Origin of the sequence: Nocardia noduli (assembly GCF_019038455.1) — a bacterium.
In the GTDB taxonomy this organism is placed as follows: Bacteria; Actinomycetota; Actinomycetes; order Mycobacteriales; family Mycobacteriaceae; genus Nocardia; species Nocardia noduli.
The window spans coordinates 1-115,343 of record NZ_JAFMPL010000016.1 but is presented as its reverse complement, the minus strand read 5'-3'; the positions used below and the strand labels follow the sequence as shown (position 1 = coordinate 115,343).

General features: G+C 68.2%; 97 protein-coding genes (1 of these 97 running past the window's edge). 63 read left to right on the top strand and 34 right to left on the bottom strand.

Going from position 1 to position 115,343, the window contains the following annotated elements:
- The 8 genes from JZ792_RS12720 to JZ792_RS12685 form a co-directional block, all read left to right on the top strand.
- Positions 1–788, top strand: the 3' portion of a protein-coding gene (locus JZ792_RS12720; RefSeq protein ID WP_216910244.1) for a helix-turn-helix transcriptional regulator. The gene continues 208 nt to the left of window position 1, outside the view; 788 of the gene's 996 nt are visible here — the last part of the coding sequence; its start codon lies off the left edge, out of view; its stop codon occupies positions 786–788.
- Positions 785–1,765, top strand: coding sequence for a helix-turn-helix transcriptional regulator (locus tag JZ792_RS12715; protein WP_308165280.1), 981 nt, complete (start codon positions 785–787; stop codon positions 1,763–1,765). The genes JZ792_RS12720 and JZ792_RS12715 overlap by 4 nt, the downstream gene beginning before the upstream one ends.
- Positions 1,762–2,805 (top strand): 2-dehydropantoate 2-reductase, encoded by a 1,044-nt coding sequence (locus JZ792_RS12710; protein WP_216910242.1) that lies wholly within the window; start codon positions 1,762–1,764, stop codon positions 2,803–2,805. The genes JZ792_RS12715 and JZ792_RS12710 overlap by 4 nt, the downstream gene beginning before the upstream one ends.
- 63 nt (positions 2,806–2,868) lie before the next feature.
- Positions 2,869–3,123: a Sec-independent protein translocase subunit TatA gene (gene tatA / locus JZ792_RS12705; RefSeq protein WP_109527308.1), complete on the top strand. Its 255-nt coding sequence runs from the start codon at positions 2,869–2,871 to the stop codon at positions 3,121–3,123.
- A gap of 117 nt (positions 3,124–3,240) precedes the next feature.
- Positions 3,241–4,185, top strand: a complete 945-nt coding sequence (gene tatC / locus JZ792_RS12700) for a twin-arginine translocase subunit TatC (RefSeq protein WP_216910240.1) — start codon at positions 3,241–3,243, stop codon at positions 4,183–4,185.
- Positions 4,186–4,362: 177 nt separating this feature from the next.
- Positions 4,363–4,530, top strand: a complete 168-nt coding sequence (locus tag JZ792_RS12695; protein WP_216910238.1) for a DUF4236 domain-containing protein — start codon at positions 4,363–4,365, stop codon at positions 4,528–4,530.
- A 115-nt stretch (positions 4,531–4,645) separates the two neighbouring features.
- The gene (locus JZ792_RS12690; RefSeq protein ID WP_216910236.1) at positions 4,646–7,348 is read left to right on the top strand and encodes a DEAD/DEAH box helicase; all 2,703 of its coding nucleotides are present in this window, start codon (positions 4,646–4,648) and stop codon (positions 7,346–7,348) included.
- A 118-nt stretch (positions 7,349–7,466) separates the two neighbouring features.
- Positions 7,467–8,174 (top strand): DUF4333 domain-containing protein, encoded by a 708-nt coding sequence (locus JZ792_RS12685; protein ID WP_216910234.1) that lies wholly within the window; start codon positions 7,467–7,469, stop codon positions 8,172–8,174.
- Between the two features lie 99 nt (positions 8,175–8,273).
- Here the strand turns inward: JZ792_RS12685 and JZ792_RS12680 are convergent, their stop codons facing one another.
- Positions 8,274–9,245, bottom strand: coding sequence for a 5'-3' exonuclease (locus JZ792_RS12680; RefSeq protein ID WP_216910232.1), 972 nt, complete (start codon positions 9,243–9,245; stop codon positions 8,274–8,276).
- Between the two features lie 133 nt (positions 9,246–9,378).
- Here JZ792_RS12680 and JZ792_RS12675 point away from each other — a divergent pair, with 133 nt between their 5' ends.
- The gene (locus tag JZ792_RS12675; protein ID WP_216910230.1) at positions 9,379–10,506 is read left to right on the top strand and encodes a M24 family metallopeptidase; all 1,128 of its coding nucleotides are present in this window, start codon (positions 9,379–9,381) and stop codon (positions 10,504–10,506) included.
- 144 nt (positions 10,507–10,650) lie between these two features.
- Here the strand turns inward: JZ792_RS12675 and JZ792_RS12670 are convergent, their stop codons facing one another.
- Complete coding sequence (locus tag JZ792_RS12670; RefSeq protein ID WP_216910228.1) at positions 10,651–11,049, bottom strand: PPOX class F420-dependent oxidoreductase; 399 nt, start codon at positions 11,047–11,049, stop codon at positions 10,651–10,653.
- Between the two features lie 88 nt (positions 11,050–11,137).
- On the opposite strand from JZ792_RS12670, the gene dprE2 reads away from it, so the two are divergent.
- From dprE2 to JZ792_RS12650, 4 genes are all read left to right on the top strand, one after another.
- The gene (gene dprE2 / locus JZ792_RS12665) at positions 11,138–11,902 is read left to right on the top strand and encodes a decaprenylphospho-beta-D-erythro-pentofuranosid-2-ulose 2-reductase (protein ID WP_216910226.1); all 765 of its coding nucleotides are present in this window, start codon (positions 11,138–11,140) and stop codon (positions 11,900–11,902) included.
- Positions 11,881–13,140: a precorrin-6y C5,15-methyltransferase (decarboxylating) subunit CbiE gene (gene cbiE / locus JZ792_RS12660; RefSeq protein ID WP_216910285.1), complete on the top strand. Its 1,260-nt coding sequence runs from the start codon at positions 11,881–11,883 to the stop codon at positions 13,138–13,140. The genes dprE2 and cbiE overlap by 22 nt, the downstream gene beginning before the upstream one ends.
- A gap of 107 nt (positions 13,141–13,247) precedes the next feature.
- Positions 13,248–13,838, top strand: a complete 591-nt coding sequence (locus JZ792_RS12655) for a DUF8020 domain-containing protein (RefSeq protein ID WP_216910224.1) — start codon at positions 13,248–13,250, stop codon at positions 13,836–13,838.
- A complete protein-coding gene (locus JZ792_RS12650; protein ID WP_216910283.1) occupies positions 13,835–14,599 on the top strand; it encodes a cobalt-precorrin-6A reductase in 765 nt (254 codons plus the stop codon). The genes JZ792_RS12655 and JZ792_RS12650 overlap by 4 nt, the downstream gene beginning before the upstream one ends.
- Here the strand turns inward: JZ792_RS12650 and JZ792_RS12645 are convergent.
- From JZ792_RS12645 to JZ792_RS12630, 4 genes are read right to left on the bottom strand one after another with little or no spacing between them, the layout of a single operon-like run.
- Positions 14,581–15,150 (bottom strand): PadR family transcriptional regulator, encoded by a 570-nt coding sequence (locus JZ792_RS12645; protein WP_216910222.1) that lies wholly within the window; start codon positions 15,148–15,150, stop codon positions 14,581–14,583. The two genes, JZ792_RS12650 and JZ792_RS12645, sit on opposite strands and share 19 nt — an antisense overlap.
- A gap of 43 nt (positions 15,151–15,193) precedes the next feature.
- The gene (locus JZ792_RS12640) at positions 15,194–16,765 is read right to left on the bottom strand and encodes a precorrin-2 C(20)-methyltransferase (RefSeq protein ID WP_216910220.1); all 1,572 of its coding nucleotides are present in this window, start codon (positions 16,763–16,765) and stop codon (positions 15,194–15,196) included.
- Positions 16,762–17,397, bottom strand: a complete 636-nt coding sequence (locus JZ792_RS12635; protein WP_216910218.1) for a precorrin-8X methylmutase — start codon at positions 17,395–17,397, stop codon at positions 16,762–16,764. The genes JZ792_RS12640 and JZ792_RS12635 overlap by 4 nt, the downstream gene beginning before the upstream one ends.
- A 51-nt stretch (positions 17,398–17,448) precedes the next feature.
- Entirely contained in the window at positions 17,449–17,886 is a 438-nt protein-coding gene (locus tag JZ792_RS12630; RefSeq protein WP_216910216.1) for an Lrp/AsnC family transcriptional regulator, read from the bottom strand.
- 154 nt (positions 17,887–18,040) lie between these two features.
- On the opposite strand from JZ792_RS12630, the gene ddaH reads away from it, so the two are divergent.
- Positions 18,041–18,871 carry a dimethylargininase gene (ddaH, locus tag JZ792_RS12625; RefSeq protein ID WP_216910281.1) on the top strand — a complete coding sequence of 277 codons (831 nt, stop codon included), beginning with the start codon at positions 18,041–18,043 and terminating at the stop codon, positions 18,869–18,871.
- Between the two features lie 6 nt (positions 18,872–18,877).
- On the opposite strand, the gene cobG is transcribed toward ddaH, so the two are convergent.
- Entirely contained in the window at positions 18,878–20,059 is a 1,182-nt protein-coding gene (cobG, locus tag JZ792_RS12620) for a precorrin-3B synthase (RefSeq protein WP_216910214.1), read from the bottom strand.
- A 95-nt stretch (positions 20,060–20,154) separates the two neighbouring features.
- On the opposite strand from cobG, the gene JZ792_RS12615 reads away from it, so the two are divergent.
- Complete coding sequence (locus JZ792_RS12615; protein WP_216910212.1) at positions 20,155–20,595, top strand: nuclear transport factor 2 family protein; 441 nt, start codon at positions 20,155–20,157, stop codon at positions 20,593–20,595.
- An 8-nt stretch (positions 20,596–20,603) separates the two neighbouring features.
- On the opposite strand, the gene JZ792_RS12610 is transcribed toward JZ792_RS12615, so the two are convergent.
- Positions 20,604–21,578 carry a helix-turn-helix transcriptional regulator gene (locus JZ792_RS12610; RefSeq protein ID WP_216910279.1) on the bottom strand — a complete coding sequence of 325 codons (975 nt, stop codon included), beginning with the start codon at positions 21,576–21,578 and terminating at the stop codon, positions 20,604–20,606.
- A gap of 63 nt (positions 21,579–21,641) precedes the next feature.
- On the opposite strand from JZ792_RS12610, the gene JZ792_RS12605 reads away from it, so the two are divergent.
- Entirely contained in the window at positions 21,642–22,784 is a 1,143-nt protein-coding gene (locus JZ792_RS12605; protein ID WP_216910210.1) for an epoxide hydrolase family protein, read from the top strand.
- A gap of 36 nt (positions 22,785–22,820) precedes the next feature.
- Here the strand turns inward: JZ792_RS12605 and JZ792_RS12600 are convergent, their stop codons facing one another.
- A complete protein-coding gene (locus JZ792_RS12600; protein ID WP_216910208.1) occupies positions 22,821–24,428 on the bottom strand; it encodes an MFS transporter in 1,608 nt (535 codons plus the stop codon).
- Between the two features lie 109 nt (positions 24,429–24,537).
- Here JZ792_RS12600 and JZ792_RS12595 point away from each other — a divergent pair, with 109 nt between their 5' ends.
- The 3 genes from JZ792_RS12595 (at position 24,538) to JZ792_RS12585 (ending at position 29,839) form a co-directional block, all read left to right on the top strand.
- Positions 24,538–25,146, top strand: a complete 609-nt coding sequence (locus JZ792_RS12595) for a TetR/AcrR family transcriptional regulator (protein WP_216910207.1) — start codon at positions 24,538–24,540, stop codon at positions 25,144–25,146.
- Positions 25,147–25,324: 178 nt separating this feature from the next.
- Positions 25,325–28,960, top strand: coding sequence for a cobaltochelatase subunit CobN (gene cobN, locus JZ792_RS12590; protein WP_216910205.1), 3,636 nt, complete (start codon positions 25,325–25,327; stop codon positions 28,958–28,960).
- A 360-nt stretch (positions 28,961–29,320) separates the two neighbouring features.
- Positions 29,321–29,839: a DUF8020 domain-containing protein gene (locus tag JZ792_RS12585; protein ID WP_216910203.1), complete on the top strand. Its 519-nt coding sequence runs from the start codon at positions 29,321–29,323 to the stop codon at positions 29,837–29,839.
- Positions 29,840–29,991: 152 nt separating this feature from the next.
- On the opposite strand, the gene JZ792_RS41975 is transcribed toward JZ792_RS12585, so the two are convergent.
- Positions 29,992–30,732: a TetR/AcrR family transcriptional regulator gene (locus JZ792_RS41975; RefSeq protein ID WP_308165277.1), complete on the bottom strand. Its 741-nt coding sequence runs from the start codon at positions 30,730–30,732 to the stop codon at positions 29,992–29,994.
- A gap of 55 nt (positions 30,733–30,787) precedes the next feature.
- Between JZ792_RS41975 and JZ792_RS12575 the strand changes: the two genes are divergently transcribed.
- Positions 30,788–32,254, top strand: a complete 1,467-nt coding sequence (locus tag JZ792_RS12575; protein ID WP_216910289.1) for an MFS transporter — start codon at positions 30,788–30,790, stop codon at positions 32,252–32,254.
- Positions 32,255–32,267: 13 nt separating this feature from the next.
- Here JZ792_RS12575 and JZ792_RS12570 read toward each other — a convergent pair whose 3' ends face one another.
- Positions 32,268–33,257, bottom strand: a complete 990-nt coding sequence (locus tag JZ792_RS12570) for an MHYT domain-containing protein (protein WP_216910199.1) — start codon at positions 33,255–33,257, stop codon at positions 32,268–32,270.
- An 862-nt stretch (positions 33,258–34,119) separates the two neighbouring features.
- Positions 34,120–35,496 (bottom strand): FAD-binding oxidoreductase, encoded by a 1,377-nt coding sequence (locus JZ792_RS12565; protein ID WP_216910197.1) that lies wholly within the window; start codon positions 35,494–35,496, stop codon positions 34,120–34,122.
- Positions 35,497–35,633: 137 nt separating this feature from the next.
- On the opposite strand from JZ792_RS12565, the gene JZ792_RS12560 reads away from it, so the two are divergent.
- Positions 35,634–36,794: a helix-turn-helix domain-containing protein gene (locus JZ792_RS12560; RefSeq protein WP_216910195.1), complete on the top strand. Its 1,161-nt coding sequence runs from the start codon at positions 35,634–35,636 to the stop codon at positions 36,792–36,794.
- Between the two features lie 51 nt (positions 36,795–36,845).
- Here the strand turns inward: JZ792_RS12560 and JZ792_RS12555 are convergent, their stop codons facing one another.
- The gene (locus tag JZ792_RS12555; RefSeq protein ID WP_216910193.1) at positions 36,846–37,382 is read right to left on the bottom strand and encodes a TetR/AcrR family transcriptional regulator; all 537 of its coding nucleotides are present in this window, start codon (positions 37,380–37,382) and stop codon (positions 36,846–36,848) included.
- A gap of 151 nt (positions 37,383–37,533) precedes the next feature.
- On the opposite strand from JZ792_RS12555, the gene JZ792_RS12550 reads away from it, so the two are divergent.
- Positions 37,534–38,325, top strand: a complete 792-nt coding sequence (locus JZ792_RS12550) for an SDR family NAD(P)-dependent oxidoreductase (RefSeq protein WP_216910191.1) — start codon at positions 37,534–37,536, stop codon at positions 38,323–38,325.
- On the opposite strand, the gene ileS is transcribed toward JZ792_RS12550, so the two are convergent.
- Positions 38,312–41,479 carry an isoleucine--tRNA ligase gene (gene ileS / locus JZ792_RS12545; RefSeq protein WP_216910188.1) on the bottom strand — a complete coding sequence of 1,056 codons (3,168 nt, stop codon included), beginning with the start codon at positions 41,477–41,479 and terminating at the stop codon, positions 38,312–38,314. The genes JZ792_RS12550 and ileS overlap by 14 nt on opposite strands.
- A gap of 350 nt (positions 41,480–41,829) precedes the next feature.
- Complete coding sequence (locus JZ792_RS12540) at positions 41,830–42,093, bottom strand: helix-turn-helix transcriptional regulator (protein ID WP_216910186.1); 264 nt, start codon at positions 42,091–42,093, stop codon at positions 41,830–41,832.
- Positions 42,094–42,167: 74 nt separating this feature from the next.
- On the opposite strand from JZ792_RS12540, the gene map reads away from it, so the two are divergent.
- Positions 42,168–42,935 carry a type I methionyl aminopeptidase gene (map, locus tag JZ792_RS12535; protein WP_216910184.1) on the top strand — a complete coding sequence of 256 codons (768 nt, stop codon included), beginning with the start codon at positions 42,168–42,170 and terminating at the stop codon, positions 42,933–42,935.
- Here map and JZ792_RS12530 read toward each other — a convergent pair.
- The gene (locus tag JZ792_RS12530; RefSeq protein ID WP_216910182.1) at positions 42,932–43,651 is read right to left on the bottom strand and encodes a DUF8817 family protein; all 720 of its coding nucleotides are present in this window, start codon (positions 43,649–43,651) and stop codon (positions 42,932–42,934) included. The two genes, map and JZ792_RS12530, sit on opposite strands and share 4 nt — an antisense overlap.
- 121 nt (positions 43,652–43,772) lie before the next feature.
- Between JZ792_RS12530 and JZ792_RS12525 the strand changes: the two genes are divergently transcribed.
- The 3 genes from JZ792_RS12525 to JZ792_RS12515 all read left to right on the top strand — a co-directional run bounded on the left by JZ792_RS12525 (position 43,773) and on the right by JZ792_RS12515 (position 45,436).
- Entirely contained in the window at positions 43,773–44,345 is a 573-nt protein-coding gene (locus JZ792_RS12525; protein ID WP_216910180.1) for a PadR family transcriptional regulator, read from the top strand.
- 9 nt (positions 44,346–44,354) lie between these two features.
- Positions 44,355–44,750: a PPOX class F420-dependent oxidoreductase gene (locus JZ792_RS12520; protein ID WP_216910178.1), complete on the top strand. Its 396-nt coding sequence runs from the start codon at positions 44,355–44,357 to the stop codon at positions 44,748–44,750.
- Between the two features lie 152 nt (positions 44,751–44,902).
- Entirely contained in the window at positions 44,903–45,436 is a 534-nt protein-coding gene (locus JZ792_RS12515) for a DUF4333 domain-containing protein (protein WP_216910176.1), read from the top strand.
- A 19-nt stretch (positions 45,437–45,455) separates the two neighbouring features.
- On the opposite strand, the gene JZ792_RS12510 is transcribed toward JZ792_RS12515, so the two are convergent.
- Together JZ792_RS12510 and JZ792_RS12505 are read right to left on the bottom strand one after the other, a co-directional pair.
- Positions 45,456–46,772 (bottom strand): metallopeptidase TldD-related protein, encoded by a 1,317-nt coding sequence (locus tag JZ792_RS12510; protein WP_216910277.1) that lies wholly within the window; start codon positions 46,770–46,772, stop codon positions 45,456–45,458.
- 65 nt (positions 46,773–46,837) lie between these two features.
- Positions 46,838–48,385, bottom strand: coding sequence for a TldD/PmbA family protein (locus tag JZ792_RS12505; protein WP_308165276.1), 1,548 nt, complete (start codon positions 48,383–48,385; stop codon positions 46,838–46,840).
- A gap of 151 nt (positions 48,386–48,536) precedes the next feature.
- Here JZ792_RS12505 and JZ792_RS12500 point away from each other — a divergent pair, with 151 nt between their 5' ends.
- Positions 48,537–49,193, top strand: a complete 657-nt coding sequence (locus JZ792_RS12500) for a TetR/AcrR family transcriptional regulator (protein ID WP_308165275.1) — start codon at positions 48,537–48,539, stop codon at positions 49,191–49,193.
- A gap of 10 nt (positions 49,194–49,203) precedes the next feature.
- On the opposite strand, the gene JZ792_RS12495 is transcribed toward JZ792_RS12500, so the two are convergent.
- Positions 49,204–49,971, bottom strand: coding sequence for a sulfite exporter TauE/SafE family protein (locus tag JZ792_RS12495; protein ID WP_216910271.1), 768 nt, complete (start codon positions 49,969–49,971; stop codon positions 49,204–49,206).
- A 112-nt stretch (positions 49,972–50,083) separates the two neighbouring features.
- Here JZ792_RS12495 and JZ792_RS12490 point away from each other — a divergent pair, with 112 nt between their 5' ends.
- The gene (locus JZ792_RS12490) at positions 50,084–51,259 is read left to right on the top strand and encodes a sensor histidine kinase (protein WP_216910175.1); all 1,176 of its coding nucleotides are present in this window, start codon (positions 50,084–50,086) and stop codon (positions 51,257–51,259) included.
- A gap of 16 nt (positions 51,260–51,275) precedes the next feature.
- Here the strand turns inward: JZ792_RS12490 and JZ792_RS42920 are convergent, their stop codons facing one another.
- Positions 51,276–53,747, bottom strand: a complete 2,472-nt coding sequence (locus tag JZ792_RS42920) for a DUF4132 domain-containing protein (protein WP_216910173.1) — start codon at positions 53,745–53,747, stop codon at positions 51,276–51,278.
- A 251-nt stretch (positions 53,748–53,998) separates the two neighbouring features.
- Between JZ792_RS42920 and JZ792_RS12480 the strand changes: the two genes are divergently transcribed.
- The 7 genes from JZ792_RS12480 (at position 53,999) to JZ792_RS12450 (ending at position 74,654) form a co-directional block, all read left to right on the top strand.
- A complete protein-coding gene (locus JZ792_RS12480) occupies positions 53,999–54,658 on the top strand; it encodes a response regulator (RefSeq protein ID WP_216910171.1) in 660 nt (219 codons plus the stop codon).
- Positions 54,659–54,752: 94 nt separating this feature from the next.
- Positions 54,753–55,235, top strand: coding sequence for an FxsA family protein (locus JZ792_RS12475; RefSeq protein ID WP_216910169.1), 483 nt, complete (start codon positions 54,753–54,755; stop codon positions 55,233–55,235).
- Positions 55,236–55,299: 64 nt separating this feature from the next.
- Entirely contained in the window at positions 55,300–56,898 is a 1,599-nt protein-coding gene (locus JZ792_RS12470) for an amidohydrolase (RefSeq protein WP_216910167.1), read from the top strand.
- Entirely contained in the window at positions 56,888–58,516 is a 1,629-nt protein-coding gene (gene lnt, locus JZ792_RS12465; RefSeq protein WP_216910165.1) for an apolipoprotein N-acyltransferase, read from the top strand. Before JZ792_RS12470 ends, lnt begins: the two co-directional genes overlap by 11 nt.
- Positions 58,517–58,998: 482 nt before the next feature.
- A complete protein-coding gene (locus tag JZ792_RS12460) occupies positions 58,999–72,762 on the top strand; it encodes a non-ribosomal peptide synthetase (protein ID WP_216910163.1) in 13,764 nt (4,587 codons plus the stop codon).
- 9 nt (positions 72,763–72,771) lie between these two features.
- On the top strand, positions 72,772–73,767 hold the full coding sequence (locus tag JZ792_RS12455; RefSeq protein ID WP_109530568.1) for an ATP-binding cassette domain-containing protein: 996 nt from the start codon (positions 72,772–72,774) through the stop codon (positions 73,765–73,767).
- Between the two features lie 71 nt (positions 73,768–73,838).
- Entirely contained in the window at positions 73,839–74,654 is an 816-nt protein-coding gene (locus tag JZ792_RS12450; protein ID WP_216910269.1) for an ABC transporter permease, read from the top strand.
- Between the two features lie 100 nt (positions 74,655–74,754).
- Here the strand turns inward: JZ792_RS12450 and JZ792_RS12445 are convergent, their stop codons facing one another.
- A complete protein-coding gene (locus tag JZ792_RS12445; protein WP_109530567.1) occupies positions 74,755–75,090 on the bottom strand; it encodes an RNA polymerase-binding protein RbpA in 336 nt (111 codons plus the stop codon).
- 254 nt (positions 75,091–75,344) lie between these two features.
- On the opposite strand from JZ792_RS12445, the gene JZ792_RS12440 reads away from it, so the two are divergent.
- A complete protein-coding gene (locus JZ792_RS12440; protein ID WP_109530646.1) occupies positions 75,345–75,698 on the top strand; it encodes a hypothetical protein in 354 nt (117 codons plus the stop codon).
- Here the strand turns inward: JZ792_RS12440 and JZ792_RS12435 are convergent.
- Positions 75,670–76,641 carry a hypothetical protein gene (locus JZ792_RS12435; RefSeq protein ID WP_254189720.1) on the bottom strand — a complete coding sequence of 324 codons (972 nt, stop codon included), beginning with the start codon at positions 76,639–76,641 and terminating at the stop codon, positions 75,670–75,672. The genes JZ792_RS12440 and JZ792_RS12435 overlap by 29 nt on opposite strands.
- 332 nt (positions 76,642–76,973) lie before the next feature.
- The gene (locus tag JZ792_RS12430) at positions 76,974–77,717 is read right to left on the bottom strand and encodes a M23 family metallopeptidase (RefSeq protein WP_216910161.1); all 744 of its coding nucleotides are present in this window, start codon (positions 77,715–77,717) and stop codon (positions 76,974–76,976) included.
- A 183-nt stretch (positions 77,718–77,900) separates the two neighbouring features.
- Between JZ792_RS12430 and JZ792_RS12425 the strand changes: the two genes are divergently transcribed.
- A complete protein-coding gene (locus tag JZ792_RS12425; protein WP_216910159.1) occupies positions 77,901–78,236 on the top strand; it encodes an ArsR/SmtB family transcription factor in 336 nt (111 codons plus the stop codon).
- A gap of 20 nt (positions 78,237–78,256) precedes the next feature.
- Here the strand turns inward: JZ792_RS12425 and JZ792_RS12420 are convergent, their stop codons facing one another.
- Positions 78,257–79,237, bottom strand: coding sequence for a glycosyltransferase family 9 protein (locus JZ792_RS12420; protein WP_216910157.1), 981 nt, complete (start codon positions 79,235–79,237; stop codon positions 78,257–78,259).
- Between the two features lie 201 nt (positions 79,238–79,438).
- Between JZ792_RS12420 and JZ792_RS12415 the strand changes: the two genes are divergently transcribed.
- The 4 genes from JZ792_RS12415 to JZ792_RS12400 all read left to right on the top strand — a co-directional run bounded on the left by JZ792_RS12415 (position 79,439) and on the right by JZ792_RS12400 (position 83,022).
- Positions 79,439–79,852 carry a VOC family protein gene (locus JZ792_RS12415; protein ID WP_216910155.1) on the top strand — a complete coding sequence of 138 codons (414 nt, stop codon included), beginning with the start codon at positions 79,439–79,441 and terminating at the stop codon, positions 79,850–79,852.
- Between the two features lie 88 nt (positions 79,853–79,940).
- Positions 79,941–80,519, top strand: coding sequence for an HdeD family acid-resistance protein (locus JZ792_RS12410; protein ID WP_216910153.1), 579 nt, complete (start codon positions 79,941–79,943; stop codon positions 80,517–80,519).
- A 145-nt stretch (positions 80,520–80,664) separates the two neighbouring features.
- Entirely contained in the window at positions 80,665–82,068 is a 1,404-nt protein-coding gene (locus JZ792_RS12405; RefSeq protein WP_216910151.1) for an amidohydrolase family protein, read from the top strand.
- Positions 82,069–82,077: 9 nt separating this feature from the next.
- Positions 82,078–83,022: an antibiotic biosynthesis monooxygenase gene (locus tag JZ792_RS12400; protein WP_216910149.1), complete on the top strand. Its 945-nt coding sequence runs from the start codon at positions 82,078–82,080 to the stop codon at positions 83,020–83,022.
- Between the two features lie 24 nt (positions 83,023–83,046).
- Here JZ792_RS12400 and JZ792_RS12395 read toward each other — a convergent pair whose 3' ends face one another.
- On the bottom strand, positions 83,047–83,814 hold the full coding sequence (locus JZ792_RS12395) for a carboxymuconolactone decarboxylase family protein (RefSeq protein WP_308165274.1): 768 nt from the start codon (positions 83,812–83,814) through the stop codon (positions 83,047–83,049).
- Between the two features lie 362 nt (positions 83,815–84,176).
- Between JZ792_RS12395 and JZ792_RS12390 the strand changes: the two genes are divergently transcribed.
- Together JZ792_RS12390 and JZ792_RS12385 are read left to right on the top strand one after the other, a co-directional pair.
- On the top strand, positions 84,177–84,761 hold the full coding sequence (locus tag JZ792_RS12390) for a hypothetical protein (protein WP_216910145.1): 585 nt from the start codon (positions 84,177–84,179) through the stop codon (positions 84,759–84,761).
- 54 nt (positions 84,762–84,815) lie between these two features.
- Positions 84,816–84,959, top strand: coding sequence for a hypothetical protein (locus JZ792_RS12385; RefSeq protein WP_157978982.1), 144 nt, complete (start codon positions 84,816–84,818; stop codon positions 84,957–84,959).
- 52 nt (positions 84,960–85,011) lie between these two features.
- On the opposite strand, the gene JZ792_RS12380 is transcribed toward JZ792_RS12385, so the two are convergent.
- Both JZ792_RS12380 and JZ792_RS12375 read right to left on the bottom strand, forming a co-directional pair.
- The gene (locus JZ792_RS12380; RefSeq protein WP_308165273.1) at positions 85,012–86,163 is read right to left on the bottom strand and encodes a fatty acid desaturase family protein; all 1,152 of its coding nucleotides are present in this window, start codon (positions 86,161–86,163) and stop codon (positions 85,012–85,014) included.
- 248 nt (positions 86,164–86,411) lie between these two features.
- Positions 86,412–88,034 (bottom strand): alkaline phosphatase D family protein, encoded by a 1,623-nt coding sequence (locus JZ792_RS12375; protein WP_216910141.1) that lies wholly within the window; start codon positions 88,032–88,034, stop codon positions 86,412–86,414.
- 146 nt (positions 88,035–88,180) lie between these two features.
- On the opposite strand from JZ792_RS12375, the gene msrB reads away from it, so the two are divergent.
- The 4 genes from msrB to JZ792_RS12355 all read left to right on the top strand — a co-directional run bounded on the left by msrB (position 88,181) and on the right by JZ792_RS12355 (position 90,186).
- Positions 88,181–88,633 (top strand): peptide-methionine (R)-S-oxide reductase MsrB, encoded by a 453-nt coding sequence (gene msrB, locus JZ792_RS12370; protein WP_216910139.1) that lies wholly within the window; start codon positions 88,181–88,183, stop codon positions 88,631–88,633.
- Positions 88,630–89,145, top strand: coding sequence for a peptide-methionine (S)-S-oxide reductase MsrA (msrA, locus tag JZ792_RS12365; protein WP_216910137.1), 516 nt, complete (start codon positions 88,630–88,632; stop codon positions 89,143–89,145). The genes msrB and msrA overlap by 4 nt, the downstream gene beginning before the upstream one ends.
- A gap of 120 nt (positions 89,146–89,265) precedes the next feature.
- Positions 89,266–89,475 (top strand): TOBE domain-containing protein, encoded by a 210-nt coding sequence (locus JZ792_RS12360; protein ID WP_216910135.1) that lies wholly within the window; start codon positions 89,266–89,268, stop codon positions 89,473–89,475.
- 66 nt (positions 89,476–89,541) lie between these two features.
- On the top strand, positions 89,542–90,186 hold the full coding sequence (locus JZ792_RS12355; RefSeq protein ID WP_216910133.1) for a hypothetical protein: 645 nt from the start codon (positions 89,542–89,544) through the stop codon (positions 90,184–90,186).
- 11 nt (positions 90,187–90,197) lie between these two features.
- On the opposite strand, the gene JZ792_RS12350 is transcribed toward JZ792_RS12355, so the two are convergent.
- The gene (locus tag JZ792_RS12350) at positions 90,198–91,538 is read right to left on the bottom strand and encodes a glycosyltransferase 87 family protein (RefSeq protein WP_308165272.1); all 1,341 of its coding nucleotides are present in this window, start codon (positions 91,536–91,538) and stop codon (positions 90,198–90,200) included.
- A 439-nt stretch (positions 91,539–91,977) separates the two neighbouring features.
- Between JZ792_RS12350 and JZ792_RS12345 the strand changes: the two genes are divergently transcribed.
- From JZ792_RS12345 to JZ792_RS12300, 10 genes are all read left to right on the top strand, one after another.
- Positions 91,978–93,633 (top strand): ABC transporter substrate-binding protein, encoded by a 1,656-nt coding sequence (locus JZ792_RS12345; protein WP_216910131.1) that lies wholly within the window; start codon positions 91,978–91,980, stop codon positions 93,631–93,633.
- 5 nt (positions 93,634–93,638) lie between these two features.
- The gene (locus JZ792_RS12340) at positions 93,639–94,592 is read left to right on the top strand and encodes an ABC transporter permease (RefSeq protein ID WP_216910129.1); all 954 of its coding nucleotides are present in this window, start codon (positions 93,639–93,641) and stop codon (positions 94,590–94,592) included.
- Positions 94,589–95,452, top strand: coding sequence for an ABC transporter permease (locus tag JZ792_RS12335; protein ID WP_216910128.1), 864 nt, complete (start codon positions 94,589–94,591; stop codon positions 95,450–95,452). The genes JZ792_RS12340 and JZ792_RS12335 overlap by 4 nt, the downstream gene beginning before the upstream one ends.
- Entirely contained in the window at positions 95,452–97,089 is a 1,638-nt protein-coding gene (locus tag JZ792_RS12330) for a dipeptide ABC transporter ATP-binding protein (RefSeq protein ID WP_216910126.1), read from the top strand. Before JZ792_RS12335 ends, JZ792_RS12330 begins: the two co-directional genes overlap by 1 nt.
- Before the next feature lie 97 nt (positions 97,090–97,186).
- The gene (locus tag JZ792_RS12325) at positions 97,187–98,380 is read left to right on the top strand and encodes an acyl-CoA dehydrogenase family protein (protein ID WP_216910124.1); all 1,194 of its coding nucleotides are present in this window, start codon (positions 97,187–97,189) and stop codon (positions 98,378–98,380) included.
- Positions 98,377–99,717, top strand: a complete 1,341-nt coding sequence (locus JZ792_RS12320; RefSeq protein ID WP_216910122.1) for an LLM class flavin-dependent oxidoreductase — start codon at positions 98,377–98,379, stop codon at positions 99,715–99,717. Before JZ792_RS12325 ends, JZ792_RS12320 begins: the two co-directional genes overlap by 4 nt.
- On the top strand, positions 99,717–101,060 hold the full coding sequence (locus JZ792_RS12315; RefSeq protein ID WP_216910120.1) for an NtaA/DmoA family FMN-dependent monooxygenase: 1,344 nt from the start codon (positions 99,717–99,719) through the stop codon (positions 101,058–101,060). The genes JZ792_RS12320 and JZ792_RS12315 overlap by 1 nt, the downstream gene beginning before the upstream one ends.
- An 11-nt stretch (positions 101,061–101,071) precedes the next feature.
- Positions 101,072–102,115 carry an aldo/keto reductase gene (locus JZ792_RS12310; protein ID WP_216910118.1) on the top strand — a complete coding sequence of 348 codons (1,044 nt, stop codon included), beginning with the start codon at positions 101,072–101,074 and terminating at the stop codon, positions 102,113–102,115.
- A complete protein-coding gene (locus tag JZ792_RS12305; protein ID WP_216910116.1) occupies positions 102,112–103,158 on the top strand; it encodes an aldo/keto reductase in 1,047 nt (348 codons plus the stop codon). Before JZ792_RS12310 ends, JZ792_RS12305 begins: the two co-directional genes overlap by 4 nt.
- A 213-nt stretch (positions 103,159–103,371) precedes the next feature.
- The gene (locus tag JZ792_RS12300) at positions 103,372–104,469 is read left to right on the top strand and encodes a mechanosensitive ion channel family protein (protein WP_216910114.1); all 1,098 of its coding nucleotides are present in this window, start codon (positions 103,372–103,374) and stop codon (positions 104,467–104,469) included.
- Positions 104,470–104,478: 9 nt separating this feature from the next.
- Here JZ792_RS12300 and JZ792_RS12295 read toward each other — a convergent pair whose 3' ends face one another.
- Positions 104,479–105,396: a DAPG hydrolase family protein gene (locus JZ792_RS12295; protein WP_308165271.1), complete on the bottom strand. Its 918-nt coding sequence runs from the start codon at positions 105,394–105,396 to the stop codon at positions 104,479–104,481.
- A 155-nt stretch (positions 105,397–105,551) separates the two neighbouring features.
- On the bottom strand, positions 105,552–106,286 hold the full coding sequence (locus JZ792_RS12290; RefSeq protein ID WP_216910112.1) for a glucose 1-dehydrogenase: 735 nt from the start codon (positions 106,284–106,286) through the stop codon (positions 105,552–105,554).
- A gap of 111 nt (positions 106,287–106,397) precedes the next feature.
- On the opposite strand from JZ792_RS12290, the gene JZ792_RS12285 reads away from it, so the two are divergent.
- Positions 106,398–107,495, top strand: a complete 1,098-nt coding sequence (locus tag JZ792_RS12285; protein ID WP_216910110.1) for an NAD(P)H-dependent amine dehydrogenase family protein — start codon at positions 106,398–106,400, stop codon at positions 107,493–107,495.
- 70 nt (positions 107,496–107,565) lie between these two features.
- Here JZ792_RS12285 and JZ792_RS12280 read toward each other — a convergent pair whose 3' ends face one another.
- Positions 107,566–108,303, bottom strand: a complete 738-nt coding sequence (locus JZ792_RS12280; RefSeq protein ID WP_216910263.1) for a sulfite exporter TauE/SafE family protein — start codon at positions 108,301–108,303, stop codon at positions 107,566–107,568.
- Between the two features lie 439 nt (positions 108,304–108,742).
- Here JZ792_RS12280 and JZ792_RS12275 point away from each other — a divergent pair, with 439 nt between their 5' ends.
- Positions 108,743–109,078, top strand: a complete 336-nt coding sequence (locus JZ792_RS12275) for a hypothetical protein (protein WP_216910108.1) — start codon at positions 108,743–108,745, stop codon at positions 109,076–109,078.
- A 263-nt stretch (positions 109,079–109,341) separates the two neighbouring features.
- On the opposite strand, the gene JZ792_RS12270 is transcribed toward JZ792_RS12275, so the two are convergent.
- Positions 109,342–109,662 (bottom strand): hypothetical protein, encoded by a 321-nt coding sequence (locus tag JZ792_RS12270; RefSeq protein WP_216910106.1) that lies wholly within the window; start codon positions 109,660–109,662, stop codon positions 109,342–109,344.
- A gap of 185 nt (positions 109,663–109,847) precedes the next feature.
- Between JZ792_RS12270 and JZ792_RS12265 the strand changes: the two genes are divergently transcribed.
- A complete protein-coding gene (locus tag JZ792_RS12265) occupies positions 109,848–110,171 on the top strand; it encodes a hypothetical protein (RefSeq protein WP_216910104.1) in 324 nt (107 codons plus the stop codon).
- A 251-nt stretch (positions 110,172–110,422) separates the two neighbouring features.
- Here JZ792_RS12265 and JZ792_RS12260 read toward each other — a convergent pair whose 3' ends face one another.
- Both JZ792_RS12260 and JZ792_RS12255 read right to left on the bottom strand, forming a co-directional pair.
- Positions 110,423–110,971 carry a TetR/AcrR family transcriptional regulator gene (locus JZ792_RS12260; RefSeq protein ID WP_216910102.1) on the bottom strand — a complete coding sequence of 183 codons (549 nt, stop codon included), beginning with the start codon at positions 110,969–110,971 and terminating at the stop codon, positions 110,423–110,425.
- Positions 110,968–112,860 (bottom strand): MFS transporter, encoded by a 1,893-nt coding sequence (locus tag JZ792_RS12255; RefSeq protein ID WP_216910100.1) that lies wholly within the window; start codon positions 112,858–112,860, stop codon positions 110,968–110,970. Before JZ792_RS12255 ends, JZ792_RS12260 begins: the two co-directional genes overlap by 4 nt.
- A 350-nt stretch (positions 112,861–113,210) precedes the next feature.
- Between JZ792_RS12255 and JZ792_RS12250 the strand changes: the two genes are divergently transcribed.
- The 3 genes from JZ792_RS12250 to JZ792_RS12240 form a co-directional block, all read left to right on the top strand.
- Positions 113,211–113,405: a ferredoxin gene (locus JZ792_RS12250; protein ID WP_216910098.1), complete on the top strand. Its 195-nt coding sequence runs from the start codon at positions 113,211–113,213 to the stop codon at positions 113,403–113,405.
- Positions 113,406–113,451: 46 nt separating this feature from the next.
- On the top strand, positions 113,452–114,687 hold the full coding sequence (locus JZ792_RS12245) for a cytochrome P450 (protein WP_308165270.1): 1,236 nt from the start codon (positions 113,452–113,454) through the stop codon (positions 114,685–114,687).
- 83 nt (positions 114,688–114,770) lie between these two features.
- Positions 114,771–115,343, top strand: a 573-nt coding sequence (locus tag JZ792_RS12240) for a TetR/AcrR family transcriptional regulator (RefSeq protein WP_308165269.1), incomplete at its 3' end; no start/stop codon positions are given.

The window sequence follows — 115,343 nt, the reverse complement described above, 5'->3', positions numbered from 1 at the left end:
ACTCGACGGTGGAGGGCTACCGGATCAACCGGGACGCCTACGAGCTGCCGGATATCGGGCTGTCCGACGAGGAGGCTGCGGCGGTCGCCGTCGCGGTCCAGATGTGGGAATCCCCCGAACTGGCGGCCGCGGCCGAGGGCGCGCTGCTCAAGTTGCGTGCCGCGGGCGTGCACGTCGAAACCGACTCGGCGGTGGCCTCGGTGCCCGCCGTCCCGGCGCGGACCCGCGGTTCGGAACCGGTACTCGGCAAACTCCTGGCGGCCATCGATGAAGGCCGGGCGGTGCGCTTCGAACATCGCGGCGCCGTCAACGCGCCGTACCTGATGCGCGATGTGGAGCCGTGGGGTGTGGTGACCCATCACGGGCGCTGGTACCTGGTCGGGCACGATCGCGACCGTGACGCCGTGCGCAGTTTCCGGCTCTCGCGCATCGGCGACGACATCACCGCCTACGGTCCGGTCAACACGGTGCACAAGCCCGAAGGTCTCGATCTGCGGTCCATCGTCGACCGCGTCACCAGCGGCGCTCCGGTGAGCGGGGCGGCGACGGTCTGGGTGGCCGAGGGGCGCGGACGCGAGATCCGCAGACTCGGCCGGGTCCTCGGGGAACGCAGTGTCGCGGGCAGGGCGGGCGTCGAGGTCGAGATCCCGATCCGGTCCCGCGACTGGCTGGCGCGGCTGATCACCGGCCTCGGACCGGACGCTGTCGTCATCGCGCCCGAGGAATTGCGTGCCGATGTCGTGGCCAGGCTGCGGTCGGTGCTCGAACGCACGGAGGTGGTGTTGTGAGCAACACCCGCCTGTCCGTGCGACTGTCGCGGCTGCTCAACATGATCCCGTATTTCATCGCCAATCCGGGTATCAGCGCCGCCGAGGCCGCCGCCGATCTCGGCGTGACCACCAAACAGCTCATGAGCGATCTCAATCAGCTGTGGATGTGCGGGCTGCCCGGTTACGGTCCCGGCGATCTGATCGACCTGTCCTTCTCCGAGGAGAGCATCGAGGTCACCTTCTCCGCCGGGATCGACCGGCCGCTGCGGCTGACCTCCACCGAGGCGACGGCCCTGCTCGTCGCGCTGCGCTCGATCGTGGAGATGCCGGGCATGGTCGATCCCACCGCGGCCCACGCGGCCATCGCCAAGATCGAATCGGCGATCGTCGGCGGCGGCGCGCAGATCTCCGAGCCGCGCGATTCCCGGATGCCGCCCGCGGAGGCCCCCGCGGTGGCGACGGTGCGTTCCGCGCTGGCACGCCAGCGGGCGCTGCGCCTGGTCTACTACTCGGCGAGCCGCGACGTGGTCTCCGAGCGGATCGTCGATCCGATCCGGATCGTGCTGGTCGACAACAACAGCTATCTGCAGGCGTGGTGCAGGCAGGCCGAGGGGGTCCGGCTGTTCCGGTTCGACCGGATCGAGGCGGCGACCGAACTCGACGAACCCGCGCGACCGCCCAGTCACGCCACCGAGGCCGCCGCGGCGCTCGACCTGTTCCAGGACGATCCGGCGGTTCCGCTGGCACGTCTGCGGATCCACCCCGATTACGGATGGGTCCTCGATCAGTACCCGATGAATCGGCTGGCGGTCCATCCCGACGGCAGCCTCGACGTCACCATGCGTTTCGCCACCCTGGACTGGATGGCGCGACTGCTGCTCGGCTTCGGCGCGGGAGTGACCGTGCTCGGACCGCCCGAACTGGTCGCCGCGGTGCGGGAACGTTCCGATGCCGCGCTCGCGGTCTACGCGGAGGCAGGGTTCGAGATCCGATGAATGTCGTGGTGCTCGGGGCGGGCAGCATCGGGATCTACGTCGGCGGGAAATTGGCCGCGGCCGGGGCGAAGGTGACCTTCGTCGGCAGACCGAGAATGCTCGACGAGATCACCGCGTCCGGGCTGCGTCTCACCGACCTCGACGGCGGTGATGTGACCGTCGAGCCCTCGGAGTTCGGAACGTCGACCACCCCCGAGGACGCCGGATCGGCGGATCTGGTGCTGGTCACGGTCAAATCGGCGGCGACGGCGAGCGCGGTGCGCGATCTCACCGGCGTCCTGCGGCCGGGCACCCCGGTGCTCAGTCTGCAGAACGGTATCGGCAACGACACCGTGATCAGGGAGATCCTGCCCACCTGCGTCGTGCTGGCGGGCATGGTGATGTTCAATGTCGTGCACCACCCCGGGGGCCGGTTCCACCGGGGCACCGAAGGCGGGATCGCGACGCAGGACGACCCGGCGCTGGCGGCGGCCGCCGCGGTCTTCGACCGCGCGGGACTGGGGTTGCGCCGCTATCGGGATCTGCTCCCGGTGCAGTGGGCCAAACTGCTGCTGAACCTCAACAACCCGATCAACGCGCTGTCCGGGCGACCGTTGCGCGAGGAACTCGCCGACCGCAACTACCGCCGCTGCCTGTCGCTGACCCAGTCCGAGGCGCTGGCCGCGATGAACAGGGCGCGAATTCATCCGGCGCGTCTGACGCCGCTGCCACCGCGGGTGATGACGCGCCTGCTGACCGTGCCCGACGCGGTCTTCGGCCGGGTCGCGGGCCGCGTACTCGCCATCGATCCGATGGCGCGCTCGTCGATGGCCGACGACCTCGCATTCGGGCGCAAGACCGAAATCTCTTGGCTCTGTGGCGAAATCGTCGGACTCGGCGAGATGGTCGGTCTGCCGACACCGGTCAATCAACGGCTCATCGAACTGATCGTCGCGGCCGAAAAGGGCGATCGCCGCACCTGGACGGGGGCCGAACTGCTGGAGCAACTGCGGGCCGCCGCCGGCAGTGTGCGGGGCGAACCTCGGGCGAACAGGGACTGACCCGCCCGTCGCGTCATCCATGGTCCGGTAGCATCGGCATTACCACTTTTTTGGGAGGTACAGATGTCAGGCACGTTCAGCTGGACGCACCTGCTGATCATCGCGTTGCTGTTCGTGGTGCTCTTCGGCGCCAAGCGGCTGCCGGATGCGGCTCGCGGCCTCGGCCGGTCTCTGCGCATCTTCAAGAGCGAAGTCAGCCAGATGCAGAAGGAGGAGACTCCTTCGACCGCGCCGACTCCGCCGCCCGCGCAGCCGTTGCCGCCGGGACAGTCCGCGGCCGAGCCGGTGCCACCGCAGCCGCAGCAGAAGTCGGCCTGAGCGGTCCGTTCCCATCGGGGTGAGTCCGGCTCACCCCGATCAGTGCTGTTCGGCGGACCGTGACATGGTTCGCGGCACCCGACTCAGCGGCTCTCGACTCAGGGACACATCAGACCTATGCGAATCCCATTCGATCCTCGGCGCAGCAAGCGCAGGACGAATCCCGACGGCACCATGTCGTTGGTCGAGCACCTGCAGGAATTGCGCGGCAGGCTGCTGAAATCGCTGGCCGCGATTCTGCTGACCACCGTGATCGGCTTCTTCTGGTACACGCATTCGTTCTTCGGTCTGGAAAGCCTCGGCGATCTGCTGACCGGTCCCTACTGTTCGCTGCCACCCGAGGCGCGTGCCACGTTGACCGCGGACGGGGCGTGCCGACTGCTCGCGACCGCGCCGTTCGAACAGTTCATGCTGCGACTGAAGGTCGGTTTCACCGCGGGTGTGGTGCTGGCCGCACCGGTCTGGCTGTATCAGCTCTGGGCCTTCATCACCCCGGGCCTGTACGCGAAGGAACGGCGCTACGCCGTCGGCTTCGTCGTCTCGGGTTCGGTGCTGTTCGGCGCGGGCGCGGTGCTCGCCTACTTCATCGTCGCGCACGCCCTGCAATTCCTGCTGACCATCGGCGACAACGTCCAGATCACCGCGCTGAGCGGGTCGCAATACTTCTCGATGATCATCCAGTTGCTGATCATCTTCGGCGTCAGTTTCGAAACGCCGCTGATCATCATCGGCCTGAATCTCACCGGTGTGCTGACCTACGTGCGGCTCAAGGCCTGGCGGCGCGGAATCATCTTCGGACTCTTCGTCTTCGCGGCGATCGTCACCCCGCAGGACCCGTTCTCGATGCTGGCCCTGGCCTGCGCGCTGACCGTGCTGTTCGAGGTCGCCGTGCAATTCGCCCGGATCAACGACAAGCGGCGCGCGCGCAAGGACGCCGAAGCGGCCCTGCGCGACGAGGAAGCCTCGGTGCTCGCGGGGCCCGAACCGATCAGGCCCGCCGAGTCGATGTCCGGTTCCGCCGACGCGTCGCGTTCGGTCTCGGACTTCTCCGATACCCTCTGACACCGCCCGCACTGGAACGACCGGCCGCGTTCGCGACACCCGCGACGATCGGCTCTCGCACGTGAACCGAATCATCGCTTCGTCCAAGTGATTCCGAACACCGGAACCCCCGAATCGGCCCGAAGCCGTTTGGACCGCCCGTGTTCGGCTATTGCTGGATCGAACGAGGAGGATCACATGCCCATCAAGTACCGCCAGCGCAAATCCTACGGGCCGCTGAAGCTCAACTTCACCCAGTCGGGTCTGTCCTCATGGGGCATCAAGATCGGCCGCTGGTCCTGGAACTCCCGGACCAAGAAGAACAGCGTCGATCTGCCGGGTCCGCTCAGCTGGCGCCAGCGCTGATCCCGCCGCGCCGGTCGTCGATCGGCGAACGACCGGCGCGGCCGGGGGATCGGTAGGGCGGGATCGGAGAAAATCCATACGACCGGTGTCGTACTCCTCCGATACGCTCTGACGAGTGACAGTTGACCGGTCTCGGACGGGCGAATTGGCGAAATTCTCCGCCGAGTTGAAATTCACCCTCGACCCCTTCCAGCGCGATGCCTGCGCGGCGCTGGAGGACGGGCACGGGGTTCTGGTGTGTGCTCCGACCGGAGCAGGTAAGACCGTCGTCGGCGAATTCGCCGTGCACATGGCCTTGGCCGCCGGGGGGAAGTGCTTCTACACGACGCCGATCAAGGCGCTGTCGAACCAGAAGTTCGCCGATCTGACCGAACGGTACGGGCGCGACCGGGTCGGTCTGTTGACCGGTGACCAGGCGATCAACCCGAACGCCCCGGTGGTCGTGATGACGACCGAGGTCCTGCGCAACATGCTGTACGCGTCCTCGGACGCGCTGCGCGGACTGTCCTTCGTGGTGATGGACGAGGTGCACTACCTGGCCGACCGGTTCCGCGGCGCGGTGTGGGAGGAAGTGATCCTGCATCTGCCCGCCGAGGTGCGGTTGGTCAGCCTGTCGGCCACGGTGAGCAATGCCGAGGAGTTCGGCGCGTGGATGGAGACCGTGCGCGGCGACACCAGCGTCGTGGTCGACGAGACCAGGCCGGTGCCGCTGTGGCAGCACGTCATGGTCGGGCGACGCATGTTCGATCTGTTCGACACCGAGTCCAGCGAGCAGAAGGTGCTGGTCGACGAGGATCTCGTGCGCTACATCAAGCAGCGCGAGGCGGCCGACCGGATGAACGGCTGGGGCGGCGGCCCGCGCGGCCGCGGTGGCGGCAGGCGCGATTTCCGTCCGTTGCCGCGCCCGGAGGTGCTGGCGAAACTGGACGAGGAAGGGCTGCTGCCCGCGATCACGTTCATCTTCAGCCGGGCGGGCTGCGACGGCGCTCTGGCGCAATGCCTGCGGTCGCGGCTCGATCTGAGCCGTGACGCCGATCTCGCCGAGATCGACGCGATCATCGACAGGCATACCGGGGATCTGCCCAAGGGCGATCTGGAGGTGCTCGGCTACTGGGAGTGGCGCGAGGCGCTGCACCGCGGGTTGGCCGCCCACCACGCGGGAATGCTGCCCGCGTTCCGGCACACGGTCGAGGAACTGTTCGTGCGCGGGCTGGTCCGTGCCGTGTTCGCCACCGAAACCCTCGCGCTGGGCATCAACATGCCCGCGCGGACGGTGGTGCTGGAGCGGTTGGTCAAATTCAACGGTGAATCGCACGCCGAACTGACACCGGGGGAGTACACGCAGCTCACCGGACGTGCCGGTCGGCGCGGTATCGATGTCGAGGGCCACGCCGTGGTGCTCTGGCAGCCCGAGGTCGACACCAGCGCGGTCGCGGGTCTCGCCTCGACCAGGACCTACCCGCTGCGCAGTTCGTTCAAGCCCGGCTACAACATGTCCATCAATCTGATCGACCGGATGGGCTCCGACGAGGCGCGGGCACTGCTCGAGCGGTCCTTCGCACAGTTCCAGGCCGATCGCTCGGTGGTCGGGCTGGTGCGCGGCATCGAGCGCAACGAGATGCAGCTGCGCAAATTGCGCGGACAACTCGACGGCGCCGAAGGCGGGTTCCTGGAATACATCTCGCTGCGCGAGCGGATCAAACAGCGCGAGCGTCAGCTCGAACAGCAGACCAGGATGGATCGTCGCGGTGCCGCGGTGACGGCACTGACCGCGTTGCGCCGCGGCGACGTGGTGGCGATTCCGACGGGCAGGCGGGCCGGACTCGCGGTGATCCTGGAGCCGGACGCGACACCGGGGGATCCGCGTCCGCTCGTTCTCACCGAGGACAAATGGGCAGGCCGGGTCTCGGTCGCCGACTTCCCGGTGCCCGCCGAGGCGCTCGGGCATATGCGGCTGCCGCGGCGGGTCGACCACAGGACCGCGCGCATCAGGCGTGATCTGGCCTCCGCGCTGCGCGACACCGGGATCTCGGTGCCGGGCAGGCAGCGCAGGAACAAGCGCTCGGGTGCGGCCGACGACAGGGAACTGTCCACGCTGCGCCGCAGTCTGCGTTCGCATCCGGCGCACACCCGCGCCGATCGGGAGCAGATGAGCCGGGTCGGCGAACGCTACAACCGCCTGAGCCGCGAGACCGACTCCATGCGCCAGAAGGTTGCCGCCACCACGAATTCGCTGGCACGCACCTTCGACCGGATTCTCGGGCTGCTCGAGGAGCGCGGTTTCGTGCACGCGGGCGAGGTGACCGCGGACGGACGCAGGCTCGCGCGCGTCTACGCCGAATGCGATCTGCTCGTCGCCGAATGCCTGCGTCAGGGCCTGTGGCGTGGGCTCGGGCCCGCCGAACTGGCGGGCGTGGTTTCCGCGCTGGTGTTCGAATCGCGGCAAGAAGGCGGTTACCTCGGCGCCACCGGTCCGACCGAACCGATTCGGCGCGCGATCGGCGCGACCATCGGTGTGTGGAGCCAGCTGCGGACCGACGAGGCCCGGCACAAACTCGCGCCAACCAGGGAACTCGACACCGGTTTCGTCGGCGGTGTCTACAAATGGGCCGGCGGCGAGGGGTTGGCCGAGTCGTTGCTGGCCAGCGGTGATCAGGGGTCGCCGCTGTCGGCGGGCGATTTCGTGCGCTGGTGCAGGCAGGTGATCGATCTGCTCGACCAGATCCACGGCACCGCCGACGACGTCGAGGTGGCCGCTACGGCGGCGAAGGCTGTGCGCGCCATTCGGCGGGGTGTCGTTGCGGTGGACGCCGCGTAGGCGATTCACTTGTGATTTGATTTCTTCGCGTACCGACCGTGGCCGAGGAGTTGTGCTATGCGACTACTCGCCGTCGGGGGGCTACCGTATGTATACCGATGCGAGTGGAGGCAAGCAGATGAGCGGCCCGTACGGACCGAACGACCCCGGGGAGGGACGTAACGATCCCACCCAAGTGTGGGGTGCACAGCAGCCGCAGGGCGGGGCCGCGCCGACCCAGCACTGGGGTGGTCAGAATCCGGAGCAGGCGCAGCCGACCCAGCAGTGGGGCCAGCAGCAGCCGCCGCAGACCGGTGGTCAGCCCCAGCAGCAGTGGGGTCAGTCCCAGCCCCAGTGGGGGCAGCAGCCACCGCAGACCGGTGCTCAACCGCAGCAGCAGTGGGGTCAGTCCCAGCCCCAGTGGGGCCAGCAGCAGCCACCGCAGGACTGGAACCAGCAGCCGCAGCAGCAGTGGGCGCAGCAGCAGCCGCCGCAGCAGTGGCATCCCGGTCAGCCGACGCCGCCCTCCAGCGGTGGCAAGGGCAAGGGGCTGTTCATCGGCCTCGGCATCCTCGGCGTGCTGGTCGTCGGCGCGATCGTCGCGCTGGTGGTCGTGCTGACCTCGAAGGACAAGCTGGACCAGGCCGCCGTGCAGGAGGGGGTGAAGAAGGTGCTCACCGATTCCTACGGCATCCAGGACGTCGACGGCGTCTCCTGCCCGTCCGGCCAGGAGGTCAAGGTCGACGCCACCTTCGAATGCACCCTCCAGGTGAGCGGTGAGCAGAAGAAGGTCAACGTCAAGATCACCAACGAGAACGGGACCTACGAGGTCGGTCGCCCGAGCTGAGTTAGCCGATCGCCGAGAGGTGCGCGGGGTTGCGCCGAGCCCGGCCGTTCGTGAATTCCGCTGGGGGCGGGGGAATTCAGTCGGTCGGGCTCCGTCGTGTCAGTGCGATCTCGGCGCGCCGAGCGCGGTGATCAGGCGGGTGACGGGACTTTCCGCGTTGTACTTCGTGGCCAGTTCGCGCAGCCGATCCGGGTCGGCGGGCGCGGTGGGCAGGGTGTCGGCGCGGGAGAGGTCGACCTCGGCGTCGCGGACCACACGCACGACGGGGGCGGCGGCCTTCAGATAGTCGTCCGCGGCGCGGAGTTTGGCGCGCACGCCCGCGGCGAGTTCGGATTCCGGGTCCTCGACCGCGGCGATCAGGGCTTCCAGCGATCCGAAGCGGGTGATCAGCGTCGACGCCGATTTCTCGCCGATTCCGGCGACGCCGGGCAGTCCGTCGGAGGCGTCACCGCGCAGGGTCGCCAGGTCGGCGTAGGCCGGACCCGCGTTCGGCACGGGCACACCGTATTTCGCGGCGACCTCGGCCGGGCCGAACAGTTCGGCCTTGGCCAGACCGCGACCGGCGTAGAGCACGCGCACCGGCGGCGCGGGATCGTCGCGGACCAGTTGCAACAGGTCGCGATCACCGCTGACGACCACCACCGGGTCGGTGCGTTCCCGCGAGGCGAGGGTGCCGAGTACGTCGTCGGCCTCCAGTCCGTCCGCGCCGCCGGTGGCGATTCCCGCCGCGGCGAGCACCTCGAGGATCATGTCGACCTGCGGGGTCAGTTTGTCGGGTACTTCCTCCGCGCCGTCGGCCGCGCCGACCGTCGCGTCGAGGCGGTGCGCCTTGTAGGAGGGCACCAGGTCGACGCGGAATCCCGGACGCCAGTCCAGGTCGAGGCACACCACCAACCGGCTCGGCGAGTGTTTGGTGATCAGCGAGGCGACCATATCGGTGAAACCGCGCAGCGCGTTCACCGAACGACCGTCGGGGGCGGTGATCTTGTCCGGGATGGCGTAGAACGCCCGGAACCACAGGCTGGCCCCGTCGAGGAGCAGCAGGGGCGCACCGGAAGTCGCAGAGGTCACGCGCAGAGGCTACCTTTCCACGCCGACAAGTCCCCGGACTTCGCCGTCGCCGCACCCGCGTCGCGGGGCGGAAACCGCACCTCACCTTTGTTCGGGTTCGCGCGGCCGCGGTCGGCGGGTAACGTCGGACCCTATGAGTTCGCACACGGAGTCCAGGTTCGCGGCGGATGTGTACGGAGAGCGGCTGGAGCGGGCGGTGGAGTTGATGCGGGTCGCGCATCTGGACGCCCTGCTCATCACGCCCGGCCCCGATCTGCGGTATCTGATCGGCTCGGCGGCCGAATCCTTCGAACGGCTGACCTGCCTGGTGATCCCGGCCGACGGTGCGACACCGTCGGTGGTGATCCCGAAATTGGAGTTGGCCTCGCTGTCCGGTTCGGCGGCGGGTGAACTCGGCCTACAGATACTCGACTGGGTCGACGGCGTGGACCCCTATCAGCTGGTGAAATCCACCCTGCACGCCGGTTCGCGGGTCGCGGTGGCCGACGCGATGCCCGCTCTGCATCTGATCCCGCTCGCCCAGTCCGTCAGCGGCCTGCCCGCATCGGCCACCCCGGTCCTGCGTGAATTGCGGATGATCAAGGGGGACGCGGAAATCGACGCGCTGCGCCGGGCGGGCGCCGCCATCGACCGGGTGCACGCGCGCATGGGGGAGTTCCTCGCCGCGGGGCGCACCGAAGCCGAGGTCGGCGCCGCGATCGAACGGGCGATCGTCGAGGAAGGCCATCTCGAGGCGGCGTTCGTCATCGTCGGCAGCGGCCCGCACGGCGCCGATCCGCACCACCACGTCTCCGAACGTCGGATCGAACGCGGCGACGTGGTGGTCATCGATATCGGCGGCCCCGTGGAACCCGGCTATTTCTCCGATTCGACCCGGACCTATGTCCTCGGTGAACCCGCCTCCGAGGTGGCCGCGAAATTCGACGTCCTCGAACAGGCGCAGGCCGCCGCCGTCGCCGCGGCACGTCCGGGCGTCACCGCGGCTTCGGTGGACGCGGCGGCGCGAGAGGTGTTGACCGAGGCCGGTTTCGGCGCGGCGTTCGTGCACCGCACCGGCCACGGCATCGGGTTGTCGGTGCACGAGGAGCCCTACATCGTCGCGGGTAACGACCTGGTGCTGCGGCCGGGTATGGCCTTCAGCATCGAGCCCGGCATCTACTTCCGCGGCGAATGGGGCGCGCGTATCGAGGACATCGTCATCGTCACCGAGGACGGTTGCGAGTCGATGAACCACCGCCCGCACGGACTGACGGTGCTGTAGGCGACCGCGGCGGACTGAAACGGGCCACCACGGCTCATTGTCCGGCGCGGTCACCGGGCGATATAGGGCGAAGCCATATCGGCAGCCGGTGTCCTCGGCGAGTGCGTGTGGCGCCGGTGTGCCCGGCGCCGTACGCGGTGCTGTTCAGCGCAGGGTGCTGCTGGACAACACGCGGGCGACCTGGATCGCCAGCACGACGCGCGTCGGGTTCTCCCGCGGAACCCGGTAGCGGCCCGCGTAGCGCGCCACCGCGTCGGCGACGTCGGCGGGATCGTCCAGGACGGTGGCGGGCCCTTCCAGGGTGAGCCACCGGATCCCGTCCACCTGGCTCACCGCCGCGTACCCGGAGCGGCGCGTGTTGCGCACTTTCACCGAACCGTCGTTGGTGATCACGCGCGCGATCCCGGCCTCGGGATCCCAGGTGAATCCGACCGCGACGACGTGCGGGGTGCCGTCGGCGCGCAGGGTGGTCAGGGTGGCGAGATGCCGTTCGGTCACGAATTCGAGGGCGGTCGGCGTCAGTCGCGCGGTGGTTGTCGGCATCCCCCGACCGTAGCCGCCGATGTCCGCGCAGGTCACGAGGGGACCGGTGGCGGCACGGGCGCACGGACGGCAATGACAGACTGTCCGCATGGGATTGCGAGGTGGGCGTGGAATCGCCGACGGGCCTGTGCTGGTGCTCGGCGGGCGCAGCGAGATGGGTATCCAGGTGGCGCGGCGGTTGGCGCCCGGCCGGGTGGTGATCCTGGCCGCGCGTCGCCGCGGTGATCTCGACGGCGAGATCGCGACACTGCGAGACGCGGGGGCCACGGACGTGCACACCGTCGAATTCGACGCCGACGACACCGCGAGCCATCCCGCGCTGCTGGAGAAGATCGACGCCGAGCACGGCGGGATCGGCGTCGCGGTGCTCGCCTTCGGCGTACTCGGCGATCAGGCACGCGCGGAACAGGACCCGGCGCACGCGCTGGCGGTGGTGCACACCGATTACCTGGCCCAGATCAGCGTGCTGACCATCCTCGCGAACCTCATGCGGGCCCGTGGCTCGGGGCAACTGGTGGTCTTCAGCTCGGTGGCGGGCGCGCGGGTGCGCCGCGCCAACTACGTCTACGGGTCGGCCAAGGCCGGACTCGACGGATTCGCGACCGGATTGTCGGATGCCCTGCGCGGCAGCGGTGTTCGGCTGCTGCTGATGCGCCCCGGTTTCGTCATCGGGCGCATGACCGAGGGCATGGAACCGGCCCCGCTGTCGAGTACCGTCGACCAGGTCGCCGACGCGGTGGTCCGTGGTCTGCGCCGGGGCTCCGCCCGCGTGTGGGTGCCTCGGATCTTCCAGCCGATCTACGCCGTCGTCCGTTTCGTCCCGCAATCGGTCTGGCGTCGGATGCCGCGGTGACGAAGGTATGGCCGGGGCCTCCGATCGCGGTGATCGGGATCGGCGCCGACGGCTGGGACGGACTCGGGGCGACGGCGCGGCGCGAGGTCGCGGCGTGCGAGGTGCTGTTCGGCTCGCCGCGCCAGTTGGCGCTGATTCCCGATGACGTCACCGGCGAGCGGGTGCGGTGGCCGTCGCCGCTGGTACCCGCCCTGCCCGGTCTGCTCGAGACCAACGCGGGCGCGCGGATAGGTGTGCTGGCCAGCGGTGATCCGATGTACTACGGGATCGGTGTCACGCTGGCCCGACTCGTCGGCGCGCGAGCGCTGCGGGTGTTCCCGCAGCCGTCGTCGGTATCGCTGGCCTGCGCGCGGCTGGGGTGGCCGCTGGCCGATGTCCCGGTGGTGAGCGTGGTCGGCAGACCCCTGGCGACGGTACTGCCCGAACTCGGCGACGGACGCCGGATCCTGGTGCTCAGCGCCGATCAGCACACCCCGGCCGCGCTGGCCGAACTTCTGCGGGACAACGGTTTCGGCGCGTCGAACCTGACGGTGCTCGAACAACTCGGTGGCCCCGACGAGTGCCTGGCGGCCGGTGTCGCGGCCGAATGGCGAAGGGGCGAGGGTGATCCGCTGAATATCGTCGCGATCGAGTGCGTGGGCGATCCGGCCCGCGCGCGGGCCACCCGGGTGCCCGGCCTGCCCGACGAGATGTACAGCGGCGACGGACAACTCACCAAATCCGAGGTGCGCGCGCTGACGCTGGCCGCGCTCGCGCCCGCGCCGGGCGAACTGCTGTGGGATATCGGCGGCGGGTCCGGCACCATCGCGATCGAATGGTGCCGGACGCATCCGGCGTGCCGGGCGGTGACGTTCGAACAGCACGAGGCGCGACGTCGGCAGATCGCGGGTAATGCCGCCGCGCTGGGCGTGCCGCAGGTCGTCGTCCGCGGCGCGGCCCCCGAGGAATTGGCGATCGCGGCCGCCGAATCCGGATCGCCCGACGTGATTTTCCTCGGCGGCGGGCTCACCCAGGATGGCCTGCTCGAGACATGTTGGTCGTATGTGCGACATGGCGGGAGGTTGGTGGCGAACGCGGTCACCGCCGAATCGGAATCGCTGCTGCTGACCTGGGCCGACAGTCACGGAGGTGAGTTGCGAAAGTTTCAGATCTATCGGGCCGAGCCGCTCGGCGGCTTCACGGCGTGGCGCCCACAGTTACCGGTAACTCAGTGGTCGGTACGGAAAATACTGTCGTAGCAGACCGGAAATACCGGAACTCCAGGTGAAACAGCGGGAGTCGGGCGGTAGGGTCGGTGGCCGAGATCCGATAGTTATCGGACTTCAGGTTTCTAATGGGGAGATTGATGAAGTACAAGAAGTTCGCCGCCACCGCGATCCTCGCGGTCGCCGCCACCGGCATCGCCTCCGGCACCTCCGGCGCCGCGCCTTCCGCACCGGCCCCGGCCGTGCAGAACCAGCCCGTGGCCGGCGTGCAGGGCACGGATCAGGGCGTCGGCTACACAGTGCAGGCGCTCGACAAGTCGATCGTCGCCGCGGTCACCGGCGGATCGTTCGCCTTCGACGCCGACAAGAAGTACGTCACGGTCACGAACGCCGACGGCGCGGTGGTCACCTCCATCCCGTTGCAGGCGAAGGTCGGTGAGGAGCTCATCTCCATCGCCGCCACCATCGATCCGACGGCGCAGCAGTTGACGCTGACCCCGGATGCCAAGCCCACCGCCGACGCGGTCGCCAGGCACGCCGAGGCCATCGGTTCGCAGGACTGGTTCTTCAGCGAGTTGCAGCGCGCGTCCCTGGGCGCCGTCATCGGCGGGATCATCGGATTCTTCTTCTTCGGCATCGGCCTGCCGGTGGGTGCGCTGATCGGCCTGCTGATCGCGGGTGGTCCGAACCTGATCAACGCGGGCATCGCCTACTTCAGCGGGCAGCCCTGAGGGTTCTGATTCTGGGCGGTTCCCGGGAAGCCAGGGAACTCGCCGCAGCGACGTCCGGTGAGCGGGGATTGGAGATCGTCTCCTCGCTCGCCGGTCGCGTGCGCGATCCGCATCTGCCCGAGGGGCAGGTGCGGATCGGCGGTTTCGGCGGCACCGAGAAACTTCGCGACTGGCTTGCGGCCGAGGATATCGGCGCCGTCGTCAACGCGACCCATCCCTTCGCCGCGCGAATCGGCGCGAACACCGCCGTCGCCACCGCGGCGCTCGGCATCCCGCTGTTGCGGATACTGCGGCCCGCGTGGAGCGAACAACCGGGCGACCGCTGGACCAGGGTCGCCGACCTCGACGCCGCCGCTCGAGCCCTGACCGCATTCGGCGACCGGGTCTTCCTGACCATCGGCCGCCAGGGCGTCGGCGCGTTCGCGGCCCTGACCCGGCAGTGGTTCTTGATCCGCGCCATCGACCCGCCGGACGGCGCGTTGCCGCCGAAGCACGAATTACTGCTGACCCGTGGACCTTTCGCGGTCGACGACGAGATCGCGCTGCTGTCCGACCGGCGGATCGACGTGCTGGTGACCAAGGACAGCGGCGGCGATCAGACCGAGGCGAAACTCGTGGCGGCCCGCGCCGCCCGACTTCCCGTCGTCGTCGTGGACCGGCCCGCGCTGCCGGAGGGCGTCGCCGCGGTGGAAACCGTCGAGCAGGCGCGGGAATGGTTGCTGCGCACGGCGGTTCGGTCCGATCAGGATTCCACCCGCTGAACCCGGAGCAGTTCGGGGAGGCGCTCGAACCATTCGAGTACGGCCGTTTCGTAACCGATGCCGAATTCCAGGGTGGCCCGCTGGTGCGGGGTGAGAGTGTCGGGGTCCTCGGCCCGGTACCGGGCCAGCCGCGTGTGGTGGATGGCGCGGTTGGCGGTGATGATCCGGTCGAGATGACGCGGATCGAGGTGTTCGCCGAAGGACAGCGTCAGCAGCAGCGGGACGCGGATCGTCTCGCTGCCGGGGTCGCGGCCGATCCATTCGCGGAAGGCCGCGCGGCCCGCGTCGGTGATCCGGTACGGCGTCCGGTCGCGCGCACCCGCCTGCCCCTTCTCGACCAGGCCCGCGCTGTCCATCGCGGCCAGTTCGCGGTAGACCTGGCTCTGGGTGATGGTCCAGAAGTCGCCGATGCGCTCCTGGGCGATCGTCACCAGATCCCATCCCGACATCGGACCCTCGTGCAGGAACCCGAGCAGGGAGGCCGCCGTGGAATTCAGGGATTTGCGGCGCTCGGTCGACCGGGTCTCGTTCGCTTCATCCTCACGTTCCATAGTGGAATGTTAGCCGATCGACCCCGCGAGACGAGCGAGGCCGTCAGCGCGTGTATCGGCGGGACGTGTAGACCCGCGGCCCGGCGTCGGTGTCGAAGGACGCGGTGGTGGAGGAGCCGATGATCAGCAGCGTACGCATATCCACCTCGGCGGGATCGAGTTCGTCGAGGGTGACGACCCGCACCGATTCGGTCGGTCCACCGACATCGCGCCCGAGCACGACCGGTGTATCGGGTTTGCGATGTTCGAGCAGCAGCTCGCGCATGGCGGCGACCTGCCAGGTGCGCTGCGACGAGGCCGGGTTGTAGATCGCGATCGCCATATCCGCCGCGGCGACGGCCGAAAGGCGCTGTGCGACAACCTCCCACGGCTTGAGCCGGTCCGAGAGCGAGATCATGGCGTAATCGTGTCCCAGCGGCGCGCCGACCCGGCTGGCGACCGCGTTCGCGGCGGTGAGGCCGGGCAGGACGCGCACCGGAACCCCTTCCCACTGCGGGTCGGCCGATTCCTCCAACACGGCGGCGGCCATCGCGAAAACCCCGGGATCGCCCGAGGAGACCACCGCGACGCGCGCACCCTTGCGAGCGAGATCCAGTGCCATGGCGGCTCTTTCGGATTCCACGCGATTGTCGCTGGCGTGCCTGCGCTGGCCGGGGCGCACCGGCACCCGGTCGATATAGGTGGTGTAGCCGACGAGATCGGTCGCCTCGTCGAGCGCGCGACGCACCTCGGGGGTCGTCCACTCGGCCGACCCCGGCCCGAGCCCGACGACGACGACCTCGCCCGCCGTGCTCGGCGTCACCGAGTCGTCGGCGGTCGCGGGCGACTCGACGACCGCGTGCTGGGCCGCGGCCCGCGCGACCGCGCGTGGAAGCGGGGTGGTGGGCCGGGGGCCGGGAACCAGGGTGATGGAGAAGTACGGGACGTCGGCGTCGTCCACGTCGGCGGCGCGCAACACGCGTTGACGGGTGCTGCTCGCGCGCTCCACGTAGTAGGCGTCGTCGAGCCGTCCCGAATCCGCGAGCGCCTTGCGCACACCGGGGTAGGTGCGGCCGAGTTTCATGATGGCGGCGGCCTCGGTGTCGCGGAGCCTGCGGGTCAGTTCGTCGGTCGGCATGGTCCCCGGCAGCACCGTGAGCACCTGCTCGCCTTCCACCAACGGGGTGCCCAGCGCCGCCGACGCGGCGCTCACCGAGGTGATGCCGGGGATGATCTCGGCCTCGAAGCGGTCGGCGAGCCTGCGATGCATATGCATGTACGAGCTGTAGAACAGCGGATCACCGGCGGCGAGCAGTGCGACGGAACGACCGGCGGCCAGATGCGCCGCGAGGCGTTCGGCGGCCTGTTCGTAGAACTCGTCGATGGCGCCCTGGTACCCGCCGGGGTGATCGGTGGTCTCGGTGGTCACCGGGTAGACCAGATGTTCCTCCAGCTGGCCCGCGCGCATATACGGCGCGGCGATACCGCGCGAGATACTGCGCCCGTGCTTGGCGCTGTGGAAGGCGATCACATCGGCGGATTCGATCACCCTGGCGGCCTTGACGGTCACCAGTTCCGGGTCGCCGGGGCCGAGCCCGACACCCCACAGCTTGCCGGGTGCGCTGATCTCGGTCATTCTTGTTCGCTCGCAATCGCATTCAGCGCCGACGCGGTGATGGCGCTGCCGCCACGCCTGCCCCGGACGGTCAGATACTCGATACCGCCGAAATCGATCAGCGCGTCCTTGGATTCGGCCGCGCCGATGAACCCGACCGGGATACCGAGCACGGCGGCCGGGCGCGGGGCGCCCGCGTCGAGCATGTCGAGCAGGTGGAACAGCGCCGTCGGCGCGTTGCCGATGGCGACGACCGCGCCGCCTAGCCGCTCGCCCCAGAGTTCGAGCGCGGCCGCGGAGCGGGTGTTGGCCATCTTCGCGGCGAGTTCGGGCACCCGCGGATCGGCGAGGGTGCAGATGACCTCGTTGTCGGCGGGCAGACGTTTGCGGGTGACGCCGGAGGCGACCATGTTGGCGTCGCACAGAATCGGCGCCCCGGCGCGCAGCGCGGCCCGTGCCGCGGCGACGACACCGGGGGAGAAGGCGATGTCATCGGCCAGATCGACCTGTCCGCACCCGTGGATCATCCGCACCACGACCTGCGACACATCCGAGGGAAAGCGAGCCAGATCGGCCTCGTCGCGGATCGTCGCGAACGAGCGCCGATAGATCTCGGCCCCGTCGGTGAGGTAATCGGCACGCACGTCGGACATGCGCACCACATTAGGAGGGCGAGGCGAGCACGATCACGCCCGGGTACCGCTTCACGTGCGCGGACGTTCCAGGATGCGCGACATCACGAGGGAACTGCGGGTGCGCCCGACCCGGGTGTTCTCGCGGATCCGCTCGACGGTCGACTCGATTTCGGCCATGTCGGTGGCCATCACGTGCACCAGGGCGTCGGCCTCGCCCGCGATCGTCCAGACACCGACCACCTGCGGGATCGGTTCCAGACTGCGGCGCAGCTCGGCCGGGGTGATGTTGTCGCGGTAGTAGACCTCGACGTAGGCCTCGGTGGTCCAGCCGAGCGCGGCGGGGTTGACCAGCGCGGTGAATCCGGTGATCTGCCCGCTCGAGACCATGCGATCCACCCGGCGCTTCACCGCGGGAGCGGACAGTCCGATGCCGGAACCGATCTCCTGATACGAGGCGCGCGCCGAACGCAGCAGGTGACCCAGAATCCGGCGGTCGATATCGTCCACGTCACATTCTCCTCACGCTACGCAACAATTCGCCGTATTTATCGTCGATTGCGCAATGAATTGCTATTTCTGGCGCAATGGTAGGCGAATTATGGTCGTGGCAGTGGAACGATTCGCGACTACCTCGGGAGCCACGTTGACCTCTGTAGCCACCATGCCCACGTCGGAGTCCGATCCGGTCCGGCGGCAGTCGACACCGCGTCGGTTCGTGATGTGCCGCCCCGATCATTTCGGGGTTTCGTATTCGATCAACCCCTGGATGGATCCGGCCCGACCGGTCGATCGCTCGCTCGCGCTGTCCCAGTGGGAGGCGTTGCGCGTGGAATTCGAGCGCCACGGCCACCGCATCGAGGTCGTGCCGGGTGTGCCTGGCCTACCGGATATGGTCTTCGCCGCCAACAGCGGTGTGGTCATCGGCGGACGAGCCATGTCGGCGCGCTTCACCCATCCCGAACGCGCGGCGGAGGGCCCCGCCTATCACGAGTGGTTCGCCCGGCGCGGATTCCGCGAGCTCGTCGCGGCCACCGAGGTGAACGAGGGCGAGGGAGATTTCCTCCGGGTCGGCCGTCGCATCCTGGCCGCCACCGGGTTCCGCAGTTCGCCCGCCGCCCACCGCGAGGTCGAACGCTATTTCGGTCGCCCGGTGGTCTCGCTCGAACTGGTCGACCCGCGCTTCTACCACCTCGACACGGCCCTGATGGTGTTGGACGAGGACAATATCGCCTACTTCCCCGAGGCGTTCAGCGCCGACAGTCGCGACATCCTGGCCGCGCTGTATCCCGATGCCGTCCTCGCCGACGACGCCGACGCGATGGTGCTCGGCCTGAACGGGGTGTCGGACGGATTCAACGTGTTCATCGCCGCACGCGCGCACGGTCTCGGCGAGGCGTTACGCGCGCAGGGATACAACCCGGTCGGCATCGACATGTCGGAACTGCTCAAAGCGGGCGGCGGCGTGAAATGCTGCACCCTGGAACTGCATTAGCGCCGCTCAGTCGACCCGGTAGCCGTCCGGCACCGCGGTGATCTCGGTGACCGCGCCCGGCGGCCGTCCGCAACGACGTTCGCAGCCCGACCAGTGCTGGCGTCCGCCCGCCACGACCATCGCGGCCTCCACCGGATCGGCCGGTGGAGTGCCCGCGTCGTCGCGGGTGGGCAGTACCCGTCCCGATTCGACGGCCGCGGCCGCGTCGGCGCGGACATCGGTGCGCGCTTTCGCGCATCCCGGTTGCCCGGCGCAGGCGCTCACGCGCAACCAGGGCGAGTCCGCGTCGAAGATCAGTCCCATCGGCGCGAGCACGCGCACGACCTGTTCGGCGGCCCACTCCTCCAGGTCGACCGCGAGCAGACTGCGCCACGGTGTGACGTAGATCGGGCGCTGCACCGCGGCCAGGAATTCGGCGACCCGCGCGGGCAGGGTCCCCAGGCGCACACCGGCGCCGAGTGCCACGGAGCCGTCGTCCTGATCCAGCCAGCCGATCGGAACATCCTGGGACGCGATGAATTCCAGGCGTTCGTCACCGGGGGTGAGGCCCAGGTGCTCGACGACGCGGGCCGCGCCGTCTTCGATGTCGCGCAGCCGCCACTGCCCCGAATCCAGGTCGAGGAATCCCTCGGCCGCCGTCAGCACGAGATCGACGGCATGCGTCGCGCCGACCCGGATACCGCTGTCGACTCCCGCGAGGATCAGCGCGAATTCGTCGGCGCCGACGGCGTGCACGCCGATATCGCCCGCCAGTCCGCTCACGTCGCCGCGTCCGTCGTCGAGGGTGAACAGCACCCGCCCCGGCAGATCGGCCAGTCGCGCCGTCGCGCGCAGACCTTCGTCGAGCGCGATCACCCGATCGCGCACATCGGCCAGCCCGCCGCGCCGACCCGACAACGGTGACGCGACGATATTGCGCACCCGCTCGTGGGACCGACTCGGCAGCAGTCCGGCGGCGGCGAGCCGATCGGTCAGCGCGACCGCGTCACCCACCTGCCGCAATTGCAGATTGCCGCGCGAGGTCAGTTCGATGTTCCCATCGGCGAGATCGACGCTGATCGCGGCCAGATCGGCCAACTGATCCGGCTCCAGCCTGCCGCCAGGCAGCCGTATGCGGGCCAGGGGTCCGTCGGCGGCCTGATGTAACCGCAGGACACCGGGGCAGGAATCGGGAGCACGTCGAGTCATAGCACTGCCAGCCTACGACCGGCTCCCGCGCGTCGCCCGCCGCCCGGCAGGAAATGCGCGTGCGCGGCGGCGGGAGCGGTGAGTAGGGTCGATCCATGTCCGAAACCTCCCACCTCGCAGATCGTTTCGCGATCATCGAGGTCGTCACCCGCATGTTCGTCTACACCGATCAGAAGCGCTGGGACGAACTCCTCACCGAGGTGTTCACCGCGAACGTGGATTTCGACGGCGGCTTCGGTGGCGATGTCGCCGTCCGCCCCGCCGCCGATATCGTCGGCGACTGGCGCACCGGTCTGAGCGATCTCGACGAAGTCCACCACCAGGCCGGGAACTATCTGATCGACCTGGACGGCGACACCGCCGCGGTGCACGCCGACGCCATCGCCGTCCACGTCAAGAACAGCGCGGCCAACGGTGCGACCCGCACCTTCGTCGGTAGTTACGCCATCGGCGCGGAACGTACCGCCGCGGGTTGGCGCGTCGACCGCTTCCACTATCACCTGAAGGTCATCGACGGGAACGCCGATCTGATCTGATCCCGCCGTCAAGCGGTGGCATCGCCGGAGCTGCGAGAACCGGCCGCGCGGCGCAACCTCGTCGCGAGGCGGTCGAACGCCGCCGCGAGTTCGTCTCCGTCGATCACCTCGATGTCGACGCCGAGCTGTGCCAACCACAGCGCGAGCCGGTCCGGGTCGTCGGAACCCAGTTCGACACGGCACGTGGACTCGTCGACCACCTCGATATGGACCGGGATGTGGATCTTCGCGGCGACCCGGGTGGCGGGAGCGTGGACGAGTACCCGGGCGCGGTACTTCCAGGCCGCCTTGCTGACGCGACCGACGACATACTCGACGGCATCGTCCTCCGGGATCGCGCGCGGCTGGAACCGCGCACCCGTCGGTGCGTGCGGAACCATGCGGTCGACACGAAAGATCCGCCAGTCGGCACGGTCGAGATCCCACGCGAGCAGGTACCAGAGCGGCCCCCAGGTCACCAGCCGTTGCGGTTCGGTGTGGCAGGCCCGTTCGGTGCCCCCGTGCTTGGTGTATCCGAACCGGAGCCGTTCGTGGCCGCGGATCGCGGCGGCGACCGCGCCGAGAACCGAGAGATCCAGCGGCGGCTCAGCCCCCGGAACGACGCTCATCGCCTCGCGTACCGCCTCGACGCGCCGACGCAGGCGCGAGGGCAGCACTTGCTCCAGCTTCGCGAGCGCGGTGAGCGAGGTCTCTTCCACACCGAGCCTCCGGGTCGCGACCGCACCGAGTCCGACCGCGACGGCCACGGCCTCGTCGTCGTCGAGCAGCAGCGGGGGCATCGCCGTCCCGGCGGCCAGCCGGTACCCGCCCGCCACGCCGGGGCGCGCGTCCACGGGATAGCCGAGCGAGCGCAACTTGCCGATGTCGGCGCGCACAGTTCTCGTGCTCACCTCGAGCCGACCCGCGAGTTCGGAGCTCGTCCAGTCCCGCCTGAGTTGGAGCAACGACAGCAATGCGAGCAGGCGGGCCGAGGTCTCCAACATGTTCTCGATCATTTCAGCAATCGCGGAAGCTGATCTGCCGCATTACCCGGGAACGTGGACGCCATGACCGAGAACACGGCACTCACACCGTTCCGCATCGACATCCCGCAGGCAGACGTCGACGACCTCCGCGACCGGCTGGCGCGCACGCGCTGGCCGATCCCCGTGCCGGGCCGAGACGATCGCACCGACTTCAGCCGTGGCATCCCGACGGTGTACCTGAAGGAACTCGCCGACTACTGGCGCGACGGGTACGACTGGCGTGCGCAGGAGGCGAAGCTCAACGAGTACGACCAGTGCACGACGGTCGTCGACGGCCAGACCTTCCACGTCGTGCACGCGCGATCGGCGAATCCGGAAGCGACCCCGCTGATGCTGAACCACGGTTGGCCGGGCTCGTTCGTGGAGTACCAGCGACTCGTCCCGCTACTGACCGACGAGTTCCACGTGGTCATCCCTTCGCTGCCCGGCTTCGGGTTCTCCACCCCGCTGTCGGGAACCGGCTGGGAGTTGGCGCGGACGACGGAGGCCTACGCCGAGATCATGACCCGTCTCGGCTACGAACGGTTCGCGGCCCACGGCACCGATATCGGTTCGGGCATCACCGGGCGCCTCGCGGCGCTCTACCCGGAGCGCGTCATCGGCACGCACATCGGCACCGACTCCCGGTGTCTCGGGTTCGTCGGCGACAAGTTTCCCTACCCCGACGATGTGTCCGATGACGAGATGGCCCAGTTCGCGGCCGCGCGCACCGGGGACGCGGCCGATCGCGGATATCTCGAGATGCAGAACCACCGTCCCGACACGATCGGTGCGGCGCTCACCGACTCGCCGGTCGGTCAGCTCGCGTGGATCGCCGAGAAGTTCAAGACCAAGACCCGCGGCGACCACCGGACGCCGGACGAGACGGTCGACCGCGACCAACTCCTCACCAACGTCAGCCTGTACTGGTTCACCCGCTGCGGCGCGTCGAGCGCGCAGTTCTACTACGAGGGCGAGCATTCCGGACTCGACTGGCTCGTGGCCTCCGACGTGCCGTCCGGATGGGCCGTGTTCGACACCGATCCGCTCGTGCGCCGCGCGATGGACCCGTGGAAGGCGATCGGCCACTGGTCCGAGTTCACCGAGGGCGGTCACTTCCCCGCGATGGAGGAGGCGGAGCTGCTCGCGGACGACATCCGCGCCTTCTTCCGCGGCGTTTCCTGACCCCGACTCGGGGCCGACCGGTCACGAAGACCCCGACTACTCCGATTTCGTCGACGTGGCCGCGGCCTGCGGTGCGGACACCGCGGGCTTCGGTTCGGCGGGCACCACGTCGGCGGGCACCACGTCGGCGGGCACCGCGGCGCGTCGGCGGCCGGGGGTCCAGAAGGCGATGAGCAGCGCCGCGCCGATGGTCAGGAAGCCCAGGGTCGTCGCGGATTGGTGCAGGCCGTGGATGAACGCGGATTTGGCGAATTCGGCGAGCGGTTGCGCCGCCGAGCCCGCGCGTTCGGCGACTTGCAGCGCGGCCGCGAGCGAGTCGCCGACCGGTTCCCGCGCGGCTTCGGGCAGGTTGGGCAGGGCGGGGGCGATGCGCTCGCTGTAGCCGGCCGCGAGCACGCTGCCGCCGATCGCGATGCCGATCGCCGCCCCGACTTCGCGTGCGGCGTCGTTGACCGCCGCCGCGACACCGTGCTTCTCCACCGGTGTGCCCTCGATGATCGCGGCCGTGGCCGGTGCGGTGCACAGTCCGACGCCCGCGCTCATCAGCAACAACGGGGTCAGCAGGTCGACGTAGGAACCGTCGACGTCGATGCGGGCGATCATCAGCAGCGCGCCACCGATCGCGAGCAGCCCCGCGAAGGTCGGGATGCGCAGGCCGACCCGCTGCGCCAGCCAGGGCGAGATCGCCGAGATCACCACCATGGGCACGATCATCGGCGCGAGCGCCACCGCCGAGATCAGCGGCCGGTATCCGAGGATCAGCTGGAAGTACTGCACGAGCAGCATGAACATGCCGAAGGTGACCAGGAATTGCACCGTGACGATCGCGGTGCCGCTGCCGAAACCTCGGTCGGCGAAGAGTTTGATATCGATCAGCGGATGCGCGACCCGTTTCTCGACGACCACGAACGCGACGGCCGCGAGGACGCCGATGACGGCCGCGACGAGCACCAGCGGGTCGAGCCAGCCGCGGGCGGGTACCTCGATCGCGGCGATCACGATCGCGCCGACCGCGAGGGCTCCGGTGATCGCGCCGAGCGGGTCCATCGCGGGCCGCGAGTTGTCCACCGATTCCGCCACGGTGAACGCCGCGATGGACAGGATGACGCCCGCGACGGTCATGCCGAGGAAAATCGAGAGCCAGGACCAGTATTCGATCAGGATGCCCGAGCCGAGGATGCCGAGGATCGCGCCCGCGCCCGCGACGCCGGCCCACAGTCCGATCGCGCTGCCGCGCCGTTCCTCGGGGAATCCGGCGGTCAGCAGCGACAGCGTCGATGGCATCACCAGCGCCGCGCCGACTCCGGCGAGACCGCGTGCGGCGATCAGCCAGGTCGGGCTGTCGAGTGCGAGGGGGATCGCCGAGGCCAGCGAGAAGATGATCAGGCCGACGATGAGGACCGCGCGCCTGCCGTATCTGTCGCCCAACGCGCCCGCGGGCAGGACCAGGCAGGCCAGCGCGAGGGTGTAACCGTCGACGATCCAGGTGAGTTCGGCCTGGCTGGCCCCGGTCGCGGCCGCGATCTCGGGCAACGCTGTATACAGTGCCGCCATCGAGGCGATGACGAGAACCACCGCGAGACACGACAGTGTCAGCAGCCAGCGCTGGGCGGCGGACAGTCCGGCGCGTTCGGTGGATTCCATCGGGCCTCCGCAACTATTGGTATCGCTACGCTACTATGAGTAGCATAAGTCGCTCGGTCCCCGGTAGGCCGGGTGAGGTAGCCCACGATGCGAAGGAATACTGGGCGATATGAGCGGAACCGACGACGTCGACATCGACCCGCGCAAGGTGCGTTCGCGCGCCCGCCTGCTCGACGCCGCGACCGCGCTGCTGAAGGACGGCGGGCTGGAGGCGGTGACGGTCGAAGGCGTCACCAAGCTGTCGAAGGTCGCCAAGACCACGCTCTACCGGCATTTCGACAATGCGATGCAGTTGCGGGCCGCCACCATCGAACGCCTGCTGCCGCCCGTACTGGAGACACCGGCCGAAGGTCCGCTGCGCGAACGCCTGATCACCCTGCTGGAACGGCAGGCCGATGCCATCCGCGAGATGCCGTTACAGGTGGGGACACTCGCCTGGCTGGCAACCGGATCCGACCGTGTCGCCGAGAACGCGACCATCACCTCACTCAGCCAGCGCCTCATCGATCAATACCGGGTGCCGTTCGACCGGGTGCTCGACACCCCGGAGGCCCGCGCGCAACTCGGCGAATTCGACACCTTCTTCGTGCTCTCGCAGCTGGTGGGCCCGATCGTGTTCGCCAAGCTGATCGGATTGCGCGCCTCGACACCGCAGGACTGCGCCCGCATCGTCGACGATTTCCTGGCCGCGCGCGCCGTCGCCCATCCGGTGTCCTGACCGATCCGCGCGGATGCCGGGTCGGGACGCGATCGGCGGGCAGGTAGCATCCTGCATGCTCGGCGGGCGTCGAGGAAACCGGTGCGATTCCGGTGCGGTCGCGCCACTGTGAACAGCCAGACCCTCCCCGGCGAGCACCGAATATCCCGATGGGCGCGTCACCCGAGGAAGGTCACCCGTGATCCTGCTGCTGTCCACGTCCGACACCGATCTGCTGAGCGCGCGCGCCAGCGGCGCCGACTATCGCTGGGGTAACCCGGCGCGGCTGCTCGTGGACGATCTGCCCGCCCTGCTCGACGGCGCCGACCTGGTGATCGTGCGGATCCTCGGCGGCAAGCGGGCCTGGGAAGAGGGCCTGGAGGCGGTACGCGCGAGCGGCGTTCCGATGGTGGCGCTCGGCGGCGAACTCGCGCCCGACGCCGAACTGATGGAATGCTCGACCGTTCCCGGCGGCGTCGCCGCCGACGCCCACAACTACCTGGCCGCGGGCGGTGCGGAGAATCTGCGCCAACTGCACGCCTTCCTGTCCGACACGGTGCTGCTCACCGGTCACGGCTTCGAGCCGCCGGTGCAACTACCGAGCTGGGGCGAACTCGAGCGCTCGGCGCGCGAACTCGACGCCGAGGCGCCCACCGTCGCGGTGATCTACTACCGCGCGCAGCATCTCGCGGGTAATACCGGCTATATCGACGCGCTGTGCACCGCGATCGAGGACGCGGGCGCCCGGCCGCTCCCGCTGTACTGCGCGTCGCTGCGCACCGCCGAACCCGAACTGCTCGACACCCTGCGCCGGGCCGACGCGCTGGTCGTCACCGTGCTCGCCGCGGGCGGCTCCAAACCCGCGACCGCTTCGGCGGGCGGCGACGACGAGGCCTGGGACGTGGCGGCGCTCGCCGAACTCGACGTGCCGATCCTGCAGGGCCTGTGCCTGACCAGCGGACGCGCCCAGTGGGAGGCCAACGACGACGGGCTCTCCCCGCTCGATGTCGCCACCCAGGTCGCGGTGCCGGAATTCGACGGCCGCATCATCACGGTGCCGTTCTCGTTCAAGGAGTTCGACGCCGACGGCCTGTCCACCTATATGCCCGACGCCGAGCGCGCGGCGCGGGTCGCGGGGATCGCCGTCCGCTACGCCCGGCTGCGTCACATTCCCGCCGCGGACAAGCGGATCGCGATCATGCTGTCGGCCTACCCGACCAAACACGCGCGCATCGGCAACGCGGTCGGGCTCGACACTCCGGCCAGCGCCATTCGTCTGCTCACCGAATTGCGTTCGGCCGGATACGATCTCGGCGCGCCGGGGGAGGTGCCCGGCCTCGAGGAACGCGACGGCGACACGCTGATCCACGCCCTCATCGCCGCCGGCGGCCAGGATCCGGACTGGCTCACCGCCGAACAGTTGGAGGGCAACCCGATCCGGATCGGCGCCGCCACCTACACCGCCTGGTTCGACACACTGCCGCAGGATCTGCGCGACGCCGTCGTCGAGGCGTGGGGTCCGCCGCCGGGCGAACTGTACGTGGACCGCTCCGCCGACCCGAACGGCGAAATCGTGATCGCGGCACTGCGTTTCGGCAATGTCGCGCTCATGGTGCAGCCGCCGCGCGGCTTCGGCGAGAATCCCGTCGCCATCTACCACGATCCGGATCTGCCGCCGAGTCACCACTACCTCGCCGCCTACCGCTGGCTGCGCGCCGACGAGGGTTTCGCCGCCGACGCCATGATCCACCTCGGCAAGCACGGCAACCTGGAATGGCTGCCGGGCAAGACCCTCGGCATGTCCGCGTCCTGCGGCACCGACGCCGCGCTCGGCGATCTGCCGCTGATCTACCCGTTTCTCGTCAACGATCCCGGCGAGGGCACCCAGGCCAAGCGCCGGGCACACGCGACGCTGGTCGATCACCTGATCCCGCCGATGGCGCGCGCCGAGAGCTACGGCGACATCTCGCGTCTGGAGCAGTTGCTCGACGAGCACGCCAACATCTCCACCCTCGACCCGGCCAAACTGCCCGCCATCCGGCAGCAGATCTGGACGCTGATGCGCGCGGCCGAGATGGATCACGATCTCGGACTGGCCGAACGCCCGGACGAGGATTCCTTCGACGATATGCTCCTGCACGTCGACGGCTGGCTGTGCGAGATCAAGGACGTACAGATCAGGGACGGTCTGCATATTCTCGGTCAGGCGCCCGTGGGCGAGATGGAACTCGACCTGGTGCTCGCGATGCTGCGCGCGCGCCAATTGTGGGGCGGCGAGCGCAATGTGCCCGGCCTGCGCGAGGCACTGGGCCTCGACGAATCCGGCACCGAGACCCGCAATCGCGTCGACGTGGTCGAGCGCAAGGCCAGGGAACTGGTCGAGGCGTTGCAGGCCACCGATTGGTCGGTGGACGCGGTGGACGGCATCGTCGCCGAATTCGCGCCGGCCATCGTGGAATCCGCACCGGGCGAGCAGGATTCGACGCAGCGTCTCGACGCGGTGCGCACCGTGCTGCGCTTCGCCGCCGCCGAGGTCGCTCCGCGCCTGCGCCAGACCGGCATCGAGATCGAGCGGGTGCTGCACGCGCTCGACGGTGGTTTCATTCCCGCCGGTCCGAGCGGTTCGCCGCTGCGCGGACTGATCAATGTCCTGCCCACCGGTCGCAACTTCTACTCGGTCGACCCCAAGGCCGTCCCGTCGCGTCTGGCCTGGGAAACCGGTCAGGCCATGGCGGAATCGCTACTGGAGCGATACCGCACCGACCACGGCGAGTACCCGCGCTCGGTCGGCCTGTCGGTATGGGGTACCTCGGCGATGCGCACCTCGGGCGACGATATCGCCGAAGTGCTCGCGCTGCTCGGTGTCCGGCCGGTCTGGGACGAGGCCAGTCGTCGCGTGACCACCCTCGAGGTGATCTCGCTCGAGGAACTCGGACGTCCCCGCGTCGACGTCACGGTACGAATCAGCGGATTCTTCCGCGACGCCTTCCCGCACGTCCTGGCGCTGCTCGACGACGCGGTACGCCTGGTCGCCGATCTCGACGAACCGGCCGAATCGAATTACGTGCGCGCGCACAGTGAATCGGATCTGGCCCAGCACGGCGACCGGCGTCGCGCGACGACCAGGATCTTCGGGTCCAAGCCCGGCACCTACGGCGCGGGACTGCTCCAGCTGATCGACTCCAAGAGTTGGCGCACCGACGACGATCTGGCGCAGGTGTACACCGCGTGGGGCGGCTTCGCCTACGGCCGCGACCTGGACGGCGCGCCCGCCGCCGAGGACATGCGCACCGCCTACCGGCGAATCGCGGTGGCGGCCAAGAACACCGACACCCGCGAGCACGATATCGCCGACTCCGACGACTACTTCCAGTACCACGGCGGCATGGTCGCCACCGTGCGCGCGCTGACCGGCAAGAATCCGGAAGCCTACATCGGCGACAGCACCCGCCCGGACGCGGTGCGGACCCGCACCCTGTCCGAGGAGACCGCGCGGGTGTTCCGCGCCAGGGTGGTCAACCCGCGCTGGCTCGAGGCGATGCGCAGGCACGGGTACAAGGGCGCGTTCGAAATGGCCGCCACCGTCGACTACCTCTTCGGCTACGACGCCACCACCGATGTGGTCGCCGACTGGATGTACGAGAAGCTCAGCGAGAGCTACGTTTTCGACGACGTGAATCGCAAATTCATGGAGCAGTCGAATCCGTGGGCACTGCACGGTATCGCCGAGCGGTTGCTCGAGGCGGCCGAGCGCGGCATGTGGTCGGCTCCCGAACAGGAGACGCTCGACCGCCTGCGTCAGGTGTATCTGGAGACCGAGGGCGAACTCGAGTAGCGCCGTTCGGGCGGCGGGCGAGGTCCGCCGCCCGAACGGTGGGCTCCGATACCTCTCGTGGCCGTGTTCACCGCTGCCGGAGCGCATTCCGCGCCGCCGTTGATCATTATGTGATCGAATAGCGACACGTCGGTTTGCTACGTAAGGCATAGCGAATGTGGTCGACAGCCCGTGACGGGTGAAGATTTTACTGGAGTACATGATCGCAAGACCCGAAAAATCGGGCCGATCAGACGTTGCGCCAACCTGATTCGAATTCTCCGATTCGCGCCCGCGAATGATGTCGAACGCGCATCATTATTGGTGTCCCAAGTCCGTTTCTCGGGGAACATCAATCGATTCGGCTGGATTGGAATACACATGAAGATCAGAAAATTGGTAGCGGCAACGGTTTTGACGGTCGCCGCCACCGGCGTCACCGCGGCCACCGCGTACGGTTCGCCCTCGGTCGCCGCCCCGGTGCTCGCGGGCAACGACCGCGGCGTCGAATACGTGGCCGCGGTGGCTCCCGATCACTCCGCGGCCACCGTGACCTTGGCCTCGGGCCGGTTCGTGGTGACCCCGGATGCCGGGATCGCCGTGGTCGCGCCGGACGGCGCGGTGGTGGCCACGGTGCCGACCACCCTGCACACCGTCGCGGGCCAGCAGGTGGAGGTGGTGCCCGAAGTCGACGCCGCCGCAACCACATTGACACTCACCCCGGTCGGCGGAGTCCCGGCGCAGGCGGATTTCATCGGTGACGCGGGAACGACGGTCGCGGGGGCGTTGATCGGATGCGTGATCGGCGCGTTGATCGGGTTCTTGTTCTTCGTCGCCGGATTCCTGCCCGGCTGCCTCATCGGCGGTCTCATCGGCGGCGTGATCGGCGCCAACCAGTAACGGTGCCGGAGTAAGGAATTCGGAAGATCGAATATTCCCCGGTCGCTCTCGCCAGATAATTGCCGAGGGTGGCCGGGTAATTCGCGTTCCCGAATTCTTTTCCCGGATACACCATTCCCGGCGGCGAGGGATTCGCCCGGTGCGCGGTCGGATCAGGGGAGCACGGATTCCGTCGGGCTGCCGTGCGGTCGGTCCCGTTGACGCAGCCGTGCGTGCAGACCGTCGAGTACGCAGCACAGTCCGAAATCGAACGCCATAGCGCGAGCGGCGGCGGGGGTGATGTTCGTCGTGGTCCGGAATTCCTCGATCATCTCGGGGTAGTCGGCGGCGAGTTCGACCACGCTGTCGATCATCGTGTCACGATCGGGTTCGGTGTCGCCGAAAGCGTTGGTCCAGGCCAGTTCCGGGATGACCTGGCCGAGGACGAAGGAGATCACCGAGCCGCTGGCCAGGTAGATGTCGGTGCCGGTGAATCCGGCCTCGATGAACGCGCGGCGCAGTCGATCGGTGAGTCGCAGGGCATTCGGGCCGATGCTGGGCAGTTGGCCGACCAGGGACGCGGCCCACGGGTGCGCGCGCAGGGTCTCGCGGAAACTGTAGGCGAAGGTGGTGATCACCTCGCGCCACGGCGCCTGTCCGGGTTCGGCGCTGTCGAGCATGCCCCACACCTCGTCGAGGACCAATTCGAGCAGTTCGTCCTTGTTGGTGACATACCAGTACAGGCTCGTCGCGCCCGCGTCGAGTCTGGAACCCAGTTTGCGCATGCTCAGCGCGGCCAATCCCTCGGCGTCGAGAATCTCGAGTGCGGCGGTGACGATCTGGTCGCGGGTCAGGCCCGACGCCTTGGGGCGACGGGTTTCGCGGGTCCATACCGAGGAGAACTGCTTGGTCACACCCGTGATTCTATATTCACTCGCACATCGTTCGAGTTTGTCGTACGGTGTGCGAGTGGAATCGAACACTGTGCGAGACCCGCGTCGTTGGTGGATCCTCGGAGTTCTCTGTCTTTCGCTACTGGTGCTGATGATCGACGGCACCGTCCTCAACCTCGCGATCCCGTCCCTCATCCGGGAACTGGGCGCGACACCGGCCGATATCCAGTGGATCCTCGACGCCTACGTCCTGGTCTTCGCGGGACTGCTCCTCACCGCGGGCATCCTGTCCGACCGGTTCGGCAGGCGCCGGATGCTGATCATCGGCCTGGCCGTGTTCGGCGCGGCGTCGCTGGCCGCGGTCCTCGTCACCGAACCCTGGCAGCTCGTCGGCGCGCGCGCCGCGATGGGAGTCGGCGGCGCGCTGCTGATGCCGTCGACGCTGTCCATCCTCATGACGACATTCCAGGAGGACGAACGACGCACCGCCATGGCCGCCTGGGCCACGGTGTCGGTCGTCGGCATCGTCGCGGGTCCGACGCTCGGCGGCACATTACTCGAACATTTCTGGTGGGGCTCGGTCTTCCTGCTGAACATCCCGGTGGCGGTCGCGGCGATCGTCGCCGCGCTGGTGCTCATGCCCGAAACCGTCGGTGATCAGCGCCCGGTCGATCCGGTCGGTGTGCTGCTGTCCATCGTCGCCCTGGGGGCGGCGATCTACGTCGTCATCGAGCGCGAGCTCAATATCGGCATGATCGCCCTCGCGGTGGCCGCCGCGGTCGGTTTCGTGGTGTGGGAAGCGCGGTCGGACCATCCGATGTTGCCGCTCGGCGTGTTCCGCAACAGGGATTTCACCGGCACGGCGCTGACCCTGCTGCTCATGGTGTTCGGCATGGGCGCGCTCATGCTGATGCTGACGCAGTACCTACAGTTCGTCCTCGGCTACGGTCCGATGAAAGCCGGTCTGGCGTTGCTGCCGTACGCGGTCGCGGCCGCCGTCTGCAACGGACTGGGCGCCACCCTGGGCAAAGCGGTGAGTAACAAGACCCTGATCGTGTCGGGCCTGCTCGTCATGTCGGCGGCCTTCGTGATCCTCGCCATCGGCCAGGGATATCTGTGGGTGCTGGTCAGCATGCTCGTCATGGGTATGGGCGGTGGTCTTGCCGGTCCGGCCGCCTACGCCGCCATCATGAACGCCATCCCGCTCGAACACGCGGGCGTCGGCTCGGCGATGAACGACACACTGCAACAGGTCGGTATGGCGATCAGCATCGCCGTTCTCGGCAGCGTGCTGGCGGGTGTCTTCACCTCGCGCATGCCGGACGACGCACCCGAGGCCGCGCGTGAATCCATCGGCGCCGCTTTCGAACTCGGGTACACCGAACCCGCCAAGGAAGCGTTCACCGCGGCCATGTCGGCGGGTGCGTGGATCAGCGCGGGCTTCAGCGCCGCGGCGGCTCTGCTCGGGTTGATACTGCTGCGCTCGCGACCGCCCGTCGCCGCCACCGAGGGCGAGGAACCGGAACAGGCGAAGGTGGCCTAGAGCCCCCGGGGGATCACGTGTTGTCGTGGCGTCCGTACCGCGGCTGTCGTGGCGCTCGCTCGTCGACGGCGCGCGGTCGTGCGGTTTCCGATTCGGCGCGCACCGACGAATTCGACGGTCTGCTCGGCCAGTACTGGTTGGTGGGAAATCCGCCGGTGCCCTGCGTCTCGGATCGATCCTCCCACCAGTTGATGCGGTCGGCCGGAAGGGAATCCGAGCGTCTGGGCGGTGCGAGGCCGACGCCCGTGGCGGGTCCGCTCGCGTCCGTGGGAGTGCGCCTGACGGGGGTGCGTTCGATGGAGGTCAGACCGACACTGATGAGCAGGAGCATGGTCACGATGCTGATCCCCGCGATCAACGGGCCGAGCAATTGCAGTGCTTCCGCTCCGGAGGGTGTGCCGTGGTGCGCACCCGCGTGGGCGTGCATGGAGGCCATACCGGTGTAGTGCATTCCGGAAACCGCGACACCCATGATCAATGCCGCGCCGATGGTGGCGAACGCGCCGTCGATATGCAGGGTGAACCACAGCGCCGCCGTGGCCGCGACGACCGCGATCAATACGGACAATCCGACCAATCCGGCGTTGTAGGTCACGGCCGCATCGGATTTCATCGCGTACATACCCGTGTAATGCATGCCCGCGACGCCGAGTCCGGTGATGGTGCCGCCCGCGAGTAGTCCGGGCAGCGTCGGCTCCGGTTTCACCACCAGCATCAATCCGATCCACACCACCACGATGGCGGTGACGGCGCTGAACAGCGTGATAGGCACGTTATAGCGGATCTGCGCGTCCTCGATCGAGAAGCCGAGCATCGCGATGAAATGCATCACCCAGATACCGGTGCCGCCGATCGCCAAGGCGGACAGGCCGAGCCACGACGTCCGGCTCTCCTGTCGTGCGCGTGCCGCGCACTGCAATCCGAGTAGACAGCCGATGAACGACATGATGTAGGACAGCAGTGGCGTCAACCAGCCGTGACTGAAGTGGTAAATGTCTAGCACCTTGAAAACCCCACTGCCGACGGTACTGCCGAGATCATGAAATGATGTAGCGGAACAGACGATACGGCAGGTGGCAGGTTGGCCGTAGGCTGAAAAATATGGCGTTCATCACGTTTTGGTTTAGCGGAAGGTCTTCCGGGAAATGGGGTACTCCCGCTCGACAGTTACGTCCGAGCTATTTATCGGCAATATTGTCGGAGCTCGAGATCGGTGACCGGACCACCGCGTGGCCGGAACGCGTCGAGGGTGACGTTTCGGTGTGCCGGAAAAGATGACCTCCCGGTTCTCGCGTCTCCTATGCGACACGTGTCGGAAAAATAGTGCGGTCCAGCGGAATCCGATGTCGCAACCGCCGTTGTGCGTGTCCGGGCCTCCCGGTTCGATGTGGCCGTATCCGGATCGTGAACTGTGTGCGGCGGGCTCGATATCCTTTACCGCATATACGTTTACGACCCGGATGATTTCGACAACACTACATACCGGGTGTACTCGGATACCGGAGTATCCGCCGAAAGGCGGGGCTCGACCGGATATGTGGCGGCGTGCGACCCGCGTCGGAAATGCTGTCTGCGGGGTTGCTGATATCGCTGTCGCACTGCTGAATCGATGAATTCGACGGCATATGTGGAACATGCACATGTCGGATAACGCGGGGTCGTCACGTACGAGTGTGGAATTCCGGTCGTGCGGCCGACGACGCCGCCACCGCGCGCCTCGGCGGTAGCCCGCGGCAGCACCCCTCGTCGGCGCCGCGACTACCGGTGATCTCGCGGTGGCGGTTCGGCCATGGAAACGGAACCGCCCGTGGCCGTATCGATTCCGTGATCGGAGCCGGTGCCCTCGCCGACGCCGCCGCATCACGCTAGAGCGCGTGATTCGCCACGAAGACCGCGCCCGGGGCGAGTTCGTCGCGGACCGTGCACAGGCGGGCCCAGTCCTCACCGTCGTACATGCGGCCCGAATCCGCGCGGTTCTCGGTGAAGGTCGGAATCAGATTCGGCAGCGACCAACTCGACATCGCACGAACGACGGAGAACGCCGCCGCCCTGCCCGCCACGGCGGCCTGCGGCGTCGGAGCCACAGCGACACAGAGCAATCCGTAGACGCCGGGGATGTGGGACAGCGCGCCGCCCGTGTCGGACGGGCGTCCGATGGCGCCGCCGAGGTGACGCAACTCGGTGAACATCAGACCGGGGGCGGTGCCGTCGCCGATATGGGCGAGCAGCGCGGAGATCGCGGCGTCGTCGAGATCGCCGAGGACGCTGTGGTCACCGACGGTCGGCGTCGGTGCGGGCGGGTCCATGTGGACGAGAAGCAGCGCGGCCGAGGGGATTCGGGCGAAGGTGTCCATTTCCGGGCGCAGCGCCCGCAGCGGTTCGACGATCGTCGCGGCGGTGTCGTCGTCGGCCAGGATCGCGCCGTCGACGACGACGATGTCGCGGCCGGACAGGAACGGCGGCAGTTCGGGCAGCGGCGGGAAGCTCATGACCCGCAGCGATGTGGTCACCGATTCGGGGGCGGTCCGGCTCCAGCGCACCCAGGCCGGAATCACGTCGGCGGCGCGCTCGCGGTCCCACAGCAGCATTCCGGCGAAAATGTCGGCGTAGGGCAGCAATTCGAGTTCGATCGACACCACGACCCCGAGGTTGCCGCCACCGCCGCGCACCGCCCAGAACAGATCGGGGTTCTCCTGAGCGTCGGCGTGGACGAGGGCGCCGTCGTGCCGCACCACATCCACCGAGCGCACCGCGTTCGCGGCGAGGCCGTGTTCGCGGCTGTAGAACGACAGCCCGCCGCCGAGGATGTATCCCGCCACCGCGACATCGGGCGCGCTGCCGTGCGACGCGGTCAGTCCGTGCGCAGCGGCGGCGGCGATCACCTCCTGCCACAGGGTGCCGCCGACCACCGTCGCGGTCCGCGCGACCGGATCGATCGTGACCCCGGTCAGCTCCGACAGGCGCAGCAGCACGACGTCGTCGAGCGCGCGTTCGGCGAGCGGTCCCGCGCCGTGACCGGTGCTCTGCGGGGCGACCCGCAGACCCGCCGAGGTGGCGGCGCGCACCACCGCGGCCACCTCGGCGACGGTGCGGGGGATCGCGACCGCGGCGGGGCGCTGGTCGACCGCCACGTTCCACGGGGTCCGCGCGGCGTCGTAACCGTCGTCGCCGGGCAGGTGCAGTTCGCAGTGGTCGCGCAGGGTCTCCAGGGCGGGGGAGGCGGTGAGGTCGAAAGAAGTCATGGCGACAACATTCGGCCCGCGCCGACCGCCACACCATCCCGCGAAGCCGGGGAATCGCGGCCCGTCGGATCTGGTGGTCGGCGGTACCCAGACTTCTGGGATGGTGGGAATCCGCTCGCGGGCGCACACTGATCGTCATGGCTCGAGGACTGACCGCGGCACGTGTGCGACAGGATATGGATATCGTCGCGCGCGCCGGACTCGACCTCGACACCTTCCTCGAGGAAGCCGTCGCCTCGGTATCGCGCGCGGTGCCGTGGGTGAGCGCGTGCATCGCCACCCAGGACCCGGTCACCCATATGCTGACCAGCGCCAGGAAATACGGTGACCTGCGCGATCGCAACAGTCACGACCACGAATTCGGGTTGATCGAATACGGCACCGTCGAACCGACCGCGTTCACCGAACTCGCGCGCGCCGAGGTGCCCGCCGCGGGCGTGCACCTCATGACCAACGGTGACGTCGAGCGTTCCGGGCGGATGGGCACCTTCATGAAACCGCATTTCGGTTTCGCCGACGAGGCCCGTCTGGCCTTCCGCGACGGCCACGAGACCTGGGGCGCGATGGCGCTGTTCCGCGGTGCGGGCGACGCACCGTTCGACGCCGCCGAAATCGATTTCCTCGCCTCCCTCGCGGCGCCGTTCGCGCACGGGGTCCGCACCGGCATGCTTGCCCGCCTGGTCGAGGCCGCCCCGCCCGCCTCGATCACCGGCCCCGCCGTGCTGATCGTCGGCTCCGACGATCAGATCGTGCAGATGAGTCTCGGCGCCGAGCAGCGCCTGACCGAACTCGACTGGGGGGTGGGCGGTGGCGATCCGCTCGGTCCCGTCGGTGCCCTGGTCGGCGCGGCCAGGCGATTCGGACGCGGAGAGACGGCCGTCCCGCCCCGCTGCCGGATGCGCACCACCGGCGGTATGTGGCTGGTCCTGCACGCGGGCCCGCTCACCGCACGCGGCGGCAGGCAGGGCGACGTGGTGATCACCATCGAGGAAGCGCGTCCGCCGGAGATCGTCGCGATCGTCGTCGCCGCCTACGGGCTCTCACCACGGGAACGCGACGTCGTCCAACTGGTGCTCCAGGGCATCGACACGAAGGAGATCGCGGCCACCCTGCACCTGTCCACCTACACCGTCCAGGACCACCTGAAATCGGTCTTCGACAAGGCGAACGTCCGCTCCCGACGCGAACTGATCTCCCGCGTCTACTTCGACCAGTACGTCCCGCGCATGGGCGCCGAACTCACCCCGACCGGCTGGTTCGTCGCCCGCGAGCCGGAACCCGGCCGGGTCGGCGCCTGACCCCGCGCCGCACCGGAGTCGATCCGCGGTGCGGGTGCGATTCCGTTCTGGTCAGCAGAGACTCTTCTGCAATGTCTCGCAGATGGCGCGCTTCTCGGATTCGGCGTGGGGGTGGACCAGTAGGCCCTCGATGGTGAACACGCACAGTCGTACGGCCGCGTCCAGTTCGGTGGGTGTGAGGCCGGGGCGGTGGATCTCGGCGCGCAGCATCGCCTCGCCCGTGGTGTGGAAACGGTGGTGCCAGGCGTCGATGGATTCGGACACGGTGGTGCGGGCGTGCACGGTGCTGACCAGTTTGCTCACGGTCGACAGTCGGTCGATCAGCCACAGCATGCGACCCGCGAGGCCGGTGGGGGCGTTCGGCCAATCCAGGAGGGCTTCCTCGACGAGGGTGTCGAGTACCGCGATCAGTACATCGTCCTTGTCGGTGAAGTACCAGTACACGGTGTTGGCCGCGACCCCGGCCTCGGCGGCGAGACGGCTCATGCTCGTGGCGTCGTAGCCCGCGTCGACGTAGAGGCGTCGCGCGGCGGTGACGATCTCGTCGCGCTTCTCCTGTCGGTCCCTGGGGCGTTTGTTGGCCGGCATGGGTTCCTGTCGCTCGTCGGCAAGGCCACGATCCTATCTTGAACGGCAATCAAGGATCGGCTACGCTCGCGAAGTTCTTGATTGCCATTCAAGAAACCCGGCCGTGCACCCGCGCGACCGTCGGGTTTCGCCCGCCGAGCCGAGGAATCGAATGCCCACCAGAACCGCCCTCGTCACCGGGGCCTCCGCCGGCATCGGCGCGAGTTTCGCCCGTCACCTCGCGAGTCAGGGCTACGACCTGCTGCTCGTCGCCCGCCGCGCGGAGCGGTTGGAGGCCCTCGCCGCGGAACTGCGCGCCGAATACGACGTGCGCTGCGCGGTTTTCGCGGCCGATCTGAGCGACCCCGCCGCGCCCGCCGCCATCACCGACCACGCCGCGGCCGAGGGCATCGACATCGACATCCTCGTCAACAACGCCGGACTGTCCGGGAAGACCGCATTCGCCGAGACGCCGTGGGACACACTCGCCGCCGAGATCCAGCTGATGGTGACCGCGGTGACCGAGTTGTCGCACCGCGTCGTTCCCGGCATGAAGGAGCGCGGGTGGGGCCGGATCGTCAATCTCTCGTCGCTGGCCGCGTTCTCCCCGCCCGGCGCGAGCCTGCTCTACACGGGGGTCAAGAGCTACGTCCTCAATATCTCGCAGTCCCTCGACATGGAGCTGAAACCGCACGGCATCCACGTCACCGCCCTGTGTCCCGGCTTCACCCACAGCGAGTTCCACGATGTGATGGGTACCCGCGACGAGGCGAACAACCTCCCCGGCCTGCTGTGGCAGCAGCCCGACGACGTGGTGCGCGAAGGCTGGCAGGCCGTCATGAACGGCAAGCCGGTCTGCGTGCCCGGCACCGTCAACAAGGTCGTGGCCGCGGCGATGCGCCCGATCCCGACCCGTGTCGGCTACTACCTCGGTGGCAGGCTGAATCCCTTCAAGGACGCGTGAATTCGCCGGGCGTCGTCACGACACGGACGCTGATCTCGGCCCCGTCACCGACGGTTCCGGTGAAACCGTCGGTCACTGCGTTCACCAGCGTCGTCGAGGTGGCGAGAGTTTCGGCGGCGATGAAGGTTTCGTAAGATTTCACCGTCGCCAGGATGTCGTCGGCTCCGGCGACGGTGAGCTCGATCCGGTCCGCGATCGCCAATCCCGCGTCGCGGCGGGCGTTCTGGATCACCCGGACGACATCGCGGGCGATACCTTCGGCCGCGAGTTCGGCGGTGATCTCGATATCGAGGGCGATGGTGGCGCCGCGCTGGGTTTCGACCACCCAGCCGGTGCGCGGCAGTTCCGAGACGATGACCTCGTCGGGTCCGAGAGTGACGGTGGCGCCGTCGAATTCGATCGTCGCCGCCCCGGTCTCGCGTAATTGCTCGACCACACGCGCGGCGTCGGCGGCGTGCAGCGCATCGGCGACGGCCTGCGTCTTCTTACCGAAACGCTTCCCGAGCGCGCGGAAGTTCGCCTTGACGCCGATATCGATCACGGTCGCCGCCGACCGCAGCGTCTCCAGACGTTTGACATTCAATTCGTCGGCGACATCGTCGAGCAGATCCTGCCCGAGCGTGACACCGGGCGGCAATCCGACGAACGCCCGCGCCAGCGGCTGACGAACCCGGACCTTGCTCACCTTGCGCGCGGCACGACCGGCCTCGGCCAACGCCTGTGCCGTCGCGACCTCGTCGGACAGGGCGCGGTCGATCAGTGCCGCGTCGGACACCGGCCAGTCCGACAGGTGCACCGATTCGGCACTCGCCCCGCCCCGGCGCAGCACGTCCTGCCACACCTGTTCGGTGAGGAACGGGATGAACGGCGCGAGCAGACGGGTGAGCACATCGAGGCATTCGAACAGGGTCGACAGCGCGTCCTGGTCGCCGTCCCAGAATCGGTGGCGCGACCGGCGCACGTACCAATTCGACAGCGCGTCGACGAATTCGGCGAGCAGCCTGCCCGCACCCGTCGTGTCGTAGTTCTCCAGCCGCGTGTCCACCGCGTCGGCCAGCGTGTGCAGTTCGCCGATGATCCACCGGTCGAGCACGGGGCGCCGCGCGGGCGGGTGCGCCGCGGACGGATTCCATTCGGCGTTGCTCGCGTACAGCGCGAAGAACGACGCGGTGTTCCAGTAGGTCATCAGCAGGCGTCGTGAGATCTCGTCCAGTGGGCCGGGACCTACCCGGCGGGCCGACCACGGCGACCCCGAACATGCCATGAACCAGCGCAGCGCGTCGGCGCCGTGCGTGTCCATGAGCGGGATCGGCGCGAGGACATTGCCGAGATGTTTGCTCATCTTGCGGCCGTCCTCGGCGAGGATATGCCCGAGGCAGACCACGTTCTCGTACGACGAGCGATCGAAGACCAGGGTGCCGACCGCCATCAAGGTGTAGAACCAGCCGCGGGTCTGGTCGATGGCCTCGCAGATGTACTGCGCCGGGTAGTCGCGTTCGAAGGCCTCGACGCTGCCCTCCACGTGCGGATAACCGAGCGCGGCGAACGGCATCGACCCCGAGTCGTACCAGGCGTCGACGACTTCCGGCACCCGTGTCGCGGTGGTGCCGCAGTCCGGGCAGTCGAAGGTGACGGCGTCGATATGGGGCCGGTGCGGATCGATGTCCGACACGTCGACACCCGCGAGCTCGCCGAGTTCGGTGCGCGAGCCGACGGCGGTGACGTGGTCGTTCTCGCAGCGCCACAACGGAAGTGGTGTTCCCCAGTACCGGCTGCGCGATACCGCCCAATCGATATTGTTGTCGAGCCAGTTGCCGAATCGGCCGTGTTTGATGGTCTCGGGGAACCAGTTCGTCCGCTCGTTCTCCCGGTGCAGTTCCGCGCGGACCGCCGTCGTGCGGATGTACCAGGACGGCTGCGCGTAGTACATCAGTCGCGTGTGGCATCGCCAGCAGTGCGGGTAGCTGTGCTCGAAATCGGTGCGACGGAACAATAATCCGCGTCGGTCGAGTTCCTCGATCAACACCGGGTCGGCGTCGTGGAAGAACATGCCGCCGATCAGCGGGACGTCGGGGGCGAAGCGGCCGTCGGATTCGATCGGATTGACCAGGGGCAGTCCGTTGGCCTGACAGACCGCGAGGTCGTCGGCGCCGAACGCCGGAGCCTGATGGACCAGGCCGGTGCCGTCGGCGGTGGTGACGTAGTCGGCCGTGACGATGCGGTGCGCGTCCGGGATGTCGACCAGGTCGAAGGCCCGTCGATACCGCAGACCGGCGAGGTCGGCGCCGAGCACGGTCGCCGCGCGTTCGGCGTCCGGGCCGAGCACCGCCTCGACCAGCGGTTCGGCGACCAGGAAAGTCCCCGCGCCGGTGCGCGCGACGACATAGGTCACCGTGGGATTGACCGCGACCGCCGTATTGGCGGGCAGGGTCCACGGTGTGGTGGTCCAGATCAGCAGATCGACGCCGTCGATCCCCGCGACCGGTTCCGACAGCGGCAGTCGGACGTACACCGACGCGTCGGTGACCGTCTCGTAGCCCTGGGCGAGTTCGTGATCCGACAGCGTCGTCCCGCAGCGCGGGCAGTAGGGCGCGACCCGGAAATCCTCGGTCAGCAGACCGCGGTCGAAGATTCGCGCGAGCGACCACCACACGCTGTCGATGTATTCCGGCGACATGGTCGTGTACGGATGGTCGAGGTCGATCCAGTACCCCATGCGCTCGGTGAGCCGCTCGAACTCCCCGACGTGGCGCATGACGGATTCGCGGCAGCGGGCGTTGAATTCGGCCACCCCGAATTCCTCGATCGCGGGTTTACCCTCCAGCCCGAGTTCCTTCTCCACCGCGAGCTCGACCGGAAGGCCGTGGCAGTCCCAACCCGCCTGGCGCGCCACCGAATACCCCTTCATGGTCTTGAAGCGCGGGAAGACGTCCTTGAACACGCGCGCCTCGACGTGATGGACACCCGGCGAGCCGTTGGCGGTGGGCGGCCCCTCGTAGAACCCCCACCTCGGACCCGTCGCGGTGCGCTCGAGACTGCGGGCGAAGATGTCGCGCTCGCGCCACCATTCGATAATCGTCGACTCGGTCGAGGGGAGGTCGATTCGCGCCGCGAGGGCGACGAAGGGTGACGTGGGTCGATCGTCATGGACCATATTCCGACTGCTCCCGTTCGTTCCGTGCTCGCACAGGTAGGTGAACTCGCCCGTGCGGGGACGAAACACCCGATCGACGAGGATCGGGGGCCCGCGGTACCACCCCGCTTGCACACGAAACTCCGCGTGCCGCTCATTGGTCGCTGTGACGTGCGACGGACGTCCGGTTCTACTGGGAGACTCCGCGGAGTCCCTGTTCTTCCGAAGGCTTCCCGGTGATGGCCGGATCAACGCCGTTGTTCCGAAGTTAGCAGGTCGGCGCGCAACACCGAAAACGCGGCGAGGCGTTCGCGCGGTTCGCTAGGGCGATCACCGCGCGTCGAAATCGCTCGCGACCGGACGCCGCTGCCTCAGGCGGATTCGGCGAGGCCGGCCGAGCGCCAGGTGTCGGCCAGTTCCTGGAGGGGGAGGTCGAGGGCCTGGCTCAGGGCGACGACGGTGCCGAAGGCGGGGGAGGGGAGTCGGCCGGTTTCGATCTTGCGCAGGGTTTCGGGGGAGATTCCCGCCTCGGCGGCGACGTCGGAGAGTTCGCGGTCGGCGCGGGCCGCGCGCAACCGTCCGCCGAGGCGGCGGCCTGCCTCGATCTGGGCGGGGGTGAGCGGGAGTCGGACCATGCGACCAGGGTACGAGTGGTATTAAAATACCGCAAGCCGCTACGCTGGTATTAAAATACCGAGTGGAGGTTGTGATGGTGGAGTTGAAGTCGCCCGCGGAAATCGATCGCATGGGGGTGACCGGGCGGTTCGTCGCGGGGGTGCTGGCCGAGGTGCGGGCGCTCGCGCGGGTCGGGGTGAACCTGCTCGAGCTGGAAGCGCATGTGCGCGAACGCATCCGGGAGGCCGGTGCGCAATCCTGCTACTGGGACTACGCGCCGTCGTTCGGGCGCGGACCGTTCCGCAACACGGTCTGCCTCTCGGTGAACGACGCCGTGCTGCACGGACTTCCGTTCGACTACCGGTTGCGCGACGGCGACGTGCTCAGTATCGACCTCGCCGTCGGCATCGACGGATGGGTGGCCGATTCGGCCACCACGGTCATCGTCGGCACGGCGGATCCGGAAGATCTGCGACTGGTCCGCGCGACCGAGGAGGCGCTGGCCGCCGCCATCGAGGCCGCCCTGCCGGGTAATCGGATCGGCGACATCTCCGCTGCCATCGCGGGGGTCGCCCGCTCCCACGGCTACCCGGTGAACACCGAATTCGGCGGCCACGGTCTCGGACGGACCATGCACGAGGACCCGCACATCCCCAACGCGGGCAGGCCGGGCCGCGGATACACGCTGCGGCCCGGTCTGACCATCGCCATCGAACCCTGGTTCGCGCGCACCACCGACCGGATCTACACCGACCCCGACGGCTGGACCATCCGGTCGGCCGACGGTTCCCGTACCGCCCATTCCGAACATACGGTCGCGATCACCGCCGACGGCCCGCGAGTGCTCACCGTCGCGGGTTAGTCGTCACCGTCGAGCCAGTGCTCCAGATCGGTGCCCGCGCGCAGTTCTTCGGTGACGGCGTCGCGGTCCTCGGCGGATAATTCCAGCGCGCGGATATCGGCGCGGAATTTCTCGGCGCGCCGCGGTTCGTCCGTGGCCACCGCCAATTCGGCGAGCATCGCCATGGCGCGGGCGCGTTCGAGTGGGGTCGCGACGGTGGCGAACCGGCCGAGTCCGACCTCGAGCACGCGCGCGGCGGCTTTGTCGTCGTTCTTGAAATCGCGCAGGATCCGGGCATTGTCGAGCACGCGCGCGAGATCCTCCAGTTCGGCCGAACCCCCGTATTCGACATCCTCGGGTTCGTCGCGCTGGATGAATATCAGGGTGTTGCCGTCGGGGTCGACGACGCTGAATCGACTCTGGCCGGGGCGGAATCGGGTGATCCGCGGACGCCCTTTGGCGGGAATCTTTCCGAAGTGGGCACGCAGAGCGGTGCTGAATTCGCGGTGCACGTCGGCCACGTTGTCGACCATCACCAGACAGCCGACATGTTCGATGATCGATTCCGCTGTCTCGGGCGCCCCGGAGAAGTGGATCGGGCAGCCGTTGCGTTCGAAGGCGAGATAGACGTAGGGGCGGGTCTGCTCGTAGGTCACGGTGTAGCCGAGTGTTCGGTAGAAATCCAGGGTCGCGGCCGGTGCTGCGGTCCACAGCACGGGAACCGGGGTGTCGCCCATCGGGAAGTTCCTCCACGTGATCGAAGCTAGTCAAATTTGACTACCCCAGCCTAAGGCGCGTTTCGGGGAAGTCAAGCTCGAGTAGCATGTGCGGTCGACGGCGAAGGAAAGGATGGTCGACATGTCCTCGGTGCGACTGCTCGTGCTCGGGGTGATCCGTAGGCAGGGGCGCGCCCACGGGTACGCCGTGCGCGCCGAACTGCTGTCGTGGCGCGCGGACACGTGGACCAATGTGAAACCGGGCTCGATCTATCACGCCCTGAAACAGCTCGGCGCGGAAGGAAAATTGAGCGCCTCCGATACCGAGAGCAGCGAGAAGGGACCGGGACGAACCCTGTTCACGCTGACCGAGGCCGGGGAAGTGGAATTCCGCGCGCTGATGGACGCGGCGCTGGTGAGCGTCGACATGGAGGAGTTGGGCGCGGCCATCGCCTTCATGGACGCACTGCCCCGCGCGCACGTCATCGAGAAATTACGCGAGCAGCGCCGCAACAGCGACACGGTGCGCGCCGAACTTCTCGCGATGATTCCCGATTTCCCCGGCCGCTACGAAGCGCCGCACGCCACCGATCTACTCGAATTGTGGAGTGGTGTCTTCGCGAATCTCACGGCGTGGACCGGCGGCATTCTCGCGCGGCTGGAGGCGGGCGAATACCACCTGCGGGAACGGGCATACCCGGATCCGGAAGATTAGGCTGCGGGCATGACCAACACCCTCGGTCCCGTCGGCGACGCGGACTACGTTCTCCTGACGACGTTCCGAAAGGACGGCACGCCCGTCGGGACACCGATCTGGGCGGTGGCCGACGGCGACAAACTGTTCGTCTGGACCGTCACCGACAGCTGGAAGGTGAAACGGCTGCGCAAGAATCCCGCGGTCACTGTCCAGCCCTGCGACGTGCGCGGCAAGCCGCGCGGCGAGGTGGTCGAAGGCACCGGCCGGATCCTGGACGCCGAAGGCACCGCGCGGGTGCGCAAACTGCTGATGCGCAAGTACTTCATCCTCGGCCCGTTGACCATCATCGGAAGCAATCTGCGTCGCGGGAAATCCGGGACCGTCGGGATCGAGATCACGCCGACGCCCCCACCTGCGCCGTAACCATACGGTGATACGCAATCCGCAAGTCCGGTAGGGCGATTCGGGGGAGTGCGGGGCGAAGGACCCACCCACTCGGTTATCCTTGCGCGCGCACCGGGGTAGTTCACTGGCAGACCTCATTTTTCGGCCCTGCCCCGGGGGGAGGGAACGTGATGACGGTACCGACGCGACAGCCGAATACCTCTCGCCCTTACCCGATCGCCGATCACTCGGCGTCGGGGCAGGCACCCCGGTCCACCGCGAACGGCTGGGTGCCGGTGATCATCGCCGGCGTCGTCGCCGCTTTCGTCATCGCGATCGCGGGGGTGATCAGCGGTCTGATCGTGGTCGGCATCCGGGAGTCGTCGATGCCCGACACCGCGCCGAAACCGGCGGTGTCCGCGCCCCAGGCCAGCGTTCCGGTGATACCGCCCGCCGCGGCGATCCCGTCGACGATCGCGGCGCGCACCAGCGTCGCGAGCGCGCCGGAGAGTCTGGATCCGCTGGTCGTCCAGCGCGGCGTGGTGCAGGTGCTCGGCGAGTCCTACGGGCAGGAAGACGTCCGCGAGGTGAAATGCCCCGCCGGGCAGCCGGTGGAGGTCGGCGCGGTCTTCGACTGCACGGCCAGGGTGGACGGGATCAAGAAGAGCGTGACGATCACCGTCACCGATCTCGACGGCACCTACGAGGTCAGCCGCCCGCACTAGGACAGGGCGCGCCGTTCGATCAGGTCGCCTGACTCACCGACGACATGTGGAAGTCGGGAATACGCAACGGCGGCATGGCGGTTCGGGTGAACCAGTCCTTCCACTCGCGCGGCAGCGTCGTCTCCGTCGCGCCCGCCTCGGTCGCGCGCCGCAGCAGATCCAGCGGGCTCTCGTTGAAGCGGAAGTTGTTCACCGCGCCGACCACCTCGCCGTTCTCGATCAGATAGACGCCGTCACGGGTGAGCCCGGTGAGCAACAGGGTCGCCGGATCGACGACGCGGATATACCAGAGCGTGGTCAGCAGCAGACCGCGTTCGGTACGCGCGATCATCTCGTCCAGGGTGGCCTCGGAACCGCCGGTCAACAGCAGATTGTCGCCGGGGACCGTCGCGGGAGCGTCGTATTCGGCGGCGGTGGCGCGCGGATAGATCAGCGATTCGATCACGCCGTCGCGCAACCAGTCGACCCGTCGCGCGGACAACCCGTTGTCGAAGACCGACATCGCCTCCGAGGATGCGCGGGTCGCGACGAAGGGCTGGTACTCGAGTCCGCTCGCCTCCGGATCGGAGTACAGGGTCAGCGGAATCTCGCTGAGTCGCTCGCCGACCCTGGTGCCACCCGCGCGCGCGAACGCCGAATGTCCTTCGTGCGCGCCTCGGCCCTCCATCGACCAGGACATGTAGATCATCATGTCCGCGACGGTCGACGGCGGCATCAGCGTCTCGTAGCGCCCGGCGGGCAGATCGATCCTGGTGCCCGCCCAATCCAGCCTGCGTGACAGGTCGGCGAGCATCGCGGCGATATCGACATCGGTGAAGTCGGTGGTTCCGACCCCGACCCAGGCGCTGGCCAGATCCGTGCCCTCGCCGCGCTTCCCGTTGATTTCCACCGACCCCGTCGGCTGGGTGAAACGGCGGCGGACCCCGGTCGACGTGCCGAGCCAGGTGGTGACGACCCGGTGTTCGGCGTACCCGTAGAGACGGTCCGTGCCGTCGAATCCGACCGCGAGATCGCGCGCGAGTTCGGTGAACACCTCGATGCCGGTGCGCGCGGGCGGAGCGGACCAGTCCTCGGCGTGGGCTCGCGGTTCCAGCAGCGGCATGGCGTCTTTCGCGGGTTCGGCGCTGCTCGCCGCCGCCTCGCTGGCCCGCACCACCGCCTCGATCTCGTCCGGATCGACGCTGGTGGAGCTGATGCTGCCGACGCGCGCGGTCTGCGGCCCCTCGCGGAAGACGGAGACGACCGCCCAGTCCCGCGCGGTCGTGGAACCGTTGGTCGTCATCGAATTACCGGCCCAGCGCAGCGTCGCCTCGGACGCGTCGGAGACGATGACCATCACCTCGTCGGCCTTCGAGAGCGCCAGTGCCCGCTCGACCACCTCGCCCGCGTGCGGCAACTCCGTCACTGCCCTGCCTCCGTCCGCGTGTTGAGAATATTGATGCCGCGCACCAGGATCGACGGGCAGCCGTGGCTGACCGGGGCCGCCTGACCGGGCTGGGCCTTTCCGCAGTTGAACGCGCCGCCGAGCTGCCAGGTGGACCGACCGCCGACCGCTTCCATCGACCCCCAGAAATCGGTGGTCGTCGCCTGGTAGGCGACATCGCGCAACTGCCCGTCGAGTTCGCCGTCACGGATACGGAAGAAGCGCTGTCCGGTGAACTGGAAGTTGTAGCGCTGCATATCGATCGACCACGACCGGTCGCCGACGATGTAGATGCCGTTCTCGACCCGCGAGATCAGGTCCTCGGTGCTGGTATCCGCCTCGGGGTCGGGTTGCAGCGAGACATTGGCCATGCGCTGGATCGGCACGTGATGCGGGGAGTCGGCGTACGAGCAACCGTTGGAACGTTCGAGGCCCAGGCGCGGGGCGAAGACCCGGTCGAGTTGGTAGCCGACCAGGGTTCCGTCACGGACCAGATCCCAGCGCTGTCCGGCCACACCCTCGTCGTCGTAGCCGACGCTGGCCAGCCCGTGCCGTTCGGTGCGGTCACCGGTGACGTGCATGATCGGCGTGCCGTACCGCAGGGTCCCGAGTTTGTCCGGGGTGGCGAAGGAGGTGCCCGCGTAGGCGGATTCGTAGCCGATCGCGCGGTCGTACTCGGTGGCGTGCCCGATGGATTCGTGGATGGTGAGCCACAGATTGGTCGGGTCGATCACCAGATCGGTCGGCCCCGGCGTCACACCGGGCGCTTTCACCTTCTCGGCGAGCCAGGCCGGGATCTTCGCGAGTTCGTCGTTCCAATCCCAGACCCCGTCGGCTCCGGTGACGTACTCCCAGCCCCGGCCCGCGGGCGCCGCGAGGGTCCGCATACTCTCGAAAACGCCCGCCGAGGAATCGACGGTGACCGCTTCCAGGGTGGGATGCAGGCGAATCCGCTGCTGGGTGATCGAGGAGCCCGCGGTGTCGGCGTAGTAGGTCTGCTCCTTGACCTGGAGGACCGACGCGGTCACGTGGTCGACGCCGTCGGCGCTGGACAGGCGTTCCGAATAGTCCTGGAGCAGCGCGACCTTCTCCGTGGTCGGCACCGCGAACGGATCGATGTCGTAGGCAGAGGACCAGCGCGCGTCACGGTAGACCGGTTCGTCGGCGAGTTCGACACGTTCCCTGTTGAGCGCGCGCAACGTCGTCGCGACCGTCACCGCGCGCCGCGCCACCTCGGCGGCGGTCTGCGCGGTCAGCGCCGGATGCGACGCGAAACCCCAGGTGCCGTCGACGATCACGCGGACGGCGAATCCGAGATCGGTCGCGTTCGTGATCGCCTCGACCTCGCCGTCGCGCAGCCGAATCGATTGGGTCACCAGCCGTTGCACACGCAGGTCGGCGTATTCGGCGCCCGCGGATGTCGCCGCGCCGAGCGCGGCGTCGGTCAGCGCGGGCAGTGGTAGCGCGAGGAATTCGGCGTCGATGGCCGCAGTTCCCGACGAATCCTCGGAATTCGCGATGCTCACCCCGGCTACGCTACCGGGTCCGCCCGTGACCGGGTGTCCCGGCGCACAACCCGGCGCAACCGGACGAATTGCCCAGCGGCGCACGACCAACGGCGCGCTGGAAACCCCCTGGTTACCGCGAGGACGGCAGTCGATGTCGTACTGTGCCCGCGTGCCGCCATCTGCCCTGCGCGACCGTAAACGGGAACGTACCCGCCGTGCTCTGCTCGAGGCCGCTGTCGAGCTGTTCGAGAACAGAGGCTACGAGGAGACGACCGTGGCCGATATCGCCGCCACGGCCGATGTCGGCACCCGCACGTTCTTCAATTACTTTGCCAGCAAGGAAGAACTGCTGTTCCCCGAACCGGACGAGCGGGTGCGCGCCGCCGTCGTCGCGATCGGCGGGCGCAGGCCGGGCGAACGTCCGGTCGAGGTGCTGCTGCGCGCGCTACGGGCCGCGGGGGACAACCCCGGTGACCACCTGATCGACGACCTCAACGCCAGGATCGCCGCGGTGCGCGCACAGGTCTCGCGCACCGTGCCCGCGGTGAGCGGTCGGGCCGCGCACGCCCAACTACTCGCCCAGCGCGAGATCGGCAGGCAGTTGCACGCCGCGTTCCCCGAGGAATTCGACGAAGTCGGGGCCGCGGCATTGGTCGGCGCGGTGGTCGGCGCGGTCTCCGGAGCGCTGACGGTTCTTTTCCAGCAACCGCATTCGAGCCAGGAGGACGGCGAGCGACTGCATCGCCGGATCCACGAGACCACCTCGCGGGTACTGCAACCGTGGCTGTCCGCGCCCCACCCGACCCGCGCCGAAACCGTCGGCTGAGGGCTCCCGATCAGGCGAATTGCTGCCAGCCCAGCCGGATCACCATCCCGATGACCACGACCAGCAGCACCACGCGGACGAATTCGGCGCCCTTGCGCAGGGCCATCCGCGAACCGGCCACGGCACCGGCGACATTGCCCACCGCCATGGCCGCGCCGAGCGCGAAGAGGATGTGGCCGGTGGCGCCGAAGTAGATCAGCGCACCCACATTGGATCCGCAGTTGATCACCTTCGCCATCGCGGCCGCCCGGACGAATTCGGTGCCGAGCACGGTCGCGAAGGTGATGATCAGGAAAGTGCCGGTGCCGGGGCCGAGCAGGCCGTCGTAGAACCCGATCAGTCCGGCGGCCAGTCCGACGACCAGGATCACCTTGCGCCGCGTCGGCGGGTGCGTCGCCATGGTGATGCCGATCGACGGGCGCAACGTGACGAAGATCGCGACCCCGACCAACACGACCATCACGATCGGGACGAACAACTCGCGGTCGATCAGCGACACCGCCGCCGCCCCGAGCCCGGCCGCCACCGCGGCGATCACGGCGGCGGGCAGCAGGATCCGCCACCGCATGGGCACCTTGCGGGCGAAGGTGATCGCGGAGGCCGACGTCCCCGCGACCGCGGCCATCTTGTTGGTGCCGAGCGCCGTCTGCGGCGCGATACCCGGCGCTACCAGGAACAGCGTCGGCAGCACGATCAACCCGCCGCCGCCGACCACCGCGTCGACCCAGCCCGCAGCGGTCGCGGCGACGAGCAGGGTCGTCCAGTCCGCGAAATCCACCCCGTCAGCCAACCAGACGTCCCATGATTCGACGCGGGTGGCGTCCGCGGGGAATCGGGCACGCCGCCGCGGTCGGGGTCCACCGCCGCGCCGCCGCCCTAGGCTGAGGTTCGTGCGTCGGTTCAGTCTGTGGCTTCGCGGCAAGCCGCTCGTAGCGGATTCCATCCTCGCGTTCGGACTGCTGCTGCTGGATCTGACCGGACTCGGCGAAAGCCGGGAGAAGGTCGTCTACCTGGTGATCGGCGGATTGCTGCCGATTCCGGTGGCGTTCCGTCGCGCCTATCCACGGGCCATGTCGGCACTCATGCTGCTGCTCGCGCTGAGTACGTCGGCGGTGAACTATCTGCTCGACGATCACGCGAGTCATCCGGCGCTGCTCGCGCTCGGCATCATGCTCTACACCCTCGTCGCGTACGTGGGCAGGCGCGAAGGGCTGCTGCTGCTGGTCGGCTTGGCGATCGAGAGCACCGTCTCGGTAATTCTGCTGGATCAGCCGGTGCCGTCCACCGTCGCGTTCATCTCGCTGTTCTACGCGCTGTGCTGGACGCTGGCCGAATTCAACGGCGCGCGCCACGCCTACGATTCGGAGGTCGCGGCCCGGCTCGCCGTCGCCGACTACGACCGGGAACGGCGCACGCACGAAGCGGTGGCCATGGAACGCACCAGGATCGCCAGGGAACTGCACGATGTGGTCGCGCACGCGGTGAGCGTGATGATCGTGCAATCCGACGGGGCCCGCTACGCGCTGCGCCGGGATCCCGACGTCGCCGAACAGGCGATGGCAACCGTCGCGGCCACCGGGCGCGAGGCATTGCGTGAATTGCGCCGCACCGTCGCCCTGTTGCGCACCGATCACGCGCCCGACAGCCTGCCCCAGCACGGGACCGCGGGACTGGCCCGATTGGTGGAGATGATGCGCGGCACCGGACTTGCCGTCGACACGGAACTCACGGGCGGACTCGACGGGATCGCGCCGGAAGTCAGCCTCGGCGTGCACCGCGTCATCCAGGAATCGCTGACCAACACCCTGCGGCACGCCGGACCGAATCCGAAGGCCTGGGTTCGCGTGCGACGACGCGACGCCGATGTCCTCGTCGAGGTCACCGACACCGGCGGGATACCGGTGCACGGTCCGCCCGGGAGTTCGATCGAGGGCAGCGGCATGGGCCTGGTCGGTATGCGCGAGCGGATCGCCGTCCTCGGTGGGACGCTGGAGACCGGCCGGATGCCGGACGGGGCCTGGCTGGTGCGCGCCACCATCCCGCTCGACCCCGGCCTGTCCGACTGAGCCGGGTTCGAGCGGGTCAGACGACGAGAATCTCCAGGTCGCGCAGGATCTCACTGGCGGTGATCGGGTCGAGGACCTCGAATCGGGTGTCGCCGCACCGGTGCCACCAGTGCCGGGGCGGCCCGGCCGCGAGTTCGACCGAGACGATCCCCTGCTCCGGGATCGACAGGGGATCACCGGCATCGATGCCGTCGTCGAGCACGATGAGCACCTGGAGGTCGGCGCCGACCGGGCGGAACAGGTAATCCTGGACTCCGCCGTCGGCCGGTGCGCTGCGTCGCCAGCCGGAATCCTCCAGTCGCAGCAGCGCGCTCGTCGCCACCATCCGATCCGCGAAACGCGCCAGCGAGGTGGCCGCCGCTTCCTCGGCCGAGAGCCGGTGCACCGTCCGGTCGAGTTGCGGGAACGGCTGCCTGATCCGGTCGTCGGCGAATCGGGCAGCCCAGTACGGAAGCCGCTCGCCTAGATGCAGCGGATGCGCGATGGCGACTTTCTCGGTGCGCAAGTCCAACGGACGGTCGGCGTGGTCGCGCAGTGTGCCGTCGGCCGCGAGATGGAAGGAGTCCGTCGGGTGCGCGTCGTCGTCGAGGACCACCCAGACCAGTTGCCGCGCGAGATGACGCAACAGCGGGTGCTCGAGGAACGCCGTGCGATGTTCGGCGGCATACCAGGTGCGTCCACGCACCATCGCGGCCTCGAGTCGCCGCGCCTGCTGGGCGGCGACCGCTTCGACCTCCCGTTCGAGGTCGGTGAAACGTTCGGCGGTCGGCCGGGCGAGGGTCCCGCGCAACAGTGAGCCGACACCGGGTTTCGGCTGCGCGACGAATCCGACGAGCGAGATGCGGGTGCCGTCCGCCAGCACCAGGGTTCCGTCGGATTCCAGGCCGCAGGTGGGGACCTGGCGGTCGGCCAGTTGATCCGCGCTCAAGCCGATCCGATCGGCGACCGCGGACACCCCGCGCTTGGCCTCCGCGTGCAATTCGTCGGGCGGCAGGATCAGGGTGAGGCGGATCAGTTGGGTGAGCGCGGCGTCGGTGCCGATCGCCGTCAGCACCCGGATAGCGGTGACGGCCCTGCTGTGCCCGGCCGGTCCGTCCCAGGTGACGAGCAGTTCCGCGAGGGTGCGCGCGGTGGTGTCGTCACCGGTTCGCGCCAGCGCCGTCAGCACCCAGTCGTCGGAGGGCGGATAGCCCGCGGCGCGCCACCGCTCGAACAGCGCGATACCGAACGCGGCGCGATCGGCGGGATCGAGTTCGGCGATCAGCGCGTCCACGTAATCGTGTTCGGGTCCGGCGAGCAGGGTGCACAGCCGCATGGCGTCGGCGGGCGCCAGCGCGGGCAGCGCGGTGAGATCCAGCCACGGCCGGAAGTCGAGCGGTCCGTCGACCGGTGCGCCGAGTTGCTCGCCCAACAGCGCCGCGCACGCGACGCCGCTGTCGTCGCCGCGGTGGGCCGCGGTCGCGAGCAGTCGGCGCGCCCGCTCGGGAAACGCCGTGACCGCGCCGCGCAACGCGGTGCGCGCGCGACGGTCGGGCAGCAGGTCGATCAGCAGGTCGAAGGCCTCGTCGGTGGGAAAGTCGGCCAGGATCTGGACCGCCCGGTGGTACATGTCGTCGTTGGCCTGCGCGACGCAGGCGGCGATCGACGCGGCGGCGGCGGGCCCGAGATGGGCGGCCACGCTGTAGAGCACGTGCGGGTCGCGGGCGAGCACTCCGTGACCGGCGACAGCGGCGACGCGTTCGGCCTGGGCGGGGGTGGCGGCCGCGCTGAACAGGGCGGCCACCGTCCAGTGCCGATCGATGCCGTCTCCCAGTTCCGCGACGGCCTCGTCGACCCACTCGGCTTCGCTCGGCGCGAGATAGGCCAGCAATCGACGCGCGTAAGCGTCGCCGCGCAACGCGGTGAGCACTCCGATGGCGCGCGAATACGATTCGTCGGGCGCGACCGCGAGGAAGGCGCGCAGTCGCCGTGCCATCGGCCGGGTCGCGGTGGTGGCCGCGTCCGTGTTCCTCCGGACGGCCGCACCGGCCAGCCGCGCGCCGATGCCGTCGTCCGTACCGCCCTCGCCCGCGCTGTCGGGGCGAACCAGCCGGACCCGGCTCACATGGACGAGCGCCTCGGCCGCGAATTCGAGGCCGTACCACTCCACCAGCAGGTCGGCGACGTCACCGCGATCGGGTGGCGGCAGCATCCGCAGCAGCAGCGCGCTGATCACACCGGAACCGACCGGTTCGCCGATGCCCGATTCCAGTACCGCGAGCCCGCGTGCCGCGATGACGGGATCGGAAGCGGGGTGGGCGAGTACGGCGCGCAGCGCGTCCACCGAGTCGTAGAGCAGTTCGCGAACCCGTTGCGCGGCCGCCGAATCCACCGCGACGCGACACTGTCCGCGTCCGCGCCACGGCTCGGTACGACGCCACCAGCGCGCGGGAACGATCCATGTCCGCTCGTCGGAGCGCAGCCGTGCGAGTGATTTCCTGTCGGACACCTCGTCCCCCCGGGTCTATGTCTGGTCGAACCGAAAAGGATATCGCGCAATACCGACAGGAACGAACTCGAACGGCTCGCGCGCGCATCGCCGCCGGAATTCTTTCAGTAACCGCGCGGATTTCGAAATCGGCGCGCACGCAACCGAACCGGATCGCGCGATGTCGTGAATGGTACGGATCCCGCGGGGTCGAGGCGTCGCTCGCGACGCCGTGGGCACGCGCGCGCGGGGGCAGGTCCTAGATTGGAGAGGTGCCGATCACCGTGCTCGTCGTCGACGACCAGGAACTCATGCGCATGGGTCTGAAGATGGTGCTGGGCGCGCAGCCGGATCTCGAAGTGATCGGCGAGGCCGAGAACGGCGCGGTCGCGGTCGCGCGCGCCAAGGAACTGCGGCCGGATGTGGTGCTGATGGATGTGCGCATGCCGGTGGTCGACGGTGTCACCGCGACCGGACGCATCATCGAGGCGGGCGACGGCTGCAAGGTGCTGGTGATGACCACCTTCGACCTCGACGAGCACGCGCTCGGCGCGTTGCGGGCCGGCGCGAGCGGATTCCTGCTCAAGGACACCCCGCCGGAGGATCTGATCTCGGCCATCCGCAGTGTCGCGGCCGGTGACGCGGTCGTCTCGCCCAAGGTCACCAAGCGACTGCTCGACCGGCTCATCGCCGACGATTCCGGCGGTATGCGCGATCCCGGCGTGCTCGAGGTGCTGACCGCGCGCGAACGCGAGGTGCTCGAACATATCGCGGCGGGGCGATCCAATGCCGAGATCGCCCGGCAGCTGTACCTGTCGGAGGCGACCGTGAAGACCCACGTGGGGCGGGTGTTGACGAAACTGGGGCTGCGCGACCGGGTGCAGGCCGTGGTCCTCGCCTACGAAACCGGTCTGGTCCGCCCCGGCGGCTGACGCGCCGGGGGTCTCAGCGAGCTATCAGGCGCGACCGGGAGAAAAACCGGGCTCTCCGGCGTTGTACCGGGTAGATCCTTCGAAAGGAACGCCGATGCCCGCCCTGATCTTCGCGCTGTACGTCGTCACCGAGATCGCCGCGCTCTTCGCCGTCGGTCATTTCCTCGGCGTCGTGCCCGCGATCCTGCTGCTGATCGCCGTATCGGCCGCGGGCATGCTGCTCCTCGGTTCGCAGGGCCGCCGTGTCATCGAACAGTTCCGCCGCGCCGGTCGCGGCGACCTCGATCCCGGTACCGCTGTCGCGGACGGCGCGCTCGTCGCGGTGGGCGGCGTGCTCATGTTCGTGCCCGGTCTGGTGACCGGACTGATCGGCCTGCTGTTCCTGCTTCCGCCCACCCGCTTCCTCGTGCGTCCCGTCGTCACCGCGGTCGCCGCCCGGCGGATCGGGAGATTCGCCGCGGCCCGGCCGTATCGCGGTGTGGTGATCGACGGCGACGACGTCATCGACGGCACCGTCGTGCAGCAGTGGTACGACGACGGACAGGGCAACGCCCGCCGCGCGGTCGGCCCCGCCTGATCCGGGCGTCCACGCGCACTCCGGCGAGCGGCCCCCTCGAGCGGATGCGGCAGACTGATCCCCCGTGAGTACCCAGTTGCTGCTCGGCGGTCGTATCTACAGTTCCAGTGCCCCCGACGCGACCGCGATGGCGGTCACCGACGGAATGGTGGTGTGGCTGGGAGCCGAGAAGCCGGGCCGGGCCTTGCACCCGGATGCCGAGATCATCGACGTCGACGGCGCGTTCATCGCACCCGCCTTCGTCGACCCGCACGTGCACGTGACCGCGCTCGGACTGCAACTGACCGGACTCGACCTGTCCGGCGCCGAATCCCTCGGTGCCTGCCTGGACCTGGTCCGCGCCTACGCGACCGGCCATCCGGAGGGCGCGATCCTCGGCGACGGATGGGACGAGACCCGCTGGCCCGAGGGCAGGCCGCCGACGGTCGAGGAGATCGACGCGGCCGCAGGGCCCGGCAGGCAGGCCTATCTGGCCCGCGTGGACGCGCATTCGGCGGTGGCATCGACGGCCCTGCTCGACGCGGTTCCGCAGGTGCGCTCGGCGACCGGATTCACCCGTGGTGAGCCGGTACGGGCCGCCGCCCACCACCTCGTACGCGCCACCGTGCTGGCGGGTCTGGATCGCACGCGCCGCGATCACGCGCGCCGCGCCGCGCTCGACGCGGCGGCGGCACACGGCGTCGCCGCCGTGCACGAATGCGGGGGGCCCGAGATCGCGGGCCGTACCGATCTGCGCGAACTGCTCGAATTCGAGCACGGGGTCGAAGTGCGGGCGTACTGGGGTGAGGCGGTGCGCACCGCCGATCAGGCCCGCGAACTGCTCGGTGACCTCGGCGCGCACGGCCTGGCCGGTGACCTCTTCGTCGACGGCTCGCTCGGCTCGCATACCGCGTGGCTGCGCGAACCCTATGCCGACCACGCCACGTCGGGACTCGGATATCTCGACGCCGACGCGATCGAGGCGCATGTGCGCGCCTGCACCGAAGCGGGTATCCAGGCCGGATTCCATGTCATCGGCGACGGGGCCATGGCCGCGGTCGTCGCGGGCTTCGAGCGGGTGGTCGACGCGCTCGGCGGTCCGGCCGTCGCGGCCCGCGGACACCGTCTCGAACACACCGAGATGCTCGACGCCGAGCAGATAGCGAAACTCGCGGCGTGGGGTGTCATCGCCAGCGTGCAGCCCGGATTCGACGCGGCGTGGGGCGGCGGTTCGGGCATGTACGCCGCGCGACTCGGCGCCGAGCGCGCCGCCGCCATGAATCCCTTCGCCGCCATGGCGTCCGCCGGTATCGCCCTCGCCATCGGATCGGACGCCCCGGTCACCGCGCTGAATCCGTGGGCCGCCGTGCGCGCGGCCGTCAACCACCGCACCGCGGGCAGCGGCATCTCCCCGCGCGCGGCCTTCTCGGCCGCCACCCGCGGCGCGTGGCGGGCGGGCGGCGTCCGCGACGGACTCGCGGGCACGCTGGTTCCCGGCGCCCCCGCCTCCTACGCGATCTGGGAGGCCGACGAACTCGTGGTCGCCGCGGCCGCCGACAGCGTGCAGCGCTGGTCGACCGATCCGCGCTCCCGGGTGCCGGGACTGCCCCCGTTGGACGCGGACGCCCCGCTGCCCCGCTGCCTGCGCACCGTCCATCGCGGAGTCACCATCCATGAAGCCTGATCCCGTCGTCGCGGCCCCGGGGACCGAGGCGGTGTCGCGGTGGCGGTCGGTTCCCGACGTCGTCGGCCGGTACCCGGTCCCGGCACGGGCGCTGGCCGCCGTGCTGGCCGGAGTGCTGCTGTTCGGCAGTTTCCCGCCGCGCCCGTACTGGTTCCTCGCCCCGGTCGGCCTCGCCGTGCTGGTTCTCGTGCTGCGCGCGCCCGGCGGGCTGCGCGGCGGGTTCGGATACGGGATGCTGGCCGGACTCGGCTTCTTCCTCCCGCTGCTGCCGTGGACCGGGATCTACGTCGGTCCGGTGCCGTGGCTGGCCCTGTCGACGGTATGCGCGGTCTTCCTCGGCGGTTTCGGGGTGCTCGCCCGTCTGCTCGGCAGGTTGCCGGGGTGGCCGGTATGGCTGGCACTGGCCTGGACCACGGGGGAGTGGGCGCGGTCGAGTTTTCCTTTCGGCGGGTTCCCCTGGGGGCGTGTGGCTTTCGGCCAGGCCGATGGCTGGTATCTGCCGCTGGCGATGATCGGCGGCGCGCCGCTTGTCGGATTCGCGGTCGCGCTCACCGGTACCGCCGCCGCCGCGCTGGCCGAACGCCTGTGGGCGCTGCGAGCACCGGGGTCCGCCTCGAACGAGGCCGCACCGGTCCGCGCGTCACGGCGCGGAATCGTCACCGCCGCGGTCACTCTCGCGATCCTGCCGCTGGCGGGCCTGCTGCTCCGCTCCGCGCTGCCGGGCCCGCAGGACGGTGAGCGGATGATCACCGTCGCCGCAATCCAGGGCAGCGTGCCCCGGCTCGGCCTCGATTTCAACGCACAGCGACGAGCCGTACTGGACAACCATGTCCGGCGCACCGAGGAACTGGCGCGCGAGGTCGCCGCGGGCCGGGTGAAAAAGCCCGACGTGGTCATCTGGCCGGAGAATTCCTCCGATATCGACCCGTTGCGCAACGCCGACGCCGCGGCGTTGATCACCGCCGCCTCCGAGCGGATCGGCGCGCCCATCCTCGTCGGGGCCGTTCTGGTGAACGCGGACCGCACCACCAGCAATTCGGTCATCGTCTGGAACGGCGCCGCCGGACCGGGTGAGCGTCACGACAAGAAGATCATCCAGCCCTTCGGTGAGTACCTCCCGATGCGCGGATTCTTCCGCCTCTTCTCCGACTACGCCGATCGGGCCGGGTACTTCGTCCCGGGACACGGTGACGGCGTCGTCCACGCGGCCGGGACCGATATCGGCGTCGCGACCTGCTACGAAGTAGCGTTCGACCGCGCCTTCCGCGATTCGATGCGCGCGGGCGCGCAATTACTGACGGTCCCGACCAACAACGCGACCTTCGGCGACAGCGAGATGACCTATCAGCAACTCGCGATGTCGCGGGTGCGCGCGGTCGAACACGGCAGGGCCCTCGTCGTCGCGGCGACGTCCGGGGTCAGCGCGATCATCACCGCCGACGGCGACATACAGGCCGAGACGCCGCTGTTCGTGCCGTCCGCGCTGGTAGCGGACCTGCCGCTGCGAAACGAAAAGACAATCGCCACGCGAATCGGCCCCGCGCCCGAACTTCTCTCGGTTATCCTGACCAGTGCCGCGGTGGTGTTTGTGCTCTACCGGCGTCGAAGGCGCGCGTGAGCGCCTCGAACGATCCGGGACCGGATGCTTCGTCGATCGGGACGCGATACCCGATCCGCCCTTGATCCCGGGGCGGTAGGGGCTCTTTCTCTCCACCAACCGAACATCTCCACCAACCGAACAATCGTTCTGTTTCGGGGCCGGGTTGTCTGATTACCGCCGGTTCCGAGCGTTCCATGCTGTTCGCCAGTCTGTTGCTGATGTCGCCGAGATCGCCATCCAAGATCACCGCCGATAACCGTGCTACCGCCGGTGATCGCTCGATGGTCGGCGGTGGGAACGCCCGGTTAGCGGGAATATAGCTAGCGAAAATCGCCGTCCTACACCGGCGTTCGATGCAAAACAAATCAAGCACACCGGCCATCCGCCGGATGTGGTGCTCCGAATCATAGGGCGTGGATCAGGCTCTACGGCTGGCGCATGCGCGCGGGTCGTGGTGGTGCTCGGGGAGTTGCGTCAACTGCGGCAGAACGGAGTGATTGATGAGTTCATTGGCCACCGATCGCGTAGACCAATGCTCTTCCGGCGAATACTCGCCACAGCCATTCGCACTCTCTCCCGCACAGACAGCTCTGTGGTACGCCCAGCGCATCCGTCCGGATGTGCCGCTGACGATCGCCCAGTACGTCGAATTCCGCGGCGACCTCGATATCGGCCGCCTGCTGTACGCCACCGAGCGCTACGGCGCCGAGTCGCAGGCGGGCTATGTCCGTCTGACCGAGATCGACGGCGTCCCGCACCAGTACATCGACCTGAACTGGCGTCCCGGCTGGGGCCGGATGGATCTGCGCGACCAGGAGGATCCCAGAGCCGCCGCCCTGCGGTGGATGCACGAACACGCGGGCTCCCCGATCGACGTCGAACACGACCCGCTCAGCACGAACGTGATCCTGCGGGTCGGTGACGCGGAGTATTTCTGGTACGCGCGTGCCCATCACATCGTCATCGACGGCTACGGCTCCATGACCGCGATGACCAGGGTCGCGGAGATCTACACCTCCCTCGAGGAGCACACCGAGCCCACGGTGTCGCGCGCCACCGATCTCGCCGCGATCTACGCGGGCGAGTCGACCTACCGCGCGTCCAAGCGGTTCGTCACCGACCGCGACTACTGGATGGAACAACTCGCGGGCGTCGGCGCGCCCAAGAGCCTGTCCAGCGTGAACACGTCCAGTTCGGTACCCGCCGCCGCGCGCTGGCTGGCCGGTGACGTGCTCGACGACCGGGCCGACGCCGCCCTCGCCGCGGTCACCGCGGCCAACGGCGCGCACCCGTCGACCGTCTTCGTCGCGGCCCTCGCCTGCTACGTGCGCTCGGTGACCGGCGATTCCGAGGTGGTGCTGAGCCTGCCCGTCTCGGCGCGCACCACCGTCACGCTGCGGCGCTCGGCCGGTGTCGTGTCGAATGTCGTGCCGCTGCGCATCCACTTCGACGACGACACCACGATCGCCGACGTCGTGCGCCGCGCGGAACTCCAGATCACCGGCGCGCTGCGGCATCAGCGCTACCGGCACGACGATATCCGGCGTGACTGCGGCTATTCGCGCGACGCCCGCGGGTTCTTCGGGCCGATGGTCAACATCATGCTGTTCCACAACGAGCTGAAATTCGGCAGTCTCACCGGTTCGCTGCACGTGCTCGCCACCGGCCCCGTCGAAGATCTGTCGATCAATCTGTACAACGGCGAGGGCGGCCGTATCCACATCGACTTCGAGGCCAATCCGGGGCTGTACTCGGAGAACGAGGTCACGGGGCATCAGGAGCGTTTCTTCGATTTCCTCGGCAGATTCCTCGAGTCCGAAGCCGATACTCGGGCCCTTGCGCTCGCCGCCATCACCGAGCCCGAACGCGCCAGAGTGCTACACACCTGGAATTCCACGGATCAGCCCGTTTCACAGGGCACTCTCGCGGGGCTGTTCGCCGAGCGCGTGGCGGACAGCCCCGATTCGGTGGCGGTGGAATACGACGGTGAGACGCTGACCTATCGGGAACTCGATCAGCGCGCCAACCGGCTGGCCCGTCGGCTGATCGTGCGCGGTGCGGGACCGGACCGGACGGTGGCGCTGTGCCTGCGGCGCAGTGTCGAACTCGTCGTCGGCATGTACGCGATCATCAAATCCGGCGCGGCCTATCTGCCGCTCGATCCCGACCATCCGGTCGAGCGGATCGACGGCATCCTCGAGCAGGCGCGGCCGGTCTGCGTGCTGACCGCCGCCCGCGACGCGCTCACCCTGCCGCACAGCGCGGCGACGATCGCGCTCGACCTGCTCGACCTGCGCGAGATCGACGCGAGTCCGGTCACCGACGGCGACCGCCGCGCCCCCCTGCGCGGTGACGACCTGGCGTATGTCATCTTCACCTCCGGCTCCACCGGAAAGCCCAAGGGCGTCGGGGTGTCCCACGCCGCCATCGTGAACCGCTTGCGCTGGATGCAGCACGAGTATCCGCTCGACGCCACCGACGCGGTATTGCAGAAGACCCCGGCAACATTCGACGTGTCGGTCTGGGAGTTCTTCTGGCCGTTGCAGATCGGCGCCAGGCTGGTGGTCGCCGACCACGACGGTCATCGCGATCCCGCCTACCTGGCCGCGATCATCGCCGAGAAGAACATCACCACGGCGCATTTCGTGCCCTCCATGCTGTCGGTGTTCGTCACCGACGCCGATATCCGCGGCTGCACCGGCCTGCGCCGGGTCTTCTGCAGCGGCGAGGCGCTGCCGTCGGCGACCGCGCGCGGTTTCCACACGGCGCTGCGCGGTACCGAACTGCACAACCTGTACGGCCCGACCGAGGCCGCGGTCGACGTCACCTACTGGCCGTGCCCGCCGAATCCGGACTCAGTGCCGATCGGCTCCCCGGTCTGGAACACCAGGACCTACGTACTCGACGCGCACCTGCAGCCGGTGCCGCCGGGGGCGGTCGGCGAGCTGTACCTGGCGGGTGTGCAGCTGGCACGCGGGTACATCGGTCAGCCGAGACTCACGGCCGATCGGTTCGTCGCGAACCCGTTCACCCCCGGCGCGCGGATGTATCGCACCGGTGACCTGGCGCGCTGGCAGGTCGGCTCCGATTCCGAGCGCGGAGTGCTCGAATACCTGGGCCGCACCGATTTCCAGGTCAAGATCCGCGGTCTGCGCATCGAACTGGGCGAGATCGAATCGGCGCTGCTCGCCGAGCCCGGCGTCGCCCGCGCGGTCTGCGTCGCGCACGCGGGTCGCAAGGGTGACGAACTCGTCGCCTACGTCGTCGCCGCACCGGGGGAATCGGAGCGATCGGAGGAAACGGGGGGCATCGACACGGCCGCCCTCGTCGTCGCCCTGCGCCAGACCCTGCCCGGATACATGGTGCCGTCGGTGGTGATGGAACTCGACGAACTGCCGCTCAGCGCGAACGGCAAGATCGATCGCAAGGCACTGCCCGCGCCCGTGGTGACCGTCCGCTCACATCCGGTCGCCGAGCAGCCCGCGACCGAGCTGGAACGCTCCCTGGCGGCGATCTTCGCCGAGGTGCTCGATCTGGACGAGGACGCGATCGGCACCGGTGACAGCTTCTTCGACCTCGGCGGCAACTCGCTCGTCGCCGCGCGCGCGGTATCGCGGATCAACGCGAACCTCGCCACCGGAATCACCATCCGCGACCTGTTCGAGGCCGCGACCATCGCGGGACTGGCCGAACTGCTCGCCACGCACACATTCGACACGGTCTCGCCGCGCCTCGTCCCGATGAACAGACCCGAGCGGGTGCCGCTGTCCCTGGCCCAGCAGCGGCTCTGGATCCTCAATCGTTTCGCCGAACACGCGGCCGCCTACAACATGCCGCTCGCGGTGCGCCTGGAAGGGCCCGTCGATATCGAGGCCTTGCGCGCGGGCTTGACCGATGTGATCGAACGGCACGAGAGCCTGCGCACCACTTTCCCCGAATCGGCCGACGGCCCCTACCAATTGGTGCACCCGACCGCGGAGATCCCGCTGTCCCTCGAGCCGGTCGACGCCGACGGCGCCGACGCCACCGCGCTCGCGACCGAATTCGCCGGATACGGTTTCGATCTGCGCGGACAGGCGCCGATCCGGGTCGCGCTGTGGGCGACGGGGCCGAATCAGTACGTATTCCTCGTGGTGCTGCACCACATCGCGGGCGACGGCTGGTCGATCGCCCCGCTGGCGCGCGACCTGATGGTCGCGGTCGCCGCGCGTGCGCGCGACGCCGCGCCGCGGTGGAGCCCCCTTCCGGTGCAGTACGCCGATTTCGCGCTGTGGCAGCGGGAACTGCTCGGCGACGAAACCGATCCGTCGAGCGCGCTCAGCAGGCAGCTCGCGTTCTGGCGCACCGAATTGGCCGGTCTGCCCGATCAGCTCGATCTGCCGCTCGACCGTCCGCGTCCGCTGCGCAGGACGACGGGGGGCGGCACGGTCGGATTCACCATCTCCGCCGAAACACGCAGGGCGGCGGGTGAACTGGCCGCCGCGCGCGGTGTCAGCATGTTCATGGTGCTGCACGCGGCGCTCGTGACCCTGCTGTCGCGGCTGTGCGCGTCGACCGATATCGCGATCGGCACCCCGATCGCCGGTCGCTCCGATCCGGCGCTGGACGAGCTGGTCGGCATGTTCGTCAACACCCTGGTGCTGCGCACCGAGGTCGAGTCGGCCCGTGGCTTCGACCGGATGCTCGACGTGGTCCGCGAAACCGACCTGAACGCCTTCGCCAACGCCGATGTGCCCTTCGACCGGCTGGTCGAGGTCGTCAACCCGGAACGCTCCACCGCGCGGCACCCGCTGTTCCAGGTGATGCTGTCCTACGACCGGACACCGGAGATGCGCGTCGACCTGCCCGGTGTGCGCACCGAGGTACTCGAGCTGGATTCGGCGATCGCCAAATTCGATCTACAGCTCGAAGTGCGCGAGGACGCGACCGACGGCCCGATGCACGCCGAATTCGGCTATGCCACCGATGTTTTCGACGAGGAGACGGTCACCTCCTTCGCGCGTCGATTCGTCGCGGTACTCGATTCGGCGGTCGCGGCGCCGAAGGTTCCGGTGGGCGACATCGATCTCCTCGACCGTCGCGAGCGCGCCAAACTGGTCCCCATCGCCGGTGGTCCCGGTGAGCCGCCGGTCACCCTTGCCCGCATGCTGTCGGAAACAGCCGAGCGCATGCCCGAGCGGGTCGGCGTGCGCTACCAGGGGCGCGACACCACCTACGGCGAGCTGGACGCCATGTCCAACCGGCTGGCACGCGTGCTCATCGATCACGGCGCGGGCCCCGAGGTCGTCGTCGCCGTCGCACTGCCGCGCAGCCTCGACTCGATCCTCGCGATCTGGGCGGTGGCGAAGACGGGTGCGGCCTACGTCCCGATCGACCCGAGCTATCCCGCCGAACGGATCGGCCACATGATCGCCGATTCCGGCGCCATGCTCGGCCTGACCGTCGCCGATTCGCTGATGGCCATGCCCGCCTTCCCCGACACCCACGGCAAGCATCGCAACACCTCCCTGGACTGGCTGGTGCTCGGCTCGAACGCGCTGGCGGGCGAACTGGCCGAATACACGACGGCGCCGGTCACCGACGCCGAGCGGCACTACCCGCTGCGCATCGGCCATCCCGCCTATCTCATCTACACCTCGGGGTCGACCGGCAAGCCCAAGGCCGTCGTGGTGACCCACGGGGGTATCGCCTCGCTCGCGCGGGAGCAGATGTACCTGTTCGGCGTCACGGAATCGGCACGCACACTGCACTTCTCGTCGCCGAGCTTCGACGCCTCGGTGCTGGAGATGCTGCTCGGCTTCGCGGCGGGCGCCACGATGGTGGTCGTCCCCTCGGGTATCTACGGCGGTTCCGAACTCGCGGACGTGCTGCGCCGCGAGCGGATCACCCACGCGTTCATCACCCCCGCCGCACTCAACACGGTGCCCGACGACGATCTCGACGATCTCCAGGTCGTCATCGTCGGCGGCGAGGCGTGCTCGGCCGAACTGGTGCAGACCTGGTCGGCGCGCCACCGCATCCACAATATGTACGGCCCGTCCGAGGCCACGGTCGCCGCGACCGCGTCGCGGGCGATGGTGCCCGGCCTTCCGGTGCCACTCGGCCTCCCTGTGCGCGGCATGCGACTGTTCGTGCTCGACGCGAGGCTGCGTCCGGTGCCGCCGGGCACTCCCGGCGAGCTGTACCTGTCCGGGCCCGGCCTGGCGCGCGGCTATCTGGGCCGCAACGGGCTGACCGCACAACGCTTTCCGGCGAATCCGCTCGGACGGCGCGGCGAACGGATGTACCGCACCGGGGACCTGGTGGTGATCGATCACACCGGGCATCTGCGCTTCCTCGGCCGAGCCGACGACCAGGTCAAGATCCGGGGTTTCCGGATCGAACTCAGCGAGATCGACCATGTGCTGCGCGCGCATCCGGGGGTGCAGTTCGCGCTCACCGTCGTGCACACCGACGAGCACGGCCAGCCCCGCCTCGCGGCCTACGTCACCGCGGACGAGGGCGTCGACGCGATCGCCGTCGCCGATACCGCGCGTCAGCGGCTGCCCGGCTACATGGTGCCCGGGTCGATCACCGTGCTGGACGACATGCCGGTCACGCCCGCGGGCAAACTCGACCGCAAGGCGTTGCCGGAGCCGGTCTTCGTCGCGATCGGCAGCTCGCGGGCACCGGAATCGGCCGCGGAGTTCCGGGTCGCCGCCGTCTTCGGCGAGGTGCTCGGCAGGCCGGTCGAGGGCGCGGAGGACAGTTTCTTCGACGTCGGCGGCAACTCGCTGCTGGCCACCCGCCTCGCCGCCGCGTTGCACACCGAATTCGGCGTCGATCTGCCGGTGCGGGAGATCTTCGAGGAGCCGACCGTGGCCGGGGTGGCCAGGCGGATAACGGAAGCGCCCCGGACGCAACGGATGGCGCTGGCGGTACACACCCCGCGCCCGGGACGCCTTCCACTGTCGCTGCCGCAGCAGCGACTGTGGTTCCTCAATCGATTCTCACCCGAATCGAGCGCCTACAACATCGCTTTCGTCATTCGCGTCGATGGCGAACTCGATATCGACGCGCTCGGTGCCGCGCTGACCGATGTGGTCGACCGGCACGAGGTGCTGCGGACGATGTTCCCGGAGGACACCGAGGGCCCCCAACAGGTCGTGCTCCCGATCTCCGAGGCCGCCCCCGTCCTGCATCCGATCACGACCGACGACGAGGGCGCGCAGCGGGCGCTGCACACCATGGCGCGCAGCGGATTCGACCTCACCCGCTCGACACCGCTGCGTATATCGTTGCTGCGCACCGCATCCGACCGTCACCTGCTCGGCATCGTGATCCACCACATCGCCGCCGACGGCTGGTCGCTCGGTCCGCTGACCCGCGACCTCGCGGTCGCCTACGCGGCGCGGCAGGGTGGCGCCGCGCCGGTCTGGGCGCCGCTTCCCGTGCAGTACGCCGACTTCGGGCTGTGGCAGCGGGCCTGCCTGGGCGACGAATCGGATCCGGCGAGCGTCGCGAGCACGCAGCTGGAATTCTGGCGCACCGCACTCGCCGACGCTCCGGAGGAACTGCCGCTGCCCTACGACCGCCCGCGCCCGGCGCAACCGACGCACGCGGCGGGTTCGGTACGGCTGTCGGTACCGGAGTCGGTGCGGCACGGCCTGACCCGGCTGGCCGCCGAACAGGGCGTCAGCATGTTCATGGTCCTGCGTTCGACACTGGCGGTCCTGCTGCGCGTCGTCACCGGAGGCCGCGATGTCGTGATCGGCACGCCGGTCGCCGGTCGCACCGACACCAAACTCGACGAGTTGGTCGGCATGTTCGTCAACACGCTGGTGCTGCGCTCCGATGTCGATCCCGACAGTTCCTTCGCCGCGCTGTTGAAGACCGATCGCGACACCGAACTCGCGGCCCTGGCCCACGCGGACCTCCCCTTCGAACGGGTCGTCGACGAGTTGGGCAAGCAGGCGGGCACGGGTAGCCGTCCGCCGCTGTTCCAGGTGGCGCTCACCGTGGACGACAACCCGGTGCCGTCGCTGCGCCTGCCCGGTCTGGCACTGCGCGCCGAGGAACTCGATATCGCGCTGGCCAAATTCGATCTCGAACTGCGTGTCACGAGCACCGGTGACGAGGCCGACCACGCGCTTGGATTCGAATTCCTCTACGCGGCCGAACTTTTCGACAGCGCCACGATCGAGATACTGGCCGACCGCTTCCTGCGGGTGCTGTCGGCGGTCACCGGTAATCCGCGGGTGCTCGTCCGCGATATCGACGCCAGGACCGAGCAGGAACGGCGAACGCTCGCACCGGCTTCGGGTGGCCCGATCGTGGCCCCGCGCACACTCGCCGCCTACTTCACCGGAACCGCGCAGCGGTATCCGCAGCGCACCGCGGTCGTCTACGCGTCCACCGACGGCGAGGCACTGACCTACTCGGAACTGGACCGCCGCTCGAACAGCATGGCGCGGGCGTTGATCGCGCGTGGCCTCGGCGCGGGCGATCGGGTGGCGCTCGGCCTGACCCGTTCCATCGAATCCGTCGTCACGATGCTGGCCGTCACCAAATCCGGCGCGGCGTTCGTCCCGGTCGACCCGAAGTACCCGGCCGACCGGATCAGGCACATGCTGACCGATTCCGGCTGCCTGGTCGGTCTCACCGATTCGACCTACGCCGACACCTTGCGCGCCGCCGGGCACGAACCGGGGACGACCGGTCCGGTCACCGACTGGCTGTTGCTCGACGAGCCGGGATTCGCGGCCGAACTCGCGGCCCGCGACGGAAGCACCATCGAGGACGGCGAGCGTCTGCGCCCGGCCAGGATCGCCGATCTCGCGTACCTGGTCTACACCTCGGGTTCCACCGGGAAGCCCAAGGGCGTCGCGGTCACCCACGCCGGGTTGTCCAACCTCGCGGACGAATTCAGCGAACGTCTGGACGCCGGACCGTTCGCGCGCACCCTGCACTTCTCGTCGCCGAGTTTCGACGCGGCGATCCTGGACCTGCTGCTCGCGCTCGGCGCCGGCGCCGCGATGGTGATCTGCCCACCGGACATCTTCGGCGGCGACGAACTGGCCGAACTGCTCGAAGGCGAGCGGATCACCCATACGTTCATGACACCCGCCGCGCTGGCCACCATCGACCGCGATCGCTGGGAACTGCCGCATCTGCGCTCACTGCTCATCGGCGGCGAAGCGTGCAGCCCCGATCTGGTGGCTCGGTGGGCGCCGGGACGCAACCTCTTCAACGGGTACGGGCCGACCGAGACCACGGTCGTCGTCACCATGGCGCAGGTCGACGTCGGCCTCCCGATCACCATCGGTTCGCTGGTGCGCGGCTCGCACGCGGTGATCCTGGACGAGCGGATGCGTCCGGTGCCGGTCGGCGTCCCGGGTGATCTGTACCTGGGCGGACTCGGTGTGTCACGCGGCTACTTCGAGCGTCCCGCGCTGACCGCGGGCCGTTTCGTGGCCGACCCGTACGGACCCGTCGGTTCGCGGATGTACCGCACCGGCGACATCGTGCGCTGGGACGCGGCGGGGGAGATCGTCTACCTCGGCCGCAGCGACCACCAGGTGAAGATGCGCGGTTTCCGCATCGAACTCGGCGAGATCACCTCCGCGCTGAGCGGACACCCCTCGGTCCGGTTCGCGCATACCGAGGTCCGCCGTATCAACGACGCCGACCGCATCGTGTCCTTCGTCCACCCGACCGACGAAGCGGCCGGGATCGACACCGACGCGGTACGCGCGCATGTCGCCGGACTGCTTCCGGTCCATATGGTTCCGGCCGCGATCACGCTGCTCGACCGGATCCCGCTGACCCCGACCGGAAAACTGGATATCGCCGCCCTGCCCGAGCCGACCTTCGGCGCCGCGCGGGCGGCTCGTGAACCCGCGACCGAGGCTGAGCGGCTCGTCGCCCGCATCATGGGCGAACTGGTCGGCGCGGAAACCGTCAACGCCGACGACAGTTTCTTCGAGATCGGTGGAAACTCGCTGCTGGCAACACAATTCGTGGCCAGGCTGGCGGCGGCAACCGATACCAGGATCGAGGTGCGCACGGTCTTCACTTCGCCCACCGTCGCCGAGATCGCCGCGCTGCTCGATCCGTCGACGACGGTGTCGGTGGACGAGGAGCAGCGGAAGACCCGTCGCGACGATCGTCCGGCCCTGGTACGCCGGGTACGCCCGGAGCGCATCCCGCTTTCGGCGGCGCAGCAGCGACTGTGGTTCCTCAACCGCTTCAACGACGGGGCCGATTCCGATCACGCCGCGGGCGCGTACAACATCCCCGTCGTGCTGCGGCTGCGCGGCGCGCTCGAGACGCGGGCGCTGGTCGAGGCCCTGCACGCGGTGCAGCGCAAACACGAGACGCTGCGCACGGTGTTCCCGGAGATCGCGGGCGCGCCCGTGCAGCAGGTACTCGATCCGGTCGACGCGGCGATCACGCTGTCGCGCGTCACGGTGACGGCCGACCGGGTCGCCGACGAGGTGCGTCGCGTCGCCTCGCCCGGATTCGATCTCGCCGACACGGTGCCGGTGCGAGCCGCGCTGATCACCGTCTCCGAAGACACCTATGTCGACGCCGGTGTGGGGTACGAGCACGTGCTCGTACTCGTCGTGCATCACATCGCGATGGACGGCTGGTCGCTGGAACCCCTCGCCGCCGATTTCGTCGAGGCGTACAGCACGATCGTCAGCGGCGCGGAACCCGCGTGGCTCGCGCCGGAGGTCCAGTACGCCGACTACACGCTGTGGCAGCGCGACGTACTCGGCACCGAGGACGATCCCGATTCGGTGATCAGCAAGCAGCTCGCCTACTGGCGCGACACCCTGGCCGAGAATCCGGAACTGCTGAGCGTGCCCGCGGACCGGCCGCGTCCGCCGGTGCCCTCCTACCGTGGCGGCATCGTGGAATGCCCGATCGACGCCTACACCCACCGGGAACTGCACACGGTCGCCAATGCCAACGGCGTCAGCATGTTCATGGTGCTGCACACCGCGCTGGCGGTGCTGTTGCACCGGATGACCGGGGTGGACGACATCACCGTCGGCACTCCGATCGCGGGGCGCGGACATCCCGCGCTCGACCGGATGATCGGCATGTTCGTCAACACGCTCGTACTGCGCACCCGGGTCCGCCCCGACGCGGCCTTCACCGAGCTGCTCCGGGCCGTGCGCGATACCGATCTCGACGCGTTCGCCCACGCCGACCTCCCGTTCGAGCGCATGGTCGAGGTGCTCAACCCCGCGCGGTCGCGTTCGCACCATCCGCTGTTCCAGGTGATGCTCTCGGTGCAGAACCAGCCGGTCGGCGCGGTCGAACTGCCGGGTCTGCGCATCGAGGCGGGCGATGTCGACACCGGGATCGCCAAATTCGATCTGCAGTTCACGCTGACCGAATCGCACAGTTTCACGGAGGGGCGGCGGCAGCCCGACGGCATCAACCTGTCGGTGAACTACGCCGCCGATCTGTTCGACGCCGCGACGGCGCACCGGCTCGCCAAGCGGCTGGCCCGCCTGCTGAGCGCGGTGGCGGCCGGTCCGGCCACGCCGGTCGGCGATCTGGAATTGCTCGATCCGGCCGAATGGTCGGGACTGGCCCCAGTGAGCGGCGCCGAGGCGGATCGTCCGCTCACCCTGCCCGCGGTCTTCGCGGCCGCGGCTGCGGTCGATCGCGACGCCGTGGCACTGCGTTCCCACGGCACCAGGATCACCTACGACGCACTCGACCGCTGGACCAACCGGCTCGCCCGCGTGCTGATCGGTTACGGCGTGGGCCCGGAAACCCTGGTGGCGCTGGGTATTCCGCGCTCGGTGGAGTCGGTGGCCTCGGTACTCGCGGTCTCCAAGGCGGGCGCGGCGTTCGTACCGGTCGATCCGCTGTATCCGGCCAACCGGATCAGTCACATGCTGTCGGATTCCGGTGCGGCGCTGGGCATCACCCTCGCCGACTACCGTGACGAACTGCCTTCCGACGACGCCGAGTGGATCGTGCTCGACGACGACGATTTCCGCGCCGCTGTCATGACCGCGTCCGACGCGCCGATCACGCAGGCGGACCGGATCACCGAGTTGCGGGTCGACAATCCCGCCTACGTGATCTACACCTCCGGCTCGACCGGCACCCCGAAGGGCGTCGTCGTCACACACGGTGGGCTGTCGAATTTCGCCGCGGAGACCGCGCAGCGTTTCGACGTCCGGCCCGGCTCGCGTGTCCTGCACTTCGCGACGCCGAGTTTCGACGCCGCCATGCTCGATCTGCTGCTGGCACTGGGCGGTGCGGCCACCCTGGCGATCACTCCGCCCGGTGTGGTCGGCGGCGCGGACCTCGCTCGCGTCTTCATCGAGGAGCGCATCACCCACGCCTTCATCACCACCTCGGCGCTCGGCACCGTCGACCCGGCCGGTGTCACGGAACTGGCGCACGTGCTGGTCGGCGGTGAGGCGCTGCCGCCGGATCTGGTGACCCGCTGGGCGCCGGGACGCAACCTCTACAACGTGTACGGCCCGACCGAGACCACGATCGTCACGGTGATCGGTCAGCCGCAGGTGCCCGGTGGTCCGATCACCATCGGCGGCCCGATCCGCGGTGTCGGCGCCACCATCCTCGACGCGCGCATGCACCCGGCCCCGGTCGGCGTGACCGGCGAACTGCATCTGGCGGGTAACGCGCTCGCCCGCGGCTATCTCAACCGGCCCGGTCTGACCGCGCAGCGGTTCATCGCCAACCCGTTCGGCAAGCCGGGTGAGCGGATGTACCGCACCGGTGACCTGGTGCGCTGGTTCGCCGGTGCGCGACAGGCGCCGATGACCCGCGCTCTCGGGCGCGACGCCGAGGAGGAACGCGCGACACCTCGGGCACGCGAGATCGAGTACGTCGGGCGTACCGACCATCAGGTGAAGATCCGGGGCTTCCGGATCGAACTCGGCGAGATCGACACGGCGCTTTCTCGTCACGATGCTGTTGAATTCTCGACCACCGTCGGCCATCGCACACCCGCCGGTGTCACCGCGCTGGTGGCGTACGTGAAACTTCGTCGCGGCAGCGGGGTCGCGGTCGCCGAACTCGTGTCGCACGTGTCGGCGCTGGTGCCGAATTACATGGTGCCGCAGTCGATCATGCTGCTGGACGAGGTGCCGCTCAGTCCGGTCGGCAAACTCGATCGAAAGGCGTTGCCCGAACCCGTCTTCAGCGCGACCGGCGGTTACCGGGCACCGAGCACGGCGACCGAAGCGGTGTTGTGCGCGGCGTTCGCCGAGGCGCTCGGCGCGGAGACCGTCGGCGTCGACGACGGCTTCTTCGAACTCGGCGGCAACTCCCTGCTCGCCACCAAGGTGGTGTCGTCGGTGCGCGAGGCCGGAATCGAACTGTCGGTGCAGATGATGTTCGGCGAGGCCACCCCGGCCGCGATCGCCGCGAGGATCGACGGCGACGTCGATCCGGCCGTGGCCATGGCGGCGGCCCTGGCGCCGATGCTGCCGATCCGGCCTACCACCGGGTCGTCCCGTGCGCCGCTGTTCTGCGTGCACCCCGCGATCGGGTTGTCGTGGTGCTACTCGGGTCTGCTCGCCCATCTCACCCCGGACCGCCCGGTATACGGATTGCAGTCGCCGCACGTGGCGGGAGAACAGGGGTTCGGGTCGATCGTCGAAGCCGCCCGACGTTACGTGGACAGGATCAAAACGATCCAGCCGTCCGGCCCCTACTACCTGCTCGGCTGGTCACTCGGCGGTCTGATCGCCCACGAGGTGGCGGTGCAGTTGCAGCAGGCCGGTGACGAGGTGGCGCTGCTGTCGATGATGGACAGCTACCAGCTCTCCGACGAACTGCTCGAACACGCGATCCCCGGCGTCGCCGAAATCGTCGCCGAATTCGGCAGCGACCTGCTCGACGGCGGCGAACTCGATCCGGGAATGGATCTGCGCGCGGCGGCGGATCTGCTCCGCTCACGGCCGGGCCCGTTCGCGGCGCTCACCGTCGACCACTTGGAAAGGCTGTACGAGGGATACGCCAACGGCACGGTGCTCGCGCACGGTTTCCGGCCGCGCACCTTCGTCGGCGACCTCGTCTTCTTCAGCGCGGCGGACGACGAGATCAATCGGGCCGATCCGGCCCGCCGGGCGACGGCGTGGGAGTCCTTCGTCACCGGGACCGTCCACGATCACCCGCTCCCGTGCCGCCACGCGGCAATGACGACCCCCGAATCGCTCGCTGTCATCGGTCCGGTGCTGCACCGGCATCTGGACGGCGCCGCCGGAACCGCAAAGGACAGGTGAGGTGCGCTCATGAGTTTCGCCGTAGAAGTGCAGGGACTGTCGAAGAATTTCGGCAAGGTCCGCGTACTCGACGATATCGACCTGCAAATCCCCGCGGGCACCGTCATGGGCCTGCTCGGACCCAACGGCGCCGGTAAGACCACGACCGTCCGGATCGTCACCACACTGCTCGCGCCGTGTGCGGGATCGGTGCACGTGGCCGGTGTCGACGTCCTGCGCGATCCGGCCGGAGCGCGACGGCGTATCGGGCTCTCGGGCCAGTACGCCGCGGTGGACGGCAACCTGACCGGATACGAGAACCTGCGCATGGTCTCCCGGCTGTACGGCATGTCGCAGCGGCAGGCGTCGGCTCGGGCGGCCGAACTGCTCACCGCCTTCGGCCTCGACCACGCGGCGCATCGCCGCGCGGGCACCTACTCCGGAGGTATGGCGCGCCGCCTCGACCTGGCGGGCGCGCTGGTGGCCCGGCCCGCCGTGGTCGTGCTCGACGAGCCGACCACCGGACTCGATCCGCGCGGACGCCTCGATATGTGGCAGGTCATCGGTGATCTCGTCGACGACGGCACCACCGTGCTGCTCACCACCCAGTATCTGGAAGAGGCCGATCTGCTGGCCGACCGGATCACCGTCATCGACAAGGGCAAGGTCATCGCCAGGGGTTCGGCCGACGAGCTGAAGACCTCCATCGGCGGCGACCGACTGACCGTCACCCTGGCCGCAGGTCAGCGGATGGCGCCCGCGTTGCGGGTACTCGCCCAGGTCGGGGTCGGCGAACCGCTGCACGAGCCCGGTACCGACGAGGCGTCGGTGGTCGTCGGCGACGGATCGCGCACCATGGTCGAGGCGCTGCGCAGGCTCGACGACGCGGGCGTGTGCGTGCTCGACGCGAATGTGCACCGGCCGAGCCTGGACGACGTATTCCTTTCTCTCACCGGAACTCCCGCCGACGACGCGGTCGCGCGGGAACCGGAAACCGATGACGTACAAGAGGAGATCATGTCGTGAGTGTCGCCGGTACCGTCGTGAAAGACGAAGCGCCGCGCGCGGATTCCGCCGTCGATACGGCGAAGACGCGGGTGAACACCGAGATCACCGCGCCGCGCGTGCGGGTCTTCCGTGACAGCGCGATCGTGGCCTACCGCAATCTGCTGACGATCCTGCGGGTGCCGACGTTGCTCGTGACCGCGACGATCCAGCCGCTGATGTTCGTCTTCCTCTTCGCCTACATCTTCGGGGCGTCGCTGGGCGGCAGTCAGTACCGCGAATTCCTGCTCGCGGGCATCTTCGCGCAGACCGTCGCCTTCAACGCCGCGTTCACCACCGTCGGTCTCGCGGGCGATCTGCACCAGGGCATCATCGACCGCATGCGCACGCTGCCGATGTCACGGCTCGCGGTGCTGATGGGACGCACGCTGTCCGATCTGGTGGTCAACATCCTGAGCCTGATCGTCATGGTCGGCTGCGGCTACGTGGTCGGCTGGCGGATCAACGGCAGTGTCGCCGACGCGGCGCTCGCGTTCGGCGTCATCCTGCTCTTCGCGTTCGCGATGTCGTGGGTCGGTGCGCTGACCGGCCTGATGTCGCCCACCGTCGAGGTGGCGCAGAGCGCGGGGCTGATCTGGTTGTTCCCGCTGTCGTTCATCTCCTCGGCGTTCATCTCCGCCGAGACGCTGCCGGGCCCGCTGCGCACCATCGCCGAGTGGAATCCGATCACCGCGGTCGCGGGAGCGGGACGCGAACTCTTCGACAACGGCGCGCCGCCCACCTTCACGCCCGCCAGCGGGTGGGCCGCCGATCACTGTGTCCCCTATGCGATCGCCTGCTCGCTGGTGATCCTTGCCGTCGCCGTGCCGCTGGCCCTGTTGCAGTACCGCAAGGTCGCCAGTCACTGATCGTCCGCCGACGTGACGGGCGGAGGCGTCCGAATACGAGAAAGGCCGCGTCCCCGAGGGGAGCGGCCTTTTTCCGACTGTCTACCGACGCCGGATGCGATCAGACGCGGCGACGAGTCTTCAGCAGGTCGAGCCGCTCCTTGAGCAGCTCCTCCAACTCGTCCTTGCTGCGACGCTCGAGCAGCATGTCCCAGTGTGTGCGCGGCGGCTTGACCTTCTTGGTCTCCTGGGTGGTGCCCTCGAGCAGGATGCCCTCCTGGCCGTTGCGGCACAGCCAGTTCGGGGGGATCTCGGCATCGTCGGCGAAGGGAACGTCGAATTCCTCGCCGTTGTCGGTGCGGTACCGGGCGATCCGACGCGGCGCCAAGTCGTGGTCGCGATCGGTCTCGTAGCTCACCGCTCCGAGCCGACTGCCCCGGAGTACGCGATCTGCCATGGTGTGCCTCTCCCTGTGTGCTCGAGTCCGTGTTGCGTTGCGTGTCGTGTTCGGACGAGCACGTCGCGCGCTCACCGGACCTTCGGTACAACGAACGGGTCTGTCTGAATAGTTCCCGCCTCGGCGACGGTGAACCGTGCAATTGTAGTGGTCGCGCCCCGTTCGCGTGCACACGCCCCGGGATATGTCCTGGATTGCCAAGCCTCGCAACGGCAATTACCACCGCTCCCGCGCGCGGCGCTATCGTGTGCGACGTGCCACACACGCCCAGGTCAGGCAATGCCACCGCTCAACGTCAATTGTCCTGCCTGTGGTGCGGGCGCGAAATAGTCGAATCGGAGGCCGGACGCCGTCGCCGGTACTGCAGGCAGTCGTGCCGTCAGCGCGCCTACGAGAATCGCAACAGCCTCAAGGGGACCGGAATTCCGGACGATTCGGTCGTGCTCAGCGCCCAGGAAGCCGCTGATCTGGCTGATCGCTGGTTCGCGGCGCGCTGCGCGGCCGAGGACGTCGCGATCGCGATCGAGGAGGGCGCCGAACACGCCGAACTCGCCGCGTTGAGCAAGACCCTGCTCGAACTCACCCGAGAGGCCGAACGACTGCGCTGAGCGCGGGTGCCGTGCCGGGTTGCGCGCGGATCAGGTCGCGACCGCGCAGGTAGACCAGGATCGTCAGTCCCGCGACCACGGCCACCAGTCCGGCGAACACCCCGAGGGTCGTGTCGTCGGGATGGATCAGCGACTGGGCGCGCATGGCCTGCCAGAAGACCAGTGCGAACAGACCCGTGTAGCCGAACGCGAGCACACCGATCAGTTCCGCGCGGGTGCGTTCGGCGCGTAACCAGGGCCGACGCGGCGCCAGCCAGGCCGTGACGATCACGGCCAGCAGCAGTATCTGGATGCCGTGCAGCCCGACGAAATGCGCGATCCTGAGGTCGCCGCCGGTCGTGCTCCAGTGCGTGATCGGCATACCGTCCGCGTCGCGAACGGCCTCGGTGCGGGACGCCGGATCGATCACCGTGTGCCCGGCGACCAATTCGACGATCTCGCCGTCGGCGTCGAGCACCCGCTGCTTACCGGTGAATCCCATCAGATACGCCTGGAACATCCCGAGTGCCGCCAGCGCCATTCCGGCGTGTATCGCTCGCGCGGTCGGCCGGTCGACCAGTCGCTGCCACGACAGGATCACCACGATGGCGAGATTCGCCAGGAACAACCCGGGCACGCCGGACATGAAGATCCGCTGTCCGATGACGTTGACCGCGTCGGATTCGGAACCGTTGAAATGGCTGAAGGTGCCGCGCGCGGCCTGGACGACGATGAATCCGACATCGACGACGCCGGTGACCGCGAAGACGGTGCCGAGCCACCAGGTGGCACGACTGCCACGGTGCGGCAGCGACAGCAACCACGCCAGCGTCAGCCCGTACGCGGCGAAGGCGAACCCGAATTTCAGGGGTTTTACCCAGACCGACTCGCCGAGCAGCACACGGTCGTCGACCAGGATGCCGCCGAGGGATACGACGACCAGCGTCGTCATCAGGGCGACCATGGCCAACAGCGGACGGTGCAAGCGACCGCCCCGGGGGATGAGCGAGGGAATGCGACGATACCGCCCCGGTGCGGAATCCGTTACGGCGGAATCGATATCACTGTTCGGCATAGACCGAAACTAGGAATCGCGCCCGCGCGAAGGCGTCCCGCCACGGGACCATTCGACGGTGATACCGCAGTACTGGTTCGGCGCGCGAACTACACCGAGGTATCGGGTCGGGAGACGACGAATGCCCGCGAACGCCGTTGTCCGCGAGCACTCATCAGGGCGCTGAGAACCGCTCGGTGCCTGCTCGCCCCTCATCGAACGCGCGGGCAGTCATCGGGAAATCAGGCCGGGAATCGGAAGGCGTCGATGCCGCGCTGGGCGAGCCAGGGCAGCGGGTCGATCTTGCCCGCCTCGGGGTCGTGGACTTCGTAGTGCAGGTGGGGGCCGGTGGACTGGCCGCGATTGCCGACCGTCGCGATGATGTCGCCGGCGCGCACTTCCTGGCCGACGGAGGCGAGGATGTCGTTGACGTGTCCGTAGACCCCGACGGTGCCGTCGTCCTGTTGCACGCGTACCCACAGGCCGAAACCGGTGGCCGGTCCCGCCTCGATGACGACGCCGTCGGTGACGGTCGCGATGGGAGCGCCGAGCGGCTCGCCGAAATCGATGCCGGCGTGCATCTCACCCCAGCGCATCCCGAAGTTGGAGGTCAGGATGCCGCCGACGGGACGAACCGTCTTGGGCCGCGCGGCCTCGACGGCGACGTGGTGCTGTTCGGCGATGTGCTGCTGTTCGGCGATGCGGTGCTGTTCGGCGAGCGCGGGGTCGGGCGCCGGCTGCGGTGTCCCCGGCTGGACGAAGGCGACGTTCTCGGCCGGTGCGGCCGGTGCGGCGAGGGTGTCGGCGGTGGTGGTGAGCGGGCCGGTCGCCACGGCGGCATCGGCGCCGTGCTTGTCGGCGCCGATGAGCACGCTGAGTGCGGCGCTGATGACGGCGGACACGGCGACTACACGAGTCGCGGTGCGGTGACGGCGGGGGAGGTCCGCGCCGGGCCGAAGCGAAGGTAACAGATCGGTCACGGGCATCACTCGAACGTACGGGACGTCTTCGAGGTCGCAGTAATCTTGTGGCTACCATCACGGGGCGGTAAAAGCCCAGTTGGTAGGTCACGACCGGGTAACAAAAACGCCGGTATGACGCCATGAGCTGGGAATTCGCTGATTTTCCGCGAATTGACCAGCGACCTCCCGGTTGGTCACACTCGTTAAGTGCCGACTAATGGAGTGCGTGCTCTGCAAGCCCTCGCCGACCCCACCCGGCGTGCGATTTTCGAGGCGCTGCCGCAGTCGCCCCGGTCGGTCGGCGAACTGGCCGCGGCCCTCGGTGTCACCAGTTCGGCGATCTCCCAGCATCTGCGGGTGCTCCGCGATGCCCGCCTGGTCATGGTCCGCGCCCAGGGCACCCGCCGCCTCTACTCGCTCGATCCGCGCGGCCTCGGCGACGCCCGCGACTATCTCGAACAGTTCTGGCCGAGCGCCCTCGCCGCCTACGCTTCGGCGCTCAGCGAAGCGCGGGTCGGCGCGGAGCCCGGGACCGACGGTTGAACCGCCGAGGCCCGAACCGGTCAGCCGACGCGGCGATACGGTGCGCGCCCGGATTCGGTCCCGGGCACGGTCCGCCGCGCGAGTTGTTTGTCGACCGCGTCCACGACCTCGCCGACATCGATACGCAACAGTCCGGCATCGGGTGTCTGGGCGTCCGGGTCACCGAGCTGTCCGGCCCACAACACCGCGTGCCTGGCGAGCAGATGCTGCGGCGGGCCGTTCCAGTGCGGTGGGGTCGGGCCGAACAGCAGTACCGTCCTGGTACCGAACGCGACGGCCAGACGGGCGACCCCGGTATCGCCGGAGATGACCAGTGCCGCCTCGGCGACGGTGGCGGCCACTTCGATCAGATTCTGCTCACCCGCGAGAACCCGCCCGACCGGCAGCCCGGCGCGCGCGGCGATACTCAACGCCAGGTCGCGTTCGGATTCGTCACCGGTGAGCACCACATCTCGGCCGAGGACGAGCAGGTGGCGCACCACGGCGGCGAACCGCTCGGCGGGCCAGCGGCGCGCGGGCGCGCTCGCCCCGACATGGACGACGACGCAGTCGCGATGACTGATCGTCGACACCGGCGGCACTAAACCGAGGTTGCGCCGATCCGCGCCGATACCGCCGGATTCGAGCAGGCGGCACCAGCGCTCCACCTCGTGGGTATCGGTGTGCCACACCGGGCCCGCGAGATCGGGGAACGCCGGATCGCGGTAACTCAGGATGCGCTTGGCCTCGGTTCTGCTCAGCGCGGCGATGCTCTCGGCGTCGGGACCGTGCAGATTGATCGCCAGTTCGGGCGGCGGTCCGTCCCAGCGCAACGCGGCGGGCTCCGAAGTGGGCACCAGGGTGTCCACGGACGCGATGAGGTCGATGATCGGCTTGAGGCGCTGCGGCGCGGCGAGCACGATGTGGTCGCGCGGCTGGGCCCGTCGCAGCGCACGAAGCGCCGGGACCGCGGTGAGCAACTCACCCAGCCCGCGTGCCTGCAGCACGAGTACTACCGCCACCCTCTACTCCTAGCCACCCGAAACCCGTCGACCGCCGCGCCCCGTCGCACCCGGTCGGTGCATACGACGAGAGTCACGAGTGATTACTTCCCCCGGGGCGGATCCGGTAAACGTCGGACGTGGCGGGGCGTCATCGATCGCGCGGGGCATCCGCGGCGGTAATCTCGCAGGTGACGGCACCTACAGCTGAAGGAGCATTCCATGGTCTCCAGGCTCAATCCGTACATCTCTTTCGGCGAGACCGCGCGCGCGGCGCTCGAGTTCTATCGCGATGTGTTCGGCGGCACGCTGACCGTCAACACGTTCGGCGATTTCGGTGACAAGGAGGCGGAGGGCGCCGATCTGGTCATGCACGGCATGCTCGAAACCCCCGGCGGATTCACGTTGATGGCGGCCGACACTCCGCCCGGCATGGAATACACGCCGGGCAGCAGTATCTCGGTCAGCCTCAGCGGTGACGACGCCACCGAATTGCGCGGCTACTGGGAGAAATTGGTATCCGGCGGCACCGTCGCGGTACCGCTGGAGAAGCAGATGTGGGGCGACGAATTCGGTATGTGTCTCGACCGTTTCGGAATCTCCTGGATGGTGAACATTTCGGCGGAATCCGCGTAGCCGGGCCGGTCAGAGTGGGGGACACCACTCGGCGCGTTCATCAGCAAATCGCCAGATAACCTTTGCTCCGAGGCATAACATCGGGGTCATGACCACAAATAGCGTGCTGGAGGGCCCTCTCGCGTCGCTGGCGAAGAGTGCCTGGCAATCGGTTCTGGTCATCGGCGTTCTGTCGGTGATCCTCGGCATCATGATGCTGGTGTGGCCCGGCCCCACCCTGGTGGTCGCCGGCATCCTCTTCGGTATCTATCTGGTCGTGACCGGCGTCCTGCAACTGGTCGCGGCGTTCGGCACCAGCGCGAGTGCGGGCATGCGGGTGCTGCTGTTCGTCACCGGCGTGCTGTGCATCATCGTCGGGATCTTCTGCTTCCGCGACGAACTCGCCTCGATCATGCTGCTCGGCCTGTGGATCGGCATCGGCTGGCTGTTCCGCGGCATCGCGATCCTGATGGGCGCGATCTCGGAGCCGGTGCCGGGTCGCGGGTGGCAGATCTTCTTCGGCATCCTCACGGCCATCGCGGGCGTGGTGCTGATCGTGTGGCCGATCACCTCGACGACGACGCTGGTTCTCGTCGCGGGCATCTGGCTGATCGTGCTCGGCGTCATGGAGGTGATCACGTCCTTCGGCATCAGGAAGGACGCGAAGGGTATTCCGGCCGGTGTCTGATCACCGGTCGTAGCGGGCGCTCCGGCCGGTGATCGATATCGGCCGGACCGTTTCCGCGCACTCGGTCGAAAGCTTCGCCGTACAGGTGTGAACAGTTCTCGGCGATTCACTGGCTAATGGTTGGCAAATATGCTGTGCTCGCTACGTGAACCAAGTCCACTTGGGGCACGTATTCCACCTCGCCGGACGTCCCACCGTCCAGGACGCGGCGGATGCGCTGGTCTCCCTGCCGAATGGCGCGCTGATCGTCGCCGGCGACGGTCGAATCGTCTACTGCGGTGACAGTGACGACATTCCCGCCGAATTCCGGGGGGACGAGATCGTCGACCACCGTCCCGGATTTCTGCTGCCCGGTTTCGTCGACACCCATATCCATTTTCCCCAGACCTTCGCGGGCGACGCCTACGGCGGCGGCCAACTGCTCGAATGGCTCGACCAGTGCATCTATCCGGCCGAATCCCGATTCGCCGATCCCGAATACGCGCGGATCGCGGCCGCCGAATTCTGTGCGCGCCGGATCGCAGCGGGCACAACGGCCGCGATGGTATTCGGCTCGGCTTTCCGGCACGCCCAGGACGCGCTGTTCGCCGAAACACATCGCCGGGGTCTGCGCGTGGTCAGCGGCCGGGGCATCCAGACCGTCGGCGGGGAATCGGTGGCCCCGCTGCTGATCCCCGAACAGGACGTGGTCCGGCTGACGCGCGCGGAGATCGACGCCTGGCACGGCGCCGACACCGGTGACGTCGACACCGCGCTGCTGCACGTCGCGGTGATCCCCCGATTCTCGCTCTCGGTGACCACGCGGACCCTGTTCGAACTCGGAGAACTGTACGAGTCGGTCCGCGACCGCGGCGTGTACTTCCACACCCATCTCAACGAGAACAATCGGCCGGGCACCGGCGAGGTCGACACCACCAAAACCGTCTACGGGGTGAATTCCTACCTCGACACCTACGACGGCAGATTCCTGCCCGGGTCGGCGGTGGGCGGACGGAGCATGCTGGGGCGGCGCAGCATCTTCGCGCATTCGGTGCACTGCCAGGACGGTGAACTCGAGCGGATGGCCGCCACCGGCAGTTCGATCGCGCACTGTCCTGTCTCGCAGCAATTCCTGGGCTCGGGGACGATGCCGTGGACGCGCACGGTCGCCACGGGGGTGAACGTGGCCGTCGGCACCGATTTCGGCGGTGGCGACGAATGGTCGATTCCCCGGGTGCTGTCGGCGGCGTTCAAGGTCCACATCTCCGAACCCGGCACGGACGCGATATCGATGCATCCGGCGCAGATGTTGTTCACCGGAACGCTGGCCGGGGCGCGCGCCCTGGACATGGAGAACCGGTTCGGCAATTTCGATATCGGCAAGGAAGCGGATTTCCTGGTCGTCGACCCGGAGGGAACCCCGGCGCTCGCGGGCAGGCTGACACACGGTGTCCGGGCCGACGATCCGGTCCTGGCCCGGGACCAGACGCTGTTCACCCTGCTCATGGAGATGGACGAGACCACGATCGCCCGGGTCTACGTGCAGGGTCGTCGGATCGACGACGACTAGCGTGCGCCGATGAACGCGACCGCGGTCACCGTATTCCACCGCCCGGCCGACGCGACGGCGTTCCGTACCTGGCTGGCGCGGCTGGCCGAAATCGCCGCCGCCGCCGAAGGTTTCGTGGAGGCGTGCCGTGCGGCGGACGCCGAGCCGCCGTTGGAACCTGGATTGAGCGTCACCTTCCGCACGGCGCGGGCGGCCGACGAATTCCTGGATTCACCGCGGCGGGCCTCGGTGCTGGCCGAGGGGGAGTCGCTCGGATTCCACCGCCGCAGCACCGACCTGATCATCGTCGACGGGCAATTGCCGCCACCGGGCGTCGGGGTGTTCCAGCACACGGTGTCGCCGGGCAAGGAATCCGATTTCGTGGCGACCGAAGCACGCCTGGTGACGTTGAGCGCCACCTTCCCCGGATTCGACGGCGCCGCCCTCTTCCATACCGGCGGCGCCGGTCGCTGGTGTTCGGTCTTGAGGTTCCGGACGCCCGAACACCTGTCGGCGTGGATGCGTTCGGAACAGCGCGCCGCCGCGCTGCCCGCCCTGCGCTCGGAACTCGCCGAAGATTTCTCGGTGGTCGCGCACACCACGCCGTTCGGATCGACCCTGCGCACCGTCGACGGCGAAACCCGCGTGACCCCGACGTGGAAGATCGCCATGCTCGTGCTGCTCGTGCTCTATCCCACGGTCATGACGCTGTCCCGATTCCTGGGGCCGATCCTCGACGCGGCGGGCGCGCCGCCCTGGCTTGCCATGTGGCTGAGTCAGATCGTCAGCGTCGCCCTGATGAGCTGGATCCTGTCGCCCGCGGTCGCCGTGTGCTTCCGTCGCTGGCTGGACCCGGTCGACGGCGCGGGCAAGCGGATCAGCGCCCTGGGCGCGGCAGTCGTCGCGGTCGTCTACGCGCTGACACTGCTGCTGTTCGCCTCGGTCAAGTGGCTCCAGTACTGGGACTACACCTGATCACGTACGGGGGCGGATCCTCGCTCAACCACCGGTGGTCGCGGGTAGCACCTCGTCGATCACCCGCAGCGCGTCGATCGCCCGCGGATACCCGATGAACGGCAGGAGCGCGGTCACCACGTCGATCAGGGTGACGCGGTCGTTGCCGACGTTGCGGTTCGCGCGGACATGGCCCGCGGCCTGTGGTTCGCAGCCGCCGAGCGAGACGATCATCGCGAAGGTGATCAATTCGCGGGTGCCCACGTCGAGCCCGCCGCGCGTGTAGTAGTCGCCGAAGCAGTTCGCCGACAGATAGCGCTGGATATGCGCCTGATCCGAGGGCGCCGACGCGTACATGTCGGTGACCGTGTCGTCGCCGACGCACCGCTTCTGCGCGGCGAGCCCGTCGTCGTGGCGGGTGTGCGGTGTCGTGGTCGATTGCGGTGCCAGAGGCAGCGCGATGCCACGTTCGGTCATGACCTCGTTCGTCGCGTGCACGAAATCGAACACCCGCGCCATCCCGACGTAGGCGACGGCCTGGTAGACGATCTCCTTGACCTGCACGGCGGTGACCCCGACGGTCAGCGCGGCGCCGAGCATGACGCGGTATTCCGAGACCGCGCCCGTGGCGATCATCGACGCCAACTGGACGATCAGGCGGGTCGGGACGTCCAGTGCGATATCGCGCAGGACCTCGTCGAAGGCGAAGTTGTCGAAGATCTCGATCAACTCGGGATCGGTCACTGTCAGGCTCGAGACGTGGCCGGGGAACAGCATGTCGTGAGTGCGCTGGGCTTGTTCGTTGACGGGCACGATGAAATCCCTCCGTGTCGGCATCGGGTGCTTTCGTGAACCTGCTCTTCGTGATCCGCAGCGGTGCCCGATCGACGCTACGGCCTCGACCGCGCGTGGAGGAGGTTCTGGCGTTACCCGGAAGGTCGGGCACTACCACGCGCGTGTCGCGCGGTGGGGCTGCCGGCAGTCCTGTCGGCTCGGCGGCTCGGCGCCGAACAGATCGTCCTCGGGGGACGTCACCGCGACCGGACCGCTCTCGAGCGCGAATTCGGCGCGCTGTTCGGCCGCAACCTCACCCTGAGCGGCGGCCCCGCTCCCGTGCGCGCGTATATCGATGAACCGCTCGGCCGAATGTCGGTGTCCGCGTTTACCATCCATGGGTGCCCATTTCCCGTGACGCCCTGATCGGCTATGCCGAGCGCGATCTCGAAGCCGATCTGACCCGATGGTTCCCCGACCGGCCGCCGGTCGAGGTCCCCGAGGACACCCGCCCGATCACCGACTTCCAGCAGCGGCTGGCCGACGAACACGCGACGGCGCTCGGGGCGCTCGATCGTCTCGTGCGTTCGGGCGGTATGCCGCAGGTTCTCGACATCCACGACTGGAGTTACGGTTTCGACTTCGCGGCCAACGACTGCGGAATTCGCGACAGCGACTACGAGACCGAACTCACCGACGATGACATCTACTCGGTCGGCGCGGACGGCGGCGGCAACCTGTACGTCGTGCTGACCAACGGTCAGATCGCCGTCTGGTTCCACGAAGAGGAAGTGCTGGAAGGCAATACGCGATTCGACGATCTCGACGTCTTCCTGTGGCACGCGGTCCGCTACCACGCCGTCCGGGCCGGGAAACTCGACCGCGCCGAGGTGGAAGCGGATTTCCTCGCACTCGGTCAGGACGGCGCCCTGGTGCCGGAACTCGGACTGCTGCACACCATGTTCCCCAGGGAGCAATTCGCCTGAGCGCGGCCGGATCTCGCGCGTATCCTGGAACCACTTCGAGGGTGGGAGCAGGCCGTGAAACGTTTCGTATTCCTGATCATCGCGATCGTCGTCGCCGCGTCGACACTCGACTACGTCGGATCGTCGGGCTATTACGGGCTGGTCGTGGTGGGCGGGATCATCGCCGCGTTCCTGCTGTTCGAGAAGGCGGTGAGCTGACCGGCGCGAGCGACCGTGCGGGTCGCCCGGCACAGGTCCGGGCGACCCTCGATCACACGCCCGCGTGGGTCTCCGAGCTCGCCACCGCGCCCGGTCGCGCGAATCTGCCCGCGGCGTCGAGCGCGGCGAGGGCCTGGGCGTAGGAGGCGATCAGGCCGGTCTGGAGATAGGGGATGTCGCGTTCGGCGCAGAACTGTTCCACGATCGGCTGAGCCCGACGCAGGTTGGGGCGCGGCATGGACGGGAACAGGTGATGTTCGACCTGGTAGTTCAGCCCGCCCATCGCCGTATCGATGATCGGTCCGCCGATGACATTGCGGGAAGTGAGCACCTGCCGACGCAGGAAATCCACCGAGTTGCCCTCGTGCAGCACCTCCATGCCCTTGTGGTTCGGGGCGAAGGTGCAGCCCATGTAGAGGCCGAAAAGCCCCTGCTGGACGGCGATGAACACCAGCCCGTTCACCGGTGAGAGCACCAGGAAGACCGTCGCGAGATATCCCACGAAATGGGCGGCGAGCAGTGCGCCCTCCAGCACCCGGTTCGGGATCGGCCAGCGCAGCACCGCCCTGACGCTCGCGAAATGCAGACTGCCCGCTTCCAGCAGCAGCAATGGGAAGAACAGCCACGCCTGGTATCGGAAGATGAATCGGCGGAAGGTGCGGTCGGTCCGGGCGCGTTCACCGGAATAGGCGAGCACGCCCATCACGTCGGGGTCGGCGCCCTCGGTATTGGGGTGGGCGTGGTGGCGATTGTGATTGGCCACCCACCAGCCGATACTCAAACCGATCGCGAGATTTCCCGCGATCGCCCCGAACGCGTAATTGGCCTTGCGGTTGGCGAAGATCTGCTTGTGGCCGGCGTCGTGTCCGAGGAACGCGAGCTGGGCGAAGACCGCCGCGAGGAAGGCGGCGACGCCGAGCTGCCACCACGAATCGCCCAGCAGGACGAACGCCGTCCATCCGCCGACGAACGCCAGCGCCGTCAGCGCGATGCGCCACGTGTAGTACCGCGAACGCCGATCCAACAGTCCGGCCTCGCGAACACGGCGCAGCAGGACCGAGAATTCGCTGCCACGCGTCTTGGTCTGCGGCCCGGTCGATGTCGGTGACTGTTCGCTCACGTCGTCGCGGTCCTCCGCGACCAGCGCGCTCGTCCCGGCGCCGGAACTCGGCGTCACCCGATCGGCAGTGCTGTCAATTACCACGGGTGGCCTGCACATCCCTATGCGTCATTGTCGGTTCGGGCTGCGACTGTCCGTCCGTCGAGCCTGCGCAGACCCTAGCGGGCCGCGGGAAATACGCAAATCGCACCCCGCGCCTCCGACACCAGTATCCAGCGAATACACCACCGTCGGGTGAACTCCAGGTCGCGCGATGACACATTCCGGTGACGTTTCCGCTGTCGGCGTCGCCGAGGAGCCCTCCGAGCCCGGCACGGACGCGCTGAGCGCCCTCACCGACCCTGCGGCGGCGCCGCACCGGAGGACGGCAACGCCACGTCGGCGACCTGGAGCAGCCCCTTCCGCTCGCTCGCCGTTTCCAGGGTGAACCGCGCGGATCTGCCGGTGATGTGCAGGCAGCCGATCGAGTTGCCGAAATGCGGCCCGCTGACCTTGTTCCACCGGACCGGATCCGGCGAGATCCCACGCCGATCCGCCAGCCATCGCAATGCCGAGGCGAGCGGTTTCGCCCACGAGAGCGCGAACGCGGGGCGCAGGTACCCGGGTGGATCGTTGTGCACGGGTGAGCACACCAGTTGCAGCACATCGGATTCGGTCGGATCCGGGTAGGTGGCGCGCGCGGCGTAGCTGTGGTGTACGTCCCCCGACAGCACGCAGATCGTGCTCGGTGCGCCGGGCGCGGTGCCGATCCGGTGGATCAGATCCGCGAGATGTTCGAACGACGCGCGGAACGCGGGCCAGTGTTCGAGATCGGCTGCCTGCCTGACCTTCTCGCCGAGCCGTCCCCGCCATCCCGGCAGACCCGCCGCGCGCTCGTTGAGCGACTGGAAGTGGCTCAACGATGGCGGCATCAGCCACGGCAGCGACGATCCGATCAGCAGGTGGTCGACATCGCCCGCGGCGTTGTCCTCGATCCAGGCGAATTCCTCGGCGCCGACCATGAGCCGCTGACCGTCGAGGATGCGGCCGTTGCGGGTATCGATCACCAGCAGGCGGATCCGGCCGAAATCGCGCCGGTAACTCCACCGGGTGGGTTTACGGCCGTCGAGTTCCTTGTCGGCCCGTCCGGCGAAATCCTCGAGCAGGTCACGCACGTCACCGTCGGCCGCGCTGATCTCGCGGAACAGTTCGTCGTCCGCCAATTCCGTCGGTCCGAAGTTACCCAGATGCTGGTAGACCCAGTACGAGGCGAGTCCGGCGCGAATGCGTTTGTCCCACCACGGTTTCTCCGCCATCTGCGCACGCCAGGTCAGCGAGGTGTTCCAATCGTCGCGCACGTCGTGGTCGTCGAAGATCATCGAGGTCGGCACCGTCGACATCAGCCAGCGGATCTCCGGATCCGACCACGACTCGTGATAGAGCTCGCCGTACTCCCGGAACGAGACCACTTCGTCCCGCGGTTCCTCTTCGCCGCGTCGCCGCGCCAGCCATTCCCGCATATGCGGCGTCGGTTCGTCGGCGTAGACCTGGTCACCCAGCAGTACCAGCGCGTCGGGCCACCGATCCTCGGGCAGCAGCTTCATGCGCAACGCGTAGGCGTCCAGCGCGTCGGGGCCGAGCCGGTCGGCCTCCAGCGCGCCGGGGGCGGACTTGGCGGCCCGGCACGAGCCGAACAGGATCGTCTCGACGGTCCCCGTGCGGATGCGGCTCGGCGGGAAATCCGACCCGGGTTCCGGCCACACCGCCGCCCCGTCGAGACGCACCTCGTACCGGATCGACGCGTCGGGTTCGAGACCGTCGATGACGACCAACGCGAAATGCTGCTCGCCGACCTGGAATGTTCTGGAGCTTCGCCCCAGGATCACCACTTCGCACGAACCGTTCGTTTCCACCCACACGGTCGCCGATGTCGCATCGACGTGACGCAACACCGGGCCGAGCACCAACTCCGGCATGTGCACGACGTTACGTCGCCCGGTCGTGTGAGGCGCGGCGAAAGCCGATGCCGGATCGGAGATGACGGAAATGTGACGTCCCTGGGCGGCGGGGACTTTCCGCACGGGGGATCTCGTTGTACCGGTAGTCGATATGAGGAGGTCATGTGGCACAGGAATACAACCGGAATCCCGCGGCGGCGGCCCTGTCGCCGGAGCAGTACCACGTCACCCAGGAGAACGGCACCGAACGGCCGTTCACCGGTGAGTACTGGGACAATCACGAGCCGGGTATCTACGTCGACGTGGTATCGGGTGAGCCGTTGTTCGCCTCGGTCGACAAATTCGACAGTGGATCGGGATGGCCGAGTTTCACCAAGCCGATCGATTCCGCGAACGTGGTCGAGAAGCGCGACCTCAGTCATCTGATGGTCCGCACCGAGGTGCGTTCGACCCACGGTGACAGCCATCTCGGGCACGTGTTCACCGACGGTCCGCGCGAGGCGGGCGGGCTGCGATACTGCATCAACTCGGCGGCGCTGCGCTTCATCCGCCTCGACGACCTCGAGGCGCAGGGTTACGGGCAGTACCGGACTATTTTCACGAAGGAGGACGCGTGAGCGAGACGCGGAAGGCGATTCTGGCCGGTGGATGTTTCTGGGGCATGCAGGACCTGATCCGCAAGCGCCCCGGGGTGGTGTCGACGCGGGTCGGCTACACCGGAGGACAGAACGACCACCCCACCTACCGCAACCATCCGGGTCACGCGGAGGCCGTGGAGATCGAGTACGACCCCGCGCGGACCGACTACCGGGCGTTGCTGGAGTTCCTGTTCCAGATCCACGATCCGACCACCAGGGATCGTCAGGGCAACGACATCGGCTCCAGCTACCGGTCGGCGATCTTCTATCTCGACGACGACCAGAAGAGCGTCGCCCTGGACACCATCGCCGACGTGGACGCCTCCGGCCTGTGGCCGGGCAAGGTGGTCACCGAGGTGACCCCGGCGGGTGCGTTCTGGGACGCCGAGCCCGAGCACCAGGACTACCTGGAGAAGTTCCCGAACGGCTACACCTGCCACTACCCGCGCCCGGACTGGAAGCTGCCCAAGCGGCAGACCACCGGCTCGTGATGTTCCGGTAGGCACGAAAACGACCGCACCACCCGATCGGGTGGTGCGGTCGTTTTCGTCGGACACCGGGTTACCGCGCATCCCACATCACGAGACCGTCGCTGCCTAGACTTGCCGCTCATGCGACTGAGCACGCGCAATCAACTCGACGGCACGGTGGTCTCGGTGACCCGAGGGGAGGCGATGGCCGTCGTTCGCGTCCGGCTCACCGGCGGCGACGAGATCACCTCCTCCATCACCCGCGACGCGGTGGACGACCTCGGCCTCGCCGAAGGCATCTCGGTCAAGGTCCTCATCAAGTCGACCGAGGTGAGCCTCGGCGTCGAATAGCGGCGCTGCGCCCCGTCGGATTTCCGGTCTCCGGAGTTCGTCGGCGGGCGCTGATATCGTCCGGCCATGCTGATCGACGGGGCGGGGCAGGACGCGCACGGAGTGGAATCGACCGAGCGCGTGCTCGAGATCGTGCGACGGGATCCCGACGCGTCCGTACTCGACTACCGGAACATCCCGTGGGTCGCGGGAACGCGACGTCCGATGACGCCGGACAGGCTGGGGGAGTTGGTCTTTCCCTCCGGACGGCCGCTGTCGCCGAGCCTGCGGGCGTGGCTGGCCTACGACACGACATTGCTCGAGCGCCACGGGTGGTTCGACGCCGACGGAGGTCTCGCCCCGCGACCGCTGGACGAGTTGGTCGACGCGGAACTGGGTCCGCCGTGGGCGTCGGAATTCGCCCCGTTGGCGCGACGTTTCCCCGAATGTTTCCTCCTGCCGGGCGGTTCGGACTCCCGCCGGGTACTGGCCGTGGGCGATCCCGATTCCACGGGGGAATATCCGGTACTCGCCGTCGATGTGGACGACCTGCCGTTCGTCGGCCTCATGTATCCCGGTTTCGACGTCTACCTGGCGCACACCGCGGGTCTGTTCACCGCCGAATTCCCGACCTATACGGCCCTTTTCGATCACGAGGCGTACGGCCGCCGCATGCGCGAGCACGCGACGCTGCGATTCGGCGGCGACTCCTGTGCCGAGTGGCCCTTCTGAGCAGAGAAGGGTCAGCCGACCTTCGCCCGTTCCCCGGCGAGAGCAGGCTCGCCGATCGGCGCCTGTCCGTCCGCGTCGTCGGGTACCTCGGAACCAGCCCGTCCGGAGGTGCCGCGCAGGAACAGCGCGGCCGCACCGAACAGGACCAGCGTCATCACCAGGTACGCGTTGCGGAACAGCACTTCGAACGGTCCGCGGATATCGAGGACGGTGTCCATGGTCGGTCCGAAGTAATGCAGCAGTCCGCCGGACACCGTGACGCCCGCGCCGACCAGCAGCAGGGGAGCGAGGACGCCGCGACGCCGCACCGCCACCTCGCCGAGGCAGATCAGCAGCGGCGCGACCCACACCCAGTGGTGCACCCAGCTGTACGGTGACACGGCGGTGGTGGTGAGACCGCAGAGCACGACCGCGTGCAACTCGTATCCCCGCAGCGACAGGCGCCGCGCCAGGTACAGGCAGAGCGCCGCGAACGAGGCCGCGCCCGCCAACCACAGCAGTTGGTGGCCGCCGTCGACGCCCACCGCCCTGGCGATCATGCCGCGCAGCGATTCGTTGGACAGATTCTCCGGCAGCCCGACGCGCGCCGGGTCGGCGAACGCTCCGCTCCAGAAAGTCAGCGAGTCCTTCGGCAACGCGGCGAACCCGAGCAGGACCGTCGCGGCGAACGAGCCGGTCGCGACGGCGGCGGCCCGGTAGCGGCGGGTGACCAGCAGGTAGAGCACGAAGAACGCGGGGGTCAGTTTGATCCCGGCGGCGATGCCGGTGAGGACGCCTTTGCCGCGCGCGGAATCGGGCAGTGCCATATCCGCGAGTACGAGCAGCAGCAGAAGTATGTTGATCTGCCCGAAGCCCATGGTGCTGCGCACCGGCTCACACCACAGCAATATTCCGGCGACCCCGATGCCCGCGAATGCCAGGCGCAGGTCGCGGCGGTAACCGAGCATCCACAGCGCGGCCCAGGACGAGGCCGCGAGCATCGCGAAATTGCCGAACCCGCCAACGAACGTGTAGAGGTCGCCGCTCAGCCCGCCCAACGGGACGAACAGCAGCGCGGCGAACGGTGTGTAGACGAATTCCCAGACACCGCGGGTATTGCCGAGCAGCGGGGTGTCGTAGACGGAATCGCCGTCCGCGACCCGGTTGCCCGCGATCTGATACACGCTCAGATCCTTGAGGTGCATGAGCACCTGCGGCAGGTCGAACACCATTTTCAGATACCAGCCGCCCGCGATCGCGCCGACGACGAGAATCGCCAGGTACGCGGGGGTGCCGAGGGAACGTCGTCGTGGTGAGTCCGGGTCCGAGACGGTTGTTTCGGCTTCGGCGATCATCGACAACGGCACGCTCACTCCCTGCGTTCGGCTCCTGATTCGCGTTCCCACGCTAGCCGCACGGTGCGTATCGCGACCGTGCGGTGGGGTCTTCGCCATTCTGGCAAACATTCAGCACATTCTCCTGTTCGGTCCTTCACCAAAACTGAATGAATCTCGTAGGAAAGCTTGGTTGTTCTCCACTCGGCCGCTGTGCACACTCACTTCGGAGCGCAGAGGCGCGTTCGATTCGAAGATCACGAAGGGAGCGGCACATGAACGTCGGGCATTCCACGTCCTGCCGCTCGTTCTCCCGGTGCGTCCGCTGTGCGGCCGCCCGCTGTTGTCGCTGATCGCCTCGCCCCGCCCCCTTCCGACTGCCGCCTTCGGGCCGTCACCTTCGGTCTGTCACAGCCACCGTCCTTCCTGCCTTCGCGTGGAGTTCGCACGTGAGGTCGATTACCCAGGAGTTCCCCAGATGTCACGAAGTTTGTTCGTCCGAGCCACGGTGCTCGCGACGGCGGCGGCGATCGCCGCCGTACTGACCGGATGCGCGGCCTCCGGCAACCGGGTGACCGGGGCCGATGACAGCGCCACCCCGGTGGCGGGCGGCTCGTTGCGTTTCGCCGTGCTCGACGCTCCGGCGAATCTGGACCCGCATTCGGGCAGCTCCTACCCCGAATCGCTGATCACCAGCAATATCACCGACAAATTGACCTACCAGAATCCCGAGACCGGCGCGATCGAACCGTGGCTGGCGAAATCCTGGGAGATCGACGACCGGCTCACCGAATTCACCTTCCACCTGCGCGACGATGTGACCTTCAGCGACGGAAGCAGATTCACCGCGGATTCGGTCAAGGAGAATTTCGATCTGCTCGGGCGGGGTAACAAGGAACTCGGCATCATTCCGGTCACCGCCTACTGGGTCGGTTACCGCGACACCGTCGTCGTCGACCCGCTGACCGTGAAGGTGAGTTTCGACCGGCCGAATGCCGGTTTCCTCCAGGCACTCTCGCTCTACTTCTCCGGAATCGTCGGGCATTCCACACTGCAATTGCCCAAGGATCAGCGCGGGCTGGCGCGGAATCTCGTGACGACCGGACCGTTCACCGTCACCGAACACGTCTACCAGCAGAAGACCGTGCTGAAGAAGCGTTCCGGATACAACTGGGCGCCCGCGAGCCGCAAACACAGCGGCGAGGCCTATCTCGACACCGTCGAGATCGACGTCATCCCCGAGGCCGGGGTGCGGACCGGCTCGTTGCGGTCGGGCCAGGTGGACGCCATTCTGGATGTGAACAACACCGACGAGACCCCGCTGCGCAACGAGGGCTATCGCATCGTCCCCCAACTCATTCCGGGGCGCGATATCTCGCTGGATCTCAAGACCGATCTGTTCCCGACCAATGACCGCGCGGTCCGGGAAGCGGTCAAACTCGGTTGGAATCGCGACGCGCTGGCCAAGACGGTGCTGACCGACAGCTACAAGGTGTCGAGTTCGGTGATCTCCTCGCGGGTTCCCGGCTACGTCGATTTCAGCGCCGAACTGAAACAGGATCAGAAGAAGGCCGAGCAGATCCTGGAGTCGGCGGGCTGGACGAAGGGTTCGGACGGAATCCGGGTGGACAGGGACGGCAGGCGGCTCGAGTTGTCGCTGCTCGGAATCAACAACCTGGTCAACAACAAGCCCGCCTACGAACTGATCCAGCAGGATCTGCGCAAGATCGGCATCGATCTGAAGCTCAACGTGCTGCCCATTCCGGACTACACCGCGGCGGCGACCCAGCAGCAGCGCTGGAATATCCAGGTCGCCAATCAGAGTCGCGCCGATGTGGCGGTACTCGAGCAGGTGTATTCGCCGCAGTACGGCAACATGTCCAAACTCGCGCAGACCGATCCCCTCTACCAGCAGGCGATCACCGCACTCAGCGCCGTGAGCACGACACTGGACCCGAGCCGCCGGGCCGCCGCCGCCGAAGCGGCGCAACGGTTCCTGCTCGTGGATCAGGTGCTGACCGTCCCGGTCTACAACCCGGCCCAGGTGACCGCGGCCAGCCCCAAGGTGCACAACATCGGCTACGAGGCGCAGTCGCGCAATGTCTTCTACGACACCTGGATCGAGCCGAGGTAGTTCCCATGATCCGGTATGTGTTCGCCAAGCTGGGGCAGGCGGTCTTCGTGGTGTGGGGCGCCTACACCGTGACCTTCGTGCTGCTCTACGTGCTGCCCTACGACGCGGTCGACGTGCTGTTCGACCCGACCCAGGGCGATCTGATCACCGAGCAGGACAAGTCGAACGCCCGCGAGTACTACGGGCTGGACCAACATCTGATCGGCCAGTACCTGCACCGACTCTTCGACGCCGCGCAGGGAGATTTCGGGGCGTCGACCCGCAGCGGTGAACAGGTGTTGCCGCTGATGATGTCGGTGCTCCCGCAGACCGCGGCGCTGGCGGGTTTCGCCCTGGTGCTCGCCATCGTGATCGCTCTCGCGGTGGCGTTGACGGCGGGCTACGCCCGCACCCGCTGGGTCGCCGATCTGGTCGCCACCCTGCCCGCGGCGGGTGTCTCGGTGCCGGTGTTCCTGGTGGGATTGGCGCTGCTGCAAGTGTTCTCGTTCCAACTCGGCTGGTTCCCGCCGATCGGCAACGACGGGTTCGCCTCGCTGGTTCTGCCCGCGATCACCCTGGCCATTCCGGTCTCCGCGCCGATCGGGCAGTTGTTGATCAAGAATTTCGATTCGGGACTGCGATCCGGCTACGTCACGGTGTCGGTCGCCAAGGGAGCGACCAGGTTGTGGGTGCTGGTCCGCGAGGTGTTGAAGAACGCGGGCCTACCCGCGCTGACCATCGCCGGTGTCACCTTCGGCAATCTGCTCGCGGGCGCGGTGATCGTCGAAACCGTCTTCTCCCGTTCGGGTCTGGGCAGGCTGACCGAGACCGCCGTTCGCACCCAGGACGTTCCGCTCGTGCAGGCGGTGGTGGTCTTCGCCGCCGTGATCTTCGTGGCGGTGAATTTCGCGGTCGACCTCGTCTACCCGTTGCTGGATCCCCGGCTGCGGACCCGCCTGCGGACCGGGGTACCGGCATGACCGTTCTGGAGATACCCGCCGATACCACCCCCGTCGCCGTCGCCCAGCGGGTGCGTCGGGTGGCGCGCGCGGTCGTCGCGGCGCCGGGGCTGACGCTGTCCTGGCTGGTGATCGCCACCGTCGTCGCCTGGGCGCTCGCACCGTCCTGGTTCACCGCGTTCGATCCGAACGAAGGCGATTCGGACGCCAGCTTCCAGGCGCCGAGCCCGGCGCACTGGTTCGGCACCGACCGACTCGGCCGGGATCTGCTGGCCCGCACCATCCACGGCACCTCGACCACGGTGAGCGCGACCCTGATCGCGGTCGCCCTCGGTTTCGTGATCGGCGCGTCGATCGGGCTGTTCAGCGGATTCGTCGGCGGTCGGGTCGACGCGGTCGTCATGCGTTTCGTCGACGTGCTGCTCGCGATTCCCGCGTTGCTGCTCGCCATGACGGTGGTGACCGCGCTCGGCTACGGCACCCTCAATATCGCGGTGGCCGTGGGTATCTCGGCGGTGGCCGCGTTCGCGCGGGTGATGCGCTCGGAAGTACTCAAGGTGGCGCGCAGCGACTACGTCGAAGCCGCCTACGGTTCCGGCGCGGGTTTCGGGCGGGTGGTGTTGCGCCATGTGCTTCCCAATTCCGTCTCGGCGGTGCTGTCGCTGGCGGCGCTGGAATGCGGCACGGCGGTGCTCGCGGTCGCGGCACTCGGCTTCCTCGGCTACGGCGCACCGCCACCGGAGCCGGAATGGGGACTCGCGGTCGCCGAAGGCCGCGATTTCCTGGCGACCTACCCGTGGATCTCCATCCTGCCCGGTGTGCTGATCGCCGTAGTCGTGTTGTCCACCAACAGGATCGGCCGATCGCTAGGAGAGTTGTGATGAGCGCGAACGAACCCCTGCTCCGGGTCCAGGATCTGAGCGTGCGGTACGGGCCGAGGGCCGAGGACGCCGTCGACGGCGTGTCGCTGGTCGTGCGGCCAGGCGAATTCGTCTCCATCGTCGGCGAATCCGGATCCGGCAAGAGCACGACCATCCACGCCGCCCTGCATCTGCTGCCGCCGGGTGCGCGAGTACGTGCCACCGCACTCGAACTCGACGGCCGCGACATCACGGGGTGGAACGACCGCAAGCTGGCTCGGCTGCGCGGGCCGTTCGTCGGATTCGTGCCGCAGGATCCCGGCACCTCCCTCAACCCCGTCAAACGGGTGGGCACGCAGGTGCTGGAGGCATTGCGGTTGCATCGGCGGATGGCCTCGGGTCCGGGGCGGGATCTGGCCCTGGCCAAACTCGAGCTGGCGGGTCTGCCGGACCCGGAGCGCGTGTACGAGCGGTATCCGCACGAACTCTCCGGCGGAATGAAACAGCGTGTGCTCATCGCGATCGCCCTCGCCAACGATCCCGCGCTGCTGGTCGCCGACGAGCCGACCTCGGCGCTGGATGTGACGGTGCAGAAGGTCATCCTCGATCACCTGGCCGGGCTGCGGACCACGCTCGGCCTCGGGGTCCTGCTGGTCACCCACGATCTCGGCGTGGCCGCCGAACGTTCGGACCGACTGCTGGTGATGCAGCACGGTCGGATCGTGGAACAGGGCAGTGTCGAACAGATACTCACCGACCCCCGCGAGGAGTACACCCGCAAACTGGTCGAGACCGCGCCGTCGCGGCACAGTGTCCGATTGCGGCCCAGCCGGAAACGGGAGTCGGTCGCCGTGTCCGAGCCGTCCGGCCCGCCGTTGCTGAGTCTGCGGGGGCTGACCAAAACCTTCGGCTCGGCCGGATTCCGCGCCGCCGACGACGTCGGGATCGACGTCGCCGCCGGGTCGACCCACGCCATCGTGGGGGAGTCAGGGGCGGGGAAATCGACCGTCGCGCGTATCGCCGTCGGCTTCACCGCGCCCGACAGCGGTTCGGTCTGGTTCGACGGACAGCGGATCAGCGGGCGTTCGCGCAGGCAATGGCGGCCGGTGCGCCGCGGTATCCAGTTCGTGTACCAGAATCCGTACTCCTCACTCGATCCGCGATTCGACGTCGAACAGATCATCGCCGAACCGCTGGTGACCTTCGGTCTGGTGGACGGACGGGCGCGACGGCGCGAACGGGTGATCGAACTGCTGGATTCGGTGGCGCTCGAGCGCGCGCACCTGAGCCGCAAACCCGCCGAACTGTCCGGCGGGCAACGACAGCGGGTCGCGATCGCGCGGGCGCTGGCGGCCGGTCCCCGTGTGCTGGTACTCGACGAGGCGGTCTCGGCGCTGGACGTATCGGTGCAGGCGCAGATTCTGCAACTGCTGGTCGATCTGCAACACGAACAGGGGCTGACCTACCTGTTCATCACCCACGATCTGGGCGTGGTGCGACTGGTCGCCGACGAGGTCACCGTGATGCGCGCCGGTCGTGTCGTCGAATCGGGCGCCGTGGCCTCGGTTTTCGCCGCGCCGGAACACGAATACACCGAGCGCCTGCTGGCCGCGGTGCCCGGTGTCGGTGCCCGGACGTCCGAACTGGTTCGGGTCTGAGAGCGCCAGTGCCCACCGTGAGAACCGAATGAAATCCACCGGGGGACCCTCGCGCCGCCCGTACCCGACACGACACCGACAGGAAGGCGAACCGCCGATGACAGCCGTGGTAACCGAGCGGACCGCGCACGGACTCGACGACGCCGCGTTCACCGCGGCGCTGGCGGTGATCGCCGAACGCGCGGAGGAACACGACCGCACCGGGGCGTTCCCGTTCGCGGCCTTCCGCGCCCTGACCGAGATCGGCGCGCCCGCCCTGGTCGTGCCGACCGAATTCGGCGGTAGGGGAGCGGGGATCGCCGAAGCCGTCGAGGTGATCGAGAGGATCGGCGCCGCCGACCCGTCGGTCGGACTGATCCTGCAATGGAACTACACCAACCACCTCGGCCTGGCGCGCGCCGACAACCCGTGGCCCGCCGAACTGAAGGAACAGGTGTTCCGCTCGGCGGCCGAGTCCGGCGCGCTGATCAACGGCCTCGCGGTCGAACGCGAACTCGGCAGCCTCTCGCGCGGCGGTCTGCCCGCGACGACCGCCACCAGACTGGCCTCCGGCGACTGGCGTATCGACGGCGAAAAAGCCTATGCCACCGGCATTTCAGGGCTGAGCTGGTTCACGGTCACGACGACGACCGCGGAACCGAGGCCTCGGATCGCCACCTTCCTGCTCGACCGCTCCGCCACGAACTGGCGAATCGAGAAGACCTGGGACCACCTCGGACTGCGCGCCTCCGACACCCAGTCGGTGGTGTTCGAGGGCACCGTGGTGCCGCAGGCGCGTCTGGTGGAACTGCGCGATCCGGCCGACGGCGCCGGGAAACCACGCAGGCCGGGACGGCAGGCACTGCCGCTGCTGCTGGCCGCGAACTACAACGGCGTCGCGGTCGCCGCGCGGGACTGGCTGGTCCGCTACCTGCACACCAGGGTGCCCACCGCGCTGGGCGCGTCGCTGGCGACGGTGCCGCGCTATCACGATCGGGTCGGCGAGATCGAGGCGTGGATCCAGACCAGCCGCGCGCTGCTGCGCCAAGGCGTCGCCGCGCTGAGCGCCGACCCCGACGGTCCGCTGCCGGGGCTGGCCAAACACGTCGCCACCACCACCGCCATCCGCGTCACCGAATCCGCGCTCGACCTGACCGGCAACCCCGGCCTCGATCGGCGGTATCCGCTGGAACGGCACCACCGCGACGCCATGGTCGGCCGAATCCACACCCCGCAGAGCGATTTCGTGCTGGCGAACCTCGGTCGCGCCGCGATCGCGGCGGGCCGTGCCCCCCAGGAGAAACAGGTATGACCCGACGGCAGGTCCATCTGAACGTCAATATCCTCAACGCCGGTGTCTTCGGCGGGTCGTGGCGCTTCCCGGGCACCGACCCGGTCGCGAGTTTCACCCTCGACCACTACGTGCGCATCGCCAGGCGCGCCGAGGAGGCGACCTTCGACGCCGTCTTCCTCGCCGACGGTCCCGCGATCCGCGAAGACCTGCGCTACCGGCCCTTCAACAGCCTGGAACCCTCGGTGGTGCTGGCCGCGGTGGCCGCGGCCACCAGCCGGGTCGGGCTGATCGCGACACTGTCGTCGAGTTACAACCACCCCTACGATGTCGCCCGTCGATTCGCTTCGCTCGATCAGCTCAGCGGCGGACGTTCGGGCTGGAATGTGGTGACGACCGCGGGCACCGAGGCCGCGGCCAATTTCGGCTACGACGCCGAACCCGAACACGCCGCCCGCTACGAGCGCGCGGCCGAATTCGTCGAGGTCGTCCGGAAGCTCTGGAACAGTTGGGAACCCGACGCCCTGCTCGGCGACAAGGCGAATCACCGCTTCGCCGATCCGGACAAGATCCATCCGGCCGCGCACCACGGCGCCCGTTTCGATGTCGAGGGCGCGCTCAATGTGCCGCGTTCACCCCAGGGTGAGCCGGTGGTGGTACAGGCGGGCGCGTCCAAGGACGGGCGCGCGCTGGCGGCACGGGTCGGCGAGGTGATCTTCACCGCGGCTCAGACCGAGGACGAGGCCGACGAGTACTACCGCGACATCAAGTCACGCGCGGTGGCGCTGGGACGGCGTGCGGAGGACGTGGTCATCCTGCCGGGACTGTCCACGGTGATCGGCGCGACCGAGGCGCAGGCCGCCGAACGTCGCGAATTGCTCGCGGAACTGGTGCCGCCGGAATACGCGCTGGCCCGGCTGGCGAGCCAACTCGGCGTCGAGCAGGACGCCCTCGCGCTGGACTCGCCACTGCCGTGGCAGCTGCTCGCCGATCCCGACGAGGCGGGCGGATCGCAGACCTTCTACAAGATCGCGCTCGGCCTCGCGCGCCGCGAGAACCTGACCGTGCGGCAATTGCTGCGCCGACTCGGCGGCGGGGCCGGACACCGCATCGTCACCGGCACACCCGAACAGATCGCCGACGCCATCATCGACTGGGTCGACAAGGGCATCGCCGACGGATTCAACCTGATGCCCGATGTCCTGCCCGGCGGCTTCGACGATTTCGTCGACGGTGTCGTGCCGATCCTGCGTCGGCGCGGCGTCTTCCGCACCGAGTACTCCGGAACCACCCTGCGCGACCATCTCGGGCTTCGCACCCCGGAACATGTCGCGCGCGAGCACGAGGGAGCCGCGTGATGAGCCGACGACTACGGTTCTTCGTCAATATCGGCAGCGCCGGATATCACCGGGCCGCATGGCTGGAACCGGGACTGCCCGCCGACGCCTTCATCCGGCTCGACCACTACCGGCGTGTCGCCGAGATCGCCGAGCGCGGCGCACTCGACGGGCTGCTCTTCCCCGATATCCCGGTCCAGCAACCCGGCATCGCCCGGGCGCCCGCAGCCACCCTCGACCCGATCCTGCTCGCGGCCGCGCTGTCGGTCTCGACCGAGCGGATCGGACTCGTCCCCACCGCGACCACCTCGCTGAACCTGCCCTACAACCTCGCGCGCCGTATCCTCTCGCTCGATCACGCGACGGGCGGGCGGGCCGGATGGAACGTGGTCACCACCTTCGAGCCGAATGCCGCGCGCAACTTCGGGATTCGTCAGCTGCCCGAACGCGACGAGCGCTACCAGCGTGCCGCCGAATACGTCGAACTCACCGGAAAGCTCTGGGACAGCTGGGAAGCCGACGCGATCATCGGCGACCAGGAGTCCGGCCGGTTCGCCGATCCCGAACGGGTGCACGCGGTGCGCCACCGCGGTGAATTCTATTCGGTGGCGGGGCCGTTGAACGTCACCCGGTCGCCGCAGGGCAGACCCGTCCTCGTGCAGGCCGGCGCCTCACCGCAGGGCAGGGCCTTCGCGACCGCGCACGCCGAGGTGATCTACACGACCCAGCTGAGTCTGTCCGCCGCACGGGAATTCACCGAGGAGATCCGCGCGACGGCCACCTATTCCGGTCGCGACGGTGAGGCCATCCGAATCCTGCCCGGCCTGATCCCGGTACTCGGCGCGACCGAGGCCGAAGCTCGCGACCGCTTCGACGAACTCCAGGGCAGGCTGCACCCCGACAGTTCGCCGGTTCGGGAACTGGCCGCCTGGCTCGGCTACCCGGACGCCGAGATCGATCTGGACGCGCCGCTGCCACAGCGGCTGACCGTCCTGCCCGAGGGACGAATCGGTCCGCAGGGTTTCTTCACCTCGCTGACCAGGTACGCCACCGAGACCGGCTATCCGGTGCGGCGCCTGCTGACCGAATTCCTCGGCGGGCACCGGGTGGTGGCGGGAACCCCGAAATCGGTGGCCGACCACATCGAATTGTGGTTCCGCAACGCCGGGATCGACGGCTTCACGATCATTCCCGCGGTGCTGCCCTCGCACCTGGAGGATTTCGTCGACCAGGTGGTCCCGGAGCTGCGCCGTCGCGGGCTGTTCCGTCACGAGTACGAGCACGAGACCCTGCGCGGCCACCTCGGTCTGCCCGAACCGGCGAATTCGTTTGCCCGCGAGACAGTTTCCACGACGAGAAAGTGACGGATCCGACGATGACACATCGCTATCTGGGCCGGACCGGAGTCCTGGTCAGCCCGCTCACCCTGGGCGCCATGAATTTCGGCGCCTGGGCCAACCGCGACCACGACGACGCCGCGCGGATCATCCACCGGGCACTCGACGCGGGGATCAACGTGGTCGACACCGCCGACGTGTACTCCCAGGGTGAGAACGAGGAGATCGTCGGCAAGGCGCTGGCCGGTCGCCGCTCGGAAGTGGTGCTGGCCAGTAAATTCCACGGCCAGATCGGGACCGATCCCAATACCAGGGGTAATTCTCGGCGCTGGATCGTGCGCGCGGTGGAAGACAGCCTGCGCCGTCTCGGCACCGATCACCTGGACCTCTACCAGGTGCACCGACCCGACCCCGAGGTGCCGATCGAGGAGACCTTGCGCGCACTCGACGACCTCGTCGCCGCGGGCAAGATCCGCTACTACGGCACCACCACCTTCGAACCGCACCAACTGGTCGAGGCGCAGTGGGTCGCCCAGGATCGCAACCTGAACCGGCCGGTCACCGAACAGCCGCCGTATTCGATTCTCGCCAGGGGCGCGGAGCGGGCCACCCTGCCGATCGCGCAACAGTACGGCCTCGGGGTCCTGACCTGGAGTCCGCTCGCGGGCGGGTGGCTGTCCGGGAGATACCGGGCGGGGGAGACCGCGACCGAATCCAGCCGGATCGACCGCCAGCCGCACCGTCACGATCCGGAACTGGCCGCCAACCAGCGCAAACGGGCCGCCGCCGAGGAACTGGCCAAACTCGCCGACGACGCGGGTCTGACGCTGGTCCACCTCGCGCTGGCCTTCGTCCTCCAGCATCCCGCGGTGAGCACCGTCATCATCGGCCCGCGCACCCTCGACCACCTGGAAACCCAACTCGGGGCGGTCGACGTGCGCCTGGATGCCGAGATCCTCGATCGCATCGATCAGATCGTCGCGCCCGGGGTGACGATCAGCCCCGCGGACGAGGGCTATCTGCCGCCTTCGCTCACCGATGCCGCCACCCGCCGCCGCGACCCCGCAGGAGTTCTCCGATGAGCCTGTCCGACCTTCGTCCGCTCGGCCGCACCGGTGTGCGGATCAGCCCTTACGTGCTGGGCGCCATGAATTTCGGCACGCGCGGCAGCACCACCCACGAGGAATCCGTAGCCCTGATCCATCGCGCGCTCGACGCCGGGATCAATGCCATCGATACCGCCGACACCTATTCGCGCGGGGAGTCGGAGGTGATCGTCGGCAAGGCGCTGCGCGGTCGTCGCGACACCGTGATCCTGGCCAGCAAATTCCACAATGCCGTCGACGATGATCCGACCCACCGGGGCAACTCCCGGCGCTGGATCGCGCGCGCCGTGGAGGATTCGCTGCGCCGACTCGACACCGATCATCTCGACCTCTACCAGGTGCACCGGCCCGAATCGGTGACCGCGATCGAGGAAACCGTCGGCGCGCTGGACGATCTGGTGCGCGCGGGCAAGATCCGCTACTACGGCACCTCGGCCTTCTCGCCCGCCGAACTCGTCGAAGCGCAGTGGGTCGCCGACCGACGGAAACTGAATCGTCCCGCGACCGAACAGGTTCCGTATTCGCCGCTGGTACGCGGTATCGAACGCGAAACCCTGCCCGTCGCGCGCAAATACGGACTCGGCGTGATCACCTACGGTCCGCTGGCCGCGGGCTGGCTGTCCGGGAAATACCGGATCGGCGCGCAGCAGCCGCATTCGCACCGGACCGACCTGATCCCGGGACGTTTCGACATCGACTCACCGAACAACGCCACCAAACTCGCCGCCGCCGACGCGCTCGCGGAACTCGCCGAACAGTCGGGGCTGTCGCTGATCGACCTGTCCGTCGGCTTCGTGCTCGCCCACCGTGACGTCACCGCCGCCATCATCGGCCCGCGCACCGGGGAGCACCTCGACGCCTACCTGCGCGCCGCCGAGGTGACCCTCGGAGCGGACGTGCTCGACCGCATCGACGAAATCGTCGCGCCGGGCACGATCTTCAGCGAACGCGATACCGGTGCGATTCCCCGCGCCCTCGCCGAACCCGCCCTGCGCAGGTCGGTGGTCCCGGCGCGATAGTTCCCCGCAGCGGTGGCGGCGGCCGTCATCCACGCTGACCTGCGCGGACGACGATCCCGAGGCGAAACCCCGTGACAGGGTGGCATTCGCCACATCGCCGGTGCCGTAGATCCCGGTCGCGAGTGGGTAAGCGACTGCCTGTTGCGAGTCGACGACGAGTGGTCACGGCCGCGTATCGCGGCGCGGCGGTGACCACGGGAGGAGTTCGAACTCTTGGAGGAAGTACTACGGCCACTCATCGTCGTGGCGGGAACCGTCGCGGTCACCGTGATCGCGGGCCTGTTGATCGACCGACTGCTGCGCCTGGGCGCACGCCGTCATCCCGATACCCACCTGCCGCTGCTGCTGCTGCGAAGACTCCAGTTGCCCCTGCAACTGCTGCTGGGAACGCTGGCGTTGCAGGCGACCTATCCGCTGGCGCACCTGGACCCGCACCAGGACACCTTCATCAGGAAAATGCTCGCCGCGGTGACGATCATCGCCGTGGCCTGGCTGGCGATCCGCGCCGCGGACGCGGTGGCGGAGAATATGCTGCGCCGCTATTCCCAACGGACCAGCGAGATCTCGCGCGTGCGGCAATTGCGCACCCAGCTCGGTCTGGTGCGTCGCATCGTCACCTCGGTGCTGGTGGTCACGACGGTGGCGGTGGCGATTCTGCTGCTGATCCCCAGTATGCGGGCGCTGGGCACCTCGATGCTGGCCTCGGCGGGTGTCATCGGCATCATCGCCGGTGTCGCGGCCCAGTCGACGCTGAGCAATCTCATGGCCGGGTTGCAGATCGCCTTCGGCGATTCGGTCAAGATCGGTGACACCGTGGTGGTCGAGGGCGAATGGGGTGTGGTCGAGGAGATCACCCTGGCCTTCCTCACGGTGCGGATCTGGGACGACCGCCGACTGACCATGCCGGTCTCCTACTTCAACAGCAAACCGTACGAGAACTGGTCACGCGGCGGCGCGCAGATCACCGGCACCGTCTACCTGCATCTCGACCACAGCACGCCGATCACGCTGTTACGCGAACACCTGCACGAGTACCTGCGTGAACGCCGGGAATGGGACGGCCGTTCCTGGGGTCTTGTCGTCACCGACAGCACGCCGACGAATATCGTCGTGCGGGCCACCATGTCGGCCGCCGACGCCGACGACGTGTGGGATCTGCGCTGCGCCGTCCGCGAGGAACTGCTCGGCTGGCTCGGGCGCACCCATCCGCAGGCGCTGCCCAAGATTCCGACCGCACTGGCCGGACCGTCCGACGGCGACTACCGGATGGCGATGAGCGCCAACGGTTCCGGTGGTGAATCCGACGAATGACGTGCGGCGCTACCGGAACTCGCGGTAGAGCTCGGGCAGGAACCCTGCGAGGTGGTTCATCTCCTGACCGCAGTGCAGCAGCAGATCCCGCGCCGCGTCCAGATCGGCCGCGATATCCCTCGGATCGACCGAGGGGCCGCGGCCGACGGCGTCGGCGGCCCTGGCCAGGTCCGGGACCCGCAGACTCCACATATTGAGGTAGAAGCGACTGCGCATCTCGCATCCGCCTGCGACCGGCCTGACCTGGTGGGCCAGCCAGCCGACGTCCAGCGGGGCGACACTGCTGCCGACCCGGCCGAAGACGACGGTCTGTCCTTCGGGGACGTCGAATCCGTGCACGATCGGGTCCTGGAACGCGATGGCAAGCTGTTGCAGTTTTGGGCCGATGTACTCGTCGACGTAGGAGATGTTGCCGACGTATCGTTCGCGGTCCGGCAGCGGTGCCGCGGTGCGGTCGGCGGCGATGGCCGCGTACAGGTGCGCGTCGGGATGCCACAGTTTGTAGCGCGCCGATTCCGAGGAATGCCAGCCGAACCACCAGTCCCACATGGCGGCGGTGACACGGGGCATCTCGGTGCGCACCGCGACCCATGCCTGGCCGGAAGCCGTGTGCCCGTACCCGGTTTCGATCGGCGACGATCCGGTCGCGGCGAGATCGGCGCGCAGCGCCGAGAAGTCGGGGATGTCGGCGGCGGCCGTCGGCGGCCCGGCGTAGGCGGCCGATACCGGCGCGGGTTCGCGCGCGGTGCGGTCGGCCATGTATTTCGCGTACGGCCGGGTGCGATCGTGCTCGGAGTAGCCGCGATATCTGGTATTCGGTGAATCGGGTTCGGCATTCGCCGCGCCGACGCCGGTGACCATCGCGCCCGCCACGGCGGCTCCGAGGGAAAGTGTCACTCTGCGTGTCAGGTACCGCTGTCTCGCCACCCGACGAGATTAGCCAGGCCGGGCGGACGACGACAGGAGTTACCAACAGTTCACAACGGGACCGTCCGTGGCGCCGCACTTCTCGGAGACATGTCACTGGCACGACGTCCGCCCGGCAGTCGTGCTACCGGGCGGGTCTGCCGTGGCGCCCGGGACTATTTGTGCGGAACGGCCGTGACCAGGCCGCCGTCCACGATGAATTCCGAGCCGGTGGAGTAGGAGGATTCGTCACTGGCGAGGAACAGGACGAAGGTGGAGACCTCCTCCGGTTCGGCGGGGCGGCCGAGCGGGATCGTCACCAGGTCGTCGGGGATATTCGCCGTCATGGGGGTGCGGATCAGCCCCGGATGCAGTGAGTTCACCCGGATCTTGTGCGGCGCGAGTTCCAGCGCGGCCGATTTCGCCAGCCCGCGCACACCCCACTTCGAGGCCACGTAGCCGTGCGCCCACGGCGCGCCGCGCAGACCCTCGATGGAGGAGACGTTGATGATCGAACCGCCGCCCGCCGTGATCATCGGTTCGACGACCGCGCGGATACCGAGGAATGTGCCGGTGAGGTTCACATCGAGGATCTTGCGCCACTTGTTCAGGTCGAAACGTTGCAGCGCGCCGCCGTTGATGATGCCCGCGTTGTTCACCAGGACGTCGACCTTGCCGAATTCGCGCACCGCCTCCTCGACGGCGGCGGTCCAGTCGTCGGGCTCGGTGACGTCGAGGTGGACGTAGCGCGCGGCCTCGCCCAGGGATTCGGCCAGCGCTTTGCCTTCGTCGTCGAGGATGTCGCCGATGACGACGCGCGCTCCCTCCGCCACGAGCAGGCGCGCGTGCGCCGCGCCCATTCCCTGCGAACCACCGCTGATGATTGCGACTTTGCCATCTACACGTCCCATGAACCTCACGCTAGCATACGAACTGGAACGTGTTCCAGACACTTGTCCGGAACAATGGGATCTGCGGAACCGTCCGCCGATTCGTCGGAACTTTCCAGGAGGAGCTCCCGAATGTCTGTCCGAGTAGCGCACGTCGGCACCGGCAATGTCGGCAGGTTGGCGTTGGCCGGAATTCTCACGCACCCGGAACTCGAATTGACCGGGGTGTGCGTGTCGACCGAGCACAAGGTGGGCAAGGACGCCGCCGAACTCGCCGGACTCGACACCGACACCGGCATCGTCGCGGTCGGCGATCTGGACGAGGTGCTCGCCACGCGACCCGACTGCGTCGTGTACTGCGCGATGGGCGACACCCGGTTGCACGAGGCCATCGAAGACTGCCGCCGGATCCTCGCCGCAGGGGTGAATGTCGTCGGTTCCGCGCCGGGACTGCTCCAGTATCCGTGGGGTGTGCTGCCGAAGAAATACCTCGCCGGTATCGAAGAGGCGGCGGCGCAGGGGAACGCGAGCCTGTTCATCACCGGGGTCGACCCGGGCTTCGCCAACGATCTGATCCCGCTCGCCTTCGCGAGCACCTGCCAGCGCATCGAACAGGTGCGGTGTATGGAAATCGCCGACTACGCCACCTACGACGGGTCGACCGTCATGTTCGACGTGATGGGTTTCGGCAAATCGCTCGACGAGGTGCCGATGCTGTTGCAGCCCGGCGTGCTGAGTATCGCGTGGGGGCCCGCGATCAGGCAGTTGGCGGCCGGTCTCGGCATCATGATCGACGAGATCACCGAAACCTACGAGCGGGTGCCCGCCGACGAGCCGTTCGACATCGCGGTCGGCACCGTCCCGCGCGGTGGGGTCGCGGCGCTGCGTTTCGAGGTGATCGGACTGGTCGGCGGACATCCGGCGATCGTCATCGAGCACGTCACCCGCCTGCGCGACGACCTGTGCCCCGACTGGCCGCGCCCCGCGCAGCCCGGTGGCTCGTACCGGGTCGAGATCACCGGCGAACCGTCCTACGGGGTCGACATCTGCCCGACCAGCCTGGTGGGCGACCACAATCACGCGGCGATCGTGGCCGCGGCGGGACGGATCGTCAACGCGGTGCCCGCCGTCGTGGCCGCGGCCCCCGGTATCCGCACCACCCTCGACCTGCCGTTCATCACCGGAAAAGGGGTGTTCACCGTGCCCGCCGCGTCCCAACCGGTCGGATAGCCGGTCGCGCTTCGGGCGCGCCCGCGCACCGCGGCCGCCGTCGTCCATGCGGTGGATGACGGCGGCCCGATCAGGTCAGCGCCAGATAGGCGGCCAAGCCGACCCCGCAGATCGCCACCGCCACCCGCACGACAGTCGGCGGCAGCACCTTGACCACCGGCGGTCCGCACCATCCGCCCGCGAACGCGCCGATCGCCATCGCGGCGGCCGCGAGCCAGTGCACCGGACCGAAGAGCGCGAAGCCGATCGCCGCGACGAGGTTGGCGACCACCGTCAGATAACTCTTCAGAATGCTGGCCCGCCAGATGTGCTCGGACGTGCAGACCAGGATCAGCGCCAGGAACATCACACCGACGCCCGCGCCGAAATAGCCGCCGTACACCGCGATCGCCATCATGCCCAGCGGATACAGGCGCGGGAACTCCCGATCGCCCGCCAGTTCGCGCAGCTTGGGTTGCAGCAGCAGGCTCACCGACGCCGCCGCGAGTAGGAACGGCACCGCGATCTCGAACGCGTCGGCCGGGGTGAGCAGCAACAACGCCGCACCCGCGATCCCGCCCGTCGCCGAACAGGCTGCCCAGAGCACGAGTTTGCGGCCGTCCTTGGCCAGCGCCGCACCCGAATTCGCGGTGGAGCCGACCCCGACCGCCACCATCGCCACGGTATTGGTGACATTGGCGGCCACCGGCGGCAGGCCCGCGGCCAGCAACGCCGGATAGGAGATGAGCGAGGCGATTCCGGTGACGTACCCGACCAGGCCCGCGAAGAATCCCGCGACGACGACCAGAAGGAAGGTGAGCACAGTCAACGCGGATTCTCCGGTGTTCGATGGGCGGATCACGGCGAAGGCCCCGCACCTCGGGATCACCGAGTGGCGGGGCCTCCTGCGCTGGGAACTATACGGGCGGGTAACCGGAGGGCCGCCCTCGGCCGTTCGAGTGCGCGGCGATCGGTCATGCACGCGGATCGCGCGGTGTGACGCAGTCGATCGATCCTCGCCGTCGACGGCGCCGAATGGGTAGATGAGCGTCCCGCTCGCCGCCTCGTTTCCCCGCGCACGGCCGTCTTCCGCTGTCGCGCGCGCACGGATGAACGCGGACAGTTCCGCGCGGGGTGCGGATCGACCGCGCTGATCCGGTTCCGTGATCGTCCCTGCCGTCGAATGTTCGAACTCCCTCGGCACGGCCGGTGACGTCCCTCTATCGCGCGGGCACCTGCCGAACGCACCTGACCTGAGGAGATTCCCGATGATTCGGGTACACACCGCTCTGCTTGCCTGTGCCGCGACAGCCTGTGCGGTCGCCGCCGCTCCGGCCGCCCAGGCCGCCGTCCTGATCGACTCGCCGACGAGCACCACCGTGATCCTGACCCCCGCCGAAGCCTCCGCCCTCTCGGTCGGAAATATCGGCGGCATCCTCGGCCAACTGCCACCGACCTTCACCCCCGAGGCGAAGACCAGCCTCGGCCACACCCTCACCCGCCTGGCCGGACAGGCCGCCGCCGACCAGCACTCGACGATGATCATCGTCATCGAAGGCCCGCTCACCGGACCGACGGCGGTATCGGTCGGCGTCCTGTCCTGAACGGGCGATTCGGGGGCGGCGGCATGGAAATCACTGGTAGAGGATGCTTTTGCCGCCCCGATTCGCTTCAGATGCAGTCGCAGCCGTGACGGGCGAGCCGCCCACCACCGTTCGGAAACACTCCGGACCGACCACCCTTCCGAATCGGTCCGGGGCCGCCTCCGGAATAGAAGGCGGGAGGTTCCAACGACGCGGAGGTCTGCGGCGCACCGTAAGGAGCCGACATAGACCAACGCTGTTGATCCGAGGTCGGGCGAGGTCGATCAGTATCTCCAGTTCTGGATGAATTCATAGAGCGTGGAACCGATTTCACGTATCGAGTGGACACCGTGGGTGTGGTAGGCATCGATCACGGCCGACACCTGGGGGTCATCGTCGGTGGCTCGGGCGTATTCTTCGAGCGAGTGAGCCGATTCCAACGCCGGTGCCGGACAGAAGCCCCACTCGGCCGGGACGGATTCGCTCGCCGCGCTCAGCACCTCCGCGATGGAGAAAAGCCACGAGTAGGCCCAGCCGCCCAGGTCGCCGTAGTCGCGGTCACCGCCGATCGGCAACACGTCGCTGTCGGGAATCACGGCGTTCATCACAACTACCGGCAGTCCCGAAGCCGGTGTGCGCGCCGAGTCCGGAGCGAGTGTGCGGCGATCCAGCGATAGTCGACCATCGATCTCCACCCCTTTGTGGTTGGTGCGTGGTCAGCGGTGATTCGCGTGGAGCCGCGATGCGGATCGGACATCGTGCGAAAAAGCGATAAACGCCGTTCACGAGGGTGATCGGCAGCCGTGACGGCGGAGTGAAGGACGCTTTCGTCGGTTGTCCGGCCCAGGTTTGTCGCGCGGCAACCGTCATCGCCGTGCTGGATGAGGTCCACCGCAAGCAATCCGCCCGGGGACGTCCCGACGGCCTACAAGTTCTCGCGAACCTGCGCGACGTCATCGAAAACCGCATCCTCGAAGTGGACGATCGAGACAGTGATCGTGCCCTCGGCAGTTGTGTTCTGATGGGTGCTGCCGAGCCGATTCCGTGTATCGGCAGCCCTGGTGAGAGTGTCGGTGTTGCCGTCCGACAGAGGAGATCGATCGCATTCAGCTGATCTACGGCAACTCCTCCACCTGCTCGTCAACGGCCGGGCTCGGTGCTGCCGGCCAACTCGTGCAGGTAGTTCGTGGTCTCGGCGTCGCCCGGAAAGTACGCCGCGAAGCCGCGCCGGGCCAGTTCCTTCCCACCACGGTGTCGAGCTGACGTTGTTCAGCACGGTGACGACCTTCGGCACCGCCCACGAGCGGACCGGACGTTCCATGTTGTCGCTGTCGGCCAGGACTCGGGGCGTCGTGCGCTTTCCGTCTACCGCGGCTGGTTGTCGATGATGGCTTGCACGGCTGCTCCGTAGCGGGTGATGAGGGTTTCGGGATCGATGGTTTCGGGGCCGAGCAGACCGAGGTGGCGTAGTCCGGCGGCGAGGCCGAGGAGTTCGAGGATGACGAGTTGGGCCCGGACGCGGTGTTCGGTGGTGTCGTCGATGCGGTGGGCGATGGCGTCGAGGTAGCGGTTGCGGGTGGCGGTGCGGGCAGGTGCGGGGTCGGCGGATTCGTGGATGAGCAGGGGAGCCATGGCCCACGGCTCTGGTTCGTCGTTGTCGCGTCGGTCGACGATGCGACGTACCAGTTGCATGCCGATCGGTTCTTCGGCGGGCGGTGGTTCTTCCAGTCCGGCTGCCGACGGGTCGGCGGCGGCGAAGAGTTCGGCTTTGCTTCCGGTCAGTTTCATGACCAGTGCGGGGGAGCAGCCTGCCGCGGCGGCGATGTCCTTGATGGTGGTCGCGGTGTAGCCGCGGCGGGCGAACAGTTCACGCGCGGCGGCGACGACGGTTTCACGGGTGGAGGTTTCGCTCATCGGGCGCCGACCGGTTGTGGATCGTGTGCGAGATCGAAGTCGACCACGGAGGGACGGGTCAGGACGACGACGTGGCGGGTGGCGGTGCGACGGTCGGCGCCGAGCGCGGTGACCAGGTAGCGACCGCTGGGAGGTTGGGCGAGTTCGTAGCTGCCGTCTTCGGCGGTGACGGTGGCGGCGACGTATTCGCCGGTGGTCTTGACCAGGCTGACCACTGCGCCCGTGCAGGGGTCGGCGCCGACGGTGACGTGGCCGTGCAGACTCAGTTGTTCGGTGAGCAGCACGTGGTGGCGTTCGGCGTCGGTGGTGAAGTCGACCACCTGTGAGCGCGGTGCCCATCCGTCGGCGCTGGTGATCATCAGGTAGGGGCCGGGTGCGGGGAGTACGACGGTGAATTCGCCGGTGTGATCGGCGCGGCTCCAGTCGACCGGTTCGCCTGCGGTGTCGAGCACGGTGATGACCGCGTGGCGGATCGGTTGTCCGCCCGCGCGGTGAACGACGCCGGTGACCACCAGTTCGTCGGGTGGTTGTTGGTCGTCGGTCGTGGTGTCGGCGGTGTCGATGCGTGGGATGAACGACGCGACGGCCAAGGTCGCCAGGGCGGCGGTCGCGGCGAAGGCGAAGATGAGCTGGAAGGCGGTCAGCGACGGGTATTGCCGGTCGGCGACAGTGATGGTGACGGTGGTCAGCAGTGCGGAGATGAGGGCGCTCGAGATGGAGGTGCCGATCGATCGCATGAGGGTGTTGAGCCCGTTGGCCGAGGCGGTTTCGGTGATCGGGACCGAGCCCATGATGAGCATCGGCATGGCGGAGTAGGCGATCGCGGTGCCGACGGTGACGAGCATGGAGCCGAGCACGATCAGCGGAACCGACCCGGTGAGCAGTATCCGCAGCAGGTAGGCGAACCCGAGTAGGGCGGTGCCGGCGATCAGAGTGTGTTTGGCGCCGATGCGTTGGATCATTCGCGCCGAGACCGGTGCGAAGGCGACCATCATCAGTCCGGCGGGCATCATGCACAGCCCCGCCGTCAGTACCGAGAGGCCGAAGCCGTATCCGGTGGCGGTGGTCACCGCCAACTGCTGGGTGGTGGTCAGCATGTTGGCATACATCGAGATGCCACAGAGCAGGCCGCAGATATTGGTCAGCAGCACCGGTCTGCGGGCGGAGGTGCGTAGGTCGACCATCGGTTGTCCGACGCGGAGTTCGAACGGGAACCAGGCCGCGAAGGCGAGGATCGCGATCACCGCCGTGATCAGGGTCGGTGGGCTGGTCCACCCCCAGGTGCTGCCTTTGGAGATGGCCAGCAGCATGGCGACCAGTGCGATCGACAGCAATACCGCCCCGCCGAAGTCGAATCGTCCCGGGTTGCGGACCGCGGATTCGGGGACCACCAGCAGTACCGCGACGAACAGTACCGCCGCTGCCGCCGCCGACAGCCAGAAGATCGACTGCCAGCCCAGGTGCTCGTAGAGTATCCCCGGCAGCGGAAGTCCCAGTGCCGCACCGACTCCCAATGTCGCGCTCATGATGGCGGTCGCGCCGGCGACGCGGGCTTTGGGTAGTTCGTCGCGCAGGATCGCGATGCCGATGGGCACCAGCGCCGAGGCCAGCCCCTGAAGTCCGCGCCCGACCAGGACCGTCAGGAACGTTCCGCCGATCGCGGCGACCGCCGATCCGGCGACGATCGTGGCGAGGGAGACCAGCATCATCAGTCGTTTGCCGAACATGTCGGCCAACCGCGACAGGATCGGCGTGGCCACGGCGGCGGTCAGCAGCGTCACAGTGACGAGCCACGAGGCGCTGGCGTAGTCGACGTTCAGGATCCCGGGGAATTCGCCGAGCAGGGGAACGACCAGAGTGTGCTGTAGGGCAACCACCACGCCCGACATGCACAGCACGATCGTCAGGGCGCGACTCGGCGGCGATTTGACAGGACTGTGCACGAGGCCTCCGGTTCACAGGGATGGCCTCATTCATACCATCGAGGTGAACGTCCGTTCACCCCCGAGGTGGCTGAAACCTGTCGGAGAGCCGGCTCGATCGCGTCCGAGAGGCTGCTCGTCGGTCGGCGGGTTAAGTCAATCAGTTGACTTAAAGATTGCGCGGTAGTTAACTGAACGAATGAACGACCTGATTTCCGGAGGGGTCGTCACGGGAATCGGCGTAGTGAGCCGCGCGGACGCGCGCTGAAGCGGACTCGAATCCGCCCGATCCAGCGTGTTCAGAAAGGGAGACTCCGATGAAGATCACCGTCGATCAGGTCAAATGTGTCGGGGCCGGCCACTGTGTCATGCACGCGGGCGACGTGTTCGACCAGCGAGACGAGGACGGCATCGTCGTGCTCCTCGATGAAGCCCCGCCGCAGGAACTCGCCGAGGATATCCGCCAAGCAGCGGCGGTCTGTCCCGCCATGGCCATCCACATCGAGGAATGAATCGAGTTCTGCGGTGTCACCGCAGCCGAGTACTCAGGAGTGAACAGTGTCCGAAGCGTTGATCGACACCTCCGCCGTCGCCGAGATACCCGAGTATCCGATGCTCCGGTCCGGTGCGTGCCCCTTCGCGCCGCCGCCGGAGGCGATGGAATTGGGAAAGGTCAAGCCGCTCAATCGTGTTCGGATCTGGGATGGTAGTACGCCCTGGCTGGTGACCGGCTACGCCGAGTTCAAGGCTCTGATGTCGGATCCGAAGGTCAGCGTCGATCATCATGTCGAAGGATTCCCGGATTGGAACGCGGGGATGCGCGCGATCAAGGACAGCAGGCCGAAGTCGCTGTTCACCACCGACGGTGAGGAACACAGTCGGTTCCGCAGGATGCTGACCAAGCCGTTCACCTTCAAACGGGTCGACGCGCTGCGGCCGGTGATCCAGCAGATCACCGATGAGCACATCGATCGGATCCTCGCCGGACCGAAGCCCGCCGATCTGGTCGAGGGGCTGGCATTGCCGGTGCCGACGATGATGATCAGCGAGATGCTCGGGGTTCCCTACGGTGATCACGAGTTCTTCCAGAAGCACGCGGTGGTCAACGTGGATCGTTTCGCGACGCCGGAGCAGGCCGCTGCGGGTCGCGCCGGATTGGCGAAGTATCTGATCGATCTGATCAATCTGAAGCTGGACGAGCCGGGCGAGGATGTGGTCAGCGATATCGCCGAGCGGGTCCGCTCGGGGGAGATCACGATCCTGGAGGGCGCGCAGCTCGGCACCGGCGTATTGATCGCCGGGCACGAGACGAGCGCCAACATGATCTCCCTGGGTACTTTGGCGCTGCTGGAGAATCCCGAGCAGTTCGCGCTGCTGCGCGATACCGAGGATCCCAAGGTGGTGGCGAACGCGGTCGAGGAGTTGCTGCGCTATCTGGGCATCATCCAGAACGGCCAGCGGCGCGTCGCGGTCGGCGATATCGAGATCGCCGGTGAGACGATCCGTGCGGGCGAGGGGCTGATCTTCGATCTGTCTCTGGGCAACTGGGACGAGAAGGCCTGGGAGACACCGGAAAAGCTCGACCTCACCAGACCCGCGTCACATCATCTCGGCTTCGGCTTCGGTCCGCATCAGTGTGTGGGACAGCAGCTGGCCAGGGTCGAATTGCAGATCGTGTTCCGCACCCTGGTACGGCGGATTCCCACGCTACGTCTGGCGATTCCGTTCGACAAGGTCGAGTTCAAGCATGATCGTCTGGCCTACGGAGTGTATGAACTACCCGTGACCTGGTAACACGTGCGACGTCGTCCGAAGTCGCACGTAGCGGTTCGGACTTTTGAGTCAACCACTTGACTTGAACAAATGACAGTATTTGTGTGGATCACATCGAGCTGCCGGCGGCGGCCGTGGTCGCGGCGAAGGGAGCGCGGGTGGGTAGGTCGGTTCGTGCCGAGCGGGCGGGGTCGACGCGGGAAGCCATTCTGTCGGCTGCGGAACAGTTGTTCGCCGAGCGCGGGGTGGGAGCCGTGTCCAATCGTCAGGTGAGCGAGGCCGCGGGGCAGGGGAACAACGCGGCGGTGGGATATCACTTCGGTTCGAAGGCCGAGTTGGTGCGGGCGATAGTGCGTAAGCATCATGCGAATACAGAGCTGTTGTGTCGGGAGATGTTGGGCCGGGCCCGGGGATCCTCGGACCCGCGTGATTGGGTGGCGTGTCTGGTGCGTCCGGTGACCGACCATTTGGCCGGGTTGGGCGGAGTGAGCTGGTATGCGCGATTCAGCGCGCAATTGGTGTCCGACCCGGCGTACCGGGTGTTGTTGGCTGACGAGTCCCTGTCATCCAAGACGATTCAGTGCATCGTTTCCGGACTGCACGGCTGTCTGCCGGATTTGTCGCCGGAGTTGCAGCGGGAGCGTAATGCCATGGCGCGGTTGTTGATCGTGCATACC

What these genes read in the sequence shown, in the direction of transcription:
- JZ792_RS12710 (WP_216910242.1), top strand. Translation starts at nt 1,762, where the DNA reads ATGAATGTCGTGGTGCTCGGGGCGGGCAGCATCGGGATCTACGTCGGC.
- tatA (WP_109527308.1), top strand. Translation starts at nt 2,869, where the DNA reads ATGTCAGGCACGTTCAGCTGGACGCACCTGCTGATCATCGCGTTGCTG.
- tatC (WP_216910240.1), top strand. Translation starts at nt 3,241, where the DNA reads ATGCGAATCCCATTCGATCCTCGGCGCAGCAAGCGCAGGACGAATCCC.
- JZ792_RS12695 (WP_216910238.1), top strand. Translation starts at nt 4,363, where the DNA reads ATGCCCATCAAGTACCGCCAGCGCAAATCCTACGGGCCGCTGAAGCTC.
- JZ792_RS12685 (WP_216910234.1), top strand. Translation starts at nt 7,467, where the DNA reads ATGAGCGGCCCGTACGGACCGAACGACCCCGGGGAGGGACGTAACGAT.
- JZ792_RS12675 (WP_216910230.1), top strand. Translation starts at nt 9,379, where the DNA reads ATGAGTTCGCACACGGAGTCCAGGTTCGCGGCGGATGTGTACGGAGAG.
- JZ792_RS12670 (WP_216910228.1), bottom strand. Translation starts at nt 11,049, where the DNA reads ATGCCGACAACCACCGCGCGACTGACGCCGACCGCCCTCGAATTCGTG.
- dprE2 (WP_216910226.1), top strand. Translation starts at nt 11,138, where the DNA reads ATGGGATTGCGAGGTGGGCGTGGAATCGCCGACGGGCCTGTGCTGGTG.
- JZ792_RS12655 (WP_216910224.1), top strand. Translation starts at nt 13,248, where the DNA reads ATGAAGTACAAGAAGTTCGCCGCCACCGCGATCCTCGCGGTCGCCGCC.
- JZ792_RS12645 (WP_216910222.1), bottom strand. Translation starts at nt 15,150, where the DNA reads ATGGAACGTGAGGATGAAGCGAACGAGACCCGGTCGACCGAGCGCCGC.
- JZ792_RS12640 (WP_216910220.1), bottom strand. Translation starts at nt 16,765, where the DNA reads ATGACCGAGATCAGCGCACCCGGCAAGCTGTGGGGTGTCGGGCTCGGC.
- JZ792_RS12635 (WP_216910218.1), bottom strand. Translation starts at nt 17,397, where the DNA reads ATGTCCGACGTGCGTGCCGATTACCTCACCGACGGGGCCGAGATCTAT.
- ddaH (WP_216910281.1), top strand. Translation starts at nt 18,041, where the DNA reads ATGCCCACGTCGGAGTCCGATCCGGTCCGGCGGCAGTCGACACCGCGT.
- cobG (WP_216910214.1), bottom strand. Translation starts at nt 20,059, where the DNA reads ATGACTCGACGTGCTCCCGATTCCTGCCCCGGTGTCCTGCGGTTACAT.
- JZ792_RS12615 (WP_216910212.1), top strand. Translation starts at nt 20,155, where the DNA reads ATGTCCGAAACCTCCCACCTCGCAGATCGTTTCGCGATCATCGAGGTC.
- JZ792_RS12610 (WP_216910279.1), bottom strand. Translation starts at nt 21,578, where the DNA reads ATGTTGGAGACCTCGGCCCGCCTGCTCGCATTGCTGTCGTTGCTCCAA.
- JZ792_RS12605 (WP_216910210.1), top strand. Translation starts at nt 21,642, where the DNA reads ATGACCGAGAACACGGCACTCACACCGTTCCGCATCGACATCCCGCAG.
- JZ792_RS12600 (WP_216910208.1), bottom strand. Translation starts at nt 24,428, where the DNA reads ATGGAATCCACCGAACGCGCCGGACTGTCCGCCGCCCAGCGCTGGCTG.
- JZ792_RS12595 (WP_216910207.1), top strand. Translation starts at nt 24,538, where the DNA reads ATGAGCGGAACCGACGACGTCGACATCGACCCGCGCAAGGTGCGTTCG.
- JZ792_RS12585 (WP_216910203.1), top strand. Translation starts at nt 29,321, where the DNA reads ATGAAGATCAGAAAATTGGTAGCGGCAACGGTTTTGACGGTCGCCGCC.
- JZ792_RS12565 (WP_216910197.1), bottom strand. Translation starts at nt 35,496, where the DNA reads ATGACTTCTTTCGACCTCACCGCCTCCCCCGCCCTGGAGACCCTGCGC.
- JZ792_RS12560 (WP_216910195.1), top strand. Translation starts at nt 35,634, where the DNA reads ATGGCTCGAGGACTGACCGCGGCACGTGTGCGACAGGATATGGATATC.
- JZ792_RS12555 (WP_216910193.1), bottom strand. Translation starts at nt 37,382, where the DNA reads ATGCCGGCCAACAAACGCCCCAGGGACCGACAGGAGAAGCGCGACGAG.
- JZ792_RS12550 (WP_216910191.1), top strand. Translation starts at nt 37,534, where the DNA reads ATGCCCACCAGAACCGCCCTCGTCACCGGGGCCTCCGCCGGCATCGGC.
- ileS (WP_216910188.1), bottom strand. Translation starts at nt 41,479, where the DNA reads ATGGTCCATGACGATCGACCCACGTCACCCTTCGTCGCCCTCGCGGCG.
- JZ792_RS12540 (WP_216910186.1), bottom strand. Translation starts at nt 42,093, where the DNA reads ATGGTCCGACTCCCGCTCACCCCCGCCCAGATCGAGGCAGGCCGCCGC.
- map (WP_216910184.1), top strand. Translation starts at nt 42,168, where the DNA reads ATGGTGGAGTTGAAGTCGCCCGCGGAAATCGATCGCATGGGGGTGACC.
- JZ792_RS12530 (WP_216910182.1), bottom strand. Translation starts at nt 43,651, where the DNA reads ATGGGCGACACCCCGGTTCCCGTGCTGTGGACCGCAGCACCGGCCGCG.
- JZ792_RS12525 (WP_216910180.1), top strand. Translation starts at nt 43,773, where the DNA reads ATGTCCTCGGTGCGACTGCTCGTGCTCGGGGTGATCCGTAGGCAGGGG.
- JZ792_RS12520 (WP_216910178.1), top strand. Translation starts at nt 44,355, where the DNA reads ATGACCAACACCCTCGGTCCCGTCGGCGACGCGGACTACGTTCTCCTG.
- JZ792_RS12515 (WP_216910176.1), top strand. Translation starts at nt 44,903, where the DNA reads ATGACGGTACCGACGCGACAGCCGAATACCTCTCGCCCTTACCCGATC.
- JZ792_RS12510 (WP_216910277.1), bottom strand. Translation starts at nt 46,772, where the DNA reads ATGGTCATCGTCTCCGACGCGTCCGAGGCGACGCTGCGCTGGGCCGGT.
- JZ792_RS12475 (WP_216910169.1), top strand. Translation starts at nt 54,753, where the DNA reads ATGCCCGCCCTGATCTTCGCGCTGTACGTCGTCACCGAGATCGCCGCG.
- lnt (WP_216910165.1), top strand. Translation starts at nt 56,888, where the DNA reads ATGAAGCCTGATCCCGTCGTCGCGGCCCCGGGGACCGAGGCGGTGTCG.
- JZ792_RS12460 (WP_216910163.1), top strand. Translation starts at nt 58,999, where the DNA reads ATGAGTTCATTGGCCACCGATCGCGTAGACCAATGCTCTTCCGGCGAA.
- JZ792_RS12455 (WP_109530568.1), top strand. Translation starts at nt 72,772, where the DNA reads ATGAGTTTCGCCGTAGAAGTGCAGGGACTGTCGAAGAATTTCGGCAAG.
- JZ792_RS12445 (WP_109530567.1), bottom strand. Translation starts at nt 75,090, where the DNA reads ATGGCAGATCGCGTACTCCGGGGCAGTCGGCTCGGAGCGGTGAGCTAC.
- JZ792_RS12435 (WP_254189720.1), bottom strand. Translation starts at nt 76,641, where the DNA reads ATGGTCGCCCTGATGACGACGCTGGTCGTCGTATCCCTCGGCGGCATC.
- JZ792_RS12430 (WP_216910161.1), bottom strand. Translation starts at nt 77,717, where the DNA reads ATGCCCGTGACCGATCTGTTACCTTCGCTTCGGCCCGGCGCGGACCTC.
- JZ792_RS12415 (WP_216910155.1), top strand. Translation starts at nt 79,439, where the DNA reads ATGGTCTCCAGGCTCAATCCGTACATCTCTTTCGGCGAGACCGCGCGC.
- JZ792_RS12410 (WP_216910153.1), top strand. Translation starts at nt 79,941, where the DNA reads ATGACCACAAATAGCGTGCTGGAGGGCCCTCTCGCGTCGCTGGCGAAG.
- JZ792_RS12400 (WP_216910149.1), top strand. Translation starts at nt 82,078, where the DNA reads ATGAACGCGACCGCGGTCACCGTATTCCACCGCCCGGCCGACGCGACG.
- JZ792_RS12375 (WP_216910141.1), bottom strand. Translation starts at nt 88,034, where the DNA reads ATGCCGGAGTTGGTGCTCGGCCCGGTGTTGCGTCACGTCGATGCGACA.
- JZ792_RS12360 (WP_216910135.1), top strand. Translation starts at nt 89,266, where the DNA reads ATGCGACTGAGCACGCGCAATCAACTCGACGGCACGGTGGTCTCGGTG.
- JZ792_RS12355 (WP_216910133.1), top strand. Translation starts at nt 89,542, where the DNA reads ATGCTGATCGACGGGGCGGGGCAGGACGCGCACGGAGTGGAATCGACC.
- JZ792_RS12345 (WP_216910131.1), top strand. Translation starts at nt 91,978, where the DNA reads ATGTCACGAAGTTTGTTCGTCCGAGCCACGGTGCTCGCGACGGCGGCG.
- JZ792_RS12340 (WP_216910129.1), top strand. Translation starts at nt 93,639, where the DNA reads ATGATCCGGTATGTGTTCGCCAAGCTGGGGCAGGCGGTCTTCGTGGTG.
- JZ792_RS12335 (WP_216910128.1), top strand. Translation starts at nt 94,589, where the DNA reads ATGACCGTTCTGGAGATACCCGCCGATACCACCCCCGTCGCCGTCGCC.
- JZ792_RS12330 (WP_216910126.1), top strand. Translation starts at nt 95,452, where the DNA reads ATGAGCGCGAACGAACCCCTGCTCCGGGTCCAGGATCTGAGCGTGCGG.
- JZ792_RS12325 (WP_216910124.1), top strand. Translation starts at nt 97,187, where the DNA reads ATGACAGCCGTGGTAACCGAGCGGACCGCGCACGGACTCGACGACGCC.
- JZ792_RS12320 (WP_216910122.1), top strand. Translation starts at nt 98,377, where the DNA reads ATGACCCGACGGCAGGTCCATCTGAACGTCAATATCCTCAACGCCGGT.
- JZ792_RS12315 (WP_216910120.1), top strand. Translation starts at nt 99,717, where the DNA reads ATGAGCCGACGACTACGGTTCTTCGTCAATATCGGCAGCGCCGGATAT.
- JZ792_RS12310 (WP_216910118.1), top strand. Translation starts at nt 101,072, where the DNA reads ATGACACATCGCTATCTGGGCCGGACCGGAGTCCTGGTCAGCCCGCTC.
- JZ792_RS12305 (WP_216910116.1), top strand. Translation starts at nt 102,112, where the DNA reads ATGAGCCTGTCCGACCTTCGTCCGCTCGGCCGCACCGGTGTGCGGATC.
- JZ792_RS12290 (WP_216910112.1), bottom strand. Translation starts at nt 106,286, where the DNA reads ATGGGACGTGTAGATGGCAAAGTCGCAATCATCAGCGGTGGTTCGCAG.
- JZ792_RS12285 (WP_216910110.1), top strand. Translation starts at nt 106,398, where the DNA reads ATGTCTGTCCGAGTAGCGCACGTCGGCACCGGCAATGTCGGCAGGTTG.
- JZ792_RS12275 (WP_216910108.1), top strand. Translation starts at nt 108,743, where the DNA reads ATGATTCGGGTACACACCGCTCTGCTTGCCTGTGCCGCGACAGCCTGT.
- JZ792_RS12270 (WP_216910106.1), bottom strand. Translation starts at nt 109,662, where the DNA reads ATGAACGCCGTGATTCCCGACAGCGACGTGTTGCCGATCGGCGGTGAC.
- JZ792_RS12260 (WP_216910102.1), bottom strand. Translation starts at nt 110,971, where the DNA reads ATGAGCGAAACCTCCACCCGTGAAACCGTCGTCGCCGCCGCGCGTGAA.
- JZ792_RS12255 (WP_216910100.1), bottom strand. Translation starts at nt 112,860, where the DNA reads ATGTCGGGCGTGGTGGTTGCCCTACAGCACACTCTGGTCGTTCCCCTG.
- JZ792_RS12250 (WP_216910098.1), top strand. Translation starts at nt 113,211, where the DNA reads ATGAAGATCACCGTCGATCAGGTCAAATGTGTCGGGGCCGGCCACTGT.